This is a genomic window from Nonomuraea sp. NPDC050404, from assembly GCF_040655495.1.
Classification (GTDB): domain Bacteria; phylum Actinomycetota; class Actinomycetes; order Streptosporangiales; family Streptosporangiaceae; genus Nonomuraea.
On sequence record NZ_JBFAKB010000013.1, the window covers coordinates 1 to 115343 of the forward strand.

Sequence of the window (115343 nt, forward strand, 5' to 3'; positions counted from 1 at the left end):
CGAAGTGCTCTGCTTCCTCGCCTCGCCACGCGCCAGTTTCATCACGGGCGCCGTGGTCGCGGCGGACGGCGGGTTCACCGCGGCCTGAACGGCACACCCATCGAGTACCGGACAACAGCTCGTGTGCGTACGCCGCGATGCCCGGGCCGGTCGCGGTCGCGGCGGCCTCGGTCCGCTCGGTCAGCGAGGCCGGCGCGGTGACGGCGGTGTCCTGCTCACCACACCGGACCGCGGCCTCGACCGGCTCGGGCAGGGAGAATCCGGCGATGAGAAGGTCCCCGAGCGCGACCGCCCGCCAGCCCTGCCCGCCCAAAGGCATGGAGCATGACCGCACCACATCGTCGGCTGCGAGCGATCAGGCCGGTTGCAGGATACGTATCTCCGCTCGACAAGAGTAGGCAGTTGATGCCGAGGCGATGCCTCGCGACACCCGACAAGCTCGACGGCATGGCAAAGACAACCAACAAAGTGATGCGCGGCGTGGCAGTCGTGGCGGTCGGCGCGGCGGTCTCGCTGAGTGTTCCGTCACCGGCGACCGCGCAAGGAGCCCACCAGAGGTGCGGGCGAGTGACCGTTGACAAGAAGGCCCCAGTGATCGCGCGGGCCAGCGTCTTCGTGAAGGCGTCACCGCGGCGGATCTGGCAGTTGCACACCGCGATCGACCGGTGGGACACCTGGATCCCGGAGATCACGCCGGCGAAGAAGCGGACGCCGGGCCCGCTGCGGCGGGGATCAGTGTTCGACTGGTCCCCGCAGAACATGAAGGTCACCTCGACGGTCATGCGGGTCGAACCGCTGCGCTGCACTGCGTGGGGCGCACCGGTGAACGGTATCGACGGCGTGCACCTGTTCACCTTCAAGAAGGCCCGAGGCGGCGTGATCGTCACAACTGAGGAGTCCTGGGCGGGAAAGACAGTCGAGGCGGATGTCCCCAGCTTCCAGAAGCTGCTCCAAACAGGTCTTGACGACTGGGTGCTACGGATCAAGGACACCGCCGAAGGTGTGTAGCTCGTCTTCCGGCTGAGAGTAGGTCTCCTGACTCGTCGGCGGAGCAACCCATCGTTTCAGCTCAGCGTCAGCCTCCCTGCTGTCGAGGCCGGGCTTCCTTGGCCGGCCGTGTAGGGCGGCAGCGGGTGGTACCAGCTCGGCAGAATCGCCTGGCCTGCGGGGACCACTCGATCATCGCCTGGCGTCATGACAGCACGAACACCCCGGGAGATGACGGATGGATATCCAGGGGCCGATTCGCCCAGCCGACAGCGAGCGTCAACGAGAAGACGACCTTCGCGAACCTCACCTGTGACCGCAAGGCTGACTATGTACTCCGTGATCCCACGGAGTCCAACCAGTTGATCAGCTGGGCGAACGCGGACGGGCTCGCGTCACTGTGGGGCACGAGCCGACCCGTAGCCGGAAGATGAACCGCGCTCGCTGAGAACGGTGGTCGGGTAGGAGGGCGGAGGGCTGGTGGGCGGTCAGCCAGCCCTCCGCTTCTTCCACTGGTATCTCTGACGGATCTGGCCCACGAGTATCTCGTAGGTGCCGACCAGCGCGAACGGCGGCCACGCAGCGGCCATTCGGCCTGGTAGCCTGGTCCGCTTTCAGACCCAAGAAGAAGCTGGGCGGCGCCCGACGTGCGGTAGCAGTCCCTGTCCCGGCAACCTGGCGCGGGTGTTCCCGATGTGCTTGCGCTCCAAGGGCAGGTCCAGAGGCAAGCCCTGCGGCCCCTGCCTCATCACACAGGCCAAGTTCGATAGGGGAACTGGCGGCGGCCGTGGTTGACGGAGATCCATTTCTGGGTGGTGAACTCGTGCAGGCTCCAGTCGCCCTTGGGGCCGCGCCGAGCGAGAACCTTCCTGTGGGAGACGGCATCTAACAATTCGTTCTGCGACCATCCCAACACAAGGAGCGAACATATGGCTGTCCTCCCGTCCAGCCTCACCCGTCTGACGGTCGTCGCCGGCGCGTGCGCGGCCCTGGTACTGACGACCACCGCCCCGGCCGCTGCCTTTCCCCTCCCTCCACAGGGCGTCAATCCCGATCAATGGCACTGCGGCGAAGAGATCAACAACTTCGGTGACCGCCTCTGCCTGAAGCTGAACCAGGTCGTGGGCTGGTGGACCGGCTTCAACGCCGAATACCACCGCAGCCTCGACCAGGGCCCCGAGCCGATGCACGTCAGATTCCACTGGTTCAGCAGCGCCGGCCAGTCCGGCTCCCTGCCCACCCGAGGCCGCGAGTTCGCGCTCACGCGCGGCGCTGTCGCCCGCACCGACAGCTGGGCCCATCTGCCGAGCCACACGTGCCTGCAGGTGCAGGCGGAGGTGCGTCATCCCGACGGCTTCACCTACCACAGCCCATTCACGGTGGTGTGCCGCGACAACTGACCTTCCTGGCCACGGCCATCCTCGACCGACTGCTCCACCACGGGCGATGTGATCCATCAAAGGTCCACGGGCTTGTCCCGGGCCGACGCGATGGCCTTCGTGCCGGGCGAGGTTCCCGACGGAGTGAGCAGCGTCGCCGACGTTGCTGCTCTGAAGAGGCGCTACTTGGCATCGCGGGTCCGCTGCGCGGCCGGTGGTGGGAGGACGGCGCGTACGGAGGGCAGGGCCAGGCAGGCCACGCCGGCCAGCACACAGGTCACCGACGACAGGACGATCACGGACGTCGCGGACATGCCTTCGAGCAGCAGCCCGCCGAACGCCGCCCCCGACGGTGAGGCGATGACGAGCGGGGCCTTGCGCGCGCCGAAGACCGCCCCGTGCTGGGACCTGGGCACGCGCCGCTGCACCACGCTGACCTCAGTGGCCACGTAGGGAGCCCAGACGAAGCCCGCGACGAAGAGGATCAGCATGGCCGCGGGCAGCAGGCCGTGGGCAGGTCGGGCTCCTTGCGGCGTACATGTAGTTCAGGGGCTGATGTAAGCATTCGCCTCCAGCGGATTTCGGGTTCTGGTGATCGCGCTGTGTGATCGACCCGGGGCGTGCGCGCGTACGGCCGCCCCGGAGGATCAGACCGTTGGTGGGTCGGGTGGCATCCAGTGGTCACCCAGGAGCGCGTCGCGCAGGACCGTCATGGTGTCGAGGCCGTGTTTGAGCGCGGTGGACAGGTAACCGCGCACGGCGTAGCGCTGCTCGGTGGCCTTGTCCGAGCGGAGCGCGGGTGTCGGCCGGTTGCTGATCGGTGGCGGTGGTGCGTCCGGCCGGCGTCGTCGGCGGCCGGGAAGGGTGGTCGCCGGATGCCAGGTGCTGGTTACCGGCAGGGTGGCCGGGTCGCTGGTGGCGACGGTCAGGCGGCGGCTCCGGCCGGGCCCGTAGCGGCCCAGCGGCCCATGTCGCCGCCGACCCAGGACAAAGCCCCCGGCGGCGACGCCGCCGACGGTAGCCGATGACAGGCCGCAGGTCGTGGCGGAGGTGAGCGACCAGGCGCGCCGTCTCCGAGAAGAAGTCCAGACAGCAGGCGAGCTGGGTCGCGACCACCGTCACGATGAGCCGCGAGTCCGCCCTGGGCGCGGCAAGGGAAGCGGCGTGGCCAGTGTCACGGCACGAAAGGTAGCCAGACGAAACTCCCGGCTTCCGGATCAGGTCACTTCCGGTTCCGGTGGACGATCTCCTTGTCGCCCTTGCCCGGGTACGCCATGATCAGCAGCCGCTGCCCGCTCTGCGCCTCGCCCTTCCAGGGGAACCAGGCGTAGTGCACACGGATGCGGTAGTGCCCCTTACGCCCGTTGAGGGCAAGGTTGGGCAGCTCGGTGCCGCTGAGGCTGTCGTAGAGCACGATCTGGCCGCCCGGGCTGTGGTAGCCGACCTCGACCACCTTGTCCCTCGTACGTGACGGCGCGCTCCGGACGGCCACAGTCGTGTTGGGGACCCCGTAATACCTCACGGCAGGGCGGGGCACGCATGAGTGAGGCTTTGCATCCGTGGGTGAGCTCGTAGTTCTGCAAGACGGCGATCGCCTTGCATAGCTGTCCTGCCTTATGCGGACAGCAGTCGTGGGTGTTGCCCGGCAGCGAGCCGGAGGTCCAGATGGTCGTGCCGTCTGGGGAGGCGATGACTTGGATGTTCATCCCATGCATGCGGTGCTTGGCCGAGTAGTACGGCCGGTCGGCGCGCACGCGGTCGATGGGCGATCAATCACCTTCAAGATGCAATTCTGTAGCCGATTGGCTCTCGCATTCACGAGCCAGCCGGAGAATTTCTTGCAGGAGATACTTGACATCAGAGTCGTGCGAACTTCCGAACCCTTCTTCAAGCTCCGAAATAAACTGCTCCATTTCTTGCGAGGTCAAAATAAGCGTTCCATAGGGGTCCACACGACTCAACATCGGCAAGGTGCTCGACGAGCAAAGGCGAGCGAACCTGTCGCCACGATCGGGAACAACGTCCACCTGAGTTACGCGCCTTTTCCTGGAACTGGTTCCCCGTTGGTCCACGCGCATAAGCACTACGTCTACACCCATAAAACCTCCCTATTTCCGGGCCTGAATCTACGGCAGTGCACCTATGTTGGCTCATCGCAGCCAATCGGGGAGGGAGATTTATAATAGTGGTGCCCGAGGAGAGGGTGAGCAGGTTCGTGTCCAGCGCGGAGAGCTGGCGGTCGAGCTCGGCCTCCGGAGGAGGACGAGAGCCCGACCACTCCGACCATGGCCGCGATGCCGATGGCGATGCCCAGCGCCGACAGGAACGCCCGCAGCGGGCGCGGGCGCAGGCTCCTTCTGGCGCTTCTCCTCTGCGGACCATCCTCACCGGCCGGCGCCGGCCGCGGCCTGGTTGCCGGTCCCGCCGGACGTCGAGGCCGCATCCGTTCCGCCCCCGTCGGCGGAGCCGCAACCGGTCAGGAGAAGGGTGAACGCGAACGGTGCCGTGGCCGGCGCGCAGCGGAATCGCCCTCGCACAATGCTCTCCTTGACTCGCGGTTCAACGGCCCGGGCAGAGGACGGCCTCCGCGGCCTTGCGTACCGCATCGCCGACGGCGTCGGCCTTCATGTTGTCGATCTTCAGCGTGGTGGCCACCGCGAACTGGACGCGGCCGTCGGCCGAGGAGAAGGTGGTGGAGTTGATCCCGGCCCCGCTGCCCGAGGCCGAGGAGACCGTGCCGCCGCACAGCTCGGGCATCGGCCGCGGCAGCTCCCGCTGCTGCTCCGCGGGCACCAGTTTGTTCTGGCTGAGCGCGCGGTAGAAGGCGCTGACGTCGTGGGCGGTGGAGATCGCCCCTTCGACGCCATAGGTGGTGGCGTTGAGCCGGTCGACATCGCGCGGCACGCCCTTGCTGCCGGGGTGGTAGCCGTGCCCGTGCGGCCCCTTGATCCGGTCGGAGACCTTGGTGGCCAAGTAGGTGTGATCCATGCCGAGCGGGGCGAACAGCCGCCGCTTGAACTCGGCGGCCCGGTCATGGCCGGTCACCCTCTCGATGATCATGCCGAGGAGGACGTAGTTGGTGGTGGAATAGCGGTACTGTCCCGGGTCGCCCTCGCGGGGCACGGTCCGTGCGGCCCTCACCAGGTCGATCGGCTTGTGGGCGGTGGTGAAGTCGAAGACGTCGAACTTCCCGCTGTCGATGAAGTCGGGAATGCCGGAGGTGTGCCGGATCAGGTCCCGTACGGTGATCTCGTCGGCCCGGTCCACGTAGTCGTGTGCGGCCATCTCGGGCAGGACGTCGCTCAGCTTGTCGCCCAGGGCGAATTTGCCCTCTCCGGCAAGCTGGAGGATGACCGTGGCCTCCATCAGCTTGGTCTGGGACGTGATGCGGTAGCGGGAGTCCGAAGGGATGCGGCCGCCCTTGCCGCCGAGCAGGCGCGACCCCGCCGTCCCCCGGCCCACCCGCTTGCCGTCGACGTACACCTCGCCGATGGCGCCCACCACGCCCGCCGTCTTCGCGACGTTTCTTATCGCCTGCCGTACGTCTCCGAGCTCGACCTGGTCGGCGGCGGCGGTCGCGGGTGCCGGGACGCTCAGCGTCAACAGCGCGCACGCCAGCCCGGCGGCCATGCCAAGGGCTCGCCTCCGCCGCGTTGCCGGGATGTGCGTGGTCGTCATGGTCGATCACCTTTCTGACAGGGACTTGAACGGTGATCACTTCTACCGGCGGGCACCGATGGGCGACCGATCGGCGGACCATATGGGGTCCATATCCGGGCGTTGCGATACTGCTCCGATGCGTGTGCTCCTGGTCGAAGACGAACAGCCCCTTGCCAGGTACATCGAGGCGGGGCTGCGCAAGCACGGTTTCACCGTGGACGTCGCCCTCGATGGCCGGAGCGCGCTGGACAAGTGCGAGCTCACGCCGTACGAGGTGGTGGTGCTGGACCGCGACCTGCCGCTCGTGCACGGCGACGCGGTGTGCCGCCGGCTCGCCGAGCGGGGCGAGTCGCGGGTGCTCATGCTGACCGCGTCGCATGCGGTGGAGGACCGGGTCGGCGGGCTGATGCTGGGCGCCGACGACTACCTGGGCAAGCCGTTCGCGTTCTCCGAGCTGGTCGCGCGGGTGCACGCCCTGGTGCGGCGCAGCGCGCCCGCCCGCCCGCCGGTGCTGCGCGCCGCCGGCGTGAGCCTGGATCCGGCCCGCCGCGGCGCCGAGCGGGACGGACGGCTGCTGCGCCTGACCCCCAAGGAGTTCGGCGTGCTGCACCAACTGCTCGCCGCCGACGGCGACGTGGTCAGCGCGGAAACCCTGCTGGAGAAGGTGTGGGACGAGCACGCGGACCCGTTCACCAACGCGGTCCGGATCACCGTCGGCACGCTGCGCCGCAAGCTCGGCGACCCGCCGCTGATCGAGACCGTCACCGGCGCCGGCTACCGGATCCGCCCGTGAGACCGACCGCCCGCGCCCGGCTCGCGCTGCTGCAGACCGCCCTGGTCCTGGTCACCGGCGTCGCGCTGACCGGGCTGACCTACCTGCTGCTGCGACGCCGTACGCGCTATGCCCACCTCGAACTGTCCGGCTCCGACCCGCAGAGCACCCTTGAGCCGACGCGCGCCCTGGTCCACCAGGTGCAGGACGACACCCTGTCCGCGCTGCTGCCCCAGGCCGGCCTGGCGCTCATCGTGGTGACCGCTCTGGCCGCCGTGGTGAGCTGGGCGGTGGCCGGCCGCGTACTGCGGCCGATCCGCGTCATCTCCGCCACCGCCCACCGCCTGTCGGCCGAGAACCTCACCGAACGAGTCCCCATCACCACCCCCGCCGACGAGCTGTCCGCACTGTCGAGCACGGTCAACGACATGCTGGACCGTATCCAGCGCGGCATCACGGAACGCGACCAGATCCTGCACAGCCAGCGGCTCTTCACCGCCAACGCCGCCCACGAGCTGCGCACTCCGCTGACCACCGCCCGTACCGCGATCGACGTCACCCTCGACGGCCGCCCCACCCGCGCCGACCTGCTCGCCATGACCGGCGACGTCCGCGACGCCGTCGAGCACATGCAACGCGTGCTGGACGGCCTGCTCCTGCTGGCCCGCAGCCAGGCCGGGCTCACCGCACGCGCGTCCGCCGACCTCGCCGCCCTCACGGCCGCCGCCCTCGACGCCGTCGAGGACCGAGCCGCCGCCGCGGACATCACGATCCGGCCGGAACTGCGCCCCGCACCCGTCACCGGCGAACCCATCCTGCTGGAACGGATGATCGGCAACCTGGTCGACAACGCACTGCGCTACAACCAGGCAGGCGGTCACCTCACCATCAGCACGAGCGCGGCGGCCGGGCGTGCCGTCCTGCGCGTCTCCAACACCGGCCGCCGGATCCCGCCCGGCAGAGCACGGGAGTTGCTGGAGCCGTTCGTGCACGGACAAGGCACCCGCGTCCGCAATCCGGAGCCGACCGCATCGCAGGTGCGCGCGTGAGCTCGCGAACAAGGACTTCCGGCCGCCGGGCACGTTGCCGTTGGGTCGCTCGGGGCCGTCGAGCGGCCCCTGAAACTCAGGCCCGTCTGGGCCGCTCGCGTCGAGCCAGGTGAGGAAGGTCCAGAGCCGGGAGTCGTAGGCGCGGCGGGTGTCGCCGTCCAGCGGGACGCGCGACGGTGCTACTGGTTCCGCTCAGCCTCGCGCTGCTGGTAGTCGCGCGGAGACAGTCCATGGAAGCGAGAGAAGGCGGCGCTGAACGTGGGCAGGTGGGCGTACCCGATCCGGCGCGCGACGGTGCTGGGCGGGGCGCCCCCGGCGAGCAGGTCGCGAGCGATGCGCATGCGGGCGGCATAGCGCCAGCGCCCCAGTGTCATACCCGTCTCGTCGCGGAAGGCACGGTGGATCTCGGCGCGGACATCGACGTCCTGCGTCCCGCCGGGCTCGCCGATACGACGCAGGCACTCCATCGCGACAGCACGCGCGTGCGGATTGACGGGCATCGGCACGGACAGCGCTCGCTGCGCGGCGACCTGTTCCGCGAACAGGTCGAGGATGTGGCGGGGGTTGTGGTCGTCGGGACGCAGTACGGACCGGGCGCTGATCGAGCAGAACATCAAGTAGTCGTCCCACGCGGGCGGGAACCGCACCTGCAGCGGCGCCGTCAGCTGAAGGTCGCCGGTGCTCGCGTTGCCCAGCGGCAGGGAGACGGAGTTCTCGCGGAGGCCGGTGACATGGTCCAGTTCCGCGGGGATCCAGGTCGCCACCCCTCGCTCCCGCTCGTAGCGCCGCTCGCCGATGTCCAGGTACCCGCTGCCCCGATACATCCAGCTGAGGACGTGGATGTCGTTGGTGTGCGACGGCGTGCTGGCCGCGGGCAGCAGCTCGGGCGCGGCGGGAGTGTCCGTCCTGCGCATCATCCGGATCAGGTCGTCGGTCTGCCGTGCCGCCGCTGCCCGTTGCGTCAGCCCACCGGCGCCGGGCCGGGCGGAGAGCTCCCGTCCGAACTCGTGGGGGGTCAGTCCGAACCGTCCCTTGAAGGCCCGCGTGAGACCGTTGCGACTGGCGAAGCCGACTCGAGCGGCCACCTGGTCCACGTCGTAACCGGCGGCGAGGAACTCCACGGCGGCGCCGAGCCGGCAGAGCAGCCGCCACTGCTCGAACGTGAGCCCGGAGTCGGCGAGGAAGTCACGGCGAAGGGTGCGCGCGCTGGAGAGCACCCGCGACGCCCATTGCTCGACCGTGAGGTCAAGCGCGGGGTCGCGAATCAGCTCCTCGGCGACCGCTCTGGCGCCGCGGGCTCGCGGCATCGCCGGCGAGGCGAATCCCTCCGAGGTCGGATGTCGCCCGACCTCGACGGGCGCCGACGAGCGCGGGCCAGGACGCCGCAGGAGCTCCTCGATCGCCTCGGGTGCGTACCCGCGGCCGTTGAACGGAGTGACCTGCAGGTTGAAGAGCTGGATCAACCAGTCCTGCCAGCCCCTGGGAACATCGAACCGCGTCGGTTCCGACGGCCCCCACGCACCGACGCCGGCGTGGGGCCACAGCGGGAAGGCGACAGTGCCCGGCTCAGTGGTGATCGTCCGCTCGGCCCAGCCAGCTGCGGGAATCCAGACGCCCTCGCCGGTCTTGAGGTGGAGCGCCGGCCCGCCGTCGAGACGCACGTGCGCCGCGCCGGTGCGAACCCAGAGCAGCAGCGGCCGTACGGGCGCATCCGCCGTGCCCAACCGCGCGCCCGGAATCGGCGGCGGGTCGCCGGCGCCCGCGGCGAACGACGAGGGCACCACCACGTCCTAACCATTCGGCAGTCTGCGCACACCATAGTAGGTGAGGTATGCCTAACCTTACCAGTGCGCGCCTGCCCGATAACGGCGCGCGGCTGCTGCCCTCGAAACGATCGGAAAGTTCGGTTCCCGTATGCCCAGGACCTCGCGCCGGCTCACCGTGCACCCGCCGACCCTGCGTGAGGTCGAGGTGGTCCGGACCGTCGACATCACCCCGGGGATGCGGCGGGTCACGCTGAGCGGTGCACAGTTGCGCGCGTTCACCACCGCGGACGGCATCGTACGGCCGGCCTTCGAGTCCTCGGGCTTCGACGACGACCTCGCGTTCTACTTCCCGTACCCGGGTCAGCGCGATCCGGCGCTCCCGGTCCAGGGCGAGGCCAAGCTGATCGTGCCCAAGAATCCTCGACCGCTGTCGAGGGCGTACACGGTTCGCCGGTGGGACCCCGAGGCCGGCGAGCTGGACGTGGACTTCGTCAAGCACGGGGTGGGCGCCGGAACGACGTGGGCCTATCGCACCCAGCCGGGTGACCGCATCCACCTCAGCGGCCCGAGCACGTCCAAGGCGTTCCCGGTCGGCCTCGACTGGTTGCTCGTGGCGGGCGACGACACCGCACTCCCCGCGATCGGCCGCCTGCTCGACGAGCTCCCGCCCGATGCCCGGGCGCAGGTGTTCATCGAGATCGCCGAGGACGCCCACCGCCAGGAGCTGCGCGAGCTGCCCGGGGTGGACGTGACGTGGCTGGTCCGCTCCGGCGTGACGGCCGGGACCGGGTCGCTGCTGACCGAGGCCGTCCGCGGTGCGGAGTGGTGGCCGGGCCAGGCGTTCGCGTGGCTGGCCGGCGAGCACACGGCCGTCCGGGACATCCGCCGGCACCTGGTCGAGGACCGTGGCGTGCCCAAGGAGGACATCGACTTCGCCGGCTACTGGCGTCGCTCCCGGGTCGTCGCCCTGGAGAGCGACGGAGCGGTGCCCGACCCGGAGAAGACGGTCACCCCGTTCCAGAAGCTGCACGATCTGACCGAGCTGGTCGCGCCGATCGCGATCCGCACCGCCGTCGAGCTGGGCGTTCCCGATCTGGTCTCCCGCGGCGTGAGCAGCGTGACCGAACTGGCCGCCAAGGCCGGCGCCGACGAGCGCGCTCTGGGCAAGCTGCTGCGTTACCTGCACACCCTGGACGTGGTGACCGAGACGGAACCGGGTCACTACGCCCTGACGCCGGTCGGCGATGTCCTCACGCTCGAGTTCATCGCGGACCGGCTCCACTCCGCCGGGGTGGTCGGCCGCGAGATGCTCGGGATCCACGGCCTCACGGAGTCGGTACGCACCGGCCGGCCCGCCTACGCCTCGGTCACCGGCCAGACCTTCGCCGACGTACGAGCCGAGCAGGACTACGAGGACCGTCACCTGGAGCGCCTGGCGAAGTTCCAGCCCGCACTGGCCGGACCGATCGCCACGTCCGGCCTGCTCGCCGGAGTCCGGCACCTGGTGATCCACTCCGGTGGTGCCGGCGCCCACGCCCGTGAGTACGTCGCGGCCCACGAAAGCCTGCGCGTGACGATCTGCGCCCTGCCCGCCCAGGCCGACTGGCTGCGCCGCGACCTGCCCGCCACGATTCCCGACGAGCGGCAACGCACGCGGGTCAGCGTACTGGAGCAGTCCGTCTTCGAGCCCGGCCCGGCAGCCGACGCCGTGCTCATCAGCCGCGCCTTCAAGACCCTGCCCGACGCCGACGCCGCTCACGCGCTACGCCGGGCAGCCGAGAACCTCGCCCCCGGGGGGCGGGTGCTGCTGATCGAGGAGGTCTTCGACACCGACGACCTCGACGAGCACGACGGCGAGGAAGACCTGATCGGCCTGGTCTGCCACGGCTCCGGCCTTCGCACCGCGGCGGAGCTGGACGCCGTCATCGCCCGGGCCGGCCTCACGCGCGGGTCCGCGCACACCGTCGGCCTGGGCACCACCGTCCACGAACTCCACCGGCTGACCCCCTCCACCAGAGAAGAAGAGAACGCCCATGAGCAACATCTCCCTGACTAGGCGCGGCGCCGCCCTTGCCGCCGCGCTGATGAGCGCGTCGCTCGTCCTCACTGCCTGCGGCGGCGCCGGCGACGGCACCGGCGTCAAGGCCGCGGAGGCCCCCGGCGTCAAGGCCGCCGAGACCCGCAGCGTCAAGGCCGAGAACGGCACCATCGAGGTTCCCGTCAACCCCCGGCGGGTCGTCACGATCGGCAACACGAACCTCCCCTTCATCGATCTGGGTGGCAAGCCGGTGGGCGTCACCGAGGCGTCCGACTCCGAGCTGGGCGTGCTGCCGGCGGAACAGAAGGCCGTTTACGAGGCTGCCGAGATCATCGGCAGCAACGGCGGTGAGGTGGACCTCGAGAAGCTCGCCGGCCTCAAGCCGGACCTCATCCTGGTCCAGTTCCACTCGAGCGACTGGGACAAGGTCGGCAAGCGGCTCGAGGCGATCGCCCCGACCGTGCTCTGGGGGCTCGACACCGAGTGGAAGGCCTTCGCCGACGCGATCGGGGAGGCCGGCAACGTCACGGACGCGCTCAGCCGGCAGAAAACGGAGTTCAAGGACAAGGTCGCCAAGATTCAGGCGACCTACGGAAAGATCATCGACGGCACCTCGTTCGTCGACGTCTCCCGCGGCGACTGGAGCGATCCCGGAACGTTCTACATCGCGGACATCGGTTGCTCCGAGATCGCCCGGGACGACCTCGGCCTGGACCTCCCCGAGGCGGCCGAGGGCAAGGACCCCCTGGCCTACGAGTCCTTGCCGTTCGAGCAGATCGGTGAGCTGTCCAAGTACGACGTAATCACCTACCCCGTCGACGCCCAGGGACGGCCGACGGCGCCCTTCGCGCCGGTGGTCGAGACCAACACCTGGAAGGCGCTGCCCGCCGTGAGCTCCGGTCGTGCGCTGGGAGTCTTCTGCCCCGGCAACAACTCCTACGGGCCCGTCATCCGATACCTGGACTCGCTCGGCAGCGCGCTGGCGACCCTCCCATCCCAGAAGTGACCGCCCTCGCCCTGCGGCAGGACGGTCAGGGCACCGAGACGGTGCCCGGACCGCGTCGCCGTCTGCTCGGCCTGGTCGTCGCGCTGGTGGTGCTGGTGGTCCTGCTGGTGCTGAGTGTCATGATCGGGTCGACGGCGATCGCCCCGTCAGTGGTGTGGGACGCGCTGTTCCGCTCCTCGGCCGACATCGACCAGTTCGCGATCCGCGACTTCCGGCTGCCGCGCACGATCGTGGGTCTGGTCGTCGGCGTCGCACTCGGTTTGTCGGGCGCGTTGATCCAGGCCCTCACCCGCAATCCCCTGGCCGATCCGGGTGTCCTCGGCGTCCACGCCGGCGCGTCCTTCGCGGTGACGGTCGCCGTGGGCGTGCTCGGCGTCCGCGACGCCCAGGGCTACATGTGGTTCGCGTTCGCGGGGGCACTGATCGTCACGCTCCTGGTGCTCGCCCTCGGGTCGACCCGGCAGGGTTCCTCGCCGGTGTTCATGGTGCTCGCCGGGGTCTGTGTCGGCGCCGTGCTCGGCGGCGCCAGGGAGGCGCTCCAGCTGACCAGCCCGGACGCCTTCGACGCGATGCGGTACTGGAACGCCGGGTCGATCGTGGGTCGCCCGCTTGAGGTCGTGTGGCCGGTCCTGCCGTTCTTCGCGGTGGCGCTCATCCTGGCCTTCGCGGTGTCGGGCCCGCTCAACGCCCTGGCTCTGGGTGACGAGCTGGCGGTCGCCCAAGGGGTCCGGTTGGTACGCACCCGTGTGCTCGCGGTGATCGCCCTCACCCTCCTCGCCGGTGGCGCCACCGCCATCGCCGGACCCATCGGATTCGTCGGGCTCATGGTGCCGCACGTGGCCCGCTGGATCGTCGGCCCGCACCAACGCTGGATCTTCGCCTACAGCGTCCTTCTCGCCCCGAGCCTGCTGCTGGTCTCCGACATCCTCGGCCGCATCGTGATGCGACCCGGCGAGATCCCCGTGGGTGTCGTCACCGCCTTCGTCGGCGCTCCCGTTCTCGTCGCGCTGGTGCGGCGGAAGAAGGCGAGCGGCCTGTGAGCACGCACATTCCGCGGGTGGACTTCGGGCGGCGGGTGCTGGTGCTGCGGCACCGGCGGATCGCGGTACGGCTCCAGTGGCGCTCGGTCGTCGTCTGCGCGGTGCTCGCGGTCGCGGTCGCCGGTACGGCGGTGCTCGCGCTGATGACCGGCTCGTACGCGCTGGACCCCGGGCAGGTGCTCTCCGCACTGACCGGCCGGGAGACCGGCATCGTCCACGACATCGTGGTCGAGTGGCGGCTGCCCCGGGTGGCCGCGGCGGTGATGTTCGGCGCGGCTCTGGGGGTGAGCGGGGCGGTCTTCCAGTCACTGTTGCGCAACCCGCTCGCCGACCCCGGCATCATCGGGTTCTCCCAAGGCTCCTACACCGGCGCGCTGATCGTGATCCTGGTCGTCAACGGCACCTACGCGCAGCTGGTCGGCGGGGCGTTGCTGGGCGGGATGGCCACCGCCGTGGCCGTGTACGTGCTCGCCTACCGACGAGGCGTGCAGGGGTTCCGGCTGATCGTCGTCGGCATCGGCGTCTCGGCGATGCTCGCGTCGCTCAACACCTGGCTGATCCTCAAGGCCGACCTGGACCAGGCGATGTCCGCGGCCGCGTGGGGCGCCGGGTCGCTCAACGGCGTGTCCTGGGACCAGGTCGTCATCGGCGGCGCCTGCGTCGCCGTACTCCTGCTGCCGGCCGGGATGTTGAGCCGGCCGCTGCGGCAGATGGAGCTGGGTGACGACGCGGCCGCCTCGCACGGGGTACGGGTCTCGCCCGCACGCCTCGGCCTGATCCTGGTGGGAGTGGCGCTGACGGCGACGGTCACGGCCGCGTCGGGGCCGATCGCGTTCATCTCCCTGGTCGCGCCGCAGATCGCACGCCGGCTCGCCCGCACCGCCGGGATCACCCTCGCCCCCGCCGCCCTCGTCGGCGCGCTGCTGTGCCTGGCGTCGGACTACCTCGCCCAGCACGTCGCCCCCACCCCGCTGCCGGTCGGCGTCATCACCGTCGTGCTCGGCGGCGGCTACCTCGGATACCTGCTGTTCACCGAAGCCAGGAGGCGCCTGTGAGCGTGACCCCGCCCGGCGCCGCGCGCCTCCGTGTGGAGTCGGCGACGATCGGCTACGACAAGCGGATCATCTCCGAGCACCTCTCGGTGGCGATCCCCGACGAGTCGTTCACCGTCATCGTCGGCCCGAACGCGTGCGGCAAGTCCACCCTGCTGCGCGGCCTGTCCCGGCTGCTGAAGCCGTCGGCCGGGCAGGTCGTCCTCGACGGTGCCGACATCAACTCCTACAAGACCAAAGAGGTGGCGCGGCGGGTCGGGCTGCTGCCGCAGACTTCGATCGCCCCGGACGGGATCACCGTCGCCGACCTGGTGGCCCGGGGACGCTACCCCCACCAGGGGTTCATCCGGCAGTGGACGGAGGACGACGAGCAGGCCGTGCTCAGGGCGATGCACCAGACCTCGGTCACCGACCTGTCCGGGCGCCTGGTGGACGAGCTGTCGGGCGGGCAGCGCCAGCGCGTGTGGGTGGCGATGGCGCTCGCGCAGCACACCGGCGTCATGCTGCTCGACGAACCGACCACCTTCCTCGACATCACCCACCAGATCGAGCTGATGGAGCTGTTCACCGACCTGCACCACGTCGGCCACACCCTGGTCGCTGTCCTGCACGACCTGAACCACGCCGCCCGCTACGGCACCCACCTGATCGCCATGAAGGACGGCGCCGTGGTCGCCGAGGGCACCCCGGAGGAGGTCGTCACGGCCGAACTGGTCGAGGAGGTGTTCGGCCTGCGCTGCCTGGTGTTGCCCGATCCGGTGGCCGGCAGCCCCCAGGTGGTGCCGCTCGGCCGCGAACGAACCCGGCCGAGGCCCGCTGACAACGCCGACGTGGAGAGCGCGAGAAATGGCTGATCCGTTCGTCGAGAAGCTGTCGACCGGTGAGTGGAGCCCGGAAAGGTTCAGACGACATCTTGAGGAGACGGGTGCACCGCTCGTCGAGCGGGTCTCCCCGGACGAGGTGGAGGTGACGTTCGTCGACGAGCCCGGCGACGACACGACGGTCACCCTCTCGGTGGTGATCGGCCCCAGAATCGGCTTCAACCCGATCGGCACGGAGTTCGCCTCGGTGGCGGGGACGCCGTTCCGCTTTCTCACCCTGCGGATGCGTTCCGACCTGCGCTTCTCGTACGTGTTCTCACGACGTGGGCCGACTGGACGGGTTCCGGACCCGTTCAACCCGCCACCGAGGTTCTCGGAGTGCTCGGTGGAGCGGTTCTCCGATGCCTCGGTGGCGGTGCTGCCCGACGCGGTGCCGTTGCCCTGGCTCGATGAGGCCGAGGCGCGGCCGGCACCGGCAGTGGAAACCGCCGTGCTGGCGAGCGAGATCCTGGGAGGCGAACGCCGTATCTGGGTCTCGATGCCCCCGGGAGAGTTCCCGGACGAGAGCGCGCTGCCCTTCGTGATCCACCTGGACGGGACGCCGGACCACAGCGCGCCGAGCGTTCGTGACGCCCTGGTCCGGGCGGGACTGGTCCGGCCCTGCGTGGTGGTCCTCGTCGGTCAGCCCGCGCTGCGGCGCGACGAAGAGCTGCTCTGCAACCCGGTGTTCTCCCAGATGCTGGTCCAGGAACTGCTGCCGTGGCTCCGTCACCGTTATCCGCTCTCGCGGGATCCCGGTGACGTCGCGCTGGCAGGCGAGAGCTTCGGCGGTCTGTGCGCCGGCTGGACGGCGCTCCACCACCCGACGACGTTCGGCAACGCCATCCTCCAGTCCCCATCCTGCGGGTACCACCCTGACCTCACGTGGGGCACCGGCTCGGGTGAGTTGCTGCGCCGTACCCCCGTACCGACACTGATCGCCGACTATCTGGCCGCGGAAACGGCACCGATCCGCATCTTCCACGACGTCGGTGAGCTGGAGAGCTCGAACACCCACAGTCGCTGGCTGGACCACGTGCTCACCGGGAAGGGCTACGACACCCACTACAGAGAGTTCGCCGGCGGACACGACTACGCCTGGTGGCGAGGAATCTTCGCCGACGCCCTGCTCTGGTGCTTCCCGCCCAGGAGCACGGCATGAGGAACTCCTCGCGTTTCTCGGGCGCCGACACCGCAGGACTGGGGCGAGGACCGCTGACCCGCTGGCTGCCGGTGCTCCTGCCCGCTCCCGCCGAGCCGCTCGATGCCCGGCCGTTCGAGACTGGGCCGGGGACCACTCCGGGCCGGTTCCTGCTGCGCGTGATCTTCTCGGTGCGGCGGGTCAGCGTTCCCGCGATGTTGCTGGCGATCGTGTGGCAGGTGGGCGAGTCCGCGGTGCCCGTGGTGATGGGACTCGCGATCGACCGGGCCCTGGCGACCGGGGATGAGGGACAGCTGGTTTTGTGGCTCGGCGTGCTGGTGGCCCTCTACGTCGCGCTGACGTCGGCGGCGAGGCTCTCGCTGCGGCTGACCGCCTATGCGGTGCAGGTCCTGCAGCACCGGCTCCGCGGCACCCTGTCCAGGGGTGTGCTGCACCCGGTCGGCGGCACCGCCCGGGCGCCGGGCGGCAGCGTGGTCTCCGTGATGACTAGCGACGTCGCGCGCCTGTCCAACGCGGTGATCCTGACGATCATCCCGGTTTCGAGGATCACGGCCATCGCCTTCATCGCGGCATCGCTGCTGGCGGCGCACTGGCTGCTCGGACTCGTGGTGCTGCTCGGGGCGCCCGTCGCGGTCTGGTCGATGGGCGTGCTCAGCGAGCGGCTCTCCCGGGACACCCGCGAGTACCAGGGGCTGCTGGCCTCGACGGCCGGACGGGCCACGGACCTGGTCGCCGGCTACCGGGTGATCAAGGGCGTGCGTGCCGAGGCCGAGGCGACCAGCCGGTACCGGCAGGCAAGCCAGCAGACCCTTGCCGGCGCCAGGCGCAACGCGGGCCTGCTGGGCAGGTTCCTGGTGGGCTCGGGCGTGGTCAGCGGCACGTTCGTCGCCGCGGTGATGGGGCTGGCGGGCTGGTTCGCCGTGGACGGACAGCTCAGTATCGGCGGGCTGATCACCACCGTCGGCCTCACCCAGGCACTGCTGCCGCAGATCCAGGCCATCGCGAGCACGTCCATCCCGAACCTCGCCGGCGCCCGCGCCTCGTCCTCGCGTGTCCTCGACGTGCTGCGGGACAACGCCGCGCCGACCGCCGGGCCCGATGACGCGACCCGGCGGGAAATCACCGCGCCGCCGGAGCTGGACGTGGTCGTGCCGAGCCTCACCGGGCCCGGCGTGACGATCCGGGTCGAGCCCGGCGAGCTCGTGGGCGTGCGCGCCGGCGACCGGACCGCCGCCCGTGTCGTCGAGGCGCTGCTGGACCCGCGGGCCGAGGCAGGGATCGAGGCGCGGCTGGACGGGATCGCGGCGCGTGAGCTGTCCCCGGTCGAGTACCGCTCCCGGGTCACCGTCGCGCCGCACCGCGCCACGCTGTTCAGCGGCACCCTCCGCGACAACGTCACCGTGATCGCGGGCGCGCCCGAACGGGTGGACGCCGCGGTGCGAGCCGCCGCCTGCGACGACTTCGCGGGCGACCTCGACGTCTCTGTCGGCGAGGACGGAAACCGGCTCTCGGGCGGCCAGCGCCAGCGGGTCGCGCTCGCCCGCGCCCTGGCGAGCGACGCGCCGGTGCTCGTGCTGCACGATCCGACCACCGCGGTCGACTCGGTCACCGAGCACACGATCGCAGGCCGGCTGGGCGGTGTCCGGGCAGGCCGCTCGACGCTGCTGATCGCCTCGGCCCCGGCGCTGCTCGCCGCCTGCGACCGCGTCGTCGAGCTGCCTGACGACGTACCCGTGCCCTCAAGGACGGCGCGGTGAGCGGCGGCTCCGCCGTACCCGAGACCGCGGCCTCCGATGCCGGGCTGCCGGTCGCGGGCGGCCGCGCGACGGTCAGGGAGGTGTGGCGGCTCAGCCACGGATACCGGCTCCGGCTCGCCGCGACCGGGGTCCTGGGGATCGTCAGCACCGGCGTCGACCTGATCGTGCCCGGGGCGATCGGATTCCTCGTCGACCGCGTGCAGGCAGGCACCGCGGACCTCGCCACGGTGCTGACGGTCACGGTCGTCATGACGCTCTCGGTGGTCCTCGGTGCCGCGGGCACCGCGCTGACGATCGTGCTCGCCACCCGCGTCTACCACTCCATCCTCGCCGCGCTGCGCGAGCAGCTCGTGGGCCACGCGATGACGCTCCCCCAGCACCTCGTCGAGCGCGCCGGCACCGGAGACCTGATCTCGCGGTCCAGCGACGACGTCACCGCGGTCGCCGACGCCGCCCCCGCCGTGATCCCGGTGCTCACCGTCACCGCCTTCACCATCGTCGTGTCGCTGGGCGGGCTCGCGGCACTGGAATGGCCCTACGCGGTCGCCTTCGCCGTCGTGCTGCCGGTCTACGTGCTGGCCGTGCGGTGGTACCTGCGCATCGGACCGGGGGTCTACCGCGCCGAGCGCACGGCGATGAGCGCGCGTGCCCAGCAGATCCTGGAATCCCAGCGCGGCTACGCCACCGTGCTCGGCTTCGGGCTCGCCGAGCGACGGCACCGGGCCGTGATGACGGACTCCTGGCGCGTCGCGCGGCAGTCGCTACGCGCACGCACCGTGCTGAGCATGCTCAATTCCCGGCTCAACCTCGGGGAGTGCCTGAGCCTGGCCGCCGTACTCGTCGTCGGCTTCGTCCTCATCGACCACGGCGCATCGTCCGTCGGCGGCGCCACCACCGCCATGTTGCTCGTGCTACGCCTGCTCGGACCGGTCAACCAGCTGCTGCTGGTCGTCGACACCCTCCAGTCCGCCCTCGCCTCGCTGAGCCGCATGATCGGGGTCGTCACGATTCCGTTCAGCTCGTCTGATGTCCCAGCGCAGGCCGCAGGCAGCGCCGTACGGCTCGACGAGGTTTCGTTCCGTTACGGCGAGGGGCCGCTGGTGCTCGACGGCATCACCCTCGACATCCCGTACGGTCAGCGCGTGGCCGTCGTCGGCGTGTCCGGGGCAGGCAAGACCACGCTGGCCCGCGTGGTCGCCGGCACCCACCTACCGGAGGCCGGGAGGGTGACTCGCCCCGGCCGTACCGCGATGGTCACCCAGGAGGTCCACGTCTTCGCGGGCACTGTGCGCGACAACCTCACCCTCGCCGCCCCCCGGGCCACCGATCGCGACCTCCATGCGGCGCTCGAAGCCACCGGCGCCGCATCGATCCTCGATGTGCTCCCGGACCGGTTGGACACCCTGATAGGTGTCGGCGGACACCCGCTCACCGACGCACAGGCGCAGCAGCTCGCCCTCGCCCGCCTGCTGCTCACCGACGCCGATCTGGTGATCCTCGACGAAGCGACCGCCGAGGCCGGCTCCACCTACGCCGGACAGCTCGACCGCGCTGCCGATGCCGTCCTCGCCGGGCGCACCGCGGTCGTCGTCGCGCACCGCCTCTCCCAAGCGGCGGCCTGCGACCGGATCATGGTGATGGAGCACGGCCGGATCATCGAGACCGGCACCCACGGAGAGCTGGTTGATGCCGGTGGTGTGTACGCCGGCTTGTGGACGGTCTGGGAGGCCGCTCAGTGACAACGGCACGGCCAGGCCAGGATTGGCAGGCCAGTTTCCGCGAACGCCTTCGCAGGGTCAGCGAAGCGCGTTCAGCTCTTCGAGGGCGCGATGGCCGCGCTTGACCACCCCTGGAACGGCATCGTGGCGCCCGTGGCGGATGGGGATCTCGAGCATGTGGAGGGTCTGTGCCGCTGCGAGCACCGCCGCGTCCTCCCAGCCGATCAGGTCGAGGATTCTCCTCCACAGTCGCCTTCGGACACCGTCCAGCAGCGGATCCTGGAAGGTGTACCACACGAGGGTGGTGAGATCGGTCGCCCGCGTGCCGCTACCCGCGTTCCCGATGTCCACGACCGCCACCACTGCTCCGTCACGGACCAGGACATTGCTGGCGGTTGAGAGATCGGCATGGACCATGTCGGGTGCCTCTCGTGGTGGTGGGACGTCGGCACACACGAGCCGCAGGCGCTCGACCAAGGCCGACACCACGGAGGAATAGCCCGAGAGCCCGGCCATGGACTGGCGGAGACGCGATTGCTCGGGCGTCTCGTCGAGATCCGGCCCGGAGACAGCCGGATCCTGACCGGTGGCCACCCGCCAGGCGTACGACCAGTGGTCGTAGGGCTCGGAGGCTTGGCCGGCCTGGAGTTCGATGATCTCCGTCAGCTGCTCGACGAGGGACGGGGTCAGCTCTGGCGCGGGAGCAGCGTCAACGAAGTCCATCAGATGCCATACATGAGTGGCTGTGGCCCCCACTCCGAGCCAGGCCGGGGTGGGATAGCCGCCCCCACGCATGTGCTCGACCACCCTCTGGGCCCGCAACGTCTCATCCAGGTGGCCGGGGTGGGCCCTGGGCACTGCTTTGAGCACCGCATGTGACCTTCCGGCCAGCTGGACGCGCACGGCACCCCCATTGACGCCTCCGGGTAGGCGACTGAGAAGAGTGACCTCTGCCCCGACCACGCCGGCCACGTCATCCAGGACCTCGGCCGGCAGCTCTTCGGGACGGGTGCCCTGGTTCATCGGCCCGACCTCGAGATTTCGGCGCATGCTGCCTGGCACTTGGTGGCAGCTTCGGGAGTGCCGGGCCGTGAAGCTGGTGCCCCTGGCTGGGAGTGTTCGCGGCGGCGGGGGCTTCGAGACATCAGATCATGAAACAGGTCTCGGCCCGGCGTGTCATCCGAATTTCTTCCCCTCGGGTGATCGTTACGCTCGCCACCTGCGGAGCGCTACGGCTACCACCTCCCCGGCACTGCGCGGGAGCGACGGGCGCAGGCGGAGAGGCGGCCTGGAGCCGGCGCACGAGCAAGGAGGAGAAGTCCGCCCTGTACGACCGGGACGGCCGGGATGCTCGACGAGCACGCCGAGCGTTTCGAGGCCCTGCGGGAGACGAACGCACGCCTGCTCGCCAAAGCGCGGCACGTCCTCAGCCGGGACGCCCGGCCGCACCGGACGTGAGCGTCGCGGCCGGGCGCCGCCGGTGGGTCTCCGGGCTGCGGTACACGCACCACAGGGTCAGCAGCCCGGTCAGCGTCACGAACCCCGCCACCAGCCACGGCGTGCCCCCCGCCGTGCTCAGCAGCGAGGCGGCCACCACCGGCGTCAGCCCGCCCACCACGGCCGAGCCCTGGTAGGCGATCGACAGGCCGGTGTAGCGCACGTTGCGGCCGAACAACTCGGTGAAGTACGTCGCCTGCCCGGCGAACATCAACGTCGGGCCGAAGATGTACATCGCGATGAGCGCCAGCCAGATGAGCGCATCCGACTTGGTGTTGAGCAGCATGAAGAAGGGGAAGGTCGCCAGGGTGACGAACGCGGCCCCGGCCAGGTAGATCGGCCGGCGGCCGAACCTGTCGGTCAGCGAGCCGAAGACGGGCGTGGCGACGATGCCCAGGGCCGAGGCGACCAGCATGCCGTTGAGCGGCACCGATTTGGCGACCATGAGCTGCGTGGAGATGTAGGAGATCGCGAAGGCGTTGCCCACGTTGGACGAGACCGCCTCGGCGACCCGCGCCCCGAAGGTGAGCCCGACGACCTTCGGCTCCTTGAACACCTCGACCAGAGGCCGCCTGGCGACCGTGTTCTCCCGCTTGAGGCGCTCGAATTCGGGCGTCTCGCCGACCTTGGCCCGGATGAACAGGCCGACGACCAGCAGGACGGCGCTCAGCAGGAACGGCACCCGCCAGCCCCAGCTGAACAGCTCCTCGTCGGGCAGCATGCTGACCAGGGCGAAGATGCCGGTGGCCAGCATGATGCCGGTGGAGGCGGCGGACTGAGGGATCGATCCCCAGAAGCCGCGGCGGTGGGGCGGGGCGTGCTCGACGGTCATCAGGGCGGCACCGCCGTACTCGCCGCCGAGTCCGAAGCCCTGGATCAGGCGCAGCAGCACCAGCAGCACGGGCGCGCCGAGACCGATGGCGTCGTACGTGGGCAGCAGCCCGATGAGGAACGTTGAGGCGCCCACGATGCTCAGCGTGGCGATCAGCGTCTTCTTCCTGCCGATGCGGTCGCCGAAGTGGCCGAAGACGATGCCGCCCAGCGGCCGGGCCAGGAAGCCGACCCCGTACGTGGCGAACGCGCTGATGGTGCTCACCAGGGGGTTCCCGCTTGGGAAGAAGAGCGGCCCGAGCACCAGGGCGGAGGCGGTGCCGAAGACGAAGAAGTCGTACCACTCCATCAGCGCTCCGGCGAAGCTGCCGAGCGCGACCTTCGTCATCTTGGGCTGGTGCCGGGTGGGGGATGGTGATTGATGGGACACGGGATCTCCTCGATGCGGGAGCGGCGCGAATATCGGGGTCAGGCGGGGTCGGGCCAGCTGATGAGGACCTTGGTCTGCTCGGGGTCGGCGGTCGCGGCGAAGGCGTCGGCCGCGCGTTCCACGTCGTACTCGGAGGTGATGAGGCGGGTGATGTCGTCGGGGCGGGACGGGCCGGCCAGGAAGGCGAGCACCGCGTCGAGGTCGCGGTCCAGGTACAGGCCGGTGCCGCGGATGTCGATCTCCCAGCGCTGCGTGCGCGCGAGCGGGACGCTCGTGTCCCCTGACGGCACGCCGACGACCACCAGCGTGCCGCCGGGCACGGTCGCGGCCACGGCGGAGGCCAGCGTGGCGGGCGCCGCGACGCAGTCGAACGCGGTGTCCACCTGCCGGGAGGCGGGCAACTTGCCCGGTGCGAGCACCTGGTCGGCGCCGAACGCGGCGGCCAGGGCGCGCTTGGACGCGACGGGCTCGACCAGCGTGACGTGGCCGGCGCCGCGGGCCCGTACGGCGAGCAGCACGGCGAGCCCGACCGGCCCGCCGCCGACGATCAGGACCCGGTCCAGGCCGGGCGCCCGTCCTGCGGCGTGCCAGCCGACCGCCAGCGGCTCGGTCAGTACGGCGGTCCTGGCGGCTACGCCTTCCGGCACCCGATGGCAGAACCGGCCGGCCACGACGACGCGGTCCCTGGCCAGGCCGGGCAGCCCGAAGCCGAGAACCTTCGCGTTGGGGCACTGGTTCGCCACGCCCTCGCGGCACCGCTCGCAGTGGCCGCAGCTGATGAGCGGGTTGACGACCACGAGGTCGCCCGGCGCGCAGGAGGTGACGTCGGGGCCGGTGGCGATCACCCGGGCCACGCACTCGTGGCCGGTCACGACGGGCGGCGCGATGAACGGGTGCGCGCGGCGCAACACGTGCACGTCGCTCCCGCAGATGCCCAGGTGGACAGGGGCGAGCAGGACGTCGTCCCGAGCTTGCACGGCGGCGGGCGGCGCCGCTTCGAGGTGTACCGCGCCGTCCGTGCCGAGCACAACCTGGCGGCCGTGGGCGAATGCGTTCATATCGTGATCACTCCTTTGGCGATCGCGGTCAGTCCACCGGCCGCGGCCAGGGCGAGCACGGCCTGGCGGACGCGGCGGTGGTCGATGTGCGGGCTGACGAGGTGGCCGGCGAGGACCCCGCAGAGGGTGCACAGCACGACCAGGGCGACGGTCGGGAGGGGCAGCTGGGGAAGGCCCTTGACCGCGACGGATCCGGCGTTGATCAGGATCGAGTAGACCTGCATGGTGGCCGCGAACGACCGGCTCTCCCAGCCGGTGGCGGTCGCGTACAGGGTCATGGCGGGGCCGCCGAGACCGGCGGTGACGTTCATGAGCCCGGAGACGGCTCCCGCGCCCGCCGCCCCGGCCCGGCCGCTCATCCACGGCGCGCCCGTGGACCGGCGCAGGACCAGCAGCGCGGCGATGACCAGCACACCCTCGGCGATCAGCAGCGGGCCGGAAGGGAGGGCTGCGGCGAGCCACGCCCCGGCGGGCAGCACCGCGAGGGCCGGCACCGCCAGGCGCAGCGCCCGGCCGAAGTCCGCCTGCCGCCACACGGCCGGCAGGGCGATCAGGCAGGCGGTCAGCGACAGCAGGTTGACCAGCCGGACGCCGTTCACGGGGTCGAGCACCATGGTCAGCAGCGGGCCCGCCACGAGGGCGAAGCCCAGGCCGGTGACGCGCTGGGTGCCGGCTCCGACGAGCACGGCCAGCGCCATCGGCACGACCAGGGCGGCGGTCAGCTCTGCCGGGACCACCAGGGCGGCGGTCATCGCGGTCAGCTCTGCCGACACGACCGGGGCGGCGGTCATCGCGGTCAGCTCTGCCGACACGACCGGGGCGGCGGTCATCGCGGTCAGCGGGCGGCCATCGCGGCGTCCACGATCTCGCCCAGTTCGCGCAGCCGCGGCACGGCGTAGCGGCTCAGCGCGCCGGGGATGTCGGTGGCGCCGATCACCTGGCGCCAGACGGCCCGCCCCGCCAGGAACCCGGACGCGCCCTCGGCGCAGGCGAGTTCGACCGCGCGCGGATACAGCTCGTGCGGCACGCCGCTGGACAGCACCACCCAGGGGCCGTCGATCGCGCCGGTCAGCGCCGCGCAGCCGCGCCGGACGTCGTCCTCGGGGGCCTCGCAGTGCAGCGGCATCTCCGCCTTGTACAGGTCCTGGCCCAGCGCGCCCAGCTCCTTGGCGGCGGCCAGCACCCCGGCGTTCCACTCCTCCGGAGTGAGGGCGGGCCCGCGACGCGAGGCGCGCGCCACCGGCTCGACGATGCTGATCAGGCCGGCGGTCCGGCAGCGGGCGACGAAGTCCCTCACCATGGCCACCCGGCCGGCGGGGTCCTCGTCGGGCCGCCACAGGACCAGCAGCTTCATGGCCACGCCGCCGATCGACCTGACCCAGGCGCCGGGGACGTCCTCGTCGATGCGTACCTCGGCGACGAACTCGCGCTCGTCGCCGGTGAAGTGGTCGGCGGCGGCGATCAGCCCGCAGCCGGGCGCGATCACACCGGCCTTCAGGACGGCGTCCAGCGCGAACTGGCGCTCCAGCAGCACGCCGGAGGCGTACGGGGTCAGGGCGCGCACGGCCTCGACCTTGAACGCGGTGATCTGCTCGTCGGTCACCGGCGTGTCCTGGTGCTCGGCGAACATGGCGCGCAGCGCCTCGCGCTGGTCCACGGCCAGCATGGCGAACCCGCCGGACGGGCGCGCCAGGGCGGAGAGGTCGGGGGCGGCGGTGGACGATGCGGTCACGATGCTCCTTCTGATGTCTGGTGAGAGGTGATGCCTGAGTGCTGAGGTGATGCCTGGGTGCCGAGGTGATGCCTGGGTGCCGAGGCAATGTCTGGGGATGAGGTGGTGTCTGGGCGATGAGGTGGTGTCTGGGCGATCAGGTGATGTCTGGGCGATCAGGTGGGCTTCTTCGATGCGGTCATGGCCGGGATCCGGGGGCTGGCGGTGCGGATGCCCAGGGCAGCGGCGCGGCCGGGTGCGCGGTGGCCGCGGCGAGGGTCTCCGCGTGGCCGGGGATGCCGCTGCGGCCGTCCAGCCCGCGGCAGGACAGCGCCGCCGCGGCATTGGCGTAGGCGAGCGCGGCCGGCAGGTCGAAGGTACGGGCGAGGGCGGCGACGAGGGCGCCGTGGAAGACGTCACCCGCGCCGAGCGTGCTGCGCACCTCGATCCCGGCCAGGCCGGGCACCCGCCAGCAGCCTCCGGCGTCGGCGGCGTAGGCCCCGTGCGGCCCATCGGTGGCCACGACCCGCACCCGAGGGGCACGGCCGGCAGGGTCCGCGATTCCTGGGCCACCGCCGACCGGGTCCGCAGCTCCCGGACCGCCGCCAGGGTCCGCGGCTGCAGGCCCGTCGCCGGCAGGGTCCGTGGTTGCAGGCCCGTCGCCGGCAGGGTCCGTGGTTGCAGGGTCGCTGCGGAGGGCGGCGCGTAGCAGGTCGGCGGGTTGCCGGCCGTCGTACACCTCGCGCAGCACGTCGAGCGTGGGCACGTACACCTCAACTCCCGCCGGCCGTGGCCCCGGCAGCAGGTTCCCGGCGTCGTAACAGACCACGGGCCGCCGGGCGGCGGCGGGCAGCGCGGCGAGCAGCGGCGCCACGGCGGGCCAGCCCACGTGGTCCACGAGCAGCAGCGGCGCGGACACGATGGCGCGGGCGGCCTCGCTGCCGGGTTCGACGCGCAGCTCCGGGCCCGGCCGCACGCAGATGGCGCGCGAGGCCCGGGGCCGGTCGATGAGGACGACGCAACTCCCCGACGGCTGCCCCGCGACGGTCCGCACGCCGCCGACGTCGACGCCCTCGTCGGCGAGCCCGTCGGCGATAAGCGTGCCCTGCCGGTCGTCGCCCACCGCCGCGACCACGGCGGCCCGCAGTCCCAGCCGGGCGAACGCGACGGCGGCCGTCGCCGCGGGTCCGCCTCCGGCCCACACCATGTCCTCCGCGACGACGCGACCGTCGGCGGGCGGAAGGCAGGGCAACTGCGCGACGGTGTCCCACGTGGCGACCCCGACGAACACGGCATCGGGCGACGGCGCCATCACTACCTCACAAAGTTTGTTGATTTGCTAACATTCATTGTGCGGAGGTTAACAACACGAGTCCAGCAGGTCAACGGCCCGCTCTAACCTTTTCTGCCAGATCGCAGGCACCGCCGAGGCCCAGGGGTGATGCGGCACGGGGCAGGGGATGGTAATTTTTCAACAACCGCACGACTGGAAGGAGGGCCCGTGAGTTCGAACGCCATGCGGTACGACGCAGCGCCCGCGCGGCGCCAGGCGATCCTGGACCGGGTGCGCGCGGCGGGGTTCTGCTCCATCGCCGACCTGGCCGAGGCGCTCGCCGTCTCCGACATGACGGTCCGCCGCGACGTACGCCGCCTTCACGACCTGGGCGAGGTCCGCGTCGTGCACGGCGGCGTCAGCCTGCCGGAAGGGCACGAGTTCAGCGCCCGCGAGCACGAGAACGCCGGCTCCAAACACGTGATCGGCGCGGCGGCCGCACGGCTGGTCAAGCCGGGCGACACCATCGCGGTGGACGCGGGCACGACGGCCCACGCCCTGGTCACCGCGCTGCCGCCGGAGTTCCGCGGCAGCGTCGTGACCCATTCGGTGCCCGTGATGCAGTCCCTGCTCGACTCGCCGCACATCGGCTGCGTGGGGCTCGGCGGCGACCTCAACCCGTCGAGCAGGGCCTTCGTCGGCCCCGCCACGGTTGAGGCGGCGGTCAGGCTGCGGGTCCGCTGGTGTTTCCTGGGCGCCGCCGCCGTCGACGACCGCGGCTGCTACGGCGTCTACGACCTCGAACGTCCCACGAAGCAGGCGCTGATGGACATCGCCGACTTCGTCGTGCTCGTCGCCGACGCGGGCAAGTTCCACACCTCCGCGCCGGTGCTCCTGACGCCTCTCGACCGGCTACACGCCATCGTGACCGACGCCGAGCCGCCCGCCCGCTTCCGCGCGGCCGCCGAGGAGCACGGCGTGCGCCTGATCATCGCCGGGCGGGCGGCCTCGTGAGCCTGACGATCGAGTCCATGTCGGTACGCGTGTTGCGGGCGCCGCTGCGCGATCGGGTGCCGATGTCGTTCTCCTCGCTCACCGCGCGCCATTCGGTCCTGGTGACCGTGGGCGCGGGCGGGGTCACGGGCACCGGTGAGAGCTGGGTCAACTATCCCGAGTGGGGCTGGCGTGAACGGCTGGCGACGCTGGACGGGCTGCGCCCGCTCGTGCTCGGGGCCGACGCCGACGATCCCGCCACCCTGATGGCGGACCTGGCGGCGCGCCTGCGGGGCGTCGCCCGCCAGTGGGGCGCGCCCGGGCCGCTGTGGCAGGCGCTCAGCGGCATCGACATGGCCCTGTGGGACCTGCTCGGCCGCGTCCGCGGGCTTCCCGTGGCCGCCCTGCTCGCCCGTACACCGCCAGGCGACGCCTCCCCCACGACAGTGCGGGCGTACGGGAGCGGCGTCGGACCCACCGACGTCGCGCTGCTCACCGAGCGCGCCCTCGGCCTGGGCCTGCCCGCGGTGAAGATCAAGGTCGGTTTCGGCGAGGAGACCGACCTGGCCACGATCCGGGAGGTGCGGGCGGTCGCCGGAGCCGGGCTGGAGGTGTTCGCCGACGCCAACCAGGCGTGGGACCCGGACACCGCCCGGCGCATGTGCCGGCTGCTCTCCGAGTACGGCGTCGCGTGGTTCGAGGAGCCGCTCGACGGTGACCGTACCGAAGACCTCAAGGAGCTGGCCGAGAGCACCGGCGTCGCGCTGGCCGGCGGCGAGAACGTCTACGGCGCGGAATCCTATGCCGAGCGCCTTGCGCTGCCCGCGCTCGCCCACATCCAGCCGGATCCGTCCAAGACGGCCGGGATCAGCCTGAGTGACGCGATCGGCCGGATGCCGGGCACGGCCCGGCTGAGCCCGCACTGCTACGGCGGCGCCCCCACTCTGGCGGCCGCCGCCCACCTCGTGGCCGCCGCGCCCAGGCCCGGCTGGGTCGAGCTGGACCTGCGCGACAACCCGCTGCGCACCGGCATCGCCGCGCCGATGCCGCTCGACGGCGACGGCCTCATCCACGTGCCCACCACGCCCGGCCTCGGCGTCGACTACGACGAGCAGGCCCTGGCCCACTACACCCATGCCGCCCTCGACGGGCGGTCCGTCTAAGCCGGCATTCGGGAGGATCACCCATGTCAACCATCCCCTCCGCACTCGGTACGCCCCTGCCGGGCGCCTGGCTGCCCGATCCCGAGCCCGGACCCGTACGGCTGGAGGTGGTCAATCCGGCCGACGGGACGACCGTGGCCGAGGTCGTGGGAGTGGGCGCCGAAACCGCGCCGCGCGCCGTGACGGCCGCCGCGCGCGCCCTGCCCGGCTGGGCCGCCGCCCCCGCCGGGACGCGCGCCCGGGCGCTGCGCGCGATCGCCGACGACCTGCGGGCGGCGGCGGACGACACAGGACCCGGCAGCCTGGCCCTGCTCATGACCCAGGAGACGGGCAAGCGGCTGGCCGAGTCGCGCGCCGAGATCCTGTTCTCGGCCGACTTCTTCGCCTGGTTCGCCGAGGCCGCGCCGCACGCCGCGGCCGAGGAGCCGCTGCTCGCGGCGGGCCGTGACTTCCGCGTGCGCCGCGTGCCCCTCGGCGTGGTCGCCGCCATCACCCCGTGGAACTTCCCGCTGTCCATCCCGGCCCGCAAGATCGCCGCGGCGCTGGCGGCGGGGTGCACGGTCGTGCTCAAGCCCAGCGAGCTCACCCCCGTCTCGGCCGCGCGGCTGACCGAGATCTGCCTGCGGCACCTGCCGCAAGGCGCGCTGACCTCCGTGGTCGGCGACCCGATCGGCCTGACCGCGGCCCTCACCGGCGACGAGCGGGTGGCCGCCGTCACCTTCACCGGCTCCACCCGCGTGGGGGCCATCGTCGCCCGGCAGTGCGCGGCCCGGTTCCTGCCCGCGGTGCTGGAGCTCGGCGGGCGCGGGCCGTTCGTCGTCGGCCGGGACGCCGACTTCGGCACCGCCGTGGACGCGCTGGTGACGGCCAAGTTCCGCAACAACGGCGCCTCCTGCATCGCGGCCAACAACGTGTTCGTGCACGAGGACCTGTACGCGCCGTTCATCGAGCGGTTCGCCGAACGCGTGGCGGCCCTGCGGCTGGGCGACCCCGCGGACGCGAGCACCGACCTCGGCCCCCTCATCACCGCCGGCCAGCAGCGCCGGCTGACCGGCCTGGTCGAGGAGGCGCACGCGGCCGGCGCCCGGATCATTCCCGGCCCGCCCGCCCCCGGCCGGGGCTTCTTCGTCAGCCCCGCCGTGGTCGAATGCCCCGACGACTCCCCCGCGCTGTGGTCGCAGGAGATCTTCGGCCCGGTCACGGCCACGCGTTCCTTCACCGACGAGGACGCCCTCGTCGAGGAGATCAATGGCTGGGGGTACGGCCTGGGCGGCTATGTCTGCGACGAGCCCGAGCGCGCCCGGCGGCTGGCGTCCAGGCTGCGGATCGGCATCGTCGGGGTGAACAACGGCGCGCCCAACAATCCCAGGGTGCCGTTCGGCGGGTTCGGGCAGAGCGGTCTCGGACGCGAGGGCGGCCTGTCCGGCCTGCTGGCGTTCACCTCGGAGCAGACGCTGAGCCAGGCCGTGTGACACGCGGCCCCGGGGTTCGGATCGCCGCCGCCCATCGGAGCCGAATTCCTCTCCGCAATTTCCTCTTATATCCACATTCTGGCGTTTGTTGACCCGTCGCAATCCCCAATTCTCGGGATTTCTGTATCCGTGAGCACGCTGCACATTTGGGAGGACAAGCAAAACCGGCGGAGACGAATTCGAGAGCGAGACGAAAAGGCGAGCCATCGCCACTCGATCCGATAATTCCCCATTCGCCGCAAGTCTCACGGAGGCAGACATGAGGATCTCAACCAGGCTGACCATGACGGTGGCGGCCTCCGCCCTCGTCGCCGCGGGCGTCTTCACCCTCTCAGGGGCGACGGCGCAGACCGCGTCCGCGGCGCAGTCCGCCCAGCGGGCCGCGGCGGGAACGATGTTCTGGGCCAAAGTGGCCGCGAACGGAAACCTGCTCGCCGCGTCGGGCGTCGGCAACGTCAACAAGTTCGGCCAGGGGCGGTACAACCTGACCACGGACGCGGACATCAGCCGCTGCGCCCTCACCGGCACGATCAACACCAACGGCGGCGGCGACCCCGGGCCGGGAAGCGCGTCGATCCTGGTCGGCGCCGTCAACGGAAGAACGCTCTTCGTCCGCACGGCCACCCCTTCGGGCCCGAGCCCGAGGAGTGTCGACGACGACCGGCCGTTCTCCCTCCTGATCGCCTGCTGACCCACAGGCAACCCGCGATGCTCCCCGCCCGCCGAACGGCGCCGTCCCGGTGCGCGGGCGGGGAGGTCACGCGTTGAGGGAGGCGATGAGTTGGTCGCGTCCGCTCGTGCCCGTCTTGCGGAACAGAGCCTTGAGATGGTCGCCGACCGTGTAGACGGACAGGTCGAGCACGCGGGCGATCTGCTTGGGCGCCGACCCGTCGTAGAGGTGCTGCATGATCTGCCGTTCGCGGGCGGTGACCCCGTACCAGTCGCAGAACGAGGGCATCAGCGCCTTGCCGCTCGCGCGCTGGATCATGACCGCCACGTCGCCGTCGTCGCCGAGCCGCTGGGCCTCGATCGTGGTCCACCAGCCGCATCCGACCGAGGGGACGCACAACCGCAGGTGCCGCGGCTGCTCGCGCGCCACCACCGCCAGGCACGCGAACGCGCAGTCGGCCAGCCACTGCGGTACGTCCAGCGGCACCCGCAACGCCTCCAGCCACGGCCGCGCCTGCGGCGTCATCGTCCTGATCCGGCTGTCGGCCCCGACGATGAGCATGCCCGGCCGCGGCTCGGGCGGAGCGGAACTGGCCGGCGAGGCCGTCACATAGGTGCGGAACGCGGCGACCAGCACGGGCCCGACGCCTGCCAGCCGTCGCGCGTCGGCCTCGTCGAACGGACGGCGGTCCGCCGCCCGCATCAGGCAGAGCACGCCCCACACGCCCCGCGCCGACCGCAGCGCCAGGCACAACTCCTCGCCGGCGCCGTGCTCGTCCAGCAACCGGTCACGCAGACCCGGGCGCCGCCGCAGGGTCACCTTCACCGGCAGATGCTGCCCCGCCAGCCGGGCCAGGTCCCGCACGCACGCTCTCACCCGGTCCGCCCTGAGCAGTTCACGGCCGAGATCGGCCGTGTATCCGTGCCAGAACGCCAGCGTGGACAGGCCCGTGCCGGACGACGGACTGTTCGCCCCGCAGCGCAGCGCGTCGTGCGGCACCACGGGCGCGATCACCCGTGACAACTCCGCCGCCACCGCCCCCACCCCCGCACCGGGTGCCAGCGCCGCACACAGATCCCGATACAACCGGCTACACTCCGTCATCACCTTCCCAGTGTGCGGCGGAGCGTCCCACGCCGGCCAGCGAATTTCCGCCGGCGAGGTCGCCGCCTCGACCGGCCCGGGAGGCCGATCGCCGGACGTGGACGGTCCTCGCCCAGGCTCAGCCTGGACGAGGACCGGCCCACTTCTCGCGACGGGTCAAACGGGGGGCGCTTCAGCCGTGCGAGTCGACGGCACCCGTACGCTTGACGGCCACGTCGTCATCGCCGATGGAACAGGAAGGGCCGTTCGGGCCGCCGAAGCGGACCGAGTCGAAGAAATCGCGGAAGTCGATGTAGAAGTTGCCCTTGCCGCGCGGGCTCGTGACGGCCGTGCAGCCGCCGTAGTCGGGCTCGGAGTAGAGGTGGATGAGCGTGTCGGTCCGGTTCCAGTCGGACTTGGCGCGGTCGCCCATTCCCAGCGCCGCCAGGCTGCCCGTGCTGCCCTGGAGCTGGACGATGTCGCCGGTGCCGTCGAGACCGGAGAACAGGCAGTAGTGGCCCTCCTGGCAGCGGTCGTACCCCTCGGCCGCCTGCGCCGGGGTCGCCAGCGTGGTCAGGGCGGCGGCTACCGTTAACGCCAGGACATGAAACTTCTTACCCATCGTTCCTCCACAGAAGAAACTTTCCTTCGCCCCCTGAAGATACCCAGCGAGATCGACTTGCACCAGACCGCCGAGGGGATCGGCTTCGCGGCGCCCCGTCTGAGGACGGGGACTCTGTCTGGCTTTTGGGTCTTGCGTAAGTTTTGCTGTCAAATTAGTCTGCGCCACAAGTTAAGAAACTTTCCTAACCGGTCGGGTAAAGGCGGCAGTTCGGTGCTGGAGTCGCGGTCACGCCGATGCGCCACCTGACCGTCCACCCAAGGAACGGGAGTCGTTTCGTGAGGCGAAGCACAGTAGCGAGGATCTTGGCGGTCGTGGCCGCGATGGCGCTGCCGCTGGTGGCGCCCTCCGCGGGTGCGGCCACGGCGCGACCGGCGACGACGACGGCCGCGACGCGACCGGCGGCGGCCGATCCCCTGGTGTCGCAGGGCAAGGCCGTGACCGCCTCCTCGGTCGAGGCCGCCGGCCTGGAGCCGGGCAAGGCGGTGGACGGCAGCACGTCCACCCGCTGGGCCAGCGCCGAAGGAGTGGACCCGCAGTGGATCCGGGTGGACCTCGGCTCCGCGCACAACCTCTCCCGGGTGCGGCTGACCTGGGAGGTCGCCCACGCCACGGCGTACCGGGTGCAGACCTCGCCCGACGGCTCCACCTGGAGCGACGTCTACTCCACCACCTCCGGCGACGGAGCGGTGGACGACCTCACGGTCAGCGGCACCGGCCGGTACGTACGGGTGCACGGGACGCAGCGCGGCACCCCGTACGGCTACTCCCTGTGGGAACTGGAGGTCTACGGAGCTCCCACCGGCGGCGGCAACGGCGGCACACCCGTGCAGGCCAACGGGCAACTGCGCGTGTGCGGCAACAAGCTCTGCAACGAGAGCGGCAAGCAGATCCAGCTACGCGGCATGAGCAGTCACGGCATCCAGTGGTACAACCAGTGCCTCAACACCGCCTCACTCGACGCGCTGGCCGGCGACTGGAAGGCCGACGTCCTGCGCATCTCCATGTACATCCAGGAGGGCGGCTACGAGACCAACCCCCGGCTGTTCACCGACCGCGTGCACTCCCTGATCGAGATGGCAACTGCCCGGGGCATGTACGCGATCGTGGACTGGCACATGCTCACCCCCGGCGACCCCATGTACAACCTCGGCCGGGCCAAGACGTTCTTCACCGAGATCGCCCAGCGGCACAACAACAAGAAGAACGTCCTGTACGAGATCGCGAACGAGCCGAACGGCGACGCCGTCACCTGGTCCGTCATCCGCGACTACGCCCACCAGCTCATCCCGGTGATCAGGCAGCACGACCCCGACGCCCCCGTCCTGGTCGGCACCCGCGCGTGGTCGTCGCTCGGCGTCTCCGGCGGCGGCGACGAGAGCGAGATCGTCAACAACCCGGTCAACGCCGCCAACATCATGTACACGTTCCACTTCTACGCGGGCACGCACGGCACCGAATACCTGAACACCCTGTCCCGCGCCGCCGACCGGTTGCCGATCTTCGTGACCGAGTTCGGCACCCAGAGCGCGTCCGGCGACGGAGCGAACAACTTCACCAGGTCGCAGCAGTACCTCGATCTGCTGGCCCAGAAGAAGATCAGCTGGGTGAACTGGAACTTCTCCGACGACTTCCGCACGGGCGCCGTCTTCACCACCGGAACCTGCCCGAACGGCCCGTTCGCCGGCACCGGGAACCTCAAGGAGGCCGGAGCCTGGATCCGCGACCGGATCCGCACCGCCGACGATTTCTGAGGCGGACATCGCCCGAAGCCGGCGACCGGCCCGCCTCGCGCGTTGCGGGCGGCGCTGGACGGCGGGCCCGTCTCGCTGTGGGTCACCGCGTACGACTCGGCGGCGGCGCGGTCACGCAGACGATCAGCGCAGCGCGGGCGCGGCACCCCCTCAGGCGATCTTGGCCGGTTTTGGACACGGTGATCCGCCCGTCACCGAACGAGAACGGGCGAGGTGACCGGCGGCGGCCGGAGGCAGGGCGGGGCGCCTTGACGGGAAGCGCTTACACAAGTGCGCCCGGAAGTCTGGACAGCAATCTCGCATTCCTGTTTCCTGATGGCGAGTGATCACTCGCGCACCTCCGCGGCCATGCACAGCAGCAGCACTCCCCTCCATGCCGGCTGTCGATGACATGCCATGAGACAGCGGCATATAACGCCCTGTTCTGGGGGTTCCGGATGCGCCCGATCCGTCGTCTTCTCATCACGGCCGTATGCCTGGCCGTGGCAGCTTCCTCCTTACAGGGAGGCGCGCGGTCCGCCGCCGTCTCCTCCTCCCACATCCCACTCACCGGCTCTGACACGTGCGCCCCCGCCGGCGCCCCCGCCGGCGCCACCACTGGCGGCGCCACGGCCCGCCAGGCGGCGGCGCCAGCCTTCCGCACGCCCGCCCGCCCCGGCGCCGCCGCCGGCGTGACCCACGCCGGCGCCCGCCTGGAGATCGGCAAGGGCGCCCTGCGCGCCGCGACCGACATCGGCATCACCCCGCTCAGCGAGACCGAGCTGCCCGCGCTCGGCTCCGGCATGGACAACGTCACCATGGGGCCCCAGCGCGGCTACCGGTTCACGCCGACGCCGTTCACGTTCGCCGAGCCCATCACGGTCGAGCTGCCCTACGACCCGGCGGCGCTCACGGCCGCGGGGATGACGCCGTACGACGTGCGCACCTACTACTTCGACGTGCCCGGCGGCTGTTGGCGCGCGCTCGAACGGGCCGGCGTGGACGAGACGCGGCAGGTCGTCGTCTCGCGCACCGACCACTTCACGGACATGGTGAACGCCGTCGTGACCGCGCCCGAGGCGCCGGAGCAGGTGTCGTTCGACCCCACGCGGATCAAGGGCATGCAGGCGGCGAACCCGGCGACGGGCGTGAACCAGATCTCGGCGCCGGTGGCGCAGAGCACGGGTGACGCGAACCTGTCGTACCCGCTGGAGCTGCCGAACGGGCGTGCGGGGCTGCAACCCGCGCTGGAGGTCGTCTACTCCTCCACCGCCGGCAACGGCTGGCTGGGCGTGGGATGGGACCTGGCGGCACCGGCGATCAGCGTGGACACCCGGTGGGGCGTGCCGCGTTACGCGACCGGCACCGAGACCGAGACCTACATGGTGAACGGGGAGCAGCTCACTCCCGTGGCGCACACCGGGCCGGCCCGGGAGAGGGTGGCCGACCGGGTCTTCCACAGCCGGGTGGAGGGTTCCTTCGCCAAGATCGTCAGGAAGGGCGGCTCGCCCAAGACGTACGTGTGGGAGGTGACCGACAAGTCCGGCAAGCGCTCGACGTACGGCGGCGAGGGCGCGGTGCTCGCCGACGACGAGGGCAACGTCTTCACCTGGGCGCTGCGTGAGGTCCGCGACCCGCACGGGAACACCGTCCGCTACCGGTACGCGGTGCAGCAGGACCCCGGCGTCGCCGGCGGCGGCGTGCCCGGGCGCAACCTCTACCTGACCAAGATCAACTATACGGGCCGGGGCGACAGTGACGGGCCGTACTCGGTGACGTTCACGCGGGACCGCGAGCTGTCCGAGGCCCGCCGTGCCGACGTGACGATCGACGCGCGCGGCGGATTCAAGCGCGTGGTCGCCGACCTGCTGCGCAAGGTCGAGGTCAAGCTGGGCGACCAGCTCGTCAGGCGCTACGAGTTCGGGTACAAGGAGGGCGCCTTCCGCAAGACGCTGCTCACCTCCGTCACCCAGTTCGACGCCAACGGCCGGGGCTTCGCCGCCCACGAGTTCGGCTACTTCGACGACATTCGCGACGCCGCGGGCGCGTACGACGCCTTCGCCCGCGTGCCTTGGACCTCCCCCGCCGACGGCCTGGGCAACGACGTGGTCAACGGCATCCGCCAGGGCGCGGGCGACGCCAGCGCGCTCGGCGGCACCGTCTCCTCCGAGACCGGCGGCCACCTCTACGTGGGTGTCGGCCTCCGGCGCTCCAAGTCGGGCTCCATCGGCGTCAAGGCCGGCTTCGCCAGCGGCAGCGACGAGGGCCTGCTCGCGCTGGTCGACGTGGACGGCGACACCCTGCCGGACAAGGTGTTCAAGACCGGCGACGGCATCTCCTACCGCAAGAACCTCTCCGGGCCGAACGGCCGGCCGGCCTTCGCCGATCGGGCGGTGCCGCTGCGCGGCCTGCCGGGCGTGCTCGGCGAGAGCTCCAGCACGCGCACGGCCGGCGTCGAGGGCTATCTCGGCGGTGTGGCGGCCCAGCTCGACTACATCGACGCCTTCACCACCACCGGCAGGTACTTCTCCGACGTCAACAGCGACGGCATCTCCGACCTGGTGGACGGCGGGAACGTGCGGTTCGGCCGGGTCGGGGAGGACGGCGTGCCCGTCTACGGCTCCGCGGCCGACACGCCGGTGCCGATCGGGTCGAGCACCGTGGACCCGGACGGCATCCTGGCCGACTACCGGGCCGACAGGGAGCGGCGTGAGGAGTCGTTCCCGCTGGTGGACAGCCTGCGCCGCTGGGAGGCGCCGTTCGCGGGCACGGTCAGCGTCACCGGCGCCGTCACCCTGCCGCCCGGCCAGGGCGAGCAGGCCGACCCCGGCACGCCCGACGGCGTGCGGGTGGCGATCCAGCACGAGGACCAGGAGCTCTGGTCGGCCAGGATCGCCGCCGACGACCACGGCGAGCACGCCCCCGCGGGCGTCGACGCCATCCAGGTCGAGCGCGGCGACCGGCTCTACTTCCGGGTCGGCTCGGTGTACGACGGCACGGCCGACCAGGTGTCGTGGAACCCGGTGATCACGTACGCGGGCCTTCCCGACGTGCCCGACGCCAACGGTCTGCCGCAGCACCGCTACACCGCCTCCGCCGACTTCACGCTCGCGGGCCGCGCCACCACCGTGACCGCGCCCGTAGACGGGACCCTGCACCTCAGCGGCGCGCTCACCAAGAAGGCCGCGACCAGCGACGACATCACCGTGGTCGTGACGCGCGGCGACGAGACCGTGGTCGAGAGGCGGATCCCGGCCGCGCAGACCGGGGCGGTGGACATCACCGCCGACATCCCCGTGACCAAGGACCAGGAGCTGAGCTGGCGCATCCGGGTGGACTCGCCGGTGGACCTGGCCCAGATCTCGTGGGCGCCGCAGGCGCGCTACACCTCCACGGAGTCGGAGCTGACGTTCAGGCCCTCCTTCGACGTGGACACCTACTCGGTGAACGACGCGGCGGGCCCGGTGCGGCCGCACGTCGTGGAGGCCGGCGGCACGCTGACCGTCACGCCGACGCTGACCGTCGGCGGCGGCAGCGGCACGGTCGTCTTCACGGTCAAGAAGGCCGGGGCGCTGCTGGCGAAGAAGGCGATCACGGTGACCGACGGGCAGGTGCCCGCGGACACGCAGGTGCAGGTCGAGACGTCGCCCGGCGACGGGCTGTACTTCGACTTCTCCGTCGCCGACCCGGCGTTCGCCGGGCAGGTCACCGGCCACCAGGTGAACGCCGGCGGCGTCGAGGTGCCGGGCACGCTGCACCGGGCGGTCGCGGAAGGGGTGTTCCCGCGGTCGTACCGGGGCTGGAGCGTGATCGGCTACAACGGTAACAAGGACCGCGCCGAGCAGCCGGTCAAGCAGGCGGATCTCGCCGTGAGCGACGACTACGCCGACCAGTTGCCGAAGTCGGTGGACCCGCAGCGCGACCGTGCGGCGTTCGAGGCCGATCCGCGGATCAAGCCGCCGAACGTGATCGTCTTCGGCCCGCAGCCCGAGCAGGGCAGGTGGGGCTCCAGCGAGTTCTCGTTCGTCGCGGCAGGATCGGTGTCCAGCTCGCGGCTGGGCGGGCCGTCCATCGGGCTCCCGGCGGCCGCCGACCTGGAGGACGTGCGCGCGGTGCCGCGGATCTCCCGCTCCCGGCAGATCTCGCTGACCGGCGGCGTCGGCGGCGGGGTCGGCTCGGTGGGCGGCAGCATCGCCGACGGCACCAGCACCGGCGAGCTCGACTACCTCGACATGAACGGCGACAGCTTCCCCGACGTGGTCGGCACGGAGGGCATCCAGTACACCGACCCGAGCGGGGTGCTCGGCGCCACCCGCGGCGACCTGCCCGGTGACGGCGTACGCTCCTCGCGCAACGTGGTCGGCAACGCCAGGGCCGGCAGCGCGGCCAGGACCATCACCACCGGGCGCGGCCAGGCCGCCCCGACCGGCTCGGGCTCGGCGAGCACGTCGAAGTCGGGCAACGACATGCCGCCGCTGGGCATCGGCGGGTCGCTGGGCAGCGGCACCTCCGACGCCGAGTCCGACCTGCTGGACATCAACGGCGACGGGCTGCCCGACCGCGTGTACGAGGACGGGCGCGCGGCGCTGAACCTCGGCTACCGCTTCGCCGCGCCCGAGCCGTGGCCCGGCGGCAAACTCAACGCGGGCGAGACCGAGAACAGCGGGCTGAACATCGGCTTCGAGACGGACTTCTACGGGTTCGGCGGGGGCGGCTCGTTCGGCAACGGCGCGTCGAAGGTCAAGGAGTCCCTGGCGGACGTCAACGGTGACGGGCTGGCGGACCGGGTGTTCGCCGGATCGCCGATCAGGGTCGCGCTCAACACGGGCGCGGGGTTCGCCGCTCCTGTGGAGTTCGGCGGGAGCCTGGCGGGGTTGAACGCGGACGCGTCGGCCAAGGTGGACGCCGCCGGATATTTCCGGATTTCTCATTGCTTCATAGCCGTTTGTGTGATCATCAACCCTGGTGGGCACACCGGCACCGGAACCGGCCGCCCCGAGCAGGCCCTGCGGGACCTCGACGGCGACGGCAACGTCGACCACGTCGCCTCGACCAAGGACAACCAACTGACCGTCGCGGCGAACCGTACCGGCCGCACCAACCTGCTGCGTACCGTCCAGCGGCCGCTCGGCTCCACGATCGAGCTGGACTACCGGCGTGACGGCAACACCTACGGTCTGCCCGAGTCCCGCTGGGTGCTGGCGTCCACCACCACCCGCGACGGGCACCCGGGCGACGGCCCCGACGCCCAGCGCAGCTCCTTCACCTACGCGGGCGGCGTCTACGACCGCCTGAACAGGGAGTTCCTGGGCTACACCAGCCTGGTCGCCTCCGACGTGGCCGAGGACGGCAGCCTCTACCGCTCGACCGCCCGCGAGTTCGAGACCGGCAGCTACTACACCCGCGGCCTGGTCAGGCGCGAGCGGGTGACCACCGGCACCGGCGCGATCTTCAACGAGTCCACCAACCGCTACGAGTTGTGGGACGTCGGGGCCGAGCGCGTCGTGGACGGCAAGAGCGCGTCGGCCAGCATCTTCCCGCGCCTCGTCCGTACGGACCGCGCCTGGTACGAGGGACGCGACGCACCGGGCAAGACGACCTATACGGAGATGTCCTACGACGCCTTCGGCAACGTCGTGCGATCGCTGGACCGCGCCGACGCCGGCTCGATCGACGACGTCGAGACGACCATCTCGTACGTCTCCTGCCCCGACACCTACCTCGTGGGCATCGCCACGAAGGTCCAGATCGAGGGCGGCGGAGCCGTCATGCGCCAGCGCGAGTCGGAGGTGGACTGCGCCACCGGCGCCACCACCAGGCACCTCGCCAAGGCGACCGACGGCACCACGGCGATCAGCGACTACACCTACTTCGACACCGGCATGGTCAAACAGCTGACCGGGCCGGCCAACCACAAGGGCCAGCGCTACCGGCTCACCTTCACCTACGACCCGGTCACGGGCAGCTACGTGACCTCCACGACCGACAGCTTCGGGCTGCGCTCGTCGTCGGCCTACGACCTGCGCTTCGGCCAGCCCACGACGCAGACCGACCTCAACGGCCAGGTCATCCGCTACACGCATGACGCCGTCGGCCGCATCGCGTCCGTGACAGGGCCGCACGAGAGCGGCCAGGAGAAGACGATCACCCTTGAGTACCACTCCGACGCCGCCGTGCCGTACGCCGTCACCCGCCATCTCGACAGGGCGGCGACCGGCCACGTCAAGCCGGACACGATCGACACCATCACCTTCACCGACGGCCTCGGCCGGGTCATCCAGACCAAGAAGGACGCCACCGTGGACGGCGTGGCGGTGATGACGGTGTCCGGGCGGAGCGTCTTCGACGCCTTCGGCCGCGTCGTCCGCCAGCACTACCCGCTCACCGAGCCCAAGGGCGCCGCGAACACCACGCTCAACCCGGCGTTCGACCCGGTGCCCCCGACCGTCGTCACCTACGACGTGCTCGACCGCACGACCAGCACGGTGCTCCCCGACCAGACCAGGACCACCAACACCTACGGCTTCGGCGACGACCGGGCCGGGATCCAGCGCTTCGAGTCGGTGACCAGGGACGCGAAGGGCAACGAGCGGGCCAAGTTCGCCGACGTCAGGAACCTGGCCACGTCTGTCAAGGAGCAGGGCGGCATCTGGACCGCCTACGCCTACGACGCGCTGGGCCAGCTCGTCAGGGCGACCGACCACAAGAACAACAGCACCCTGGCGACGTACGACCTCCTCGGCCGCCGCACCTCGGCGACCATCCCCGACGGCGGGGTGACCCGCTGGTCGTACGACCTGGCGGGCAACATCACCAAGAAGGCCAACCGGTCGGAGGTCACCTACACCTACGACTTCGACCGGCTCGTCACCATCGACTACCCGGTCTTCACCGGCAACGACGTCCGCTACACCTACGGCGGCCCCGACGCCACCGCCAACGGCGCCGGCCGCATCATCAAGATCGAGGACGGCGCCGGCGAGACGTTCAGGAAGTACGGCCCGCTCGGCGAGGTCGTGGAGGAGAGCAAGTCGCTGCCCGGCAACGGCTCGCACGACGACTCCTACACCACCGCCTACCGCTACGACGCCTTCGGCCGCGTACTGAAGCTCACCTACCCCGACGGGGAGGTGCTGTCGTACACCTACAACAGCGGCGGCCTGGTCGAATCGGCCACCGGCGCCAAGAAGGGCTACACCTACCCCTATCTGAAGCGGCTCGACTACGACAAGTTCGACGAGCGGGTGCTGCTCGTCGCAGGCAACGGCACCGAGACCCGCTACGCCTACGACGCCGAGGACCGGCGCCTGGCCAGGCTCCAGGCCACGCTTCCCGGCGGGTACGCGTTCCAGAACCTCGCCTACGGCTACGACGAGGTGGGCAACCTCACGTCCGCCAAGAACGAGACGCAGCCGCCCGGCCCGTCGGACCAGTCCCGGCTGGGCGGGCCCACCAGCCAGACCTTCACCTACGACAGCCTCTACCGCCTGACGGGCGCGCGGGGCGAGTACCAGGTCGCGGCGAACAAGACCGACTCGTACGAGCTGTCGATGTCGTACGACCAGCTCCACAACCTCACGTCCAAGAGCCAGCGGCACGTGATCAAGGTCGGTGACGGCCACGAGCAGGTGCAGAAGGACACCACCTACAGCCAGACCTACGACTTCACCTCACGGCCGCACGCGCCGGAGACCATCGGCCAGGACCGGCTGCGCTACGACGCCGACGGCAACCTCGTCGACCGTGTCACGCAGGTCTCGGGCGGCCCGCGCAGGCAGCAGATCTGGGACGAGGACAACCGCCTGGCCTGCGTGCACGACCACGCCAAGAACGAGACCATGCCGCAGACCCCCGCGTCCTGCTACCAGCCGGGCAAACCGCCCACGGTCCGTTTCCTCTACGACGACCAGGGCACCCGGGTGGTCAAGGACGGCCCGCAGACCGTCCTCCACCCCAACCAGCACTACACGGTGCGCAACCGGACGGAGTTCAAGCACGTCTTCGTCGGCACCACCAGGCTGGCGTCCAAGACCGCCAAATCGGGCAGCTCCTACGAGAAGGACCAGTTCTACTACCACGCCGACCGCCTCGGCTCCACCGGCTTCGGCACCGACGCGGCAGGGAAGCTGGCCGAGCACGTCGACTACTTCCCCACCGGGGAGACCTGGGTCGACGAGCATCCCGGGGAGAAGAACCCGTACCTGTTCTCCGGCAAGGAGTTCGACGAGGAGACCGGGTACTACAACTACGGCGCCCGCCAGTACGACCCCAGGTCAAGCCTCTGGCAGTCCGCCGACCCGGCCGACCCGCTGACCGACAACGAGCCGAAGAACCTGTCGGCGTACTCGTACGCGCACAACAACCCGACAGGCTTCATCGACCCGGACGGCCGGCAGGCCATCGACACCCGGCGCCTGATGGGCCTGGCCAGCGCGCACGGCATCTACCGCGACAGGCACGCGGTGATGGGCAGGCACTTCGAGGCCGCGGTCATCCGCTCGATGAGGCTGATGAACGTGCTCGGCACGGTGAAGAACACCGAGTACTTCCTGTCGCCGCAGCGCGCGACGGCCACCGGCGGCTCGTTCACCCGTGTGGTGCCGGACATCGTCGGCGGCCTCCTGGTCGGCAGGATGGTCAACGGTGTCCCGACCGGGGGGGACTTCATCACCCGGTACACCTTCTACGAGGTTAAGGCCGTCAACCGGCGCATCGGCCTGGACTACAGCGACCACCAGATCCGCGGCCTCATCGACGCGGCGGCCATCCGCGGTCAGGAGGAGAGCCACCGCACCGACTTCCCGCCGTACGTCGTGCTCATCTCCACGAGCAACAGCGGCTTCTCGGAGAGGACGCGCTCGATCTTCGACCTGTTCATCTCCCCCAGGCAGACCCCTGCCGACTACGCCGACCAGCGGGGCGTGGCACTCTGGCACGCCATGGTCTACGAGGTCGGCGGCGACCGCAACAACCCGACGATCGCGGTCGGGCCGATGACCCCGGCGAACGCGGTCGCCCGGGGCCTGGTGGCGCGGGGTGCGGGGTTCCAGCCGGTCCTGCCGCTGGGCGGCCCGGTGCCCTTCTTCGAGCAGGGCCCGGGTAACACCATCCTCCCGCCGCCGCCCGACACCGCCGGCGATCCCGATCCCGCGATCGTCGACGATCCCTCGCAGTTACCCTGACGGAGAGGCCTGCCCTCCGGGGCAGGCCTTCTCCTTCATCTGCGACTTCATCTTCAGGTGGTCCTGCACGGTGTACGACGACACGTGCAGCCGACCGGCGATCTGCTTGCCGTAGGCATCGACCATCAGGGGCGCCATCTCGGCCGGGCGAGCAGCTTCCAGCATCACCGCGACCTGCGCTTCCGGGCCGTCATTCAGCAGCGAGCCCCGGACGATCAGCCACCGGCCGGCCCGGGTGCGCGCTCGGGCCCTCTTCGTCCTGACCCACAACGTCCCGGACGACCGGCCACCGGGCAGCGTCCGCTACGTCACCGACGTACACACGTGCGCCGCACAGGCCCGCGCGGCAGCCGGGGACGGGGAGGTGATGGTGCACGGTGCCGGGGCGGCGCAGGCGCTGCTGCGGGCGGGGCAGCTCGACGAACTGGAACTGCACGTCGTACCGGTCCTGCTCGGGCAGGGACGAAGGCTGTTCGACAACCTGCCCGACCACGAGCCGCTGCCCGGCGGTCAACGAGGCGGTCGGCGGCGCGGAACGCCGGTTTCACCGCGCCCGACGGTAGATCGTGACGAGCACCCCGTCACCGTACGTCGTCGCCTCGGTCAGCCGCCACGCCGACTGGTCCGGGGTGTCCGCCCACAGTTTGCGGCCGTACCCGAGGATGACCGGAAATGTCATCAGGTGAATCTCATCGACCAGGTCATGCGCGAGCAGCCCGTGCGCGAGCCGGATGCTCCCCGCCACGGACACGTCGCCGTCGATCTCCCTTTTGATCCGCGCCACGCCACCGGGCAGGTCGTCGCCGGGCAACACAGTGGTCTCGCCCCACGCGGGCTCGGTCAGCGTGCTCGACACGACGTACTTCGGCATGCTGTTGTACTTGTCGGCCAGCTCGCCCTCGTACTGCGGCCAGGCCGACGCGAACCCCTCGTAGGTGTGCCGGCCGAGGAGCAGCGCCGCCGCCCCCAACGCCTCCTGCTCCTTGAACTTCTCCCCATCGGGCCCACGATCGAACGCGAAACTCCAGTCCGGGTACTTGAACTCCTCCCCGCCGGGCGCCTCCACCACGCCATCGAGCGAGACGAACTCCGTCAGCACGATCCTGCCCATCTGGGATCTCCTTCATGACGCCGCCCACGATCTCGGCACCAGCCTAGGAAAGGGCGGCCTCGCCGGGCTTGTACAGAAGCGACATCGGCTCGCCCCGCCTCACCGCAGCCGGCGCGCTGTTCGGCTGCGGGGGCCGTCCGGGTCCTGTCATTGGGAGCAGGTGTCCTGGTAGGGCAGGGTCGAGAGGTAGCGGGCCCACTGGTCGCGATCCAGGCCGCCGCCGGTCACCAGGCAGGCGGTCTCGTCGAGGTGAGCGCGCAGTTCGTACGTCGGCCGCAGGTCCCACAGGACGACGTCGCCCCTGACGCCCGCGGTGGCCAGTAGTTCGCCACCGGTGGAGAACACCATGTGCCCGACGGTGTCCAGGTTGTCGGCCAGTGCCGTGCCGAGTCTTCGGGGCAGGATCCGGTTGCCGAGGTCCCACAGGTAGGCGTTGCCGTCGATGCCTCCCGTCGCCATGATGCCCGTCGATGGAGCGAACGCCATGTTGATCGACATGAGGCTGCCGTGCGGGGTGAGCGGATCGCCGAGGCGCCGCACGTGCGCGGGGTCCTTGGCGTCCCAGAGTATGGCCACCCCGTTCCGGTCACCGGTGACGAGCAGGTCGCCCGCCGGTGACAGTGCCGCGCTCTGCACCGCGGCCGCGTGACCGACGAGACCCGGGCCGAGGCGGCGGGGACGGCGGGGGTCGGTGAGGTCCCACAACCGGGCGCCGTTCGGGTCCCCCGGCCCGCCGGTCGGCTGGGGGCGTCCCACCGCCGCGGCGTCCTGGCTGCCATCGGTCCGCGTGGGCGAGATCGTCGGCTGGACGGCGGTGGTGGTGGGCGTCGAGTACGTCCCGGACCCGCGGACGACGGCCAGCGTGCGGCCGTCGCTCACCTGCCGGATGGCGAGCACGCCCTCCTTGTCGAGGAGGTGTGCGATCTGGCGGGGCCGGGCGGGCTCCCGGACGTCCCACAGGATCGTCGCCTGGTCGCCGGCCACGACGAGTGTCCGGCCGTCGGCCGAGAACAGGATGGAGCGGATGATGTTCGTCTGCCCGCTGAGCGTGGCTTCCAGGCGGCGCGGATGGGCGCGGTCGGTCAGGTCCCACAACAAGACGTTCTGGTCGACGTCGCCGGTGGCCAGGAGTTTGCCGTCGGGGGCGAAGGCGACACCTTCGATCCCCTCGCCGGTGTGTCCTTTCAGCACGGCCAGCCGGTGCGGCCGGGCGCGGTCGGCGATGTCCCACACCTCGACGGTGGCGTCGCGGCCGCTGGTCGCGATCATCGTGGCGTCGGCCGACATGGCCAGGCCGTAGATGTCGCGGTAGCGGCCCTCCTGGTGCCCGACGAACGGCGGGCCGAAGGCGCGCGGGCGGCCGGCGCGTCCCAGGTTCCAGAGAGTGACGCGGCCGTCCTCGCTCCCGCTGGCGACCATGCGGCCGTCCGGCGAGAACGTCATGGTCATGTCGTTGCGCCCGGCGGTCAGCCGTTCGGTCCGGCCGGGGAAGTCGGGGTGGGTGACGTCCCACAGCAGCAGGCCGGTGTCGCGGCCGCCGGTCGTGGCCAGTGTGGCGCCGCGCGGGGAGAACCGCACCTGGGAGCCGTATTGGACGCGTATGAGGTCACGGGCGGTCTGCGGGTGGGCGGGGTCGCGTACGTTCCACAACGCGATGCCGCGAAGGGTCCCGCTGATGGCCAGCACATTGCCGTCGGGCGAGAAGGCGAGATTGTCCACCACATCCTTCGGCGGGGACGGGATGCGGCCCAGTAGCCGCGGCGCCGTGCGGTTGCCGATGTCCCAGAGCGTCACCGGGTTCTTGTCGCCCGCGGTGGCGGCGATCGTGGCGCCGTCCGCGGAAAACGTCAGGGCAGAGACATACCGGGCGGATGCCTGCCCGGCGGTGACGTCGATCGCACGTCCGAGCCTGCGGATCCGCCCGGGCTCGCGCAGGTCCCAGAGCTGGAGCCGGGGCTGATCCTTCCAGGAGGTGGCCAGCACGGTCCCGTCGGGCGACATCCACGTGCCGCCCTGCCGGTACCTCTTGCCCGCCACCGGTGTGCCCAGCTTGCGGGGCCGTGCCGGGTCGCGCACGTCCCAGATCACGACGTCGCCGACGGTACTGGCGGTGACGAGCCGGCTGTGGTCGGCCGAGAAGGTGACGATGGCGGGGGACTCGAACGCGATGAAGGGCGAGCCGATCTGCCGAGGCCGCAGCGGGTCGCGCAGATCCCACAACATGATCGTGCCGTTGATGAAACCGGCGGCGAGGTAGCGGCCGTCGGAGGAATAGTCCAGCGTATAGATCCGGTCGCCGACGCCGGTCATCTGCCCGGCGTACGGCGTGGTGGTGATCGCCTCCTGCAGCGAGGAGTAGGTCTCGGCGTCGGGGTGGACGCGGTGGGCGGCGACCATGAGCATCAGCGCGGTCCGGGGGTCGGAGTCCAGGGCCGCCTCGGCCTTGGCCACGAGCTGGCGGGCCAGGGCGACGCGCTGCTGTTCCTGGGCCACCGTGCGCTGCTGGCGTGCCGCGTTCCCCTGTACCAGGGCGACGTTGGCGAGCAGGAGGGCGGCCAGGAGCAGCGCGGACAGAGCGATGAGCGTGAGGCGCCGCTGTCGCCTGCCGCGGCCCTCCGCGCGGAGGCCGGCGTCCAGGAACAGGCGCGGGGCGCCGGCGAGCGTATCGGCCTCCCAGCGCGATCCGGCGTGCAGGACCGCGGCCAGCCGCTCGCCCCGATACAGGTAGGAGGGGTCGCGGCCGTTACGGTCCCACTCCTCGGCATCCTCCAGCAGCTGGCTGCGCAGGGCGTGCCCGGTGAGGTCGGCCTCCAGCCATCCGTGCAGGCGAGGCCAGTGCTGCAGAAGGGCGTCATGGGCGATGTGCACCGCTCCCGCATCGATGACGATCAGGCGGCGCCGGGCGAACACCTCCACTACCTCATCCAGCGCGGCGCCGCCCTTCATCTGCGTCAGCGTGGTGCGGGCCACCGGACGGCGGGCCAGCCGCACTTCCGCCGAGACGGTGGTCAGCCGCTGGAACAGCTGGCGGGCCAGCTCCCGCCGGGCGGGCTCCAGTCCGTCGTAGGCGGCTTCGGCGCTGCTGGTGACGGCATGGGTGACGCCGCCGGTCAGGGCGTAGCCCCGGTGGGTCAGCCGGCGGCCTTCGCGGTGCTCCCAGACGGTCAGCATCGTCTGGGACAGCAGCGGCAGCACACCCGCGTCGAACGTGCCGGCCGAGGAGCGCAGCTCACCGAGGATCGTCTCGGCCAGGCCGGCCTCGATGTCCAGCCCGGCGGCGTGGGCCGGCACCGTGATCGCGGCCCGCAGCTCGGGCTCGGTCATCGGGCCCAGGACGAAGGGCCCCTCCCGTAAGGCGGCCACGAGCTGCGGGTGGCCGGCGCACTTGTCGATCACGTCGCCCCGTACCGCGATCAGCACGAGCGCGGCGGGAAGGCCGGCGCCACCGGCCGGAACGGTCGCGGCGGCGTGCAACGCGGCGACGAACGCGGCCCGCTCGGCGGCGGCCTCCTCGCCCTCGGCCGTGAACACCTCCTCGAACTGGTCCACCACCAGGATCAGCCGGCAGCCGGCGGCGACCTCGGTGGACAGCTCCCGCCTGCGGGCGTCGGTGTCCACGGCCTGCCGGACCAGCAACGCCGCGTTCTGCGGGGCGTGCTTGAGCGCCTCCAGCACCGTCGGGGCGTCCACCCCGGCCAGCGCGGCCAGCAACGAGGCCAGGACGGACAGCGGCGAGCGGGTCGGCCGGTCCATCACGTGCCGTGGCCAGTGCCGTGCCTGCTCCGACAGGTCGCCCCGCGCGATCGCCGCGAACAGCCCGGCACGCAGCAGCGAGGACTTGCCCGCTCCGGACGCGCCGGTCACCACCACCGGGCCGGGCCTGGCCAGCCGCTCGGACAAGGTGCTGACCAGCTGCGCGGTGAGGACCTCGCGTCCGGCGAACACCTCGGCGTCCGCCTCCCCGTACGTGGCCAGCCCCTTGTACGGGCTCCCGCCCGACCAGCCCGGCCCATCGGGCTCCTCCGTCGCGTCCGCCGGCCGCGTCCGCCTTTCGATCACCGCCAGCCGTTCCAGCAGCAGCCGGGTGTCGGTGGCCTGCCGGTACTGCAGGCCCACCGCCACCTGCAGCTGCGCCCGCTGCTGGTCCACGCCTTCGCGGATCGACCTCAGCCGGTCATCGACCTCCGAGAGCACGAACGCGAACTCGGCGAACTCGGCGCCCAGCTCGGACAGCCCTTCGGTCAGCGCCGCCTGCAGCTCTCGGTTTCCGGTTCTGACGGCCTCCTCGATCGCCGCGCCGACCAGCCCGTGCTCGCGCAGCAGTCGCGCGATCTCGGCGCGCAGCTCGGCGGCGTCCGGTCCACCGGCCTCCAGCGCCACCCGGATGCGGCGCTCCAGCTCACTCTCAAGATCCTCCCGCGACGGCTCGCCGTCTTCGCGTCCAAGGCTCTCCAGACCGGCCTTCACCACGTCGGTCAGCAGGTTTCCGCCGACCGCGGTGACCGCCCCGATCGCCGCCACGGCCAGCGCCGACCCGCCCAGCGCCGGAATGAGCAACGGCGCGAACGCCCCGGCCGACAACACCGCGAGCAACATCGGCGGGGTCCACCCCCGTGCCCGTTCCCTGGCCGAACGCACCGACCGGGCGACTCCACCGCGCATCGACGCCGAGGGATCCGCTGCCTCCTGCTCACCGTTCACATATCGGATATCGCGTCCGCAGCCGTCATCATCACGCCGCAGGAACGCCGAATGTCGGCCATCGTGCGGTTTCCGAGCACCTGGACGGCGGCCGGCCACCTTTCACAGGTGGCGCATGCGCTCTTCGTAGGTGGAGTCGCGCCTCTGACGCGATCGCCGTTCCGCTACCGTACGGGCTCATATAATTACGCTGTGTTGTCGCAGGTGGTCAGTGCCCGGGCCGAGCCCGTACGGTGGCCGTCACGGCTGCCCGCCGCCGCGCTGACCGCCGCCACCGTCGCCTTCGCCGGCTGCGCGATCGCCGTGATGGTCACCGACGATGCTCTGGGGTTGGTCGCCGACACCCGGACCTGGCTCGCCCGCAGCTTGGGGCTGGGCGCCGGTCTGGCCGTCGCCGCCTGGACGGTGCTACGGCGCGATCCCCGGCACGGCGTCGGCCTGGTGCTGCTGATCGCCTCGGCCGGCCTCAGCCTGGCGGGGCTCGGCCAGGCGCTGCGTGAGCTGGGCGAGGGCGCGGGCGCGTTCATGGCGGGCGGCCCGCTGGCGGTGCTGCGCGGGGTGGCGATCTTCGCCCAGCACGGGGCGCTCGCCGTGCTGCCGCTGTTCTACCCCGGCGGTCGGCTCACCCGCCGGCGCCTGTGGTGGGTCCCGATCGGCATGGCCGTCGTCCACGCGCTCTACCTCGCCCCGCTCGCCTGGTACGGCCGCGACCGGTATGATCGGCAATGGACCTCACAAGCCATGGCCGCCGAACACCCGTGGTGGGGAGCCCTGGGCGAGCCGGTCATCTGGATGCCCAGGATCGTGGCCGCCGCGGCGGCGTTCGCCCTGGCCCGCCGGGCCGCCCGTACGCAGGGCGCCGAGCGGCTGCGGATGCGGGCCATGGTGGCGTGCCAGGCGTACTACTGGACGGTGGCCACCGTCTACGCCATGTTGCCGCACGCGAGAGGCCTGGACACCCGCTACTGGCCCGACCTGCTCATCCAGGGGCCGAGTACGCTGGGCATCGCCATGATCGCGATCGTGGCCGCCGCCCCGGCCCGGCTGAGCCCGGTGATCCGGGTGGCACGGCTGCTGTTCGTCCTGGAAGGGCTGGCGCTGGGCCTGTGGATCACGTACCGGGCGCTGGCCCTGACGATCGAGCAGCTGGCCCCCGCAGCGGGCCCCGCACCCGCCGCGGCGGTGGCCGCGCTGCTCGTGCGCCCGCTCGCCGGCCTGCTGTGGCGGGCCACGAACCTGCTCTTCTACGGACGCCGGAACAGCCCGGACGAAGCCGTCAGAGCGCTGGCCCGCCAGCTGCGCGATCAGCACGACTCCGGCGAGGTGGCCATGATCGTGTGCCGCACCGTGGTCGAGCGGCTGGGCCTGCCGGCCGCCGAGCTGACCATGCCCACGCGCAGCGGGCCGCGGACCCTGGCCAGCGTGGGTGAGACCGGCGACGGCGCCGCGCTCGGCTTACCGCTGTACCACCGGGCGCGGCACGTCGGCACATTGACGATCACCGCCCGCCCTGGCGAGGCGGCGCTCGACGCCCGTGACCGCGCGGCGATCAACGACCTGGCCGCCCAGGCCGCGCCGGTGATCGCGGCGCTCCGGCTGCACGCCGACCTGCTGGCCAGCCGCGAGCGGATCGTCACCACCCGCGAGGAGGAACGCCGCCGGCTGCGCCGCGACCTGCACGACGGGCTCGGCCCCTCGATGGCGGGCATCGGGCTGCGGCTCGACGCCGCCCGCCGCACCCTCGACGCCGGCTCACCCGTCGCCACCATTTTCGGCGAGGTGTCGGGGGAGATCACGCGGTGCCTGCGCGAGATCCGCCAGATCATCGAGGACCTGCGTCCACCGGCCCTCGACGACATGGGCCTGCCCGCCGCGCTGACGCACCTCGCCGCCGGCTTCGGCGCCGACGTACACACCAGTCTGCCCGCCGCGCTGCCCGCGCTCCCGGCCGCGACCGAGGCGGCGGCGTACCGCATCGCCGCCGAGGCCCTGACCAACGCGATACGGCACAGCGGCGCGGACCGCATCGACCTGACCGCCGCGATCGCGGGCCCGTGGCTGGAAGTACGCGTCGCCGACGACGGCGCCGGCCTGCCCGCGGTCCCGGCCCGCGAAGGCGTCGGGCTTCGCTCGATGACCGACCGGGCCGAGGAGATCGGCGGCACCCTGACGCTCGGCCCGGGGCCGGGCGGCGGCACCATCGTCCGCGCCCGCCTGCCCCTGCACCTGCCGTGAGAGGACGCCGCCCATGCCCGATGAGCCGTTGACCGTACTGATCGTCGATGACCACCCGATGTTCCGCCAAGGGCTGCGGCACGTCCTGGACACCGATCCCGGCTTGCGGGTGGCCGGGGAGGCGGGCGATCTGGCCACGGCGTACGAGCTGGTCCGGCAGTTGCGCCCCCAGGTGGTGCTGATGGATCTCTGCCTGCCCGACGGCTCCGGCATCGAGGCCACGCGCCGCCTCACCACCGACGCCGACGCCGCTCCGGCTGTGCTGGTGCTGACGATGTCCGACACCGACGACACGGTCGTGGCGGCCCTGCGCGCCGGAGCGCGCGGCTATCTGGTCAAGGACGCCGGCGCCGAGGACATCCTGCGCGCCGTGCACACGGTCGCCCGTGGTGGCGCGAGCCTGGGCCCGCGTACCGCCGAACGGTTGTCGGCGTTCTTCACGGCGGTGCACTCCGTCCCCTGCCGGGAGGCCTTCCCCACGCTGACCGCCAGGGAGCGGGAGATCCTCGATCTGCTGGCCCGCGGCTTCGACAACCGCCGCATCGCGCGCGCCCTGGTGCTGTCGGAGAAGACGATCCGCAACAACGTCTCCAGACTGCTGGACAAACTCCACGTCCCCAACCGCGCCCAGGCGGCGATCCGGGCGCGCGAGGCCGGCCTGGGCGGGTGAAAGGGCGGCGGCTCAGACGAAGGGCGTACACGCGGTGACGGTACGGCCTCCGTAGCTGAAGTCGGCGCAGCCGCGCGACGGCGGGGTCACCGCCCGGTTGTGCGAGCGCATGTCCTGGTGCCGGACGTTGGAGAAGTTCACCGAGTTGAAGCGGACGCCGTCCTTGCGCTCGACGTAGACGTCGGCCGACCAGGTGGCGGTGCGGCTCTTCTTGAACGACGTCCAGACCCAGAGCTGGGCGTACTCGGTCGCGCCGCAGTCGTAGTCGTTGACGGTGGCGGCGCGTACCCCGTCGGCGTACAGCGACTTGGCGCCGACTTTGACGCAGCCGCGCCGAGCCTGCTCCTCGGCCGCCTGCTCCTCGGCCGCCTGCTCCTCGGCCGCCTGTGACGCGGTGGCCTGTGACGCGGTGGCCTGTGAGGCGGTGCTGATCAGGCCGCCGGCCAGCATGGCGACGGCGACGGTGAACGCGGCAGCGGTGCGGCTGACGGGTGATGCGGACATGGTGATCTCCTCGGTGTCGATGGCGCGGGGCCGGTGTCCGGTCCCGCTGGACACGTCCCACTGTCAGCCGCACGCCGTCCCGGGCGGCAGGGCAGAAAGGCCCGGCCCTGTCCCGGCTCCTCCCGGGACAACGAGGCGCAGTCGATTGACCCCATCGAAGGAGGGCATAGCGGTCTCAGGATGGTCGGTCCGGGCAGGTCAGACGGTCCGCAGTGCCTCGGTGGGTCGCATGCGGGCCGCGCGCATGGCGGGAAGCAGCCCGGCGATGGCGCCGATGGCGATGGCCGCGCCCAGCCCGCCCGCCCAGGCCGGCGGCGGCACCACCGTGGCCCAGCCCTTGATATGGGCATAGATCGTGGTGGCCAGAACCCCCAAGGCCGTCCCGGCGGCACCGCCGAGCGTGGCCGGCAGGATCGCCTCCGACAGGAACTGCAGGCGGATGTCCCCTCTGGTCGCGCCGAGGGATCGCCGCCCGCCGAATTCACATCCCCCTGCGCGTGAGCAGCTTTGTCGCCTCTGTTATAACTTGTGCCGAGTCAGGCACGGGAATCCGGTGCGAATCCGGAGCTGTCGCGCAGCGGTGAGGGTGACTGGCGAGGTAGGAGACCACTGGGCCGCCAGGCCTGGGAAGGGACCTCGTCGGAGTGAACCCGAGTCCGAAAACCTCCTGACTCGCATGTCGCCGTACCGGCTTCGCGATTGAGCCGCAGACGAAAGCAGTCGGGTATGCCACGTCTTCCCACGACCCCGGACGGTCGTGTGCCTTTCGCCGCTCTGCTCGTGACCCTCGTCCTCGCCACCGCGGCCAGCGCCGTCGTCTCTCTCGCCTTCGGATCGGAGCCGTTGCGGCTGGGTGGCGTCCTCGACGTGCTGGGGACCCGGCTGACCGGCTCGCCGGCCCCGGACCGGATCTACGACACGATCGTGTGGGATCTGCGTGGACCCCGGGTACTGATGGCACTGATCGTCGGCGCGGGGCTGGCGCTGGCCGGCGCCTGCATGCAGACGCTCGTGCGCAACTCCCTGGCCGACCCCTATCTCCTGGGCGTCTCGGCGGGCGCCGGTGTCGGGGCGACGGCGGTGATCGTGCTGGGGGTGCTCGGCGGCCTGGGCGTCTGGGCCCTGTCCTTGGGGGCGCTGGCGGGGGCGTTGCTGGCCGCGGTGCTGGTGTTCGGGGTGTCGGCGGCGCAGGGCGGGCTGACCCCGCTGCGACTGGTCCTCACCGGGGTGGTGATGTCGGCGGCGTTCTCCTCGCTCTCCAGTTTCCTGGTGTTCTTCACCGACGACCCGAACGCGACCCAGTCGGTGCTGTTCTGGCTGCTGGGCAGCCTGTCGGGGGCGGCGTGGCCGCAGATCATGCCACCGCTGCTCGTGGTCGTCGCGTCGGGCGCGGTCGCGATGGGCGTCCATGCCTGGCTGGATGCCCTCGGCGCCGGGGCGGACGTGGCGGCGGGGCTGGGTGTGCCGGTGCGGGGCCTGCGGATCGGGTTGTTCGCGTTGACGTCCGTCCTGGTCGGCGTCCTGGTCGCGGTGTCCGGGGGGATCGGTTTCGTGGGCCTGGTCGTCCCGCATCTGGCCAGGCTGCTGGTGGGTGCCCGGCATCGGGTCGTGCTGCCGGTGGCGGCGCTCGGCGGCGCGTTGTTCATGGTGTGGGTGGATGTGGTGGCGCGGGTGCTCGTCCGTCCGCAGGAGATCCCCCTCGGCGTGGTGACCGGGCTGGTCGGAGCTCCGATCTTCCTCGTCCTGCTCGGCCGCCGCCATTACACCTTCACCGGCGGCCGGTGATGCGGCTGCGGTGCCGCGGCGTGCGGTGTGAGGTCGCGGGGCGCACCATCCTGTCGGATGTCGATCTCGACGTGGCGTACGGGCGGATGCTCGCGATCGTCGGAGTGAACGGCAGCGGCAAGACGACGTTGATCAGAGCGTTGACCGGCCTGAGCCGGCCGGCGGCCGGCCAGGTCACGATCGGCGGACAGAACGTCGCCGACCTGCGTGCCCGGCGGCGGGCCGCGCTCATCGCGTACGTCGCCCAGGAGGAAACCCCTTCCGAGGACCTGCTGGTGGGCGAGATGGTGGCGCTGGGCAGGATTCCGCACCGCCCGCCCTGGGCGCTGGGCGGGCGGTCCGAGCGCCGGATCGTGCTGGACGCGCTGGCCGCCGTCGGTCTCGCCGAGGTCGTCGACCGGCGGTGCGGCCGGCTCTCGGGGGGCGAGCGGCGCAGGGTCATGCTCGCGCGTGCCCTGGCCCAGCGATCGGAGCTGCTGGTCCTCGACGAGCCGACCAACCACCTCGACATCCGCCACCAGGTCCAGCTGCTGCGGACCGTACGCCGCCTCGGCAGGACCGTGGTGGCCGCCGTCCACGACCTGTCCTTGGCCGCCACCTGCTTCGACGAGGTCGCGGTGCTGCACGCGGGCACCGTGCTGACCGTGGACACGCCTTGGCGCGCGCTCACGCCCGACGTGGTGCGGAAGGTCTACGGCGTCCCTGCCGCGCATGTCACCGACCCGGCCACCGGACGGACGCATCTCGTCCTCGGGGACGGCTTCGATCCGGATGACCCCACCAGGAAGGCATCACCATGACGCAGAATCCCGCTGAATCCGTTCGTCACCGGCCACGGCCCGCCATGAGCCCGCTCTCCGCCCGTATGTGCAGAATTCTCGCCATGCCCGCCGTTCTCGCGCTCATGGCGACCGGCTGTGCCGGCGGCGGCCAGGCAGCCGGCACCGCGACCGGCAAGGCGGCCGCCTCCACCGTGACCGTCGCGTCCTGCGGCAAGGACGTGCGGTTCCCCGCCGGTGGGCAGCGGGTCTACGTGGACGCCTGGCGTGGACTGCTGTCGATGACGCTGGCGATCGGCGCTCAGGACCGCATCGCCGGGTACGGCACCTACGACGGTGACCAGCGGCTGCTGCGTGCCGTCCACGGAGACGCGGTGATCGACGGTCTTCCTCGGGCGCGCAAGGGCGACGCGACGGTCGAAGCCGTGGTCGCGTCGGGCGCGAACGTCATGGTCACGGCGGCCGGTCAGGTGGCCGACGCGGCGTCGAACCGGCAGATCGCCGTGTACGCCTCGGCCGACACCTGCCCGGCACTCGTTGACGGAGGCACCGCGTCCAGCTGGGACACCCTGTACGGCGACCTGAGCAACCTGGGCAAGATCACCGATCATCGGCAGGACGCCGACACGGCGATCAACGCCATCAAGAAGCGGCTCGCCGCCCTCGAAGCGGCACCCCAGGCGGCCACGCCTCCCACGGTCTTCCTCTTCGACCGCGGCGACAAGAACGTCTACTCCAGCGGGTCGGCGGGCCCGGTGGACCGGATCATCTCCGCCGCGGGGGGCCGCAACGCGCTCCGCACTCTGAAGACGTCTTGGACGAGCGTGTCGTGGGAGAAACTCGTTTCCTCTCGGCCCGACTTCATCGCGTTCTCGGACTACCCGGGACAGACGGTGGCCCAGAAGATCCAGGTGCTGAAGAGCAACCCGGCGACCAAGGACCTGCCCGCGGTCAAGGAGGGACGCTTCCTCAGCCTCCCCGTGGTGACCTGGGTGAGCAGCCCGCTGAACGCCGACGCGGCCGAGCATCTCCGCAAGTCGCTGGAGAAGTGGAAGCTGGTTCCCGCGAGCGACCTCGAACCGGCACATGCTCTGGAGCCCTGAGCCGCAGGACAGCCTGGCGAGCCAGGTTGTGCACAGCAGGTCGCGGGCCACCCGTTCCCGTGCTGCTCCTGGCGGGCGTCGCCTGATATGCGCGCGTTCCCGCGACTGGCGCTAGTGTCGAGATCAGGTTCTCGCGAGAGTTGTCGCTCGCGGTCTTGCGTCATGTGTGAAGTCGGAGGTGATCACGGTGCACCCGGTGTAGCGACGGCCCCAGCCCGGGGCGTCACGGAGCCGAAAGGTGACCGTATGAGCAAGACCGACAAGACCCGGCCCTGGTGGGTGCGGATGGCCGACGCGCCACTGACAACCTGCGTGCCCGTACATGATCATCGTTTCGAGCCGTGCACCCTGCCGGACGAGATCACCATCGACAGCGCGAACTGGCGCCGGAGCGGCTGTTACTGGGGCCTGCCCGGTTACCACGTGCTCGTCCGCAAATCCAAGGGTGGGCACCGGGAGTGGACCTACATGTGCCGCGAGGAGCGCCGCCGCAGCCGTCGTCGGGCGCGCCGTGAGCTGCGCGCCTATGACCTCACCGACCAGCGCGGAGCCTTCGTCGCCCACCTGGATTGATCCTGCGACCTTGTTTCGTGGGTGCCCGCGATCCCTCGGGCACCCACGAACGTCCTCTGCCATGCGCCCGCTCCGGGGCGCGGTGAACAGTCCTTGCCGATTCGTGTTTATACGACCTCGTCGACATCGAGGATCAGGGCGAACGGATTGTCGTACGCGCTCCAGACGTCCGAACCGGCCACCGCTTCCTCCCGGGTGAGCAGGCACGAGTCGAGCAGGTCATGGATGCGTTCGCGATCGAGGTCGGGACCGACGAAGGCAAGGTGCTGAACGCGGTCACCCATGATCGGATTCCAGTCGAGGGCGGCGGCAGCGCGTCGAGCCGGCGAGACCGCGTCCCAGGCCGCGGCCGGCGACGCCGCCAGCCACCGCCCCGCATCCCACACCGAGATCTCCCCCGCCACCCCGTCCCAGCCGAGCAGCCGCTCATGACGGCTGGCCAGCCAGAACCGGCCCCGGCTGCGCACCGACCAGGCCGCCAACAGCTCCGCGGCGTGGAACAGGCGCAGCGGATGCAAGGGGCGTAGCCGATGCCAGACGACCGTGGTCACCTCGCCGGTACGGCACTCGCACGGCAGCCGGGCCGTGGCGGGATCGACCCGATCGGCCAGTTCCCGCGTGCACAGCGCCGGACCGCTCACCACCGGCAGGCCGTCGCACCAGTGGTGAATCGGGGTGCAGAAAGTGAGATGTCTGAGCACCGCCGCCGACAACTCCACGTCCTCGGCGTCCCCGCCCGCCAGGACGAGGTCCGTGGCGTATTCGATCTGCCGGGCGAGGACCTCGGCCACATGCCGCTCGTCGGCCCCGGCCGAGGCGGGATCCACGCGATCGCCGCGGGCGATGTCGATCGGCAGGTGCCGGGCGTCCACCGCGGTGACCACGGCGGTCAGGCGCAGGGCGCTCCGGACGGCGTCCCGGTCGATCAGCTCGGCGACGGGGCGAGGTTCCGCATGGGCGCCCAGGTCCACCACCAGCACTGTGGCGGCGGGCGCGTGCCGTACGAGCCGCCGCAGCAGTTCGTGCCCTTCCTCCGCCGGTCGCCGGATCGCCAGAGATCCGGGGTGTTCGGCGAGCAGCCGGTCGACGGTGAGCGTTCGCGCGGTGTCATGCAGGCCCGCGACGAGGACGACGGGAGTGGACACGCGAGTTTCTCCATCCGCTGCGAAAATGGTTATCAATATCAGGATATATGCCGCGTAAGGGCAAGCGGCTCCCCATGGCATTCATCACGCCGCGACACGCTGCTGGTGTGACCGGGAGCCGTAGCTGGTCCTTCTGACCGGTAGTCGGCCGGTTCTCCGGGGAAGGTTCTTCGGATAATCCGGGAGGCGGTGTCGGATCGGAGCCGTGTTGTTCGTAGCCAGGGTGAGAGGCCGCCTACGATGGCGCGGTCACGACCACAGGAGATGCCGACGATGTCGCACCCGCGGGCCAAGATCCACCGTATGTTCGAGCTGGTCGAGCCGATCGGGACCATCACCTTCTCCGAGGTGCCGAACGAGGCGTTCCTGGCTCTCGGCATGCGCAACTACTGGGATGGATACTTCGCGGGCCGGGCCGCGCCGCTGGGACTGGCACCGGCCGAGGTCGTGCACGCGGTCTTCTACAACTTCGCTGACGGCGAGGTGGCGCGCCACATCCCCTGGGTCTGGGGCAAGACCACCCCGCAGGAGGCGATCGCCGTACGCGAGCGGAGCAGCGCCGCCGCTCTGCGGCAGATGATCGGGGAGCTCGCGGACTCCCCCGGCCTGGTGCGGGTCGCCGACCTCGCCACCCGGGCAGCGGTCAGCGCGCCAACCGAGGGCCGAGCGCTGTACGCCGGGCTCCGGGCGCTCGACGTGCCCGAGGAGCCGGTCGCCAAGCTCTGGCACGCGGCGACGCTGCTGCGCGAACACCGCGGGGACGGCCACAACGCCGTCCTGGTCACCCACGGCATCAGCGGGACGCAGGCCCATGTCCTCGTCGCTCTCTCCCTCGGGATGAGGGCGGAGGAGTTCGGCCGGATCCACCACCTGCCCAAGGCGCAGCTGGACGCGGCCGTCGACGGGCTGCGCGGTCGTGGTCTCGTGGACGGCAACGGCGAGTTCACCGACGCGGGCCGCCGGATCAAGGAACGGATCGAGGACCTCACCGATGAGCTGGCGGCACCGGCGTACGACGTGCTCGGCGCCGACGAACTCGACGAGCTGATCGCGGGGCTCGAACCGATCGCCGCCGCACTACAGGCCGCCTCCGACTGACCGGCACCGGCGGTTGGAGAAAACCCTTCGATGTGGCGGATGACCTGCCGTCTCGCCTTGGCTCGGGTGGCGCAGACGAAGTAGCCGAGCTCGACGAACGGCGCGAGGTCCGCATGGCATCTCCATGAGTGGCGTTTTGACGCGCCGTACGGATAGCCGCTATCTATTGGCTAACCGTTAGGGGGTGCCGTGCAGGACGCAGTGCTGGCGATGCTCGCCAAGGAGCCGTCGCATGGGTACGGCCTGCGCGCCCGGCTGCGCCGGAGCCTGGGCCCGCTGGGCGAGTCGATGAATCCCGGCCAGATCTACGTGACCCTGTCCCGGCTGGAGAAGGCCGGGCTGGTGGTCTGCGAGCGCGCGGACGGCCGGCCCGAGCGGCCGGATCGCAAGGTCTACGCGCTGACGCCGGCCGGGCAGCAGCGGGTGGCGGTGTGGCTGGCCGAGGTTGGCCGGCCCAGGCCGGATCTGGCGGAGTTCCATCTCAAGCTGGTCGCCGCGGCCTCGGCATGGCTCGCCGACCCGGCAGACCTCATCGCGGCGCAGCGCCGTGAGCTGCTGCGCCGTCTGCGCGAGGGGCAGCAGGCGATTATGGCCGAACCGGCGGGCTCGAAGGCCGTACTGCTGCTGGAAGGGGTCGTGCTGCGGTTGCGGGCGGACCTGCGCTGGCTGGAAGCCTGCGAACGAGTCTGGTCCGGCGCCGGCACCCCGCGAGCCGATCACAGAGGTGAGGGTGTGTGAACGAGCCGAGTGCCGTGGTCCAGGTCCGTGACCTGGTGAAGGAGCACGGTCAAGGAGAGAGCCGGGTACGCGCGGTCGACGAGGTCGACCTGGACGTGCCCGAGGGGCAGATGCTGGCGGTGATGGGCCCGAGCGGTTGCGGGAAATCGACCCTGCTGCACCTCATGGGCGGCCTGGAGCGACCGTCCGGCGGGGAGGTGTGGCTGGCCGGGCAGCGTATCGACCACCTGAGCGAGCGGGCTCTGGCGCGTATGCGGCGCCGGTCGGTCGGGTTCATCTTCCAGGCGTTCCACCTGGTGGAGGAGCTGTCGGCGGCGGAGAACGTGGAACTGCCCGCGCTGCTGGCCGGGCGCTCGGCGCGCCATGCCAGGCGGCGGGCGGGCGTCCTGCTGGAACGGGTCGGGCTCTCGGCGCGCGCCCGGCACCTGCCGTCACAACTGTCGGGCGGGCAGCGCCAGCGGGTCGCCATCGCCCGCGCGCTGGCGAACGAACCGCTGGTCATCCTGGCCGACGAGCCCACCGGCAACCTCGACAGCACGGCCACGATCGAGGTATTGAGGATCTTCGAGGAGCTGCGGTCCGCTGGGCAGACCCTGGTCATCGTCACGCACGACGAGCGGGTCGCCGCCACGTCCGATCGACTGGTGTCGATGCGCGACGGGATGTTCGTCGACGACACCCGCCTGGCCGGCGCCCACCCGCGCGGGCTCGGCGGGCTGATCGGGCTGGAGGGCTGAACGGCATGGGCTCCATCGTGCTCGTCGTACGCCTGGCGCTCGCCGACGTGCGCCGGCACCCGTCCCAGGTCGCGATGCTCCTGTTCGCGGTGACCACCGCCACCGCCACCCTGGCGCTGGGCCTGTCCCTGGGCGGGACGAGCCGGACGTTGTACGAGCAGACGCGCGCGGCCACCGCCGGCCCTGACGTGGTGGCACTGGTCGGCGATTCGGGCCCCGCTGTGACCGCGGCCATGACCGAACTGGCGGACGACCCCGACGTGGTAGCGCACCATGGCCCCTATCGCATCGCCTACACCGACCTCACCACGCGCGACGCCAAGGCGTCCCCGGTGGTGGTGCACGGCTTCGCCGAGACGCCCGGCGCGCTCAACCGGCCGCTGGTGACCTCCGGTCAGTGGGTACGTCCCGGCGGCACGGTCATCGAACGCGGCTTCGCCACCGCGCTGGGCGTCGGCGTCGGCGACCGCGTCACCATCGCCGGCCGGCCGTACCCCGTCGTCGGGATCGCCGTCACCGCCGCCACCTCCGTCTACCCCTGGGCGGCCCAGATCGGCCCGGGCGGCGGCGCCAGTGACTACACCGGCCTGGCCTGGATGACCCGCTCCGACACCCGCGACCTGGCCTCCTCCCACGACCTGTCCGTGACGACGGCCCTGGACCTCAAGCTGCGCGACCCCGCCGCCACCGAGGCCTTCCGTGAGGCCCACCGCGGCTCCGGCCTCAGGGTCAACTTCCACTCCTGGCAGTTCAAGGCCGAGCAGGACGCCGTCATCCTCAGGGGAACCCAGCCGATCCTGGTCCTCGGCAGCTGGCTGCTCAGCTTCCTGGCCATCGCCGGGGTGGCGGCCCTGGCCGCGGGCCGCGCCGTCCGGCAGACCCGGCGGGCCGGGCTGCTCAAGGCCGTCGGCGCCACCCCCGGCCTGATCGCCGCCGTCCTGCTCACCGAGTACCTGGCCGTGGCGCTGCTGGCCGACGTGCTCGGGCTGGTGATCGCACGCCTGACCGTACCCGTCATCGCCAGCCCCACCGCCAGCAGGATCGGCGACATCGGCGGGCCGACCGGCGCCGTCATCGCCACGACGACCGTACTGGCCGTGGCGGTGGCGGTGCTGTCGGCGCTGCGTCCCACGCTGCGGGCCCTGCGCACCGCGACCGTCGCCGCCCTGGCCGACACCGCCCATCAGCCCCGGCGCCGCCCATGGCTGACCGCGCTGTCCGCGATGCTGCCCACGCCGTTCCTGCTCGGGCTGCGGCTGACCGCCCGCCGGCCGGGCCGGATGGTGCTGCAGGCGTGCTCGACCGCCACCACGCTGATCGCGCTCACCGGTCTGCTGTCCCTGTCCACCGATACGTCTAGGGGCTATGGCCTGAACGGCTCCACCGCCCTGCCCAACCTGCGGGCCGAGAACTCCGGCCACCTGCTGATCGCGGTCTCCGCCCTGCTGATCACGCTGGCCGTGGTGAACATCATCGCGTTCACCTGGACCACGGCGATGGAGGCCCGGCCGAGCCTGGCCATCGCGCGTGCGCTCGGCGCCACCCCCGGACAGGTCTCCGCGGGCCTGTCCATCGCCCAGCTTCTGCCCTGCCTGCCCGGCGCGGTCATCGGTATCCCCCTGGGCATCGGGGTGTTCTCCGCCATCAGCCCCAGGAACGCGGTCCTCGCGCCGTTCTCCTCGATGCTCCTCGCCGCGCTCGCGACCCTCCTGGTGACGGCGGCGCTCACCGCCCTGCCCGCCCACCTGGCGGCCCGCCGTCCCGTGGTGCCGGTCCTCAGCACCGACGCGGCGTGAACGGCCGGCAGCGGCGCGCGGGATTCTCCATGAATCGGATTGATCAACACAAAGGAATCACGACGTGACATCTAACGCGGCCGGCGCTCGCCGCCTCATAGCCGGCACGAACGAGCCCCGGGCGTGGGTGCCTCCCCGGACAGACCTGGTGACGGCGCTGCTCGGCATCTGGTTCGGGGCCGGCCTGATGATCGACACCTGGGCGCACGCCAACCTGGCCGAACTGGAGACGTTCTTCACTCCCTGGCACGCGGTGTTCTACTCCGGGTTCGCCGTCGTCTCCGGCTGGATCATCTGGCAGGTGTGGCGCAACGTACGCGCCGGACGGCAGGGGCTGGCGGCCGTACCCACGGGTTATCTCGCCGGGCTGGTGGCGATCCCGGCGTTCGCCGCCTTCGGACTCGCCGACCTGCTGTGGCACACCATCCTCGGCATCGAGACGACCCTCGACATCTTCTTCAGCCCGTCCCACCTCGGCCTCATCGTGACGATGATGCTCATCATCACGACCCCGCTGCGCTCGGCGTGGAACGCCCCCGACGTCGGCGCCCGGCCGCGGCTGGGCCGGCTGCTGCCCGCCCTGATCGGCCTCGCCTTCGCGACCGCGCTGGTGTCGCTGTTCCTGTCGTACGGCGACGCCCTGCAGTACCGGCCCCAAGCCATCGTCCAGGCGCTGTCCATGGGACAGGACCCGGGCGTCGCGCCACGGGGCGCCGGTCCCCGGCCTGTCGCCCTCGGCGCCGACCGGGTGGCCGTCGCGATGGTCGTCACCAACGTCGTGACGCTCAGCCCGGTGCTGTTCCTGCTGCGCCGCTGGGCTCTGCCGTTCGGGTCGGTGACCCTCATGTACGCCGTCGTCGCGCTCATGCCGGGCGTGCGGACGAGCTTCGGCAACCCGCCGATCCTGCTGGCGTTCCTGGCCGCCGGGCTCGTGAGCGACCTGCTGATCCGCCGGCTGCGTCCGTCGGCCGACCGGCGGGCCGCCTACTGGGCCTTCGCCGGGTTGTCGGCCTTCGTCACGTGGTCGCTGTACATCGCGGCCGCCTCGGCCACCGGGGGCGGCCTGCCCGCCGTGCCCGAGTTGTGGACCGGCGCGCCGATCGTCGCCGGACTGGTCGGGCTGGCGCTCGGTGCGCTGTTCCTGCCCAACGCACAACCGGCTCCGCTCCCTACCAGCCGCGCCTGATCTTCCACACCCCGCGCCCGGCAACCGCCCTCGTGCCGACGCCGGCCTCCCCCGCAGTCACGCACACCGTCACGGCGAGGACCGACCTGCGGATGGCCCAGACCATCGCCGACGCCGTGGTCCTGTCCTCGTTCATGGCGGAGAACGTCGGCTCGGTGGGTGAACCTGCTGCGATGGTCATGCGCCAGTCGGTGAGGTGGCCCAGCGACGGCGGGGCGTCCAGGCGGGCCAGGGCGGTGATGATCTGGCGGGACCGCAGCTATGAGCGTGTGAGCAGGGCGTTCATCTGCGTATAGCTTACGAGTGCAGGGGTTTCGTCATAGGTGCCTGTGGTGTGGAGGGCACGTGCGACTCGCAGCGCCGCGGAGTAGGCCGCTTCCGCCACGCCGGCGCCGAGGCTGATGCGGGCTGCGCCCTGTGCGGCGAACTGGGCGACGGCGGGTGCGCCGGGCCCGGCCATGACGTTGATCGGGCCGCCTGCCTTGCCGGCGACGGCCGCGAGGGCGGTCAGGTCGATCAGACCCGGGACGAACACGCCGTCGGCGCCCGCTTGAAGGTAGGCCTGGGCCCGAGAGACGGTTTCCTCAAGCAGCACGTCGGGACTCTGGCCGGTTGCGCGAAGATAGGTGTCGGTGCGCGCGTTGATGAACAGCGGGAGGCCGCCGGCTTCGGCTGCCTCACGCGCGGCGGCGATCCGGGTCGCCTGGTCCTCGACGGAGCGCAGGGGCGATGGTCCCTCGTCGTGGGCGTCCTCCAGGTTGATCCCTACAGCGCCCGCCTCGATCACGGCCTGAACCGTGTCCGCCACCCCGGCTGTGTCCTCGGCGTAGCCGGTCTCGATATCGGCGCTCACCGGCACGTCGACGGCTTCGACGATCTGGGCGACGAGCCGGATGGCGCGGTCTCGATCAAGGGCGCCATCGGCCACCCCCAAGCTCCAGGACACGCCTGCGCTGGTGGTGGCGATCGCCTGCGCGCCGGCCCGCTCGACGATCAGCGCGCTCGCGACGTCCCAGGCGTTCGGCAGCAGCAACGGTTTGCCGGGGACGTGGTAGGACCTGAAGAGGCGCGCTCTTTCCAGTTGCGTTGACATCGCACCAGTGCACCAGTTCCTGCTGCCGTGGCACTGGCGGATTCCTGACTTCACCGTCGGGCGCAGGTCGCGGCACCTGTCGAACAAGTTCTGGAGGGAACTGGCACGGCAGGGCGCAGCCGAGCGCGTCCTGCTCGTTCAGCCCCGCGTCGGCCATGCCTCCAGACGACCAGCTCCTCCTTGGAGCGGATGTAGCGGTAGAGGGCGTTGCCGGTGAGGCAGGTCGGGCACCCGCCCGCCGACCAGCACATCGGGATGCCTTGCCCGGCGGCGGATTCTTCGGGCAGAAGGCGAGCGGCGAGCCAGTGGAACAACCTCGGTTCGCACGACACCCCGCGGCTGCCCCCTGACGGTCCTGCCTTCTCCGTCTGGTAGCTGGCGACGTGACGTCATGGTCTCGTCGGTGTCAGCCGGACGACCGTCGAACGACAGGGCGGATTGCGAGGATAAATCTTTGGTTGATCTCATCTCGACATAGGGGGCCATCTCTTGATGGGTAAGAAAATGATCGCCAATGCGCTTCTTGGCGCGTCGTTCCTGTCGATGCTGGGCGCCTTCGGGGCGCAACCGGCGTTCGCCGCCGCCGGATGCGGTGACTCCAGCCGACGGGTCATCGATCCAGACGTCCCGGGGGTCGTGCAGCGCACCAGGACCTGCACCGTCTACCGGCCGACCTTCATCTTCCTGGAACCGATCACCGCACAGCCCACCGGCAGCCTGACGGCCGGCCGCCACTGGTTCATCTGCCAGCGACGAGGCGGCGACAACCCCTCCGTCCAGCAGAGGTCCGGCCGGGTCGCGCGCAACAACTGGTGGCTGCGGACCCTGGGTGACCGCGGTGGCTGGGGCTGGGCTCCGGCCACCCACGTCTCGGGAGGCCAGGACTTCGAGGCCGTACCGGGACTGCCGAACTGCGCTCAGGGACCGTTCCGCGCGTAGCCCTACACCACCACGGCCTGATCACGACGGAGGTTCGCTCACCCATGAGCGCCGCCGACCTCGCAATGTTCTCGCCATATCGCGATGCTCACCGCAACGAACTTTCCGGTCATTGGCCATCTCCTCATCAGGATTCCCCGACCAGCATGATCATCGTAAGGATCGGCTGGTTTCGTCTCCTTGTCGGATCGCTGTCGCGCCGGCGGCCGATTCGGCTGCTGTCCAGCCACTTTGCCGCTTCTGACCGTCATGGCCGGCCGGGCCCGAAGCCGGGCGGGCGCGCGGGCGGTGGCTGGTGGGATTCAGCCGTGCGTGCCCGAGGAGTTTCCGGCGACGTCATCCGAGCGATGCCCATCATCTGGATTTCGGCTGTCCTAATTGCGCAGGCTCGCGCTCATGTTCGCAGGAAATGACCATGACGGTAACCATGGACGACAATCGATGAGGCGGACCTCGGTCGCCGCCGTGCTGGTGGCCCTGATGGCCGGAGCCGTGCTGGGGGCGCCGCCCGCGCTGGCCGAGGCGGGCGGTCACGAGGTGCGGTTGCGGGTGGCCACGTACAACGTTCACGCGGGCGCCGGCCAGGACGGGCGCTTCGATCTCGCCCGCCAGGTGGAGGCGATCCGCGCGCTGGACGCCGACGTCATCGCGTTGCAGGAGGTGGACGTCCACTGGGACCCGCGCAGCGAGTGGCGTGACCTGGCCGCCGAGCTGGCGGGCGCGCTCGACATGCGGGTCTTCTTCGGCCCCATCTACGACCTGGACCCACCCGCGGATGGCCGGCCCCGCAGGCAGTACGGCAACGCGATCCTGTCCAGGTACCCGATCACGCACGCCGAGAACCACTCGATCGCCCGGCTCTCCACCCAGACGCCTGACCCGGTGCCCGCCCCCGCGCCCGGCTTCCCCGAGGTCGTCGTCAACGTCAAGGGCGCCCGCGTACAGGTGTACGGCACTCATCTGGACTACCGCGCGGACCCGCAGGTACGGCGGCTCCAGGTCGCCGACACCTTGAAGATCCTGCGGGAACGGGGCGGACGGGACGCGCAGGTCCTGCTCGGTGACCTCAACGCCCTGCCCGGCGCGCCCGAACTGGCTCCGCTGTGGTCCCGGCTCACCGACGTCATGTCGGGCAGCCCCGGCCTGACCTACCCGGCCGATGCGCCCGACCGGCGCATCGACTACGTGGCGGTCTCGCGGTCGGTACGCGTGCGGGATGCGCGGGTGCCGCGGACCCTCGCCTCCGACCACCTTCCGGTGGTGGCCGACCTCACGGTCAGGCGGGGCCGATGATGCGGCGCAGAAACCTGATCGGCGGCCTCCTCGCCGCCCCCGCCCTCGCCGCCCCCGCCGTTTCCGGCACCGTGGCGCGGGCCGCGACCGGTGGCCGGGTGACGACCGGGCTGGAGGCGCTGATCGCCACCGGCTACCGAACCCTGCGCGGCCAGCGGGTCGGCGTCATCACCAACCCCACCGGCGTCCTGCGCGACCTGCGGCACGAAGTGGACGTCATGGCCGCCGACGACCGTATCGACCTGGTGGCGGTCTTCGGCCCGGAACACGGCTTCCGCGGCACCGCACAGGCGGGCGGCTCGGAGGGCTTCTTCATCGACCCCAAGACGCGCCTGCCCGTCTACGACACGTTTGAGAAGACCGGCGACGAGCTGGCCGAGATCTTCAGAACCGCCCAGGTCGACACGGTGCTGTTCGACATCCAGGACGTCGGGCCGCGCTTCTACACCTATGTCTGGACCATGTTCGACTCCATGGTGGCCTGCGCGAAGGCCGGCAAGCGCGTGGTCGTGCTCGACCGGCCCAACCCCATCACCGCACGCCAACCGCTCGGCCCGGTGCTGGACCCCGCCTTCGCCACGCTGATCGGCCGGGAAGCGATCCCGCTGGTCCACGCCATGACCGTGGGCGAGCTGGCCCGGCTGTTCAACGCCGAGTTCCTGCCGAAGCACGCCGGCCACGCCGTCGAGCTGGACGTGGTGGGCATGCGCGGCTGGCGGCGCGACCTGAGCTGGGAGGAGACCGGTCTGCCGTGGGTGCCGCCGTCTCCGAACATGCCGACCGTGGACACCGCCTACGTCTATCCGGGCACGTGCCTGTTCTCCGGCACCAACATCTCCCAGGGACGCGGAACCACCCGTCCGTTCGAGATCGTCGGCGCGCCGTACATCGACCACCGGTGGGCCGAGGCACTCAACGACCTGCGCCTGCCGGGTGTCCGCTGCCGCGAGGCGTACTTCCAGCCCACCTTCTCCCTCTACCAGGGCAAGTCGTGCGGCGGCATCCAGCTCTACGTCGAGGACCGCCGCCGCCTCGACGCGGTCAGGCTCGGCATCGCCGTCCTGGCCACCGCCAAGAGCCTGTATCCGGACGGATTCGCCTGGTCCGACGTCGGCACCCCGGGGTCGCCCAAGTACTGGATCGACAATCTCACCGGTTCGACCTGGGTCCGTACCGCGCTCGACGCGGGCAAATCCATCGACGAGGTGATCAACGGCTGGCAGACGGACCTCGACCGGTTCCGCCCTGTACGCGAGAAATATTTGATGTACCGCTGACTTTTTGTCCTGCGCGAAAGTCGCACGAAAGTGATACGACATCGGCCGGTCGATAAAATCGCTATCCCCATCGCACATCTTGCCGCGACTTGTTTTGACACAAAGGTGAACCGATGTTTGACTCACCCAGTCAAAGTTGCGGGTCTCTCAAGCGACCGGCCACCCTGTTGAAAGGCTTATCCCAGCGTGCGCATTTTCACCTTCGCCCGTCCCGTCATATACGTTCTCGCAGCCCTTTCCGCGCTGTCCGCCTGCGGCGCGGGAGGCACCACGGGCGGGACAGTCGACAAGGCCGCCCTGATCGCCACGATGAAGAAGGAGTCCGAGATGAAGGACGCCCCCGATGCCATGCTCGATTGCATGGCCGCCGTCATGATGAAGCACGGCGACCAGGCCACCCTGCAGGGCATCGTCGACGGCAAGGTGATGGTGAAGGACAACTTCAAGGCCTTCGGGGCGAAGGAGAAGCAAGTCCAGGACGAGGTGTGGAAGTGCGCGTGAGGCGCCGGACACCGCCGGTCGTGGCAGGTCGGCGACACGGCGGGCCTGAAGTCTCACGATGATGTGCGCCCGGCCGCCGGAGAGCATCGGCCGGGCGCACGGCGAAGGCCCCTGACCACCTGGGTCAGGGGCCCTCAATGAGGATGCCGTTTTTGACGGGGCCGGTTACCCGACGCGGGCGGAGCTGGTCCTGACACCGGAATCGGTGACGAAGTTGCTCGGGCCGTCGAACGCCGGCCGCTGCCAGACATTGCTACCGGTGTAGTTGAAGCCGTCATAGCCGTAGGCGACGCGAGGCGAACGGTTCCACACCGACCGGACGTTGTTGTCGAGGCCGAACCTCCGGAGGTCCGGGGCGCCGACCTTGAAAATGCCGATCGTGCCCGTGCCGTCCGCGCCCGAGAACAAACACAGCGAGCCGTGGGGGCAGCGATCCCACGGGGTGGCCGCGGTGGCGGGAGCCGGCGCGCTGACCATCGCCAGGAAAGCCGCCGCCGCCAAGATACCGGCGCTGCCGAATTTGCGGCTGGTGCGCATTGTTTCCATATCAATCCTCTCTCGTGCAGTGACATGAACAGGCTAATGACCCCCCTCTCTCATCAGCCCGACGTTTCGCTGTCATTCAAAGCGCCCAACTTCCCGGTCACAGCCGCAAATTAAAATCCCGCGACGCTTCATGTTGCCGAAAGCATCTGCACATCACGCATTAACCTGAACGGCGGGAGCCGGGTCGGGTGGCGTTCGGCCGATCTCGCACCACACCCTGGTCTGCGTGCCGTCCCGCACCACGCCCCAGCGGCGGGAGAGGCTGTCGACGATGAGCAGCCCGCGCCCGCCGGTGGCCTGCGGATCGTTACGTCCCACGGTGGGGCGCTCCGGCCCGGTGGTGTTGCCGACCTCGATGCGCACGGCGCCGTCCGCGTGGGCAAGGCTGACGGTGAACACGCCGCTGCCCGCCGCGCCCGAGTGCTGGACGGCGTTGGCGGCGAGTTCGGAGACCACGATGGCGGCGTCGTCGGCGCACGGATGACCGGCCAGCAGGTCCGTGACGAAGTGCCTGGCGTGCGGAACCTCCGAAAGTGCGGTGGCGAACTGCCGTACCTGGGTCGCTTCTGTGGTGAGCGTCAGCATGATCGGCTCCCTTCTTCCGGCCGGTGGGCGTCGGTGCCGGGCCGTCGCGGCGAAGAGCCAGCTGGGGGGAACCGAACCGTGAAGCGCGCACCGCCCAGATTCGAGCGCCCGACCTGGACGTTTCCGCCGTGCGCGGTGACGATCGCGCCGACCAGGGACAGCCCGAGGCCGGTGCCGCCCTGGTCACGGCCGCGAGCGGCGTCCAGCCGGGTGAATGCCTGGAAGATCCAGCACCGGTCCTGCTCGGCGATCCCCGGCCCGTCGTCTTCGACCGTCAGCTCGGCTCCGTCGTCGCCGCGGCGCACCCGCACGAGTACGGCGCTTTCCGCGTGCCGCAGGGCGTTGTCCAGCAGGTTGCCGACGACCCGGCGGAGGTGCGAAGGCACCGCGTCGATCAGCGCCCCGGACTCCAGCCGCGCCCGCACCGTACGCCGCCCGGACAGGTGCGGCAGTTCTCCGCGTACCAGTTCCCCCAGGTCGACGCGTTCCCATCCCGCCGAGGTGCCGGCTTCCGCCTCGGCCAGCAGGCCGAGGTCGGCGACGAGCGTCTCAAGACGGTCGAGATCTCGAAGCGTGCTGGAGAGCAGTACGGGCAACTCCGTCTGATCCGGGTGCAGCCGTGCCTCCTCCAGCTGCGCCCGGAGCCCGGCGAGAGGCGTGCGCAGCTCATGCGAGACGTCCGCGGCGAAGCCGCGCTGCCACTCATGCGGTCGCTCCGCGTGACTCATCGGGAAGCACCGCGCGATCTGGTCCACTGCCGCCGTCTCGTGCCGTCCCCACACCCGGCAATACGAGCGAGTGTCCATGATTTTCCCCGTCCTGTTCCTTCGCCTTTCATGTGCAACCGTAGGTTCGCGGGCTCCGGCGGTATTGAACGGAATTAACCGCCTTCGGGCGCAGGCCGCAAGGGTAAAGAAAAGCTCGGACAGAGACCATGGAACGGTAATGCGAACAGAAAGAATGGTCACACGAATACCTGCGGCTTGCGCGTACGAAGACTAAAATCGGATGGGTGGAGGGGGTGTGAACAATGTCTGCACGGATCGCCACGGATTTCGAGCAGGCCAGGGTGCCGGAAGCGGTCGGCCTGTCACACCCGTATCTGCGTTCGCTGCTGACCGGCAAATACACCGGTTACAGCGGCGGCGCGGCCCATGGCGACCACCTGCTACGGCCGGCCACGGCGGCGATCTCGCTGGTGCTGAAGGTCCGCGACTCGCCCCGCCGCCCGCCGGCGTTCGTGCACGGCTCGCACAGCGGTTACTCGACGATCGAGGGGGCGTGCGCGCCGTCCTACCTGGAGGTCCGCCTGGCGCCTCTGGGCGCCTACGCCGCGCTGGGCGTGCCGCTGGACAAGCTCAACGCGGGCATCGTGGACCTCAACGACATCATCGGTCCCGAGATCGAGGCGCTGGCCGAGCGGGTACGTTCCGCGCCCACCTGGGATCGTCGGTTCCGGCTGGTGGACGGCTACCTGCTGCGCCGGATCGAGGACGGTCCCCGGCCCTCGCCGGAGGTCGCCGAGGCCTGGCGGCGTCTCATCGCCACCGGCGGCGCCGACTCCATCCGGGCCATCGCCGAGGAGACCGGCTGGAGCCACAAGCACCTCATCGCCAAGTTCAAGCAGCAGGTGGGGCTCGCGCCCAAGACGGTGGCCCGGCTGATCCGCTTCAACCGGCTGCTCGCGCGCCTCAGGGAGGATCCGTTGCCGCGCTGGGACGAGATCGCCGCCGACTGCGGCTACGCCGATCAGGCTCACCTGACGCGCGACTTCCGGGACTTCACCGGAACCACGCCCGGTGGCTTCGTCGACGTCCGGCATCCCCATCACGAGGCGACTCGCCTCGAAGAGGAGTTCGTCCCGGCGGATGATGGCCGGTCGGTCTGAGGTCTGACGCGGCCTTGGAGACCGTTCCGGAAAACATGGCTCGGGGCCGGGCGAAGCGGGATGTGGCGGAACCCGGTGAGTGTCACGCCGGTGAACTCGCGAAGTTCGCGCAGGTTCCTTCGTCGATAACGCACGGTCTTCCTCTTGCGAAACCATTCAGAAAAGCCAGCGAAAATCGGGAGCCTCGTCGGAGCCTGATCACAGGTTGACGATCTCGTCGATCGGCAGTTCTCCGTGGGCGCGGATCATGCGAGCGCCGTCGGCGTCCCGGATCAAGGTGCCCCAGCCCGTCGGGAGCAGCAACGGCCACCGGCCGTGCTCACGGGGCGCCAGGCTGAGTCGCCGGCTCGTGGCGTCGTAGGAGGCGCCCGTCAGGGCGTCGAGCACCGACCACCCGGCCATGGCGCGCACGTAGTGGTCACCGCACTCGACCTGGTTGTACGGGTTACGCCGGGTGCCGTCATAGCGGCGCCAAAGGCCGTGCAGGATCATCCAGGCTTCCTCCTCCAGCCCTTCCCAGAGGCAGTGCGCGGCGACCTGGTACTCCGTGCCGGTCCACACCTCATCGCAGTAACGCGTGGGGACGGCGGGCCGGCCGCCGGACGGCCAGGTGCACATGAGCAGCCCGGTGTCGTCCTCGTCGGCGAAGACCCGGTAGGCGTGCTCGAAGTCGCGAAACCCCGTGCGCAAGTTGTGCCGGACGATCGCGCGCAGCGCCGAGACGACGTGTTCACGGGGCAGCAGATGGCCGAGGCCGAGCTGATGCGCCCACCACTGGCCGATGAGCTGGTCGCTCAGGCAGCCCTCCAGCCACTGGTAGTCGGTCGAGTCGCCGTGCTCCAGCACCTGCACGTAATAGGAACCGTTGAACAGTTCCCGGTCGTAACGGGCGCTGCCGCGGGTGAACAGCCGGCGCAGCTCCGCTGCCAGGTCCGGCTCCGCGGCCAGCGTCGCCATCTCCTCCGCGGCCCGCAGCGCCGCCAGCCAGAGCGTGCCCATGAACGGGTTGATCCCGCACAGGTCGATGTCGTGCGTGGACGGCTGCACACCGTGCAGCAGGCCGCTGTCCTCGGGATCCCAGGTCGCGCGGATGTGAGCCAGCAGGCGTTTCACCCCGCTCCAGTACGGCTTCAGGTCGGCGCCGTGCCGCACCTCGCGGTAGGTCTTCAGCACCGCCCCGAGCATGCCGTCGAGCGCGGGCTCGGCCGGGCCGCCGATGGGCTTGTCCCACAACTGGCGCAGGTAGGTAGGCGCGATCACGCGATGCGGCAGGTACCCCTCCGGCGCCTGCATCACCTCGAATTCGGTGGCGCGCATGCTCCGCTCCAGCGAGGGGAAGAGTTTGGCCACCGCCTGCGCGTAGTTCCAGACATGGGTGCAGTTGAGCGGGCAGGAGCCGCCCACGTCGCCGGTCCACATCACGGTCGAGGCGCCGAGCACCCCTTCAAAGCCGAAGAACGCCCCGTCGGCCGAGCGGAAGCAGGAGGGGCTGCGCAGGATGGCCGCCTGCGCGGCCAGGTGTTCGACCGCCGTGCGGGGCAGGCTGCTGCCGGAGAGGCCGTCCAGCCAGCGCAGTGAGGTGTCGCGGAGTTCCGTCCAGCGTTCGCGTACGCGGGCCGTCACGTCGAGGGCGTCGGCGAAACGGGTGGCGTAGGCGTTGCCGAGCCAGAACCTGGTCGGCCCCCACTGCGGGTTCGGCGGGCCGAACTGCACGAAGTTCGCATAGCGGTTCGGAAAATGCCAGGCCAGGCACAGCCGTACCTGACGGGTCTGTCCTGGCCGCAGGACCATCGGAGCGACCAGGCCGCCGTTCCAGGTCTGGCCGGCCGGGCTCGGCCCGAACGCCTGCTGCGGCCCGCTCGCCTGGTAGTCCGCCTGCCAGGAGGTGTGCCGGGCCTTGCCGGGGTCGCCGTAGACCGCGCGTCCGGCCAGGAAGGCGAGGAACTCATCGGGATGTGTCCACTGCGGCAACGCCGCCGCGTCGGCCGCGTCCACGCTCAGGACCGCCTGCCCGGCGCCGGGAGCCGCCGGATCGATCGCCGCGTTCTCCATGACCAGCGAGGTCCACCCGCCCGCGCGGCGGACCCTGTTGGTGTTGCCGCCGTAGCCCAAAGCCCGTACCCCGTCGATGGGGGTGGTCCCGTCGTGCCCGACCGGGTTCTGCACCGCCGCCGCCAGCCACACCTGCAGCGGCAGCGGCCCGGGGTTGGTGAGCGTGAAGGTGAACAGTGCGGCCGGCAGCGAGCTGTCGTCCACGTCGAGCGGGATCAGCGGGTTGAAGGCCTCCAGTTCGAGTCGCAGGGGCAGCCCGTGGTACTCCAGGTGCGCGAAGGGGTACAGGCCGCGGAAGGTCGTCGCGTCCACGGCCCGGCGGGTGCGCAGCAGGTCCTCCTGCCATGCGGGCACGTGGTCGTCGTTCACCAGCGGTGTGGCGGGAGCGTGCGGCGTACGGGCCTGCAACACGAACAGGTCGTCGGCGGGCGGCTCCCAGGTGCCGGCACGCAACGCGAAGAAGGTGTAGGGCAGGTCGCCCCGGTGGTTGCCGGAGTTCTGCAACTGCCATTGGCGCAGTCCGCCGTCGGCGCAGATGGCGAGGTTGCCGGTGCCGATGCCGCCGAGGGGCATGGCCACGTGCCGGCCGTCCTGGTGCCGGATGGGTCGTGCGGTGAGGTGGCCGGTGTTCATTTGAGTCCCGACAGGCGGACGCCGCGGATGATGTGCCGCTGGAAGATCAGGAACAGGATGATGACGGGCAGGGCGGCCAGCGTGGAGCCGGCCATGAGCAGGGCGTGCTCGCTGCTGCGCTCGGACCGGAACGTCGCCAGGTACTGCTGGATCGGGAACAGTTCCGGATCGGTGATGGTCAGCACCGGCCAGATGTAGGAGTTCCAGAACAGCAGGAACGAGGTGGCGCCGACCACCACGAACGCGCCCTTGGACAGCGGGATGAAGATGTGGCGGAAGATGCGCCACGGTCCCGCCCCGTCGAGCTGGGCGGCCTCCTCCAGCGCCGTCGGCACGGACAGGAAGAACTGGCGCAGGAAGAACACCTGTACGGCCGCGGCCGCGCCGGGCACCACCAGCACGGCCATGCTGTCGAGCATGCCCAGCTCGGTCACCACGATGAAGGAGGTCAGCATGATCGCGATGCCCGGGATGAACATCGTGGTGAGCACGACGACCCAGATGGTGCGTTTGAAGGCGAACTCCAGCCGGGCGAAGGCGTAGGCGCCCAGCGCGTTGACCACCAGGCTCAGCGCCGCGAACAGGGTGGCGCCGAAGAAGGTCACCGCCAGCGAACGCAGGAACGCCTCGTCGGCCAGCAACTGGGCGTAGTTGTCCCAGCGCCACACCTCGGGGAAGAGCTGGAACGGGGTGGCCACGACCTCGGTCTTGGCCTTGAACCCGGCGATCACGAGCCAGGCCAGGGGGAACAGCGCGGCGGCGATGAAGATCATGGCCAGGCCGTACCGGAGGGTCCGGCCGAGTGCGCGCCTCATGCGTCCATCGCCTTCTCCGATCTGACCAGCCGGAAGATGAGCGCCGACACCGCGCCGAGCACCCCGAACAGCAGCAGGGCGGCGGCGATCGAGTAGCCGACGTACAGGTCGGTGTTGAAGTGCTGAAGGATGAACAGGTTCGGCAGGTTGGTGGCGTTCACCGGACCGCCGCCGGTCATCAGCAGCGGCAGGATGAGGAACTGCAGCGACGCCGCGAAGCCGGTGATCAGGAGGAACAGGATGACGTTCTTCATGAGCGGAAGCGTGATCCGGAACATCTTGGTCCATGGGCCGGCCCCGTCGAGTGAGGCGCATTCGTAGTAGGTCTCGGGGATGTCGAGCAGACCGGCCAGCATGATGAGGGAGGCCACGCCCATGCCGATCCAGATCGCCGGGACCGCGATCGCGGGCAGTGCGGTGAAGGTGTCGCCGAGCCAGGGGATCGCCTCGATTCCGAACAGGTCGAGGAACCAGTTGAGCAGCCCGCCGCGGTGGGTGTAGATGAGGGTGAAGACGATGGCGGCGATCACTTCGGAGATGACGGCGGGGACGTAGATCGTCACCTTCATCACCGTCGCCATCCGGCTGCTGACCGTCTTGACCAGGTTGGCGAAGACGAAGGCGACCGTGACCTGGACGGGCACCACGATGGCGGAGAAGATCAGGCCGCGGGTCACCGCGCCGGCGAACTCCGCGTCGGTGAGCACGTTGAGGTAGTTCTGGAACCCGACGAAGACGGCCGGATCGTAGAAGCTCCAGGTGAAGAAGCTGATGTAGACCGCGTGCAGCAGCGGCCAGATCACGAACACGCCGAGCAGGACCAGCAGCGGAGCCAGCATGATGAGGGCCGCCCGGTTGTCCCGTCGTGGCCGCAGGCCCGCGCCGGCGTGAGCCCTGACCTGTGTGGCCCGCAGTGAGGTGACGGCCAATGGGGCACTCCTTTCTCCGCCGCCGGTGCGGCGCGCACCGGGCGGCGGGTCGTACGGATCAGGATCCCTGTCCGGCCAGGTTGTTCTTGGCGATCAGGTCCTTGATCTCGGCGTCGGCGGCCTGGAGGGCCTGGTCGATGTCCTTGCCCTGCAGGGCCTTCTCGATGGCCTTGCCGAAGGCCAGGCTGATGGCCCAGTCGTAGGCCGGTTCCGCCTTGGCGTACCGCACGACCTGTTCTTCGATGGTCTTGGCCCACGGGTTCTCGGTCGCGGCCGGGTCCTTGGCGAGCGCCTCGGTGACGGCCTGGCGCGGCGAGTACTTGGACAACATGGTGTTCTTGAAGAACTCGACCAGCAGCGTGGTGTCCCCGGCCAGCAGCCAGGAGACGAAGTCGGCGGAGGCTTGGGCGTTCCCGGACTTGGCGTCCACCACCAGGGTCCAGCCGCCGAGCGTGGCAGTGGGCTTGGTACGGTCGCCGTCGAAGGAGGGCAGGGCCGCCACGCCGATGTTGCCGACCTGCTGCGGATAGTCCTGCAGCAACACGCCCGCCGCCCAGGACCCGCAGACCATCATCGCGGTCCTGCCCTGGCCGAGCGGATTGGCGTCGGCGTAGGGCGCCAGCGGCTGCTTGGGCATGATGCCCTCCTGGTACAGGGTCTGGTACGCCTGCAGCAGCTGCCTGTACTTGGGGTCGGTGGCCCGCGGGGCGGACCAGTCGTCGGTGATCGGCAGGTGTCCGGCCGCGTTCCACTGCAGGCCCCAGGTCGACCAGGCCATGTCGATCTGGTTCGCCGCGGTGACGACGCCGGCGACGTCCTTGGTGGTCAGTTTCCTGCCGTAGTCGATGAGCTCCTGCCAGCTGGCCGGCGGCCTGGCCGGGTCGAGCCCGGCTTGGGTGAACAGATCCTTGCGGTAGAACAGCACGGCCGACGGCTCCACCAGCATGGGGTATCCGTACTTGCGCCCCTTGTGCTGCACGGAGGCGAGCACCGGCTCCTGCAGGCCGGTCCACTTGCCGGCCGGGATGAGCGGATCGAGCGGCTGGATCACGCCGGTACGGGCGAAGCCGGGCACCTTGCTGTAGTTCACCGTGTAGACGTCCGGAGCCTTGCCCGCCGCCTGGGCGGCCTTCATCTTCTGGTCCCAGCTGTCGGCAGGGACGATGACGTGCTTGAGCCGCACCTTGTTCTGGGCCTTGTTGAAGGCGGCGACCGCCTTGCGGTACCAGGCGTCCTCCTGGTCGGTGAACTTCTGCTGCCAGAGCGTGATCTCGGCCCTGCCGCCCGCCGATGGCTCGTTGCCCGACCCGCAGCCGGTGGCCAGGACCGTCGCGGCGGTCAGGGCCGCGATCAATCGGATGAGTGAGGTGCGCACGTCGCCTCCTTGGATCACACGATGGGCAGCCGGGCCCGGACGGGTGGCAGGGTGAACGGCCGGTGCGGCAGTTCCTGGTACCAGTAGGCGACCGAGGACAGGTCGTCCTGCCGGCGGTTGGCGTGGCCGTGCTCGATGGTGACCTTGATGGAGGTGGTGAAGGGCACCGGGTCCTCGATGTGGAAGCGGTACATCGAGATCTGACCCGACCAGTTCTCCCCGCCCGGCAGCGTGAGGCCGTGGTAGGGGGCATGGTAGGTCTGGCTCGGGCACCAGGCGGTGTTGAAGTAGTCCTCGGTGCCGGTGCCGTGCAGGCTCGGCGGGAAGGCCTCGCCGTCGATGAAGATCATGTCGTCGCCCTCGCCGTACCAGTTCCAGTCGGAGGTATGGCGCAGGTTGGTGACGTTCAGGACGCAGCCCACGTAATGGCCGCGGCCCTCGGCCTCGAGGATGACGTAGTTGCCCGCCCCGTCGGTGTTGGCGCCGCCGAACAGGTATTCGGCGTTCGGCATCGTGCCCTGGTCGAGCCCGTCGGTGGGGTTCTCCCGCCGCCACTGCGCGTGGAAGCGGCCCAGCCCCTCCCCCAGTTCGTCGAACTCGTCGTAGTCGATGTAGTAGTAGAACCAGAGCACCTCCTCCTCGCACTCGCTGGTCAGCTCGAATCTGGCCCGGCTGCCGAAGGGCATGTGGAACCAGCAGTTGAGGGCCTTGCCGTCCTGCGGGCTCATCTGCAGCGGCGCCGAGACGAAGTTGGCGGTACGCGCGTGGCCCATGCCGAAGAAGTCGCCCAGCGGGACGAGCACGCTGGGGTGCTCGTTGTCGTCCCAGAAGACGCGCAGGACGAGCTTGCGCAGGAAGTCACGGTCGGGGGTCTGTGGCGTGCCGGGATCGCGGGGCGCCACGGTCATCCAGATGTGGTTCACCGAGCCGGCGCCGCGGATGTCGGCGAGGGTGATGGTCTGTCCGGGCGCGAGCGTGACCCGGTCGTCGTTGCCGCCCGACCGGTCCCAGCTCGACACTCTCCTGCGACGGTGCGAGCGCAGGCGCGGCAGGTCGCGCAGGCTGCTGCCGTACGGGCCGTACGTCAAAGTGCTCCTCCTGGAAATCTGTTTCCCGCGGTCACGACTTCACCAGGGCGAAGTCGTCGAACTGCAGCCACATGTCGCCGTTGTCGGTCCAGATCCCGGCGAAGATCTCGACCGCGCTACGGTTTCCGCTGTTGAAGGTGACGGCCTGCTTGGTCCAGGCGCCGAGCGCGCGGAAGTTGAGCTCGGCGAACGGCGTGCCGCCCGGGGCGCGGACGCCGAAGAAACCGTTGTCGTTGTTGGGTGAGGTGCGCAGCCACCCGGTCAGGGTGTAGGTCGTGTTGGGCGTGACCTGGACGACCTGGGAGATGTCATGCCAGCCACGGTTGTGGCGGACGAAGGCGTTGCGGTCGGCGGTGAAGGACCAGGTGCCGTGGTCGATGCCGCCGTTGCCGCGCACCGACCAGGGTGCGGCGACCGCCGCAGTGGTCTGGCGTTCAAAGCTCGGGTCGCTGACCAGGTTCGGGTTGGTGATGGTGGCGTCGGGGTTGAGCTGTACCCGGATCAGGTAGACGTTGTACGGCGTCCACTGTGACAACGCCAGGTAGAGGTCGTTCCCGGACGACCAGGGGTGCATGTAGCCGCCGTACAGTCCCGGATAGTCGGCGTCGGCGGCCACGACCGCCGGGCCGCTCCAGGGGCCGGTGGGCGAACTCGCGCTGCGCAGCACGATGTCGCCGCCCCGCAGGTAGGTCATGAGCCACTTGCCGGTGTGGGCGTTGTACTGCACCGACAGTTCCGCCACCGGTCCTTCGACGATCGGCGCGGCGAGCGTGTCGGCCCCGGACTGCCAGGCGCTGCCCGTCCAGTACTGGTAGGCGGACTTGGTCAGGACCGCGTTCTCGGGCACCCGCGACAGATGGGCGGCGCCCTGGCGGCCGTTGGGCGTGCCGAACATGTAAACAAAGCCGTCGCGGCGCACGAAGGCCGCCATCTGGAAGTGATTGGCGCCGCCGGGGTTGTCCCAGCGGGGGCCGCCGGTCATCCAGGTCTGGCCGTTGTCGTCGGAGTAGGCGATGGAGGCGTAATTGGTGTCCCAGAGGCCGGGCGCGCCCCAGCGCCGTACCGACATGTAGGCCAGGTACTGGCGCTTGCCGACGGATATCCCGGCGGTGGGGATCACGGTGATCTCGTCACCGTCGATCTTCTTGCTCGGGATCAGCTCCTTGGCGTGGCCGGGTGCGTCGGTGGCCGCGCTCGCGAAGGACATGCCGTCGGCGAGGTCGCGGTCGGTGCTGCGCAGCAGCACCTGGCTGCGCCAGTCGCCGCCGTTGCCGCCCGGAGGCTGCCAGGAGTGGCCGAAGGTGTCACCGAAGGCGGCCAGGATCTGGCCGCTGCCGTTGTCCCACATCACGCCCAGGTCGGTGGCCTGGATCTGCCAGGTGGTGTCGGTGGCGCTGAGCGAGCCGGCACCGGTCATCTTGCTCACCACGACGGCCGGAGAGTGCGCCGTCGAAGCCTGGGCGGGCCCGGCGAGGGCGAGGCCGAGGAGCGGGATGAGCGCGAGACGTAAGGGTTTCATGGGGCCCTTTCAGGAGATTCCGCACAGGTGTACGCGCATGCCGAGTTCGGCGAAGGCGGCGGCCTTGGCGGCCAGCGCACGGTCGGCGCCGGCCGCGTCGTCGGCGTAGGCCACGTTGAGGTGGTTGGCCCGGTGGCGGGCCATGAACTGGTCGCGGGTGACGCCGTGCAGCACGGCGTGCATGATGGGCCACTGCGGGGTGGTGGCGTCGAGCCTGCGCCGGGTCTCGGCTTCGGGCAGTTCGATGACGGTCGCGCGGCCGAGGTCGGCGTGCAGCGCGCCGTCCATGACGAACACGCGCGACCAGACGATCTCGCCGGGCCTGGCGACGCCGCTGAGCGTGCCGCCGCCGAGGGGGAAGTACATCGCGGGTTGCCGCATGCTCCAGGAGCGGTGGTAGCCGCCGTGGTGCGAGGCGGGGGCGGAGCCGGAGATCTCGAAGACCCAGACGAACCGTCCGTCGTAGTCCTCGCCCCAGCGCACGTCGTGCAGCGTGGTGGCGGGGTCGAGGCCCATGGCGGTCCAGAGCCGGTTGGTGATCAGCGCGTCCACGGCGGCGCCCTCGTCGACCTCGTTGAAGTGCGGCAGTGCCCGGCCCGCGTAGAGCTCGCGGGAGCCGCCGCGGTCGCGCACCGGTGGCCGGGAGACGTTGTTGAGCAGCCCTTCGGCCAGGTCGCTGGCCGGGACCACGTCCTTGAGGCCCTGCTGGTACTGGATGCCCACGGCGTCCAGGCCGAAGTCGTCGGCGATGCGCAGTGCGGCGATGTACATCTTGAACTGGCTGGTCAGCTGCGCCTCGGTCAGTTCGGTGGCCTCGTCCTCACCCAGGTGGAAGGTCAGCCCCCGGTCATCGAGCCAGGCGCGGACCTGCCGGGCCTCCTCGTCGCCCACCCTGAGCATCTCGGCGACGAGCGCGCTCTGCGACAGGCGTTCCTTGTAGATGCCGAGGGGGTTGAGCAGCTCGTCGTCGATGATGGCGTTGTACATCCCCATGCAGCCCTCGTCGAAGACGCCGAGTATCGCCTTGTCGGAGACGAGGTGTCTGGCGACGGCCGCGCCCAGGGCGGCCTCCGCGCTGTCGGCCGCCGGCTGGTACGCGGTGACGTGGCTGATGTCGTGGTGCAGCTCTCCGCTGTCCAGCCACGCTTTCAGGTTGGCTCTGGACCGGTCGTCGGTGAAGTCCTCACTCCACAGCAGCGAGTACGGCCGCCCCGCCTTGGTCAGGCTCCCGGCCAGATTGAGCAGGCCCACCAGGCCGGGCCACCGTCCGCTCCAGTTGGCCACGACCAGGATCGGGCCGCGATGGCCACGCAGCCCGGCCAGCACGTGGTGGCTGTACTGCCAGACCGCCTCGACCACGATGAGCGGCGCCTCGGGCGGCAGGCGCTTGAAGACCTCGATGCCGGCGCGCTGGCTGTCGATGAAGCCGTGGCCGGCGACCTGGTCGACCTGGTGGCCGCGCCGTACCGACCAGCCGAGCTCGCGCAACGCCGCGGACAGCTCGGCCTCCAGCTTCTCCTGGGCCGGCCAGCAGGTCTGGTTCGCGTTGTGCCGCAGGTCGCCGCTGGCGACCGTGTAGACCACGCCGGGTTCGGCGGCGGGCCGTTCGATCGCCTGGGGGAATTGGTACATGTCTGCCCTTCATCGATGCTGCCGTAAGAGGCGCCGACCTGGGTGTCCCGGACTCCTGCGTCCGGGGGGCCGCTTCGCGGGCCGGCGGATGTCGCCGCCTGGTTCGTGATGATCGTGGCGTACGGCGAAGCCGGTCGCCTCCGGCGCGGCCCTGTGCAGGTCGCCGCGGGGGTGTGTGCGAGGGTGAGCCGGCGAGCCCCGGGGTTCGTGATCGGGGTGCGCTCGCCGGCTGAACATGCCTCGTCTGGGCAGGTCGCGGGCTTAGGTGTGGATTAGTGGGTCCTGGGGCAGGCGCCGGATGTACGGCCGATGCGCCTTCGCGTTGTGGTCGGGCTCGGCTTCGGCGGGCCATGCGATCTCGGGGGCGGCACGCCCTTGCTGCCGGAGTTGACGCCGAGCACGTACATCGCAACCCCTGAGAAATCGATTGCTGATGTCCGCAGACGCTAATGAACACTCCTCACAGAGTCAACAGCTTGACGGTGCGGACTCTTGCCAGGGACGAGACCGCCAGTAATCGATTGCCAAGTGAAAAGGCTCGTTCTCCCGCCGGGCGGATCCGTCCGGTCAACGCCGGAAACAGATGTCTTGCCACCCGGACGTACTGGGACGGTCATGCCGCTGCCGTCGGGCGGACACCTTGGCGGTTCAGGATCGTGCGCGCCCTGAAGATCCTTCGGAAAGGACCAGCATGCTCGCACGAGACCGCGCCGCCGAGCCCTCCCGCCGTCCAAGGAAACCATGGTTCGTCCTGGTCACCGCCATGGCGACCGCCCTGGCCGTCACCATAACGCTCCTGGCCACCGCCGGGCCCGCGTCGGCCGGCGACGCCCGGGTCCGCGTCATGACCTACAACATCCGCTACGCCTCCGACACCCCGCCCAACGCGTGGCCCGACCGGCTCCCGGTGATGAAACGCCTTCTGCGTGAGCACCGCCCGGACCTGATGGGCGTCCAGGAGGCGCTGTGGCGTCAGATGCGGGACATCGAGGCCGCGTTCCCCGAGTACGACTGGATCGGGATGGGGCGGCAGGGCGGCACCCGAGACGAGTTTTCGGCGATCTTCTATCGTAAGGACCGCTTCGAACTGCTCGACTTCGACAACTTCTGGTTGTCCGACACTCCCAACGTCATCGGGTCGGCGACCTGGGGCAACCAGATCACCAGGATGGTGACCTGGGGGAGGTTCCGCGATCGGCGTACCGGCGAGGACTTCTACCACGTCAACACCCACTTCGACCATCAGTCGGACAACGCCCGGGTGAAGAGCGCCGAACTGGCCCTGCAGCGGGTGCGTGGCTTCGAGGCGGGCCGTCCGGTCGTCTTCACCGGAGACTTCAACGCGGCCGCGGAGAAGTCGCAGCCCTATACGGTCCTCACCGGTGAAGACGCCTTCGCCGACACGTGGCGGACCGCGCTTCGCCGCGGGCCTGCCTACAACACCTTCGGCGGCTGGAAGCCACCCGTCCCCGATGGAGACCGGATCGACTGGATCCTGTCCCGGGGTGACGTGGAAGCGCTCTGGACCGAGATCGACCCCTACGAGCGCAACGGTCAGTACCCCTCCGACCACTACCCGGTGATCGCACATCTGAAAATCGGCGCTTCCGTGTAACACACACGCCGCGGCCTCGCCTCCGTGAGCCGGGTCGGGCTCACGGGGCGGGCGCGGGCGGGCACACCCGCGCCCGGGACCGCAGCCGCCCGGCCATGTGCGTGACGGCGAAACGCAGGTAAGACGACAGGGCAACGTGCTGCAATAGCCTGCGTAAAAGCCGCCACATGGGTTCGGACCCGGTCTTCCGCATAACCCTTTCTCGCATTCCGGCTTTCTCTCCTCAGACGAGCCCTGCGATTGCGCGGTTCTGCGGTGCGGGAATCCATGTGCCACGAAAGGAACGCATTGAGAAAGCAGTTAGTCGCCGCACTGATGGCGGGTCTCGTTCTCGTGACCGCGCCACCCGTCGAGGCCGCCGCACAGCCGGACGCGCCGGGCGGGCGGGCGGCTTCGGCCGGAGCGTCCGCGTCGATCGACTGGGCGGAGTGCGGCACCACCTTCAAGGGTGAGTGCGCCACCGTCAAGGTGCCGGTGGACCATGCGAACCCGTCCGGCGCCACGCTGGACCTCGCCATCGGCCGGCTCAAGGCGCTGGACCCCGCACGACGCCTCGGCGTGCTGATCGCGCATCCCGGAGGCCCGGGAAGCTCGGGGATCAACTCCTACATCACCGGCCGTGGCATCCCGGACGACAGCCCGCTGCGCCAGTACTTCGACATCGTGAGCGTGGATCCGCGTGGAGTCGGCCGGAGCAACCCCGTGCTGTGCAGCGCGGACCTGGTGCACGGCACGCCGGCCGACTATCCGGCCGGCGAGGCCGACTATCAGACCTGGCTGGCGTTCAACTCCAAGCTGTCGCAGGATTGCCGCGAGCACACCGGAGCGCTGTTCGACCACGTCAGCACGACCGATGCGGTCCGGGACATCGACGCGATCCGGGTGGCGCTCGGCGAGCGGGAAATCAGCTTCTTCGCGATCTCCTACGGCACGCAGGTCGGGCAGCAGTACGCCGAGTTGTTCCCGCAACGCATCCGGGCGATGGCGATCGACTCGAACATGGATCACAGCATCACCTCGGCCTATGAGTACCTCAAGACCACGACGGAGGACTTCGAGGGCTCCTTCCTGGAGTTCGCGAAGTGGTGCGGCGACACCTCTGCCTGCGCGCTGCATGGCCGGGAGGTGACACGGGTCTGGGACGGGCTCCACGACCGGGCCGAGGCGGGCCGGTTGATCGACCCGGGCACCGGCCGGGCGATCTCCGCCGAGGCGCTGCGCATCGAGTTGTTCAACGCCCTGTACAACCCGGCGCGGGACTGGTTCGCGATCTCCTCGCGGTTGAAGGCACTGGCCGACGGCGAGCCCGCTCCCCAACCGGCCACCACACCGGCGACCGCCGAGACCACCGGCTACCCGTATCCCGCCATCTGGTGCTCGGACTGGAAGTGGAACGTCAGCGGATTCGCCGAACTGGACCAGTACAGGCAGCGGCTTGAGTCGCTCGCCCCGCACACGAAGATCTCCCCGTTCTGGTTCGACGTCCTGACCTGCCTCGGCTGGCAGGGCAAGGTGTCCAACCCGCAGCACAAGCTGAAGATCAGCGGAACACCGCCGATGTTGCTCGCCAAGGCCCGTTACGACGTCGCGACACCTGCCGCGTGGAACTACGCGGCGGCCTCGCAGATCCCCGGATCGACGGTGCTGGAGTACGACGGTGTGGGACACGGCCAGTTCCGCAACAGCCGGTGCGCCCGCACGCACATCGAGGCCTATCTCATCAATCTGAAGCTGCCGGCCCCCGGCACGCGCTGCGCCGCCGAGTATCCGGTTCAGCAGCCCAAGGCGGTCGAGCACGCGCCCGAGTCTCCGCTCTCGGTGATCGGCCGCCCCCAGCACGGCCGCTGATTCAATCAGAGTGGCGCCCGGGCGCCACTCTGATTTCTGCCGGATAGATGAGACAGGCACATGACCGCAAGACGACAGTATCGTCATGGTTTCATATTTACGCCATTGTCTTCGGCACTCTTACGAAAGGCGACGAAGAATTGCGTAAACCAATTTCCGCCAGGACCGCGACGGCCGGCATAATGCTCGCTCTACTATGCCTCGGTACGCCGAACTCCGCGTGGGCGGACAGCCCGACTCCGAGCGAAGCGCCGCACAGCCGGGCGTCGGGCGACGTACAGATACAGGATGAAAGAGACAATTGCCGTAGCTGGTACACCCCGTGGGACCCCGATCAGGGCGCGGCCGCAGCGGGTTCGTACTGCTGGACGCCCTATAGGGCGCTACAGCACCAGGTCCTGCTCCTGTGCGACATAGGCGGGTGGTCCTGGAGCCCCTGGACCTACAATTACCAGGAGTCTTGGACCACCTGCGTCTTCGGCAGCGGCGCTTCCGGCGCCAGCCTCAACCTGATCTACTGACGATCAGGCATGTCGCTCGAACGGAAGGCACCGCGTACGCGAGCCCCGTGGGTGGCCGCACTCGCCGGTGCGGTCACCGCCCTGGGCCTCGTGGGCTGCGCTGCCGTTGACGGGAGGAAAGAGCCTGACGCCCAGCCGGCAAGGCCCTCCGTCCCGGCCGTGCCGGATCCCGGCTCACTCCGGCTCCCGGTCGACCGGTACCTTCTGGACGACCGGCAGCTGATCTTGCGTGCGAAGGCCGGCCAGAGGTTCCTGAGCCGCTGCATGCGCGGATTCGGGGTGGACTTCCCGGAACACCTCACCTCGCAGCCGGCGCGTCCGCGAGCCGCTCACGTGGAGCGGCGTTATGGGCTGGCGGACCTGCGACGAGCCGAGCGCACAGGCTATGACCTGGACGATCGGGCCACGCCGCCGAAGCCGTCGGCGACCTTGACGTCGGACCAGTTGACCGTGCTCGGCGGGTCCGCCAAAGGCGCGGCCCACCGTACGGTGAAGACCTTCCGGGGGAAGAGCCTTCCCGAAGGCGGATGCGCCGGCGAGCTCTCCCGCCTCTTCCGCGACGCACACGTCGACAACAAGCTGCTGCAGCGAATCGATCTGGCGGGATTCTCCAGTATTTCCCGGGACGCCCGTGTCAAGAACGCTCATGCCGCCTGGTCGGCGTGCATGAAAAGGCGCGGATTCTCCTATGCCGAACCTCTGGAACCGGCCAAGCGTTTCATCGGCGCCGGGACGTCGCCGGGCGAGGTGGCCACGGCCACGGCCGACGTGACCTGCAAACAGGCCACGAACACCGTCGGCATCGCCCATTCGGTCGACGTCGAGACGCAAACCGCGATGATAAACCAGAACCTTGGCCGGCTCGAAGAGACCGGGGAAATCAAGAAGGCCCAACTGGAGATCATCGACAGAATACTGGCTCGATGATGCTTCCCGGGGTGGCGTATAACGTAACCGGTGTTGATCGCCCGCCGTTGTGGCGATCAACACCGGTTCGGCATGTTCAGCCTCGGGCGTGCAGGCGACGGTGCAGCGCGCGCACCTCGCCGGCCAGTTCGGGGACCGGTCCCTCCACGGTCAGGCCGGGTGCGATCTCGTTGATGGGCAGCGTGCGGACGGGTGGCGTGGGCACGCCGAGTTCGGTCAGCCAGGAGGCGAGTTGCCCGGACGACGTCGCGTACACGATGCGTCCGAGCCCGGCCCAGGCGTGCGCGGCGGCGCACATCGGGCAGTGCTCCCCCGAGGTGTAGACCGTGGCGGCCGCCCGCTCGGCCGGCGTGAGGTGCGCCGCCGACCAGCGGGCCAGGGCGAACTCCGGATGTTGCGTACGGTCGCCGCCGGCCACCCGGTTGTGGTCCTCGGCCAGGACGGTGCCGTCCGCGGAGACCAGCACCGAGCCGAACGGTTCATCGCCCGCGTCGAGGGCCTGCCTGGCCAGTTCGACGCAGCGACGCAGGTGCACAAGGTCCGATTTTCCGATCATCGTACTTTCTCGTCATCGTGATGTGGACGGCGGTGCCCTCGACGTCAGGCGAACATATGGTGCCCGGGGCTCAGCAGGTGGCCGGGGTCGAAGCGGGTCTTCGCGTCTTCGACCGTCGGCCACAGCCGGCCATAGTGCGCCTGCCAGTCGGCCTGTGTGAGCGCGACGGCGCTGACGGGGTAGAGGTAGCCGCCGGCGCTCCGGACCCGCTCGTAGATCGCGCGGTTGGCCACGACGAGCTTGTCGGCCAGAACGGGATCGTCGGCGGGGAACCGGATGAAATTGCAGACGAAGGCGACGTCCTCCTCCGGCAGGCGCATCAGCGGAGTGCGGGCGCGACCGGGCACGATCGGGTAGAGCAGAATGCGCCCGAATTCGCCCAGTTCGTGCGCGGCCACCTCGGCGAGCAGCTCCGTCATCACCTGTTCGGCGGTCGAGTCCGGGAGGAAGGTGTTCAGCCAGGGGTGCGCATGGTGCCACGCCCCCACCTCGCGCAGATGGGCCTCCAGCTTGCTGAGCCGCTGGTACAACTCGCCGAACGACAGGTCGACGGTCTCGCCGTGCGTGCACTCGTCGCCCGCGTCGGCGAGGGCCGCGTCGTCTGGTCGCGAGTCCGCCCGGCATCCGACGGCTGCCTCCACGACGTACTGCCAGCCCGGGCCGTCGGGCCGGATCGCGCCCTCCAGGTAGTCGACGCGGTCCGCGGCGAGCAGCCGCCGCTGCGCGGCCATCATGGTGCGGATGTCCGGGAAGTACAGCGTGTGCAGGCGAACCCGCTCAGGAGCCGGGATGAGCGGCACCACGGCCTTGGTGATGACGCCGAACTGGCCGTGCCCGGCGCGTACCGCGTGGAAGAGCCGGGGGTGCCGGCTCGCCGAGCAGGTGACGATCTCGCCGTCGCCCGTCACCACGTCCAGTTCGAGCACGTTGCAGCTCTGGAAGCCGTGGCGGAAGGTCGCGCCGCCCAGGCCGCCGGCGGAGATGGTCCCTCCGACGGAGAGCCGGACATAGTCGGTGAGCGTTGGCGGGGTGAGGCCGTGCGGCAACGTGGCGTCGAGTACGGACTGCCAGGTCGCACCCGCCTCGGCGACCACCCGATCGGGTCGCGTCACATGCACCGCGTGCAGCGCGCTCGTGTCGATCACGAGGCCGTCCTGTACCTGCGCGCGGCCGTAGACGGAATGGCCCTGGCCCCGTACGGCCATCGGCATCCCGCGGCCGGCGGCCCAGCGCACCGCGTCGGCCACGCCCCGGGCGGACTTGGGCCGATGGACGGCCGCGGGCCGCCTGCTGATCAGGTGCCCGAAGTCCTCGGCCGCGCGCTCGAAGCTCTCCTCGTCGATACCGGGTCCTGTGGTGGTGGCCTGTGGCCGGTTTTCGCTCATCGTCGCCCCCGAAGTTGCTTGTCATACCCTCTGAGCACCGTAGGGCCGGCCATCGCGCCCTGTCTTGAACGCAATTAACCTCTGCCCAGCCGGCGGAACGTGGTCGAGGGGAATGAGATGGTCCCTGACGTCGTGGGCGCGATCGGCGGGACGGCTGCCGTCGACGAAGCCGGTGGGGGTGGTGCCGGTGAACTCACGGAAGTCCCGGGCGAGGTGGGCCTGGTCGGCGTAGCCGCACTCGGCCGCGATCTGGTGCCAGTCGGGCAGCGCGGAGCGATCCAGGCAGGCCAGGAGCCGGTTGAAGCGCACCAGCCGGGCGACCGTCTTGGGCGGCAGGCCGGCCTGCTGCCGGAACTTCGCGATCAGATGTTTGTGGCTCCAGCCGACGTCCGCGGCGATGCTCTTGATGGGGACGGTGCCGCTGCTGGTCAGCAGCCGCTGCCAGGCGAACGACACCGCGGCGGCCGGTCGCGGCCCGTCCTGCGCCCGCCGCAGCAGGTAGCGGTCGACGGTCTGGAAGCGCCGGCCCCAGGACGGCGCCGCGCGTACCTGCTCCAGCAGCCGGTCGCTGTCGCCGCCGAGCAACTCGCCCAGATCCACCAGCCTCGCGCTCACCTCGCTCATGGGCACCCCCAGGATGGTGTACGCGCCGAGCGGCGCCAGCCGCACCTCCAGGTAGGAAGGCGCGCAGGGTCCTTCGATGACGGCGCACCGGTCATGGCCGCCGTTGACGAAGGCGGGCGGCCGGAGGGCGGAGTCACAGATCTTGAGTATCAGCGAGACGGACGCGGTCGCGGGGCGCACCATGTGATCGTGCGGCGCGGCACCGGCGTCGTAGCCGGAGTATCCGCGAGCGAGGAGAGGGCGCAGCCCGGGATGCGGCGCGCCGACGACGCGCGGATTTCGTGCTTGTTCGAAAGCTGCGGCGATGTGTGCAGACATTGCTTCTCTGAGAAGAATACGGATCGTGCGCAGTCAGTACCTTCTTTGTAGTCGACGGTTCGAGCCGGCCGCAATCGCTTTTCAGTAGTCGTGGAGGACCTCGACGGTCGTGTCGGGGATGTTCAGCACGGCGTCGAAGGCTTCCAGTACGGGCGTGTGCAGGTAGGAGCCCTGCAGCCGGATGCGGTCGGGGGGACTCTGCGGGTTCGGCGATGCCGGGGACAGGTCGGCGAGGCTCAGCCCGAGCCCGGCGTCGCCGAAGGCGGCCTCGATGCTGCCCTCCTCGGGCGGCTGCAGGTCCGTGGGGTGCACGGTGAAGCCGAACCGGGCGTTCTCGTCGAGGCTCATCTCGGCCGTCTGCCCCGTGGTGCTGGTCAGGCCGAGCGCGAAGTAGTCCGCGCCGAGCAGGTCGTGCAGATGCTGGCCCATGGGCAGGGTGGTCAGCCTGCCCCCGTACGCGATCGGGGTCTTCTGGATGTGGGCGTTGTGCGCCGCCAGCACGATGCGGGTGCCCGGCGCGGAATGCCGCAGGTGCCAGAGCACGGAACCGGCCATGTAGATCTCCCTGGCCGACGTGTCACCGGGCAGGCCCTTGGCGGCGAAGAGGTCCGCCATCGCGCGCATGCTGTATTCCCCGTGGCAGGCGGCCTCCAGGCGGCGTAGCGCGATGTCGTACTCAAGGTGGCCGCCCCGGGAGACGTACACGGGTTTCATCGAGTGGAAGCGGAGCAGCAGGCGCATCAGCACCGCGCTGAGCGCGTCCTGTTGAGCGGAGCCGAGCCGTGCCCATTTGGGAACGGCGCCCGCGCCGGAGGCGTCGGCGAAGAGCGCGGCGGTCTCGATGGCCCGCTCGGCCAGGCGCGCGGTCTCGGCGTCAACCTGCCGCAGGTAGTCGTGGACGGGCTGGAGTGCGGGCAGCAGCGAGCCGCCTCCCTCGGAGATGTCGACGCCGAGGAAGTCGGCCTGCCGGTCGGGGGTCTCGTTGTGCTCACGCAGCCAGCGCAGCGGTTCGGCGAGCCCGACCGGCAGCGCGACATCGTGGTAGCGCGCCAGGTCCTCCTTGGTTCCGGCGCCGTGGACCCAGGAGTTCAGGGTGAGTCCCTCGCTGAAGCCGAACTCGTAGGCCAGGGCGGTGAAGCCGCACCGCTGCACGAGGAAGCGCAGGATGCGATGACGCATGAGTGCGAACTCGGTGATGAAGTGGGAGCTTTCCCCGATGGCGACGACCCGGGCGTCACCGATCAGGGTGCGCAGCGGTTCCAGGTCGTCCTGTGGCGCCGCTGGATCGACGTGGGTCAGGGTGACCGCGTGATCGCGCAGCCGGTCCGCGAACGTCCGAGAGGTGGTTGACATGCTGGAGACTCGATTCTCGATGGCGCGGTGAGAGGAGCTCGTGCCTCCGGGCCGAGCTCCGGCAGTGGCGGAGAGACCGGCGCGCAGCGCTGTACGAGCGCCGGTCTCTCCCGAGGTGTCAGCGGAAGTAGCCGTGCGGGCCGTCGAGGGTCCAGCCCGGCTCGTCGCGGCGGATGACGTCCGCGTGCGCGGCGATGGCGATGCGCCACTTGGACTCGTGGTCGAAGTGGAAGCGCCAGATGCGCTTGGCGCTGTCGCCGGTGCGGCCGATGAAGCCGACGACGCCCTCCTCGATGAACCTGGCCGAGTCCTTGAGCTCCGCGTACTCGTCACGGTCGGAGGTCAGGATGTAGGACGAGGCCGAGGCGACGCGGAAGCGGTACAGCGGGACGCCTCCCCTGAACGGCCGGGTCGCGACCTGGCCGAGCGGGGTGGTGGTGCGCTTGAAGCCCATGCGCTCGGCGGTGGCCACCTCCGTCGCGCAGGCCGTGTAGAACACGCCCTCGCTCTTGGGCGTGGTCATCTCGACGAGGCGCGCGGTCGGGGCCACCGACCGGCAGGCGTCGGTCGTCGGGTCGGGCACGACGCCGGCCGTGGCCGCGGGCGCGGGCGCGGCCAGCAGCAGCCACCCGGTGACCACCGCGGCGGCAGCGGCCAGGATTCGTGTCGTACGCATGGAGTCTCCAGTCACGGTTGATAAAGGGTGCATCGGTGCGAGGTCGGTGATCGACTCGATGAGTCCGTGCCGACGGCGTGATTCAGTCTGACGAGCGGCCCGGTCCTTACGCTGTCGCATGGCCGTCGCCGAAACGGGCGCCACGGTGTCACCCGTGGCAGGCCAGGGCGGGTGTGTCGAAACCCGTCACCTCGTGCGCGAGTTCGCGGGCGAACAGGCGCACCAGGGCAGGCAGCCGGTAGAGCCCGGCCGACGCCACTTCGACGAGATGAGCGCCGGCGAGCTGGTCGAGGGCCAGCTGCGCCTCCTGCTCCGTCAGCCCGGCCAGCGATGCCGCCACGGACGGGTCCGTACTGGTCAGGTCCCGGACGGCCAGCAGCCGCAACAACCGCGTCGCGACGACGCCGTCCGCGACCGAGTCCAGGGCCCGGTAGCTCACCATGAGCATGGACCGCACGCCTCCGCCGTCGTCGTCGGACAACATCGGCAACCGCTGCCGCTCGTCGCCGAGCTGAGCGGCCAGCGCCCGTACCGGCAGGTTCGGCCGGGCGGCGAGCCGGCGTGCCGCGACCCGCAGGGCAAGCGGAAGGCATTCGCACAGGTGCGCTATCTGCGTCAACGCGTCCAGGTCGGAATCGGCGCGCCGCGCGCCGATGAGCGTGCGCAACATCGCCACCGCCTCGGACAACAGCAGCGGATCCAGCCGTTCGACGGCGCTGACGTCGAGAGAGGTGAACGCGCGGCGGCTGGTGATGAGGACCCGCGAGCCGGGTCCCGCGGGTAGCAGCGGATGCACTTGAGCGGGATGGGAGGCGTTGTCGAGCACGAGGAGCAGGCGTTTGCCGCTCGTGAGAGAACGCAGCCGTCCGGCCGCCTCTTCGACATCCGAGGGGATCGTCGAAGGGTTCACGCCCAGCGAGCGCAGGATGCGGCCCAGCGCGTACCGCACTGTCGCGGGATGGCTGTCGAGGGTGGAACCGCCCAGATCAACGTAGATCGAACCGTCGGGAAAGTGCTCGGCGGCCCGGTGAGCGGCCCGGATCGCCAGCGCGGACTTCCCGACGCCGCCGGCACCGGTGATCGCGATGACACCGCGGCGCCGCTCGGCGGTCAGCAGGGCATGCACGCGTTGCAGCGGGGCCGACCGTCCGGTGAACGCGTGCGGAACGGCCGGCACCTCGGCCGGGGTCGGCGTCAGCTCGGTCAGGAGCTGGAGCAGTTTGGCCATTTCACCGGACAGGGACCTGACCTCGTCCGGGCGTTCGGCGTGCTCGGTGCCGCTGCTCGTGACGCGTGGTTCCGGGCCCGCGCGCGCGTCCTGCCGCAGCACGAGCAGGTAGGTCTCGCGCAACTCGGCTCCGGGCTCCACGCCCAGCTCCTCGCGCAGCAGTTCCACGACGATCTTGTACGCCTCCAGCGCCTCCGCCTGCCGCCCCGACCGGGACAATGCGAGCATCAGCTGCGCGGTCAGGCGTTCGCGCGTCGGATTGTCCATCAGGGCCGCCTTCATCTGCGTGATCATCTCGTCGTAGCGGCCCAGCCGCAGCGCCAGTTCCCCCCAGCGTTCGAGCGTACGCAGGCGCTCCTCGACCAGCAGCGGAACGTCGATCGCGTGCAGCAGGTGGGAGCGCACGTTGGACAGCGGGGTCGGCCGCCACAGCGCCAGCGCGGCGGCCAGCGCGTCCGCCTCCTCCGCCGCCCGGCCCTCCTTTCTCTCGGTGGCGGCCAGATCGACCAGGTGGCGGTGCCGCATCAGGTCAAGCTCGTCCGCGGCGAACTCGGCGATGTAGCCGAGTTCACGTGTCTGGATGAACTGCCGGACCCCCTGGTCCGCCAGCGTTCGGCGCAAGCGCCCGATGTGCGTGTGTACGGCGCCCCGCCCGGGTGCGGGCTCGTCCCCGTCCCACATCCGTTCGATCAGCTCGTCGACGGAGACGAACTGGTTGGGCCTGAGCAAAAGTGTGGCCAGAATGATCCGCTGTTTGGCTGCGGGAATGGAGATGATTTCCCCCCGGTCCGCCACCTCCAGCGGGCCGAGAACGCTGAAGCGCGCCCGGCAGTTTCCCCTCGTCATGGTGGTGATCGCCCAATGAGTCTTTCGGGTTATAGAACCCAAGTGATCGTAGGGACGACACCGCCGGCATGTCTTGAACGGATTTAACCTCGACGAGGCCGGGCGGGTGTCACCGCTCCTTCGGCGGTGGCGCGAGCCAGTGGCGGGTGAGGTCGCGGACGGCCTCCAGCCAGCGTCGCGGTTGATCGCCGGCGGCGATCGCGTCCGCGGCGCCGTGCAGGACGGTGAACAGGATCGTGGCCGCGATGTGCGGGTCCACGGGGCGGAACGCGCCCTCGTCCATGGCGCGTCGCAGCGCCCTGGCGATGGCGGCGATGATGTCCGGATCCTCGTCCACGGGTACGAGCGCGGAGCTGGAGTGGAAGACGGCGGCGTGCAGCCCGCCGGGCCGGGAGATGGTGTCGATGGCCGCCGCGCATTCGGCGTCGAGTGTGGCCCACCAGTCGATCGGCTCGGTGGTTTCGGCGAGCCGGTGGAACCGGTCGGCGTACTCCCGCAGCACGCGCTCCCGTACCGCGGCGAGCATCTCCTCCCAGGAGGAGAAGTAGACGTAGAACGTGCCCTTGGCGGCGTCGGCCTCGGCGGTGACGGCCTGGACCCAGTTGGTCACGTCCTGCCCGGAGTCCAGCAGCCGGATGGCGGCATCGAGGAGCTCACCGCGCCTCGCCTCAGGAGAGAGCCGGCGCCGGCTCCTGGAGGTGACCATCGCACCAGGCTAGCCGACCGTGCGGGCCGGGCGGGCGCGGCGTGCCCGGCCTCCCGGCCCGCGCCTCACCTGGTGATTCCCGCGTGGGAGATGAGCAGTTCGCCGACGCCGCGCAGGTTGATGTGCTCCCGGTACGGCGGCGGGTCGGCGACGAGCCGGGGCTCGCGGACGCGCCGGGCGAAGGCGGCCAGCGCCAGCCGGCCTTCGAGCCTGGCCAGTGGGGCGCCCAGGCAGAAGTGCGGGCCGAAGCCGAAGCCCAGGTGCCGCACCTGCTCGCGGCCCGGGTCGAACCGGTCCGGGTCCGGGTTCGCCGCCGGGTCCCGCTGAGCCGCGGCCAGCAGGAGAATGACCAGGCCGCCCGCGGGCACCTTCGCCTTCCCGACGAGCAGGTCCCGGTCGGCCACCCGGGCGGTGAGCTGGACGGGCGGGTCGTAACGCAGGGTCTCCTCGACGACCGCCGCGGCCGTGCCGGGGTCGGCGCGCAGGGCGGCGAGCTGGCCGGGGTGCCTCAACAGGGCGAGCACGCCGTTGGCGATCAGATTGACCGTCGTCTCGTGCCCCGCCACCAGCAGCAGCACGATCGTGGAGACCAGCTCGTCATGGCTGAGCACGTCGCCGCCGTCCTGTGCGGCGAGCAGCTCGGAGATCAGGTCGTCCCGCCGCGGGCTCCTGCGCCGGTCGGCGACGAGCTCGTTGACGTAGCGGTGCAGCTCGACCGTGCCGCTCACCCACTCGGGGGTCTCGCCGTTCCCGTCGTCTGGGGCGGAGAAGCCGTCTAGCAAACGGGTGAGCCGCGCGGACCAGTGGTGGAACAGCCGCTCGTCGGCCTGCGGAACGCCGAGCATGCGGCAGATGACCGTCACCGGCAGGGTGCCGGCGAGGCCGGGCAGCAGGTCGAACGTGTCCCGGCCGGACGCGCGGTCGAGGAGGTCGTCGACCAGTCGCGCGACCGGGGCCTCCATCCGGGCGACGGCACGGGCGGTGAACGCGCTGCTGACCAGGCGCCGCAGCCGGGTGTGGTCCGGAGGGTCCAGGGACAGGAACCACGGCCGCCGGACCGAGGGCGGAGCGTCCGGGGGGTAGGGGTCGGCCGCCTGGTCATCCTGGAAGAACCGCCATCGCTCCGCGCTGAGCCGCGGGTCGCGCAGCAGCGTCTCGCAGTCGCGGTACCCCGTCACCACCAGGGTGGACATCTCCTCGACCCATACCGGGCCGCGGGCACGGAACTCGGCGTAGAGCGGGTACGGGTCGGCCCTCGACACGGGGTCGAGCAGCTTGCCGACCAGCTCGAAACCGGACATCTCACCATCCGTCCTCCTCGGAACGCACACTATTGACCTCAGGTCATTACTAATGACCTGAGGTCAATATGTCAACCGTGACTGTGTCGTTTCCAGAGAACGAGGATGAGGGCCGGCTGCGCTGGTGAGCAGGTCGGCGCGTTTTAACGCGTGGGGTGGGCCGGCTGGGTGGCCGCCAGGCTGGCCAGGAGCTTGAGCCGCTCTTCCGAGGTACTGCCCGGTTCGGCGGTGTAGATGGTGAGGCCGTGCCTCGTCCGGTCGGAGATGGGCAGGTCGAGGGACTGGTAGGTCAGTTCCAGCTCGCCCACCTGGGGGTGCCACAGCCGCTTGCCGCCGTCGTGGCGGATACGCACGTCGTGGGCGGCCCACTGGCCGCGGAACTCGGTGCTGAGCGTGGACAGCTCACCGACGAGGTCGCGCAGGGCCCGGTCGTGGGGCTCGCGTCCGGCCTCGGCGCGCAGCAGCGCGGCGCTGATGACGGCGGCCTCGTCCCAGTCGACGAAGAACCGCCGGGAGGCCGGATCGAGGAAGACGTAGCGGGGGAGGTTGGCGCGGCCGTACCGCGTGGTGGCGGGGCTGTCGAAGACCGGCGCGAGCAGGGCACGGGCCAGCGCGTTGCAGGCCACGATGTCGGCGCGGCCGTTGCGTACCCACGCCGCCGACATCGTCATGGAGTCCAGCAGCCACTGGACCCGCGGCGGGACCTGGACGTCCTTGCGGCGCGAGGGGGCGCGGCGGGCGGGCCGCGCGGCGCGGGCCAGGTCGAACAGGTAAGTACGTTCGTCCTGGCCCAGGCGCAGAGCCTGGGCCACCGCGTCGAGCACCTCTTCCGACACGCCGCCGATGTGGCCCTTCTCCAGCCGGGTGTACCACTCGGTGCTCACACCGGCCAGCACCGCGACCTCTTCGCGGCGCAGCCCGGGGACCCGGCGCCGGCCGCTGGTGGGCAGCCCGACCTGCTCCGGAGTGAGCTTGGCGCGCCGGGTGGCGAGAAAGTCCCGGATCTGCGCGCGGTGGTCGGGCCGGTGGTCCATGCCCTCCACGGTAACCGCAGGTGCCGGCGGTGAGGGGGGTTGAGCTTGTCCCCCTATAAGCGCGCTCTGCCTCGCCTGCGGCCAGGCGGATTTCATGGCGTCGGCGGACTTGAACGGCGCTCCTTCATCGCAGGCCGCCGTCCCTAGGCAATTTTCAGGAGGATGACCATGACCGGTAAGACCGTACTGATCACCGGCGCGACCAGCGGGATCGGCGCCCACACCGCGCGGTTGCTCCTCGACCGCGGCCACCGGGTGGCGGTCACCGGCCGCGACGAGGGCAAACTGAAGACCTTCCTCGACGAGGCCGGTCACCCCGACCGGCTGCTGGGTCTCGTCGCGGACGCGGCGGACTGGCAGGCCACCGAGTCGGCCGTGACCCGCACCGTGGAGCATTTCGGCGCCCTTGACGCGGCGGTGGCCAACGCCGGATTCATGTCCGGCGACTCGATCGGGGCCGGCGACCCGACGCTGTGGTCGCCCATGGTCCTCACCAACGTGCTCGGCCCCGCCCTGCTCGCCCATGCCGCCCTGCCCCACCTTGAGTCCACCGGCGGACGACTGGTGCTCATCGGCAGCGTCGCCGGGCTGAAGAACTCCCCCGCCAATCTCTACTCGGCCACCAAGTGGGCCACCACCGGACTCGCCGAGAACCTGCGCCTGCACGCCACGACCCGCGGCATCGGTGTCACTCTCGTCAACCCCGGCATGATCGACACACCCTTCTGGCAGGGCGCCGACGCGCCCCCCTTCGCCCTGCCTCCCCGGCCCATCGCCGAGGCCATCTGCTTCGCCCTCGACCAACCGGCGGGCGTCGACCTCAACACCCTGACCATCCGGCCCATGGGCCAGCCCGCCTGACCACGTCCAGGATGCCGCTCCGGCCGGTGCGGGGCCGTCATCACCGTCAGCCGTCGATGGCCTGGTAGAGGGTGGTCCAGAAGTCCTGGATGAGTCGCGGCGAGTCCAGGGTGGACATTCCGGTCTGGGTGAGCAGGATGCCGGTGAGCTGGTTGGCCGGGTCGGCGTAGGCGGTGGTGCCGGTGCCGCCGTCCCAGCCGAACTGGCCGGTGGGGGCGTAGTCGCCGCGGTAGGTGCGCACCCCCATCCCGAAGCCCCAGCCGCCGTGCAGGCCCTGACCTGCCGTCAGGTGGGCGATGCTGGTGTACATGGCGTCCCGGGCGGCCGCTTGCTCGGGGGTGAGGCGGTTGGTGGTCATCAGTTCGACGGCGGCCCTGGACAAGACGCGCCGGCCTTCGTACGTGCCGCCGTTGAGCAACATCTGGAAGTAGGCGCGGTAGTCGTCGGCGGTGGAGACCAGCGCGCTGGCGCCCTGGAAGGTCGGAGGCAGGACGGCCCGGCCGCCTTCCGCCTCGTCCCACAGGGTGAACTCGCCGGTCTGCGGGTCGGGACCGTACAGGGACGGCAGCCGGTCGATCTTGCCGGCGGGCACGTGGAACCCGGTGTCGGTCATGCCCAGCGGGTCGAGGACGCGTTCGCGCAGGAACGTCTCCAACGACTGGCCGGCGACCCTGGCGACCAGCACGCCGAGTACCTCGTAGCTGAGGTCGTACATCCACCGCCGGCCGGGCTGGTCCGCCAGGGGCAGTTCGCCGAGGCGGCGCATCCACTCGTCCGGGCCGGGCGCCGGTCCGGAGGCCACGCTGTAGTCGGTGGCCTTGAAGGTCGCGGCCCTGATCGGGGAGTCCATCCTGGCGAAGTCCACGCCGAGCCCGAACGTGGAGGTCAGCAGGTCCCGTACGATGATCGGCCGAAGCGCCGGGACCGTGTCCTCCAGCGGGCCGTCGGGCCGCGTCAGCACGCGCCGGTCGGCGAGTTCGGGCAGCCACGGATCCACCGGGTCGTCCAGGCGCAGCCTGCACTCGTCCAGCAGGACCATCGCCGCCGCCGTCGTGACCGGCTTGGACACCGACGCCATCCGGAAGATCGTGTCCCGGCGCATCGGCGCGCCGCCCTCGGCGCGCATCGTCCCGATCGTTTCGACGTGCGTGTGGCCTCCCCGGCTGACCAGGGCGACCAGGCCGGGGATCTTTCCGGACTCGACATGGCGGGCCAGCACCTCGCGCAGCCGGCGCAGCCCCGCCTCGGAGAAGCCGCTGTTGTTTCGTCCCATCATGAAGCTCCTTGTTCGCAGTGTTGGATCTCACGGCGGCCCCTTCGTGGCGGCCATGCGATGAGCGTGCACCCTGACCTAAGGTCAAGGTCAACCCAGTCGCGACCACGGGCTGACCTGCGGGAGCCCGGGCCGCGGTCCGGCGCGGTGATGGACCGGAACAGACGCGCGCTACCCTGACCCTGTGATCACCCGCGATCGTGAGGCGCGCTGAGCCGATGGCAGACGGGCTCACCATCGGTCAGGCGGCGGCGTTCGTCGGCGTCACGATCAAGACCGTGCGGCACTATCACCGGCTCGGCCTGGTCGCCGAGCCGGAACGTGACCCTTCTGGCTACCGGCGGTATCGGTCGGCCGACCTGCTGCGGCTGGTCCAGGCCCGGACGCTGGCCGAGGCCGGCGTGCCGCTGGCCGAGATCGGCGACCTGCTCGACTCCGATCCCGAACCGTTCGCCGCCGCGCTGGATGACGTCCATCGCCGGCTCACGGAGCGGATCGAGGACCTGATCGCGCGCCGCGACACGCTGCACCGGCTCGCTCACGGTGACCGGGCCCTGCTGCCCGACCGTGCCTGCGCGGTCCTGGACCGGCTCGCCGAGCTTGGCTTCGGTTCCGAGTACGTGGCCACCCAGCGGGAGGCTCTGGTGCTGGCCCGGGCACTGGTCCCGGAGCTCTTCGACAGCTTCCTGACCCGGCTTGAGCGCTCGTTCGACGATCCCGAGTACGTCGAGCTGACCAAGCGCGGCCTCGATGCGAGGTCCTGGGATCCCGACGACCCACGGATCGAGGAGCTGGCGTCCGCGCTGGTCAAGAAGCTGCTGGCCGACCGCGCGCTACTGGCGGTGCCGGCCGGGTCTCAGAACCGGTCCGACGCCGCCGCCCGGTACGGACTGGTCAACCACCACCGGGAAGACCAGGTGCCGGCCATCGCCCGGTTGAACGCGCTGGTCGAGGCGAAACTACGCGCGGTCGGCATCGACATCCCCAATCAATGACCGGCGCCCAGCCACGCAGGCCGCCGGATGGCGGATAAGTCCGCGGGTCGCCCAAGCCGCCGACGCGGCGTTATTTTTGGCACCCGCAACTGCGCCTGACGGCCAGGGGCGCCCGCGCGGCGGGCGCGCGGGAGGCGTCGTCGAACAGCAGGCCGACGGCCTGCTCCGCCATGGCGCGCAGCGGCTGCCTGGTGGCGGTCAGCGCGGGGGCGGTATGGGCGCTTTCTGGGGTTCCGTCCAGGCTGATCAGGGCGATCCCGCCGGGGACGTCAAGCCCGCGCGACCAAGCCCCCGACAACACTCCGATGGCCTGCTCGTCGGTGGCGGCGACCAGGGCGCGCGGCAGGGCGCCCTCCCCGGCGAGGCGGCGGGTCAGGGCGTCGGCGGCGGCGCGTGAATAGTCGCATCGCAGCAGTACGGAGCCGGGATCGCCGGCCACGGCCGCGCTCCATGCGGCCCGGCGCAGGCCCACGGGCCCGCCGTCGTCAGGGCCGGACAGGAAGGCGATGTGCCGGTGCCCGTGCCCGCGCAGATGGGCGACGGCTTCGTGCACGGCGTGATGGTTGTCGGCCGCCACGACGCGGGCCCGGCCGCCTGCCGGCCCGTGGTGGACGTACACGACAGGTACGCCGGCCGCCGCCGTCAGGGCCGCCACGTCGTCCGCCCCATCCGCGGAGACGATGATCAGGCCATCGACCCGGGCGTCCAGGAAACGATCGACGAGGTGGCGCTGGCGGGCCGCGGAGTAACCGGCGTTGCCGATCATCGTGAGCCGGTCGTGCCGGTCGAGCGCCTGCTCGACATGCCTGGCCAGGGCGCCGAAATAGGGGTTGGACGCGTCTGCCAGCACCAGGCCGACCACGCCCGTGGTACGCGAACGCAGCGCCCGGGCGATGCGGTTGGGCCGGTAGCCGAGTTCGGCCGCCGCGGCCAGGACGCGTTCGCGGGTCGCCGCCGCGACGGGACGGGGACCGTCGTTGATCACATAGCTGACCACGGCCGTGGAGGTCCCCGCTTTGCGGGCCACGTCGGCGAGTGTCGCTGGTCTGTCTGAATGGCTGGGCATGGCGGTTTACATTCTCGCATCTAACCGTTTAGATAGGTGACGTTCTAAACGATTAGATTCCTGGAGGCGAATCTGTGCCGGCCCTTCCCCTGATCGTCGACACCGACACGGGTTCCGACGACGCCGTGGCGCTGCTGCTGGCCGCCGCCAGCGGTCTCGGCGCCCCGCGCGCCGTCACGACGGTGGCGGGCAACGTCCCCCTGGAGACGGGGACCCGCAACGCGCTCATCTCGCTGCACCTGGCCGGCCGCCTCGACGTCCCCGTCCATCCGGGCTGCGAACGCCCGATGACGCGCCCGCTCGCCACCGCGCAACAGGTGCACGGCCGGGACGGAATGGGCGACATCGGCCTGCCCGATCCGCCGCGAGCGGCCGAGCGGGAACACGCGGTCGAGGTCCTGCTGTCCTACCCGCGCCGCTGCCCCGGCAAGCTGACGCTGGTCACGCTGGGCCCGCTCACCAACGTCGCCGCCGCCCTGCTGCGTGATCGCGACCTGCTCACCCGCTACCGGCACGTGTACTGCATGGCCGGCGCCGCCGACCTGCGCGGCAACATCTCGGCCACCGCCGAGTACAACGTGTGGGCCGACCCCGAGGCCGCCCGGGTGGTGTCGCAGGCCGCCACCCCGGACAAGGTCACCTGGATCGGGTGGGACGTCTCCCGTACCGACGCCGTCATGACGCCCGGGGACCAGCACCGGCTGGAGGAGCTGGGCACTCCCCTGGCGACCTTCGCCCATCGCGTCAACCGGACCGTCGCCGACTGGGCCCGTGACGTCACCGGCCTGCCCGGATACGACCTGCCCGACCCGATCGCCATGGCGGTGGCGCTACGGCCCGACCTGGTCATCGAGCAGGAGCGCGCCCACGTGGACATCGCCCTCGGCGACGAGACCCGCGGCCAGCTCATCATCGACCGCCGCCGCACGGCTCCCCCGCCCAACCTGACGCTGGTCAGGCGGGTCAGCGAAACCGGCTTCAAACGCCTGCTCTTCGACACCTGCGCCCGTGAACTGGAAGGAAACCGATGAACGCAGCCGTGCCGCGCTACGAACTGCACTGCCATCTCGACGGATCCGTACGCCCCGGCACGGTCGCCGACCTCGCACGCCGCCGGGGCATCACCCTCGAAGGACCGGTCGAACACCTGGTGACGGCGCCGCCCGACTGCGGCAGCCTCAGCCGTTACCTCACCTACATCGACCTGCCCCTGCGGGTCCTGCAGACGCCCGACGCCCTCCGCAGGGCGGCGCGCGAACTGGTCGAGGACTGGGACGCCGACGGCGTGGTCTACGGCGAGGTGCGCTTCGCCCCGCAGTTGCACGGCCGCGACGGCATGACCCAGGACGAAGCCGTCGCGGCCGTCGCCGCGGGGTTGGCGGCGGGCCGCCAGGCCACCGGCGTACGCACCGGGCTGCTGCTGTGCTGCCTGCGCCACCAGAGCCCGGACGACAGCCTCGCCGTCGCCGAGACGGCGCTGCGGCACCGTGACCAGGTGGCCGGCCTCGACCTGGCCGGCGACGAACGGCTCCATGCCGCGGCGCCGCACCGGGCCGCCTTCGACCTCGCCCACGGCGCCGGGCTCCCGTGCACGGTGCACGCCGGGGAGGCGGCGGGCCCGGAGAGCGTGTGGGAGGCGATCGAGGTGCTCGGTGCCCGCCGGATCGGGCACGGCGTGCGGTGTGCCGGCGACGAGGCACTGCTGGCGAGGCTGCGCAGGGACCGGATCGCCCTGGAGATGTGCCCGGTCAGCAACGTGCAGACCGGCGCGGTTGCCGGCCTGCGGGCGCATCCGGCCTCCCGGCTCCTGGACGAAGGGCTGGCGGTCACCATCAGCACCGACGCCCGTACCACCTCGGGCACCACGCTGACCAGGGAGTTCGGCGAGCTGCGCGAGGTGGCCGGGTGGACGGCGGAGCAGGAGGAACGTGTACAGGCTCACGCGGCCGGGGCGGCCTTCGCCCGTACCGGACCTGCGACGGCTTGACCGCTCAGGGCCATCGCACCCTCTTTGTTGTGAGGACCTCGCCCACCACTGGTGTGGCCTACTCGAAGGGGATGCCGTCGAAGGTGCCGGATACGGATGGCCGGGTGGAGAACGCCGTCCAGGACAGCGTCACCTCGTGAGTGCGTCCGCCGCTCTCGGCCGTGAGGGTGGCGGTGGCGTGACCGTCCGGGGTGAGGGTGATCGGGCCGCTGACCCGCAGGTCGCGCACGAACCGCACTGCGTCGAGTGTGATGTCCTGGCCGAAGGTGACCTGGCCGCCGCGCAGCCCCGGCTCGTTCGGCCGCCCGAAGTAGTAGAAGGCGTGCGGATTGCGGCGGGCGGTGGCGTCGGCGGCGGTGGCGAAGGTGGCCGCGAGGATCCGCCGTTGGCCCGGGCTGAGCTCGCCGGCCGGGTGCGGCGCCACGTCCCTGAGTTCTTGCGGGAAGCCGCCGACGGCGCGGTAGTTCTCGCCGGTGCAGTTCTGGTCGGCCACCCGCTTGGTGGTCAGGAAGGTACGCAGCATGCCGCGTACGCAGTCACCCATCGGCGACGGCAGAAAGGACTGCGCGTGGATCCCGAACGGAATCCGGATGACGGTCGCGTTCGGGAAGACCTGCAGCGACCGCTCCACCTCTGCCGGGCGGTGGAGGTCGAAGTCCCCCGCCACCACCAGGATGGGCACATCGGGGAGCGCCTGTCCGGGCGGGCGCGGCGGGCTGTGTCGCGGGGTCGGCCAGTTGACGCACCACTCCAGGCTGGCGATCGCCTCGGTGGAGTGGAAGTCGGTGGGCCGGTAGGGCTCCAGCGGGCGTTCCCGCTCGTAGTACCGCTCGGCCTGGGCTTGACGTTCGGCCGCCGATGCCAGCCGGTCGAAGGGGAAGGAGCCGTCGCCGCAACGAAAGGCCACATGCCCCGCAAGCCAGGGAGGGTTGAACGGCGGGACGGTCTTGGGGGTCAGCCGGGCCAGACGGCGTAGTGGAGCCGGGTCACCGTTGAGGTAGGCGTGTGCGGCCGCGACGTTCTCCCGGCCGAGCACCGCTTCGGCCGGCTCGCGCAGGGTGAGTGCCTGGTGCAGCGTCACCTCCGGGTCGGGTTGCCTTCGCAGCCGGTCCACCAGCCTCTTCCAGGTGTCGGAGGCCTTGCCGGGCAGCGCGTCGCATGCCTTCGACCGCTCGCAGATGAGGTCAAGGTAGTCGAGCCGGGCGTCGAATTCCCGCTCGACGTACCCGTCGCGGCGGATGACCATGGAGCTGTCCAGGAAGATGGCGTCCAGGCTGTTGGGGTAACGGGCCGCGTACGCCTGGGCGTACAGGGTGCCGTACGAATTGCCGAAGTAGCTCATCTTTCCCAGGCCGAGCGCTCGGCGTACCGCGTCGAGGTCGTGCGAGGCCTGGTCGGCGGTGAAGTAGGCGCCGCGCGGCCCCACGCTCTTGGCGCAGGCGGCTATGGTGGCCGGCTTGAAGGGGTCGGCGTCCGGGCACAGCAGCGGAGAGGACTTTCCGATCCCGCGCGGGTCCATGACCAGGAGGTTCTTCCGGTCGAGGACGGGCCCGAGTACCTGTTGGATCTTGGGTGTCTCCGGCAGGGCCGGTTGGGGGCCGCCGCGGTTGGCCGCCACCGTGCCGTCGGCGTCCTTGGCCGGGATGAAGGTGAAGGCCACGGAGATGCGTTCGGAGGAGGGGTTGTCCCAATCGAGGGGGACCTCGATGGTGCCGTCGCAGTGGGTGGTCGCGGTCGCGCACTCATGCAGGTCGGCCGGAGGGGGCGGGGTGGCGGGCAACAGGGCCGCGGCGAGGGCCAGCCCCAAGGTCTTGGCGATCATGCTTCCCAGCCTTCCTGTCCTTGATCCGATTTTCCTCGGCACTGGGAAGGGTTGGGCGGTGGGAGCCTGCTCCCAGCCGTCTGCGACCGTGGGCTGATATGTGCCCCAACGCTCCAGGTGAATACCGCTGCCGCCCACCCAAGTGAACTGAACCGACGGCCACCAGCGGGGTTTCCGCGGCGTAAGCCCGCAGGCACCCACACATCTCCCGGCCCTCACGCGTTCGGCAAGATTGTCCAGCCATGGGCCATTGATGGGGCGACACCCGGCGCGTACGTCGACAAACGTCGTGTCCTCCCCCATGCTCGACAACAGACCGGCATGTCACTCTATGTAGCTGGTCGCGGGCTTCGAGTGATGTGGAGCAGGTCATGGCCGAGCTGGGACGCGTGCGGTGGAAGCGCTTCGGGCTGCTCTTGCCTCCTGTCGCGGTGGTGACGTCGCTGCTGGTCGGCGCCACGGCTCAGGGCGTCATCGGCGCCACGTTCGTGGTCTCCGGCAGCAGCTTCAAGCTCTTCGCCAGAGAGTTGCGCGGCCAGGGCTTCACCTTGGCCACCGACGTGGACGAGACGAGGAAAGGGCGGCTTTATCCCGTCATCGTGGCCGGTATCAGGCGGGCCGCGGTCGACGAACTGTGCTCCAGCGCGCTGGTGAAGACGCCCGTGGGCACGATCACGCTGCGGCTCACCGGTGGCCAGGGCGGCAACGAGGTGATCATCGACGACCTGGTGATCGATGTGGTGGCGGGCCAGACGGCCGCTTCCATCCGCGACCTCGAACTGGGCCGGGACGCCAGCACTCTCGATGAGGTTCCCGGCGGCAGAGGGCCGGCCGGCACCTTCGGCGGTCAGGCCAGAGTGGTCACTCTCCGCAATGTCAGGCTGGGCGCCCGGGCGGTCACCGCCGCGACGTTCAGCCTGCCCGACCTCGGCCTCAAGGTGACGCGCGGCACGCACGAGTGTTACTGAGCCGAACCCGATCTCTCTCGAAGGGCGGAAGCAGATGAGGATGTGGCGGCGATCGCGGCCGTTCTGGGGCGGGTTGTTCATGGTCGCGGCCGGGCTGGAGTTGTTGTGCATTCCGCTCGCCCTCGACGCGCTGCCCGTGGCCGTGGTGTTCGGCGCCGTGGGGGTCAGTTACATGATCGCCCTGATCATGGTGCTGGCGGGCGTGCTCGTCTGGTTGCAACCCGGCCAGGGCGTGTTTCTCGGCTCGATCGCCGTGTTGTTGTCCATGGCCTCGTTCGTCTACTCCAACCTGGGCGGCTTCCTGGTCGGCATGATCCTGGGCCTGCTGGGTGGCATGCTCGCGGTGGCCTGGACTCCTGACAGCCGAACCGGTGACGGCTTCGACACCGTGAAGGTCCGCAGTGCCTTCCTCGCCGCAAGGATCCGCGTGTCCCGCGTGGGTGAGGCGGGCTTGGCGGCGATCACGGCTCTGGTACGGCGCTGCCGGCGGACCAGGCCCTGGAAGCGCGGCTGCGCCGAGAGCTGATGGGATGAAATTCCGGCCTGAGCCTCGGGGGCTGCTTTGACGTTCGCGGCGGGACTTCGCGGGGTACGGCGGGGCGACCTGGTCAAGGAGGGCACCGCGGGCGTGACGCTGGCCGCGCTGGCGATCCCGCTGAACATCGGCTACGCCCAGATCGCCGGCCTGCCGCCGGTGGTCGGCCTGTACACCGCCATCCTGCCGATGCTGGTCTTCGCGCTGTTCTGCTCCTCCCGTCAACTCGTGGCCAGCCCGGACGCGCCGATCGCCGCCCTGATCGCCTCGCTGCTGGTCGCGATCGTCGCCCGGCCTGGCAGCCCGCAGTACGTCGAACTGGCCTACGCCCAGGCGCTGGTGTGCGCGGTGGTGTTCCTGCTCTTCTACGCCTTCAAACTGGGCTTCCTGGCGAATTTCCTGTCCGAGCCCGTGCTGGTCGGGTTCATCGCGGGGCTGGCCGTCGAGATCCTCACCAGCCAGGTCAAGAAGATCCTCGGCGTGCACACCGGCGCCGAACGCTTCTTCCCGGAACTGTGGGAGATCATCATCCAGCTCCCCCGGGCCCACTGGTGGAGCGTCGCCGTGGGAGCGGGCACCATCGCGGTGATCCTCCTGCTGCGGCGGCTCGCGCCCGCCCTGCCCGGCCCGCTGATCGCGCTCGTCGCCGCGGCGATCCTGGTCGGCCTGACGGGGCTGGACCGGCATGGCGTGTCCGTGCTGGGCGCAATCCCGTCCGGGCTGCCCACCCCGCACTGGCCGGGCATCTCGCTCGGACAGTGGGCGGCACTCGTCCCCGGCGCCATCGCCATCTGCGCCGTCACCCTCGCCGACGGGCTGCTCACCGCGCGCCGCTACGCCGAACAGCGCGGCTACCCGCTGAACGCCGACCAGGAACTGCGCGCCTTCGGGCTGGCCAACGTGGCCGCCGGGCTCACCCAGTCGATGACCATCGGCTCCAGCGCCTCCCGTACGGCGGCCATGGACTCGATCTCCTCCCGCTCCCAGATCCCCAGCGCCGTCTGCGCGGTCGTGGTGGCGGTCCTGCTGGCCTTCTTCAGCGGCCTGCTCGCCTACCTGCCGAACACGGCGCTGGCGGGCATCGTCGCCGTGGCGGTGATCAAGCTCGTGGACGTGCGCCGGCTGCGGGAGCTCTGGGCGCTGCGCCGCTCGGAGTTCTGGATCGCGGCGGTGTGCCTGCTGAGCGTTCCCGTTCTCGGCTCGCTCACCGCCGTCGTCATCGCGTTCCTGCTGTCGGCGGTGGACGTGGTCCGCCGGGCCGCCCGCCCGAGCACCGCCACCCTCACCCCAGGCGAGCACGGCCGGTACGTCAGCGGCGAGCCACAGGGCGACCTGGTCGTCTACCGCTTCGAGAGCCAGCTCTTCTTCGCCAACGCCGACACGTTCAAAAACGAGATCGAAGCCCTGGCCGGCCACGGCGTGCGGCACATCGTCCTGGACGCCGAAGCGATCAGCGACGTCGACACCACCGGCGCCGAAGCTCTGCGTCAGGTCACCGATCTGCTGCGCGAGCGCGGTGTCAGCTTCTCGATCTCGCGGGCCACGGCCCGCGTGCGCGGGCTCCTGGTTCACTACGGCCTGACCGGGCTGACGTTCCACGAATCCAACGAGGCCGCCGCGGCCTGCGAACGCAAGGGGGAACCTCGTGGGTAAGGCCTTCGCCGACATGCTGCCCTACACGCTCGGCCTCATCGTCTCCCCCTTTCCCGTGATCGCCGTGATCGCGCTGCTCGTCAGCACCGGCGGCCGGGCCAAGGCGGCGGTGTTCGAGGTGGCCTGGCTCGTGGTGAGCTGGCTGGTGCTGCTGGCACTCACCGCGCTGCTCGGCGCCGTGGGAGCCGCCGGTGACGGCGGGCGGCCGGCCTGGCTCTCCGCCGTGGCGCTGGTCATCGGGCTGATCCTGCTGGCGGTCGCGGTGGCCGGCGCGCGCCGGGCGGCCCGCCGCACCGCCGGGCAGGCGCCTCGGGTGCCGCGCTGGATCGCGGCCATGGACGCGATGACCCTGCCCAAGATCGCCGGGGTGGCGACCGCGCTGATCGTGGCCAACCCGATCAATCTCACCGCGTTGATCGGCGGCGCCATCGCGGCCGGGCGGGTGCCCCTCTCGCTGGTTCAGCAGGCCGTCCTGGCGGCGATCTTCGTCGTCCTGGGCAGTGTGGGAGTGCTCGCCCCGTACGCCCTGACGATGCGCGAAGGCGGGGACGAACGCCTGGCCCGGCTGCGCGCCTGGCTCATCCTCCACAACGGCGCGCTCAGCCTGCTCCTGATCGCGGTCTTCGGCCTGCTGTTCCTGGCCAAGGGACTGCACGGCCTGCTGCCCTGAGCCGGTCGGGCCGGGGCGTGCCCCTGCTGCGAGCGACCACGCCCTGGCGGCGGCTTCGGGATCGTGACGGTGTGGCGTCGATCGGTCGCCGAGCTTGCCGCAGGCTAGTCGCGGGCGAGCATGGCCATGCCTTCGAGGTCGTGGTCGACGTAGTGCTCACCGCTGACGTTGACGGTCACCTTCTTGATGGTGCCGCCGGTGAACGGGAACGGCGCGCCGTAGTCGCTGCTGACCGGGTCGGCGGAGTCGCGTCCCACGCACAGGCCCTCACCGGCCAGGGCGAACTTGCCGGGCTGGGTGCGCATCGGCCCTTCCGCGACCACCTGGTCCCCGGTGAACAGGCGCAGCGTGCCCCGCGCCACCCCTTCCGGCTCCTCCCCTTCCTTGGCGAATTCCACCCCGACGGACAGGGCGCCTGTGGTCAGCGGCCGGTCTGAGACGAAGGTCTGCTCGTCGGCGCCGAGGAAGTTGTAGCAGTAGCGCAGCGTGCCGTCCTTGACGTACAGGGTGTGCCCGCCGAACCGGGACCCCTGCGCGAAGATCACCCCATCGGGCGAGCCGGCGTCCAGTTCTGCCTTGATGGAGAAGGAGCGGTTGCGGATGTTGACGGCCACGCCCTCGGGCACGTCGGAGGTGCCGGGGTAGTAGACGTAGACGTCGCGCGGCTTGGCGGGCAGCGGGCGCGGCAGGGCGAGTTGTTCGCGCGAGGTCCGGTCGTCCAGCGGGAAGACGCCGTTGGCTCCGGCCTCGGCGAACCAGATGCCCGCCAGCTGGCGTACCTTGTCCGGATGCTCGGCCGCCAGGTCGCGGGTTTCGGCCCGGTCCTCGGCCACGTGGTAGAGCTCCCATTCGTCGGCCATGAAGTCGCCCTTGCCGCTGAGCGCTCCGTGGCGGGCCACGACCTTCCACCTGTCGTGGTAGAGGGCGCGGGTGCCGAGCATCGAGTAATACTGCGTGGTACGGGTGCTCGGAGCCTGTGGCGCGTCGAAGGTGTAGGCCATGGACGTGCCGTGCATCGGCGACTGGGTGTGCCCCTTGATCTGCCGGGGCGGCTCGACGCCCACGAGGTCGAGCACGGTGGGCACGATGTCGATGGCGTGATGGTACTGGTCGCGCACCTGGCCGCCGACGTCCTTCGTCCGTGCGGGCCAGCTGATGATCAACGGGTCGGCGATGCCGCCTTCCAGGGTGTAGCGCTTGAACATCTTGTACGGCGCGTTGAACGCCCACGCCCAGCCCGTCGGATAGTGGTTGTAGGTGTCCGGCCCGCCGAGCTTGTCCAGCTTGGCCATGTTCTCGGCGGGATCCTCCGGCCAGCCGTTGAAGAACTTGTTCTCGTTGACCGAACCGTCGGGTGAGCCTTCGCCGCTGGCGCCGTTGTCGGAGACGACCACCACGATGGTGTCGTCCAGTTGCCCCGACTCCTCCAGATAGTCCAGCAGCCTGCCGATCTGGTGGTCGGTGTAGGCGCAGAAACCGGCGAACACCTCGGCCATCCTGCAGAACAGACGCCGCTCATCCTCGCTCAGCGAATCCCACGGCTTGACCTGGTCGCCCGGCGGGATGACGTCGGCCGGCCACGGGTTGATCGGCGAGAGCCGGGTGCCGTCCGGCACGAGCCCGTGTTCCTTCATGCGGTCGAGCACGATCTCGCGGTAGCGCTCGTAGCCCATGTCGAAGACGCCCTTGTACTTGTCGATCCACTCCTTGGGCGCGTGGTGCGGGGCGTGGTTGGCGCCGGGCGCGAAGTAGCAGAACCACGGCTTGTCCGGGTCCACCTGGCGGACGTCACGGATGAACTCGATCGCGCGGTCGGCCAGATCCTTCGACAGGTGGTAGCCGTCCTGCGGGGAGTACGGCTGCTCGACGAAGTGCTGGTCGTAGGTCAGGTCGGGGAACCACTGGTTGGTCTCGCCGCCCAGGAAGCCGTAGTAGCGCTCGAAGCCGCGGCCGGTCGGCCAGGTCCTGCGGGAGCCGGCCATGCTGGATTCGGTCTCCGGCGTGAGATGCCATTTGCCCAGGCACAGGGTGGAGTAGCCCTGCTCGACCAGAATCTCGGCGAGGGTGCCGTTCTCCGGCGGGATCACCGCGCTGAGGCCGGGAAAGCCGTTGGCTCCCTCCACGATGCACGCCATGCCGTTGCTGTGGGCGTTGCGGCCGGTCAGCAGGCTGGAGCGGGTCGGTGAGCAGAGCGCGGTGGTGTGCCAGTTGGTGAAGCGCAGGCCCGACTCCGCCAGCCGGGTCATGTTCGGCGTCTCCACCAGGCCGCCGAAGGTGTCCCAGGTCGCGATGCCGGTGTCGTCCCAGACGAGGTAGAGCACGTTGGGCGAGCCTTCGCGTGCCCGTGGTGGCAGGAAGGGTTCCCAGTCCGCGACGGAGTCGCGGACATCGAGATTGATCACGCCGTTGAATGTCCGGTTCACGCGTTCCTCCGCATCGCCACCTGATGGCTATGGCTCGCATGCCCGCGACCCGTTCGAGCGCAACGCGACGTTCGCTCAACGGATGTTCAAGGCCGGGAATCGGGTCCACGCGGCAGGGAGAAGCGGGTCCGCCAGGCTCGGTCCGCCATCGCCCGATCCGCTCCTGGCCGGCCTCGATCTTCTGCTCCTCCAAGGTCCTTCCCGAAGGCGCGCGCCGATGTGAAGATCAAGGCATGCTCCGTACAAGGACTGTGCCGTTGATGCTTGCCGTCATCGTCACCACGCTGCTGACCAGCGGAAACGCCCACGCGACGGTGGACCAGCCGTTACCCTCGGCGGTCTTCCGCGCCACCCACAACAGCTACTCGGGCAACCTCGACGGCAGCCGCGCCTCCATCACCCAACAACTCGACCGCGGCATCCGCTTCATCGAGCTCGACATCCACGACAACGGCTACACCACCGCCGGCGACTACTCCATCGGCCACGGCTCCCCCGGCGACCTGGTCGACCGCGCGGGAAACCCCGCTTCCAACCGCCTGCGCGACTGGCTCGACGTGATCGACGACTGGTCCGCGAGCCATCCCGCCGCCGCGCCGATCGTCGTCGCGCTCGACCTTAAAGACGACCTGACCGACAACCCCTCCTACGCCGAGGGCAACCCGGCCGCCCTCAACGACACGCTCACCACCGCCTTCGGGCCCCGGTTGCTCCGCGCCGACGCCTACCCGGCGAGCCCGCCGACGGTGGACGCGCTGCGCGGCCGGGTGCTCCCGGTCATCTCCGGCAACGGCACCACCCGCACCCTGTACAAGCGCGACGTGGGCCACAACCCGGCCATCGCGATCAACGGACGCGGCCAGGTCGTGCAGGTGCACGACTCCGGCGGCGGCGAGCTGTGGTACTGGACCGGCACGTACGGCTCCGACGGCCGGGTGACCTGGCTGCGGCACGGGAAGTACGACACCGGGGTCACCCCCGCGGTAACCCTGAACGACAACGGTGACCTGGTCGAGGTCCACCAGTCCCAGAGCGCGACCACGCTCTGGTACCGGATCGGCCGCCTGCACGCCGGCGGCGAGATCACCTGGTCGCCCAGCCGCCGCTACGACAACGGCGTCCAGCCGACGATCAGGTTCACCGACCCGGCCGGCACCCGGTTGCGGGAGATCCACCGCAGCCAGAGCAACGCGCAGAACTGGCACTGGGACGGCTCGCTCGACGCCGCCGCGATGACCGTCGCCTGGAGCGGCAACGCCAGAACCTCCGACGCCCTCTACGACAAGACCACCTCGGCCAGCGGCACCTCGCGCGTGCGCGTGTGGACCGGCGCCGACGGCCCGACCCCGGCCCAGACCCTGCGGATCGACACCGACCGGCGTACCGGCGACCGCATCCGCCACCAGCAGGTCGCCTTCGTGGAGTTCCAGCGGGGCAACAGCGCGGAGCTGCGGCAGGACGCGCTGTTCTACGCGGCCCCGGCCGGTGAGTCCGCGTTCATCACCGAGGCGCGGCAGGCGGGGCGGCTGGTGCGCGGCTGGGGGTTCAACTCGGCGGGCAACGCCACCGACCCACCGGCCAGCTACCCGGCGACCGACCACCCCTACACCACCTGGTACCAGGACCTCCTCACCCGGTTCGGCGCCGTCCAATGAGCGGTTCGCTCTCCGGTCGCGACGGTCGGGCGGGTGAAGGCGTCCGGCAGCTCATCGGCCGGCGCGCCATTTAACCCCTCCTCCGCATGGCGTGAAGCCCTTCTGCGGCCGAAGCTCTCTGGCCGCCAGGTGGTGCGGGCCGGACGTTTCACGACCGGCCCGCACCACCTGGATCAGCGCGATGCCGCTTCAGCCGCCCTGGGCGGCGTGGTCGAGGTATTCCTCGAGGTTGAGGTAGCCGTCGCCATCGTTGTCGCCGTTGTGGTCGTCAGAGTTCGGGTTCAGCCCCTTGGCGGTCTCCCAGGCGTTGGGCATGCCGTCGCGGTCGGTGTCCCATCCGCTGGGGCGGTTCACCTGCGCGGCGTTCCACAGGTTGTTCCACTCGGTGGAATGGGGATAGTTGATCAGTGTCCCGGTGGTGGTACGCGTCTCGCGGACAATTCTGGTGTCGACGGCGTCGCGCGCCCACCAGAACGCGCCGGCCCGGTCCAGGACCTTCTTCAGCGCCGTGTACGCGGGCTCGTTGGTGACGTTGGGGACATCGAAGCGGGTGGACCGGTGAGTCGGTATCGCGGTGAACTCATTCCAGGTGGCGTCCCTGCCGTTGGTCACATTGGCGTCCCCGTCGTAGTCCACCTTGTTCCCCGACTGGTAGGCGCTCGTGCCGGTGGACCCGACGTACACCTCGGGGTTGCCGCCGTCGTGCCGCAGGAAGGTGTTGCCGACGAAGTTGACGTTCGCGAGCTGGTCGGTGCCGCTGTAGCCCTTGCCCTCGAAGACGACGTTGTTGCTCCACTCGACGTGGTTCACCGCGCCGCTCTCGTTGCCCAGGCGGGGCAGCCGGCTCAGGTTGTGCGCGAACAGGTTGTGGTCGTAGGCGATGTTCGAGCCGTTCACGTCGCTGCCGATCAGTGCGCCGTAGCTGTGCCCGTTGTAGTTCAACCCCTCGGACACGATCGCGTACCGCACGGAGACCTGGCCGGCGCCGTCACTGGTGCTGATGCCTTCGTCGTCGGCCCAGCTGACCGAGACGTGATCGACGATGACGTCGTCGCCGGTGATCCAGATTCCGTCGTTGGTCGCCGTACCGGGATTGGCCTGGTCCTGGCCCGGGCGGAACTTCAGGTGGCGGACGACGATGTCGCTGCCCGTGATCTTGGTCGCCTGGCCCATGATCGTGATGCCCGGCCTGGGCGCGGTCTGGCCGGCGATGGTCAGGTTCTTCGTGCCGATCGTCAGCCAGCCCTGGCGGCCCGCAGGGGAGAGCTTGATGGTGCCGGCCACGTCGAACACGATCGTCCGCCCGGTGGCGGGCGCGGTACTGATCCCGTAGCGCAGCGATCCCGGCTGCGGGCTGGTGGCGTTGTCGGTGAGGTTGGTGACGTGGTAGACGTCGCCGCCCCGGCCGCCGGTCGCGTACATGGCGGGGCCCGCGGCACCCGGGAAGGCCGCGACGGGCGGTGCGGCGGCCTCGGCCGGCCGGCCGGACCAGACGACCGCGACGATGACGGCGAGCAGGGCCGCGAGGCCGGGGCGCGCCCCCATGGTTAACCTCTGTTGCATGAGGAAGGAACCCTCCGGCGGGAGTTGATCGGATGTCGTGGGGATGGTGTCAAAGTCTTACCGACGGATCAAGCCCACTTCTCGACCGGATGACCGATTTCTCGCATGTGCAGGCATCAGAACAGCGTTCGACATCCGACCATTCATGAAATTACTTGATTACGGCGCCGGCTCGCAGGTGCCGCCCCGGTTGAACGGCTGAGGCTAGTTCGCGTGCTCGGCCGCCGAGCCGCGCAGCAGCCGGGCGCCCAGCCCCGTCACAACGTGGTAGACGCGGTTACCCTGGCGGCTGGCGATGACCAGCCCGGCGTCCTGGAGCGTCCTGGCGTGTTCACTGGCCGAAGCCGGCGAGATCCCGGTACGGCGGGCGAGGTCGGTGGTGGTCGCCGGCGCGTCCGCCACGGCCTCCAGCACGCTCGCCCGGGTGGCGCCCAGCAGCCTGGCCAGCGAGCGCGCGGGCCCGGCGGGGCCGTGGGCAAGCCACGCCGGATCGTGCCCCACCGGGTAGACCAGGACCTGCGGGCCGCTGTGGTCCTTCAGCGTGGTGGGCGCGCGCCAGCAGAAGAAGGACGGGACCAGGACCAGGCCGCAGCCGTCGAGGTGGACCTCCCGGTCGGCGGGGTGGCGCGGCAGGGACAACACCG

The 115343-nt window shown here is 70.5% G+C and carries 93 protein-coding genes, 4 pseudogenes and 1 riboswitch (1 of these 98 running past the window's edge); of the genes and pseudogenes, 48 read left to right on the forward strand and 49 right to left on the reverse strand.

Annotation, left to right across the window (positions count from 1 at the left end; genetic code table 11):
* Positions 1-319, reverse strand: a pseudogene (locus AB0I81_RS32870) (hypothetical protein); the annotation flags it as partial.
* 5 nt (positions 320-324) lie between these two features.
* On the opposite strand from AB0I81_RS32870, the gene AB0I81_RS32875 reads away from it, so the two are divergent.
* Both AB0I81_RS32875 and AB0I81_RS32880 read left to right on the forward strand, forming a co-directional pair.
* Positions 325-1008 carry an SRPBCC family protein gene (locus AB0I81_RS32875; protein ID WP_360664448.1) on the forward strand — a complete coding sequence of 228 codons (684 nt, stop codon included), beginning with the start codon at positions 325-327 and terminating at the stop codon, positions 1006-1008.
* A gap of 908 nt (positions 1009-1916) precedes the next feature.
* On the forward strand, positions 1917-2387 hold the full coding sequence (locus tag AB0I81_RS32880) for a hypothetical protein (RefSeq protein WP_360664451.1): 471 nt from the start codon (positions 1917-1919) through the stop codon (positions 2385-2387).
* Between the two features lie 161 nt (positions 2388-2548).
* Here AB0I81_RS32880 and AB0I81_RS32885 read toward each other — a convergent pair whose 3' ends face one another.
* From AB0I81_RS32885 to AB0I81_RS32910, 6 genes and pseudogenes are all read right to left on the reverse strand, one after another.
* The gene (locus AB0I81_RS32885; protein ID WP_360664454.1) at positions 2549-2857 is read right to left on the reverse strand and encodes a hypothetical protein; all 309 of its coding nucleotides are present in this window, start codon (positions 2855-2857) and stop codon (positions 2549-2551) included.
* 731 nt (positions 2858-3588) lie between these two features.
* Positions 3589-3858 (reverse strand): hypothetical protein, encoded by a 270-nt coding sequence (locus tag AB0I81_RS32890; RefSeq protein ID WP_360664457.1) that lies wholly within the window; start codon positions 3856-3858, stop codon positions 3589-3591.
* Positions 3859-3970: 112 nt separating this feature from the next.
* A pseudogene (locus tag AB0I81_RS32895) lies at positions 3971-4126 on the reverse strand (transposase family protein); the annotation flags it as partial.
* Between the two features lie 9 nt (positions 4127-4135).
* A complete protein-coding gene (locus AB0I81_RS32900) occupies positions 4136-4393 on the reverse strand; it encodes a hypothetical protein (protein WP_360664460.1) in 258 nt (85 codons plus the stop codon).
* Between the two features lie 357 nt (positions 4394-4750).
* A complete protein-coding gene (locus AB0I81_RS32905) occupies positions 4751-4903 on the reverse strand; it encodes a hypothetical protein (protein ID WP_360664463.1) in 153 nt (50 codons plus the stop codon).
* A gap of 22 nt (positions 4904-4925) precedes the next feature.
* Positions 4926-6044 carry a serine hydrolase domain-containing protein gene (locus AB0I81_RS32910; protein ID WP_360664466.1) on the reverse strand — a complete coding sequence of 373 codons (1119 nt, stop codon included), beginning with the start codon at positions 6042-6044 and terminating at the stop codon, positions 4926-4928.
* Positions 6045-6162: 118 nt separating this feature from the next.
* On the opposite strand from AB0I81_RS32910, the gene AB0I81_RS32915 reads away from it, so the two are divergent.
* Together AB0I81_RS32915 and AB0I81_RS32920 are read left to right on the forward strand one after the other, a co-directional pair.
* Positions 6163-6819: a response regulator transcription factor gene (locus AB0I81_RS32915; RefSeq protein ID WP_360664470.1), complete on the forward strand. Its 657-nt coding sequence runs from the start codon at positions 6163-6165 to the stop codon at positions 6817-6819.
* Entirely contained in the window at positions 6816-7847 is a 1032-nt protein-coding gene (locus AB0I81_RS32920; RefSeq protein ID WP_360664473.1) for a histidine kinase dimerization/phospho-acceptor domain-containing protein, read from the forward strand. Before AB0I81_RS32915 ends, AB0I81_RS32920 begins: the two co-directional genes overlap by 4 nt.
* 179 nt (positions 7848-8026) lie before the next feature.
* Here AB0I81_RS32920 and AB0I81_RS32925 read toward each other — a convergent pair whose 3' ends face one another.
* Positions 8027-9634: an AraC family transcriptional regulator gene (locus tag AB0I81_RS32925; RefSeq protein ID WP_360664476.1), complete on the reverse strand. Its 1608-nt coding sequence runs from the start codon at positions 9632-9634 to the stop codon at positions 8027-8029.
* 127 nt (positions 9635-9761) lie between these two features.
* Here AB0I81_RS32925 and AB0I81_RS32930 point away from each other — a divergent pair, with 127 nt between their 5' ends.
* From AB0I81_RS32930 to AB0I81_RS32965, 8 genes are read left to right on the forward strand one after another with little or no spacing between them, the layout of a single operon-like run.
* Positions 9762-11669, forward strand: a complete 1908-nt coding sequence (locus AB0I81_RS32930; protein WP_360664479.1) for a siderophore-interacting protein — start codon at positions 9762-9764, stop codon at positions 11667-11669.
* Complete coding sequence (locus tag AB0I81_RS32935) at positions 11647-12657, forward strand: ABC transporter substrate-binding protein (protein WP_360664482.1); 1011 nt, start codon at positions 11647-11649, stop codon at positions 12655-12657. The genes AB0I81_RS32930 and AB0I81_RS32935 overlap by 23 nt, the downstream gene beginning before the upstream one ends.
* Entirely contained in the window at positions 12654-13697 is a 1044-nt protein-coding gene (locus tag AB0I81_RS32940; RefSeq protein WP_360664485.1) for an iron chelate uptake ABC transporter family permease subunit, read from the forward strand. The genes AB0I81_RS32935 and AB0I81_RS32940 overlap by 4 nt, the downstream gene beginning before the upstream one ends.
* Entirely contained in the window at positions 13694-14752 is a 1059-nt protein-coding gene (locus AB0I81_RS32945) for an iron chelate uptake ABC transporter family permease subunit (RefSeq protein ID WP_360664488.1), read from the forward strand. The genes AB0I81_RS32940 and AB0I81_RS32945 overlap by 4 nt, the downstream gene beginning before the upstream one ends.
* Before the next feature lie 2 nt (positions 14753-14754).
* Positions 14755-15603, forward strand: coding sequence for an ABC transporter ATP-binding protein (locus AB0I81_RS32950; RefSeq protein WP_360665398.1), 849 nt, complete (start codon positions 14755-14757; stop codon positions 15601-15603).
* Positions 15596-16771: an alpha/beta hydrolase-fold protein gene (locus AB0I81_RS32955; RefSeq protein WP_360664491.1), complete on the forward strand. Its 1176-nt coding sequence runs from the start codon at positions 15596-15598 to the stop codon at positions 16769-16771. Before AB0I81_RS32950 ends, AB0I81_RS32955 begins: the two co-directional genes overlap by 8 nt.
* Positions 16768-18528, forward strand: coding sequence for an ABC transporter ATP-binding protein (locus AB0I81_RS32960; RefSeq protein ID WP_360664494.1), 1761 nt, complete (start codon positions 16768-16770; stop codon positions 18526-18528). The genes AB0I81_RS32955 and AB0I81_RS32960 overlap by 4 nt, the downstream gene beginning before the upstream one ends.
* Complete coding sequence (locus AB0I81_RS32965) at positions 18525-20267, forward strand: ABC transporter ATP-binding protein (protein WP_360664497.1); 1743 nt, start codon at positions 18525-18527, stop codon at positions 20265-20267. Before AB0I81_RS32960 ends, AB0I81_RS32965 begins: the two co-directional genes overlap by 4 nt.
* Before the next feature lie 57 nt (positions 20268-20324).
* On the opposite strand, the gene AB0I81_RS32970 is transcribed toward AB0I81_RS32965, so the two are convergent.
* From AB0I81_RS32970 to AB0I81_RS32995, 6 genes are all read right to left on the reverse strand, one after another.
* The gene (locus AB0I81_RS32970; protein WP_360664500.1) at positions 20325-21269 is read right to left on the reverse strand and encodes a phosphotransferase; all 945 of its coding nucleotides are present in this window, start codon (positions 21267-21269) and stop codon (positions 20325-20327) included.
* A 403-nt stretch (positions 21270-21672) separates the two neighbouring features.
* Positions 21673-23004, reverse strand: coding sequence for an MFS transporter (locus AB0I81_RS32975; RefSeq protein WP_360664503.1), 1332 nt, complete (start codon positions 23002-23004; stop codon positions 21673-21675).
* 38 nt (positions 23005-23042) lie between these two features.
* Complete coding sequence (locus AB0I81_RS32980; protein ID WP_360664506.1) at positions 23043-24062, reverse strand: alcohol dehydrogenase catalytic domain-containing protein; 1020 nt, start codon at positions 24060-24062, stop codon at positions 23043-23045.
* On the reverse strand, positions 24059-24892 hold the full coding sequence (locus AB0I81_RS32985; RefSeq protein ID WP_360664509.1) for a sulfite exporter TauE/SafE family protein: 834 nt from the start codon (positions 24890-24892) through the stop codon (positions 24059-24061). Before AB0I81_RS32985 ends, AB0I81_RS32980 begins: the two co-directional genes overlap by 4 nt.
* A 5-nt stretch (positions 24893-24897) precedes the next feature.
* Complete coding sequence (locus AB0I81_RS32990; protein WP_360664512.1) at positions 24898-25794, reverse strand: hypothetical protein; 897 nt, start codon at positions 25792-25794, stop codon at positions 24898-24900.
* A 178-nt stretch (positions 25795-25972) separates the two neighbouring features.
* Positions 25973-27085: a PfkB family carbohydrate kinase gene (locus tag AB0I81_RS32995; RefSeq protein WP_360664515.1), complete on the reverse strand. Its 1113-nt coding sequence runs from the start codon at positions 27083-27085 to the stop codon at positions 25973-25975.
* A gap of 189 nt (positions 27086-27274) precedes the next feature.
* Here AB0I81_RS32995 and AB0I81_RS33000 point away from each other — a divergent pair, with 189 nt between their 5' ends.
* From AB0I81_RS33000 to AB0I81_RS33015, 4 genes are all read left to right on the forward strand, one after another.
* On the forward strand, positions 27275-28060 hold the full coding sequence (locus AB0I81_RS33000; protein WP_360664518.1) for a DeoR/GlpR family DNA-binding transcription regulator: 786 nt from the start codon (positions 27275-27277) through the stop codon (positions 28058-28060).
* Entirely contained in the window at positions 28057-29202 is a 1146-nt protein-coding gene (locus AB0I81_RS33005) for a mandelate racemase/muconate lactonizing enzyme family protein (RefSeq protein WP_360664521.1), read from the forward strand. The genes AB0I81_RS33000 and AB0I81_RS33005 overlap by 4 nt, the downstream gene beginning before the upstream one ends.
* A 23-nt stretch (positions 29203-29225) precedes the next feature.
* The gene (locus tag AB0I81_RS33010; protein ID WP_360664524.1) at positions 29226-30674 is read left to right on the forward strand and encodes an aldehyde dehydrogenase family protein; all 1449 of its coding nucleotides are present in this window, start codon (positions 29226-29228) and stop codon (positions 30672-30674) included.
* 259 nt (positions 30675-30933) lie between these two features.
* Positions 30934-31365 (forward strand): hypothetical protein, encoded by a 432-nt coding sequence (locus AB0I81_RS33015; RefSeq protein ID WP_360664527.1) that lies wholly within the window; start codon positions 30934-30936, stop codon positions 31363-31365.
* Positions 31366-31431: 66 nt separating this feature from the next.
* Here the strand turns inward: AB0I81_RS33015 and AB0I81_RS33020 are convergent, their stop codons facing one another.
* Both AB0I81_RS33020 and AB0I81_RS33025 read right to left on the reverse strand, forming a co-directional pair.
* Positions 31432-32448: a helix-turn-helix transcriptional regulator gene (locus tag AB0I81_RS33020; protein WP_360664530.1), complete on the reverse strand. Its 1017-nt coding sequence runs from the start codon at positions 32446-32448 to the stop codon at positions 31432-31434.
* Positions 32449-32620: 172 nt separating this feature from the next.
* Complete coding sequence (locus tag AB0I81_RS33025; protein ID WP_360664533.1) at positions 32621-33049, reverse strand: peptidase inhibitor family I36 protein; 429 nt, start codon at positions 33047-33049, stop codon at positions 32621-32623.
* Between the two features lie 278 nt (positions 33050-33327).
* Between AB0I81_RS33025 and AB0I81_RS33030 the strand changes: the two genes are divergently transcribed.
* Both AB0I81_RS33030 and AB0I81_RS33035 read left to right on the forward strand, forming a co-directional pair.
* A complete protein-coding gene (locus AB0I81_RS33030; protein ID WP_360664536.1) occupies positions 33328-34803 on the forward strand; it encodes a cellulase family glycosylhydrolase in 1476 nt (491 codons plus the stop codon).
* A 482-nt stretch (positions 34804-35285) separates the two neighbouring features.
* Entirely contained in the window at positions 35286-43964 is an 8679-nt protein-coding gene (locus AB0I81_RS33035) for a SpvB/TcaC N-terminal domain-containing protein (RefSeq protein ID WP_360664539.1), read from the forward strand.
* Here AB0I81_RS33035 and AB0I81_RS33040 read toward each other — a convergent pair.
* Positions 43956-44129 (reverse strand): hypothetical protein, encoded by a 174-nt coding sequence (locus AB0I81_RS33040; protein ID WP_360664542.1) that lies wholly within the window; start codon positions 44127-44129, stop codon positions 43956-43958. The genes AB0I81_RS33035 and AB0I81_RS33040 overlap by 9 nt on opposite strands.
* A 202-nt stretch (positions 44130-44331) precedes the next feature.
* On the opposite strand from AB0I81_RS33040, the pseudogene AB0I81_RS33045 reads away from it, so the two are divergent.
* A pseudogene (locus AB0I81_RS33045) lies at positions 44332-44388 on the forward strand (hypothetical protein); the annotation flags it as partial.
* Between the two features lie 120 nt (positions 44389-44508).
* On the opposite strand, the gene AB0I81_RS33050 reads toward AB0I81_RS33045, so the two are convergent.
* Entirely contained in the window at positions 44509-45075 is a 567-nt protein-coding gene (locus AB0I81_RS33050) for a dihydrofolate reductase family protein (protein ID WP_360664545.1), read from the reverse strand.
* 147 nt (positions 45076-45222) lie between these two features.
* Positions 45223-49776 carry a hypothetical protein gene (locus AB0I81_RS33055; protein WP_360664549.1) on the reverse strand — a complete coding sequence of 1518 codons (4554 nt, stop codon included), beginning with the start codon at positions 49774-49776 and terminating at the stop codon, positions 45223-45225.
* Between the two features lie 192 nt (positions 49777-49968).
* On the opposite strand from AB0I81_RS33055, the gene AB0I81_RS33060 reads away from it, so the two are divergent.
* Together AB0I81_RS33060 and AB0I81_RS33065 are read left to right on the forward strand one after the other, a co-directional pair.
* A complete protein-coding gene (locus tag AB0I81_RS33060) occupies positions 49969-52011 on the forward strand; it encodes a histidine kinase (RefSeq protein WP_360664552.1) in 2043 nt (680 codons plus the stop codon).
* 13 nt (positions 52012-52024) lie between these two features.
* Complete coding sequence (locus AB0I81_RS33065) at positions 52025-52681, forward strand: response regulator transcription factor (protein ID WP_360664555.1); 657 nt, start codon at positions 52025-52027, stop codon at positions 52679-52681.
* A gap of 12 nt (positions 52682-52693) precedes the next feature.
* Here the strand turns inward: AB0I81_RS33065 and AB0I81_RS33070 are convergent, their stop codons facing one another.
* Both AB0I81_RS33070 and AB0I81_RS33075 read right to left on the reverse strand, forming a co-directional pair.
* Entirely contained in the window at positions 52694-53185 is a 492-nt protein-coding gene (locus tag AB0I81_RS33070; protein WP_360664558.1) for a hypothetical protein, read from the reverse strand.
* 198 nt (positions 53186-53383) lie between these two features.
* Positions 53384-53656, reverse strand: a pseudogene (locus tag AB0I81_RS33075) (ABC transporter permease); the annotation flags it as partial.
* 49 nt (positions 53657-53705) lie between these two features.
* Positions 53706-53872: riboswitch (cobalamin riboswitch) on the forward strand.
* A gap of 39 nt (positions 53873-53911) precedes the next feature.
* Here AB0I81_RS33075 and AB0I81_RS33080 point away from each other — a divergent pair.
* The 4 genes from AB0I81_RS33080 to AB0I81_RS33095 all read left to right on the forward strand — a co-directional run bounded on the left by AB0I81_RS33080 (position 53912) and on the right by AB0I81_RS33095 (position 57425).
* On the forward strand, positions 53912-54970 hold the full coding sequence (locus tag AB0I81_RS33080; protein ID WP_360664561.1) for an iron ABC transporter permease: 1059 nt from the start codon (positions 53912-53914) through the stop codon (positions 54968-54970).
* Positions 54971-54990: 20 nt separating this feature from the next.
* Complete coding sequence (locus tag AB0I81_RS33085; RefSeq protein WP_360664567.1) at positions 54991-55770, forward strand: ABC transporter ATP-binding protein; 780 nt, start codon at positions 54991-54993, stop codon at positions 55768-55770.
* Positions 55771-55853: 83 nt separating this feature from the next.
* Positions 55854-56852 (forward strand): ABC transporter substrate-binding protein, encoded by a 999-nt coding sequence (locus AB0I81_RS33090; protein WP_360664570.1) that lies wholly within the window; start codon positions 55854-55856, stop codon positions 56850-56852.
* A gap of 246 nt (positions 56853-57098) precedes the next feature.
* Entirely contained in the window at positions 57099-57425 is a 327-nt protein-coding gene (locus AB0I81_RS33095) for a hypothetical protein (RefSeq protein WP_360664573.1), read from the forward strand.
* Between the two features lie 107 nt (positions 57426-57532).
* Here the strand turns inward: AB0I81_RS33095 and AB0I81_RS33100 are convergent, their stop codons facing one another.
* Complete coding sequence (locus tag AB0I81_RS33100; protein ID WP_360664576.1) at positions 57533-58570, reverse strand: GTP-binding protein; 1038 nt, start codon at positions 58568-58570, stop codon at positions 57533-57535.
* Between the two features lie 303 nt (positions 58571-58873).
* Here AB0I81_RS33100 and AB0I81_RS33105 point away from each other — a divergent pair, with 303 nt between their 5' ends.
* The 5 genes from AB0I81_RS33105 (at position 58874) to AB0I81_RS33125 (ending at position 64125) form a co-directional block, all read left to right on the forward strand.
* Complete coding sequence (locus tag AB0I81_RS33105) at positions 58874-59668, forward strand: hypothetical protein (protein ID WP_360664579.1); 795 nt, start codon at positions 58874-58876, stop codon at positions 59666-59668.
* Between the two features lie 189 nt (positions 59669-59857).
* On the forward strand, positions 59858-60406 hold the full coding sequence (locus tag AB0I81_RS33110; protein ID WP_360664582.1) for a PadR family transcriptional regulator: 549 nt from the start codon (positions 59858-59860) through the stop codon (positions 60404-60406).
* Positions 60403-61143 (forward strand): ABC transporter ATP-binding protein, encoded by a 741-nt coding sequence (locus tag AB0I81_RS33115; protein WP_360664585.1) that lies wholly within the window; start codon positions 60403-60405, stop codon positions 61141-61143. Before AB0I81_RS33110 ends, AB0I81_RS33115 begins: the two co-directional genes overlap by 4 nt.
* Positions 61144-61148: 5 nt before the next feature.
* Positions 61149-62939, forward strand: a complete 1791-nt coding sequence (locus AB0I81_RS33120) for an FtsX-like permease family protein (RefSeq protein WP_360664588.1) — start codon at positions 61149-61151, stop codon at positions 62937-62939.
* 64 nt (positions 62940-63003) lie between these two features.
* Positions 63004-64125, forward strand: a complete 1122-nt coding sequence (locus tag AB0I81_RS33125; RefSeq protein WP_360664591.1) for a hypothetical protein — start codon at positions 63004-63006, stop codon at positions 64123-64125.
* On the opposite strand, the gene AB0I81_RS33130 is transcribed toward AB0I81_RS33125, so the two are convergent.
* Complete coding sequence (locus AB0I81_RS33130) at positions 64109-64306, reverse strand: hypothetical protein (RefSeq protein WP_360664594.1); 198 nt, start codon at positions 64304-64306, stop codon at positions 64109-64111. The genes AB0I81_RS33125 and AB0I81_RS33130 overlap by 17 nt on opposite strands.
* Before the next feature lie 78 nt (positions 64307-64384).
* Positions 64385-65218: an isocitrate lyase/phosphoenolpyruvate mutase family protein gene (locus AB0I81_RS33135; protein ID WP_360664597.1), complete on the reverse strand. Its 834-nt coding sequence runs from the start codon at positions 65216-65218 to the stop codon at positions 64385-64387.
* A 504-nt stretch (positions 65219-65722) separates the two neighbouring features.
* Between AB0I81_RS33135 and AB0I81_RS33140 the strand changes: the two genes are divergently transcribed.
* The 5 genes from AB0I81_RS33140 to AB0I81_RS33160 all read left to right on the forward strand — a co-directional run bounded on the left by AB0I81_RS33140 (position 65723) and on the right by AB0I81_RS33160 (position 69228).
* Complete coding sequence (locus AB0I81_RS33140; RefSeq protein ID WP_360664600.1) at positions 65723-66157, forward strand: hypothetical protein; 435 nt, start codon at positions 65723-65725, stop codon at positions 66155-66157.
* Positions 66158-66201: 44 nt separating this feature from the next.
* The gene (locus AB0I81_RS33145; RefSeq protein WP_360664603.1) at positions 66202-66570 is read left to right on the forward strand and encodes a hypothetical protein; all 369 of its coding nucleotides are present in this window, start codon (positions 66202-66204) and stop codon (positions 66568-66570) included.
* 28 nt (positions 66571-66598) lie between these two features.
* Positions 66599-67450 (forward strand): endonuclease/exonuclease/phosphatase family protein, encoded by an 852-nt coding sequence (locus AB0I81_RS33150; protein WP_360664606.1) that lies wholly within the window; start codon positions 66599-66601, stop codon positions 67448-67450.
* Positions 67447-68727, forward strand: coding sequence for a DUF1343 domain-containing protein (locus AB0I81_RS33155; protein WP_360664609.1), 1281 nt, complete (start codon positions 67447-67449; stop codon positions 68725-68727). The genes AB0I81_RS33150 and AB0I81_RS33155 overlap by 4 nt, the downstream gene beginning before the upstream one ends.
* 186 nt (positions 68728-68913) lie before the next feature.
* Positions 68914-69228 (forward strand): hypothetical protein, encoded by a 315-nt coding sequence (locus tag AB0I81_RS33160; protein WP_360664612.1) that lies wholly within the window; start codon positions 68914-68916, stop codon positions 69226-69228.
* Positions 69229-69393: 165 nt separating this feature from the next.
* Here the strand turns inward: AB0I81_RS33160 and AB0I81_RS33165 are convergent, their stop codons facing one another.
* The 3 genes from AB0I81_RS33165 to AB0I81_RS33175 form a co-directional block, all read right to left on the reverse strand.
* Positions 69394-69774 (reverse strand): peptidase inhibitor family I36 protein, encoded by a 381-nt coding sequence (locus AB0I81_RS33165; protein ID WP_360664615.1) that lies wholly within the window; start codon positions 69772-69774, stop codon positions 69394-69396.
* A gap of 153 nt (positions 69775-69927) precedes the next feature.
* Positions 69928-70359 carry an ATP-binding protein gene (locus tag AB0I81_RS33170; RefSeq protein WP_360664618.1) on the reverse strand — a complete coding sequence of 144 codons (432 nt, stop codon included), beginning with the start codon at positions 70357-70359 and terminating at the stop codon, positions 69928-69930.
* Positions 70353-71165: a HAMP domain-containing sensor histidine kinase gene (locus AB0I81_RS33175; protein ID WP_360664621.1), complete on the reverse strand. Its 813-nt coding sequence runs from the start codon at positions 71163-71165 to the stop codon at positions 70353-70355. The genes AB0I81_RS33170 and AB0I81_RS33175 overlap by 7 nt, the downstream gene beginning before the upstream one ends.
* A 224-nt stretch (positions 71166-71389) precedes the next feature.
* Here AB0I81_RS33175 and AB0I81_RS33180 point away from each other — a divergent pair, with 224 nt between their 5' ends.
* Entirely contained in the window at positions 71390-72247 is an 858-nt protein-coding gene (locus AB0I81_RS33180; RefSeq protein WP_360664623.1) for a helix-turn-helix domain-containing protein, read from the forward strand.
* Between the two features lie 198 nt (positions 72248-72445).
* Here AB0I81_RS33180 and AB0I81_RS33185 read toward each other — a convergent pair whose 3' ends face one another.
* The 7 genes from AB0I81_RS33185 to AB0I81_RS33215 are packed head-to-tail and all read right to left on the reverse strand — an operon-like array spanning position 72446 to position 82290.
* Positions 72446-74932 (reverse strand): GH116 family glycosyl-hydrolase, encoded by a 2487-nt coding sequence (locus AB0I81_RS33185; RefSeq protein WP_360664626.1) that lies wholly within the window; start codon positions 74930-74932, stop codon positions 72446-72448.
* Positions 74929-75747 carry a carbohydrate ABC transporter permease gene (locus AB0I81_RS33190; protein WP_360664628.1) on the reverse strand — a complete coding sequence of 273 codons (819 nt, stop codon included), beginning with the start codon at positions 75745-75747 and terminating at the stop codon, positions 74929-74931. Before AB0I81_RS33190 ends, AB0I81_RS33185 begins: the two co-directional genes overlap by 4 nt.
* The gene (locus AB0I81_RS33195; RefSeq protein WP_360664631.1) at positions 75744-76676 is read right to left on the reverse strand and encodes a sugar ABC transporter permease; all 933 of its coding nucleotides are present in this window, start codon (positions 76674-76676) and stop codon (positions 75744-75746) included. Before AB0I81_RS33195 ends, AB0I81_RS33190 begins: the two co-directional genes overlap by 4 nt.
* Before the next feature lie 58 nt (positions 76677-76734).
* Positions 76735-78051, reverse strand: coding sequence for a sugar ABC transporter substrate-binding protein (locus AB0I81_RS33200; protein WP_360664635.1), 1317 nt, complete (start codon positions 78049-78051; stop codon positions 76735-76737).
* Positions 78052-78065: 14 nt separating this feature from the next.
* Positions 78066-79139: a glycoside hydrolase family 172 protein gene (locus AB0I81_RS33205; protein WP_360664638.1), complete on the reverse strand. Its 1074-nt coding sequence runs from the start codon at positions 79137-79139 to the stop codon at positions 78066-78068.
* Positions 79140-79170: 31 nt separating this feature from the next.
* Complete coding sequence (locus tag AB0I81_RS33210; RefSeq protein WP_360664641.1) at positions 79171-80658, reverse strand: DUF4185 domain-containing protein; 1488 nt, start codon at positions 80656-80658, stop codon at positions 79171-79173.
* A 9-nt stretch (positions 80659-80667) separates the two neighbouring features.
* Positions 80668-82290, reverse strand: coding sequence for a hypothetical protein (locus AB0I81_RS33215; RefSeq protein WP_360664644.1), 1623 nt, complete (start codon positions 82288-82290; stop codon positions 80668-80670).
* Positions 82291-82981: 691 nt separating this feature from the next.
* Here AB0I81_RS33215 and AB0I81_RS33220 point away from each other — a divergent pair.
* The 3 genes from AB0I81_RS33220 (at position 82982) to AB0I81_RS33230 (ending at position 87201) form a co-directional block, all read left to right on the forward strand.
* Complete coding sequence (locus AB0I81_RS33220; RefSeq protein WP_360664647.1) at positions 82982-83905, forward strand: endonuclease/exonuclease/phosphatase family protein; 924 nt, start codon at positions 82982-82984, stop codon at positions 83903-83905.
* Positions 83906-84193: 288 nt separating this feature from the next.
* Positions 84194-85753 (forward strand): alpha/beta hydrolase, encoded by a 1560-nt coding sequence (locus tag AB0I81_RS33225; RefSeq protein WP_360664649.1) that lies wholly within the window; start codon positions 84194-84196, stop codon positions 85751-85753.
* A gap of 572 nt (positions 85754-86325) precedes the next feature.
* Complete coding sequence (locus tag AB0I81_RS33230; RefSeq protein WP_360664652.1) at positions 86326-87201, forward strand: hypothetical protein; 876 nt, start codon at positions 86326-86328, stop codon at positions 87199-87201.
* 76 nt (positions 87202-87277) lie between these two features.
* Here AB0I81_RS33230 and AB0I81_RS33235 read toward each other — a convergent pair whose 3' ends face one another.
* The 9 genes from AB0I81_RS33235 to AB0I81_RS33275 form a co-directional block, all read right to left on the reverse strand.
* Positions 87278-87757, reverse strand: coding sequence for a nucleoside deaminase (locus AB0I81_RS33235; RefSeq protein ID WP_360664655.1), 480 nt, complete (start codon positions 87755-87757; stop codon positions 87278-87280).
* Between the two features lie 44 nt (positions 87758-87801).
* On the reverse strand, positions 87802-89142 hold the full coding sequence (locus AB0I81_RS33240; protein WP_360664658.1) for an FAD-binding protein: 1341 nt from the start codon (positions 89140-89142) through the stop codon (positions 87802-87804).
* Between the two features lie 21 nt (positions 89143-89163).
* On the reverse strand, positions 89164-90084 hold the full coding sequence (locus AB0I81_RS33245) for a helix-turn-helix domain-containing protein (protein ID WP_360664661.1): 921 nt from the start codon (positions 90082-90084) through the stop codon (positions 89164-89166).
* Between the two features lie 81 nt (positions 90085-90165).
* Positions 90166-91437, reverse strand: coding sequence for an erythromycin esterase family protein (locus tag AB0I81_RS33250; RefSeq protein WP_360664664.1), 1272 nt, complete (start codon positions 91435-91437; stop codon positions 90166-90168).
* 118 nt (positions 91438-91555) lie between these two features.
* Positions 91556-92113, reverse strand: coding sequence for a hypothetical protein (locus AB0I81_RS33255; protein ID WP_360664667.1), 558 nt, complete (start codon positions 92111-92113; stop codon positions 91556-91558).
* A gap of 148 nt (positions 92114-92261) precedes the next feature.
* A complete protein-coding gene (locus tag AB0I81_RS33260) occupies positions 92262-94187 on the reverse strand; it encodes a BTAD domain-containing putative transcriptional regulator (protein WP_360664670.1) in 1926 nt (641 codons plus the stop codon).
* 109 nt (positions 94188-94296) lie between these two features.
* Positions 94297-94893, reverse strand: a complete 597-nt coding sequence (locus tag AB0I81_RS33265; protein ID WP_360664673.1) for a TetR/AcrR family transcriptional regulator — start codon at positions 94891-94893, stop codon at positions 94297-94299.
* 65 nt (positions 94894-94958) lie between these two features.
* On the reverse strand, positions 94959-96194 hold the full coding sequence (locus AB0I81_RS33270; protein ID WP_360664676.1) for a cytochrome P450: 1236 nt from the start codon (positions 96192-96194) through the stop codon (positions 94959-94961).
* A gap of 143 nt (positions 96195-96337) precedes the next feature.
* A complete protein-coding gene (locus AB0I81_RS33275) occupies positions 96338-97228 on the reverse strand; it encodes a helix-turn-helix transcriptional regulator (RefSeq protein ID WP_360664679.1) in 891 nt (296 codons plus the stop codon).
* 168 nt (positions 97229-97396) lie between these two features.
* On the opposite strand from AB0I81_RS33275, the gene AB0I81_RS33280 reads away from it, so the two are divergent.
* Complete coding sequence (locus tag AB0I81_RS33280) at positions 97397-98089, forward strand: SDR family NAD(P)-dependent oxidoreductase (RefSeq protein ID WP_360664682.1); 693 nt, start codon at positions 97397-97399, stop codon at positions 98087-98089.
* Between the two features lie 46 nt (positions 98090-98135).
* On the opposite strand, the gene AB0I81_RS33285 is transcribed toward AB0I81_RS33280, so the two are convergent.
* Positions 98136-99365, reverse strand: a complete 1230-nt coding sequence (locus AB0I81_RS33285) for a serine hydrolase domain-containing protein (RefSeq protein WP_360664685.1) — start codon at positions 99363-99365, stop codon at positions 98136-98138.
* Positions 99366-99580: 215 nt separating this feature from the next.
* Here AB0I81_RS33285 and AB0I81_RS33290 point away from each other — a divergent pair, with 215 nt between their 5' ends.
* Positions 99581-100357 carry a MerR family transcriptional regulator gene (locus AB0I81_RS33290; RefSeq protein WP_360664688.1) on the forward strand — a complete coding sequence of 259 codons (777 nt, stop codon included), beginning with the start codon at positions 99581-99583 and terminating at the stop codon, positions 100355-100357.
* 70 nt (positions 100358-100427) lie between these two features.
* Here the strand turns inward: AB0I81_RS33290 and AB0I81_RS33295 are convergent, their stop codons facing one another.
* A complete protein-coding gene (locus AB0I81_RS33295; protein ID WP_360664691.1) occupies positions 100428-101384 on the reverse strand; it encodes a LacI family DNA-binding transcriptional regulator in 957 nt (318 codons plus the stop codon).
* Positions 101385-101497: 113 nt separating this feature from the next.
* Here AB0I81_RS33295 and AB0I81_RS33300 point away from each other — a divergent pair, with 113 nt between their 5' ends.
* Both AB0I81_RS33300 and add read left to right on the forward strand, forming a co-directional pair.
* Positions 101498-102454: a nucleoside hydrolase gene (locus AB0I81_RS33300; RefSeq protein WP_360664694.1), complete on the forward strand. Its 957-nt coding sequence runs from the start codon at positions 101498-101500 to the stop codon at positions 102452-102454.
* Positions 102451-103410 (forward strand): adenosine deaminase, encoded by a 960-nt coding sequence (add, locus tag AB0I81_RS33305; RefSeq protein ID WP_360664697.1) that lies wholly within the window; start codon positions 102451-102453, stop codon positions 103408-103410. The genes AB0I81_RS33300 and add overlap by 4 nt, the downstream gene beginning before the upstream one ends.
* 58 nt (positions 103411-103468) lie before the next feature.
* Here the strand turns inward: add and AB0I81_RS33310 are convergent, their stop codons facing one another.
* A complete protein-coding gene (locus tag AB0I81_RS33310; protein WP_360664700.1) occupies positions 103469-105232 on the reverse strand; it encodes an alpha/beta fold hydrolase in 1764 nt (587 codons plus the stop codon).
* Positions 105233-105603: 371 nt separating this feature from the next.
* Here AB0I81_RS33310 and AB0I81_RS33315 point away from each other — a divergent pair, with 371 nt between their 5' ends.
* The 4 genes from AB0I81_RS33315 to AB0I81_RS33330 are packed head-to-tail and all read left to right on the forward strand — an operon-like array spanning position 105604 to position 109058.
* Positions 105604-106200: a DUF6230 family protein gene (locus AB0I81_RS33315; RefSeq protein ID WP_360664704.1), complete on the forward strand. Its 597-nt coding sequence runs from the start codon at positions 105604-105606 to the stop codon at positions 106198-106200.
* 40 nt (positions 106201-106240) lie between these two features.
* Positions 106241-106726: a DUF6114 domain-containing protein gene (locus AB0I81_RS33320; RefSeq protein WP_360664707.1), complete on the forward strand. Its 486-nt coding sequence runs from the start codon at positions 106241-106243 to the stop codon at positions 106724-106726.
* Positions 106727-106762: 36 nt separating this feature from the next.
* Positions 106763-108388, forward strand: a complete 1626-nt coding sequence (locus AB0I81_RS33325; RefSeq protein ID WP_360664709.1) for a SulP family inorganic anion transporter — start codon at positions 106763-106765, stop codon at positions 108386-108388.
* A complete protein-coding gene (locus AB0I81_RS33330) occupies positions 108381-109058 on the forward strand; it encodes a GAP family protein (protein ID WP_360664712.1) in 678 nt (225 codons plus the stop codon). The genes AB0I81_RS33325 and AB0I81_RS33330 overlap by 8 nt, the downstream gene beginning before the upstream one ends.
* A gap of 104 nt (positions 109059-109162) precedes the next feature.
* On the opposite strand, the gene AB0I81_RS33335 is transcribed toward AB0I81_RS33330, so the two are convergent.
* A complete protein-coding gene (locus AB0I81_RS33335) occupies positions 109163-111481 on the reverse strand; it encodes an arylsulfatase (RefSeq protein ID WP_360664715.1) in 2319 nt (772 codons plus the stop codon).
* A 260-nt stretch (positions 111482-111741) separates the two neighbouring features.
* On the opposite strand from AB0I81_RS33335, the gene AB0I81_RS33340 reads away from it, so the two are divergent.
* Positions 111742-113136: a hypothetical protein gene (locus AB0I81_RS33340; protein WP_360664718.1), complete on the forward strand. Its 1395-nt coding sequence runs from the start codon at positions 111742-111744 to the stop codon at positions 113134-113136.
* A gap of 189 nt (positions 113137-113325) precedes the next feature.
* On the opposite strand, the gene AB0I81_RS33345 is transcribed toward AB0I81_RS33340, so the two are convergent.
* Positions 113326-114699, reverse strand: coding sequence for a hypothetical protein (locus AB0I81_RS33345; protein ID WP_360664721.1), 1374 nt, complete (start codon positions 114697-114699; stop codon positions 113326-113328).
* Positions 114700-114903: 204 nt separating this feature from the next.
* Positions 114904-115343, reverse strand: the final stretch of a protein-coding gene (locus AB0I81_RS33350) for a winged helix-turn-helix domain-containing protein (protein WP_360664724.1). The gene runs 469 nt beyond the window's last position; only the last 440 of its 909 coding nucleotides appear in the window; its start codon lies beyond the right edge, outside the window; its stop codon occupies positions 114904-114906.

What these genes read in the sequence shown, in the direction of transcription:
- AB0I81_RS32875 (WP_360664448.1), top strand. Translation starts at nt 325, where the DNA reads ATGACCGCACCACATCGTCGGCTGCGAGCGATCAGGCCGGTTGCAGGA.
- AB0I81_RS32880 (WP_360664451.1), top strand. Translation starts at nt 1,917, where the DNA reads ATGGCTGTCCTCCCGTCCAGCCTCACCCGTCTGACGGTCGTCGCCGGC.
- AB0I81_RS32885 (WP_360664454.1), bottom strand. Translation starts at nt 2,857, where the DNA reads ATGCTGATCCTCTTCGTCGCGGGCTTCGTCTGGGCTCCCTACGTGGCC.
- AB0I81_RS32910 (WP_360664466.1), bottom strand. Translation starts at nt 6,044, where the DNA reads ATGACGACCACGCACATCCCGGCAACGCGGCGGAGGCGAGCCCTTGGC.
- AB0I81_RS32915 (WP_360664470.1), top strand. Translation starts at nt 6,163, where the DNA reads ATGCGTGTGCTCCTGGTCGAAGACGAACAGCCCCTTGCCAGGTACATC.
- AB0I81_RS32930 (WP_360664479.1), top strand. Translation starts at nt 9,762, where the DNA reads ATGCCCAGGACCTCGCGCCGGCTCACCGTGCACCCGCCGACCCTGCGT.
- AB0I81_RS32935 (WP_360664482.1), top strand. Translation starts at nt 11,647, where the DNA reads ATGAGCAACATCTCCCTGACTAGGCGCGGCGCCGCCCTTGCCGCCGCG.
- AB0I81_RS32955 (WP_360664491.1), top strand. Translation starts at nt 15,596, where the DNA reads ATGGCTGATCCGTTCGTCGAGAAGCTGTCGACCGGTGAGTGGAGCCCG.
- AB0I81_RS32960 (WP_360664494.1), top strand. Translation starts at nt 16,768, where the DNA reads ATGAGGAACTCCTCGCGTTTCTCGGGCGCCGACACCGCAGGACTGGGG.
- AB0I81_RS32970 (WP_360664500.1), bottom strand. Translation starts at nt 21,269, where the DNA reads ATGAACCAGGGCACCCGTCCCGAAGAGCTGCCGGCCGAGGTCCTGGAT.
- AB0I81_RS32980 (WP_360664506.1), bottom strand. Translation starts at nt 24,062, where the DNA reads ATGAACGCATTCGCCCACGGCCGCCAGGTTGTGCTCGGCACGGACGGC.
- AB0I81_RS32985 (WP_360664509.1), bottom strand. Translation starts at nt 24,892, where the DNA reads ATGACCGCCGCCCCGGTCGTGTCGGCAGAGCTGACCGCGATGACCGCC.
- AB0I81_RS32995 (WP_360664515.1), bottom strand. Translation starts at nt 27,085, where the DNA reads ATGGCGCCGTCGCCCGATGCCGTGTTCGTCGGGGTCGCCACGTGGGAC.
- AB0I81_RS33010 (WP_360664524.1), top strand. Translation starts at nt 29,226, where the DNA reads ATGTCAACCATCCCCTCCGCACTCGGTACGCCCCTGCCGGGCGCCTGG.
- AB0I81_RS33015 (WP_360664527.1), top strand. Translation starts at nt 30,934, where the DNA reads ATGAGGATCTCAACCAGGCTGACCATGACGGTGGCGGCCTCCGCCCTC.
- AB0I81_RS33020 (WP_360664530.1), bottom strand. Translation starts at nt 32,448, where the DNA reads ATGACGGAGTGTAGCCGGTTGTATCGGGATCTGTGTGCGGCGCTGGCA.
- AB0I81_RS33025 (WP_360664533.1), bottom strand. Translation starts at nt 33,049, where the DNA reads ATGGGTAAGAAGTTTCATGTCCTGGCGTTAACGGTAGCCGCCGCCCTG.
- AB0I81_RS33040 (WP_360664542.1), bottom strand. Translation starts at nt 44,129, where the DNA reads ATGCTGGAAGCTGCTCGCCCGGCCGAGATGGCGCCCCTGATGGTCGAT.
- AB0I81_RS33050 (WP_360664545.1), bottom strand. Translation starts at nt 45,075, where the DNA reads ATGGGCAGGATCGTGCTGACGGAGTTCGTCTCGCTCGATGGCGTGGTG.
- AB0I81_RS33065 (WP_360664555.1), top strand. Translation starts at nt 52,025, where the DNA reads ATGCCCGATGAGCCGTTGACCGTACTGATCGTCGATGACCACCCGATG.
- AB0I81_RS33070 (WP_360664558.1), bottom strand. Translation starts at nt 53,185, where the DNA reads ATGTCCGCATCACCCGTCAGCCGCACCGCTGCCGCGTTCACCGTCGCC.
- AB0I81_RS33080 (WP_360664561.1), top strand. Translation starts at nt 53,912, where the DNA reads ATGCCACGTCTTCCCACGACCCCGGACGGTCGTGTGCCTTTCGCCGCT.
- AB0I81_RS33090 (WP_360664570.1), top strand. Translation starts at nt 55,854, where the DNA reads ATGCCCGCCGTTCTCGCGCTCATGGCGACCGGCTGTGCCGGCGGCGGC.
- AB0I81_RS33095 (WP_360664573.1), top strand. Translation starts at nt 57,099, where the DNA reads ATGAGCAAGACCGACAAGACCCGGCCCTGGTGGGTGCGGATGGCCGAC.
- AB0I81_RS33105 (WP_360664579.1), top strand. Translation starts at nt 58,874, where the DNA reads ATGTTCGAGCTGGTCGAGCCGATCGGGACCATCACCTTCTCCGAGGTG.
- AB0I81_RS33120 (WP_360664588.1), top strand. Translation starts at nt 61,149, where the DNA reads ATGGGCTCCATCGTGCTCGTCGTACGCCTGGCGCTCGCCGACGTGCGC.
- AB0I81_RS33130 (WP_360664594.1), bottom strand. Translation starts at nt 64,306, where the DNA reads ATGACCATCGCAGCAGGTTCACCCACCGAGCCGACGTTCTCCGCCATG.
- AB0I81_RS33135 (WP_360664597.1), bottom strand. Translation starts at nt 65,218, where the DNA reads ATGTCAACGCAACTGGAAAGAGCGCGCCTCTTCAGGTCCTACCACGTC.
- AB0I81_RS33140 (WP_360664600.1), top strand. Translation starts at nt 65,723, where the DNA reads ATGATCGCCAATGCGCTTCTTGGCGCGTCGTTCCTGTCGATGCTGGGC.
- AB0I81_RS33145 (WP_360664603.1), top strand. Translation starts at nt 66,202, where the DNA reads ATGAGCGCCGCCGACCTCGCAATGTTCTCGCCATATCGCGATGCTCAC.
- AB0I81_RS33150 (WP_360664606.1), top strand. Translation starts at nt 66,599, where the DNA reads ATGAGGCGGACCTCGGTCGCCGCCGTGCTGGTGGCCCTGATGGCCGGA.
- AB0I81_RS33155 (WP_360664609.1), top strand. Translation starts at nt 67,447, where the DNA reads ATGATGCGGCGCAGAAACCTGATCGGCGGCCTCCTCGCCGCCCCCGCC.
- AB0I81_RS33165 (WP_360664615.1), bottom strand. Translation starts at nt 69,774, where the DNA reads ATGGAAACAATGCGCACCAGCCGCAAATTCGGCAGCGCCGGTATCTTG.
- AB0I81_RS33170 (WP_360664618.1), bottom strand. Translation starts at nt 70,359, where the DNA reads ATGCTGACGCTCACCACAGAAGCGACCCAGGTACGGCAGTTCGCCACC.
- AB0I81_RS33175 (WP_360664621.1), bottom strand. Translation starts at nt 71,165, where the DNA reads ATGGACACTCGCTCGTATTGCCGGGTGTGGGGACGGCACGAGACGGCG.
- AB0I81_RS33180 (WP_360664623.1), top strand. Translation starts at nt 71,390, where the DNA reads ATGTCTGCACGGATCGCCACGGATTTCGAGCAGGCCAGGGTGCCGGAA.
- AB0I81_RS33185 (WP_360664626.1), bottom strand. Translation starts at nt 74,932, where the DNA reads ATGAACACCGGCCACCTCACCGCACGACCCATCCGGCACCAGGACGGC.
- AB0I81_RS33190 (WP_360664628.1), bottom strand. Translation starts at nt 75,747, where the DNA reads ATGAGGCGCGCACTCGGCCGGACCCTCCGGTACGGCCTGGCCATGATC.
- AB0I81_RS33210 (WP_360664641.1), bottom strand. Translation starts at nt 80,658, where the DNA reads ATGAAACCCTTACGTCTCGCGCTCATCCCGCTCCTCGGCCTCGCCCTC.
- AB0I81_RS33215 (WP_360664644.1), bottom strand. Translation starts at nt 82,290, where the DNA reads ATGTACCAATTCCCCCAGGCGATCGAACGGCCCGCCGCCGAACCCGGC.
- AB0I81_RS33220 (WP_360664647.1), top strand. Translation starts at nt 82,982, where the DNA reads ATGCTCGCACGAGACCGCGCCGCCGAGCCCTCCCGCCGTCCAAGGAAA.
- AB0I81_RS33235 (WP_360664655.1), bottom strand. Translation starts at nt 87,757, where the DNA reads ATGATCGGAAAATCGGACCTTGTGCACCTGCGTCGCTGCGTCGAACTG.
- AB0I81_RS33240 (WP_360664658.1), bottom strand. Translation starts at nt 89,142, where the DNA reads ATGAGCGAAAACCGGCCACAGGCCACCACCACAGGACCCGGTATCGAC.
- AB0I81_RS33245 (WP_360664661.1), bottom strand. Translation starts at nt 90,084, where the DNA reads ATGTCTGCACACATCGCCGCAGCTTTCGAACAAGCACGAAATCCGCGC.
- AB0I81_RS33250 (WP_360664664.1), bottom strand. Translation starts at nt 91,437, where the DNA reads ATGTCAACCACCTCTCGGACGTTCGCGGACCGGCTGCGCGATCACGCG.
- AB0I81_RS33255 (WP_360664667.1), bottom strand. Translation starts at nt 92,113, where the DNA reads ATGCGTACGACACGAATCCTGGCCGCTGCCGCCGCGGTGGTCACCGGG.
- AB0I81_RS33260 (WP_360664670.1), bottom strand. Translation starts at nt 94,187, where the DNA reads ATGACGAGGGGAAACTGCCGGGCGCGCTTCAGCGTTCTCGGCCCGCTG.
- AB0I81_RS33265 (WP_360664673.1), bottom strand. Translation starts at nt 94,893, where the DNA reads ATGGTCACCTCCAGGAGCCGGCGCCGGCTCTCTCCTGAGGCGAGGCGC.
- AB0I81_RS33270 (WP_360664676.1), bottom strand. Translation starts at nt 96,194, where the DNA reads ATGTCCGGTTTCGAGCTGGTCGGCAAGCTGCTCGACCCCGTGTCGAGG.
- AB0I81_RS33275 (WP_360664679.1), bottom strand. Translation starts at nt 97,228, where the DNA reads ATGGACCACCGGCCCGACCACCGCGCGCAGATCCGGGACTTTCTCGCC.
- AB0I81_RS33280 (WP_360664682.1), top strand. Translation starts at nt 97,397, where the DNA reads ATGACCGGTAAGACCGTACTGATCACCGGCGCGACCAGCGGGATCGGC.
- AB0I81_RS33285 (WP_360664685.1), bottom strand. Translation starts at nt 99,365, where the DNA reads ATGATGGGACGAAACAACAGCGGCTTCTCCGAGGCGGGGCTGCGCCGG.
- AB0I81_RS33290 (WP_360664688.1), top strand. Translation starts at nt 99,581, where the DNA reads ATGGCAGACGGGCTCACCATCGGTCAGGCGGCGGCGTTCGTCGGCGTC.
- add (WP_360664697.1), top strand. Translation starts at nt 102,451, where the DNA reads ATGAACGCAGCCGTGCCGCGCTACGAACTGCACTGCCATCTCGACGGA.
- AB0I81_RS33310 (WP_360664700.1), bottom strand. Translation starts at nt 105,232, where the DNA reads ATGATCGCCAAGACCTTGGGGCTGGCCCTCGCCGCGGCCCTGTTGCCC.
- AB0I81_RS33315 (WP_360664704.1), top strand. Translation starts at nt 105,604, where the DNA reads ATGGCCGAGCTGGGACGCGTGCGGTGGAAGCGCTTCGGGCTGCTCTTG.
- AB0I81_RS33320 (WP_360664707.1), top strand. Translation starts at nt 106,241, where the DNA reads ATGTGGCGGCGATCGCGGCCGTTCTGGGGCGGGTTGTTCATGGTCGCG.
- AB0I81_RS33340 (WP_360664718.1), top strand. Translation starts at nt 111,742, where the DNA reads ATGCTTGCCGTCATCGTCACCACGCTGCTGACCAGCGGAAACGCCCAC.
- AB0I81_RS33345 (WP_360664721.1), bottom strand. Translation starts at nt 114,699, where the DNA reads ATGCAACAGAGGTTAACCATGGGGGCGCGCCCCGGCCTCGCGGCCCTG.